Here is a 115,343-nt window from a genome sequence, read left to right as displayed (position 1 = left end):
CGAAGGAGACTCATGTTGGCGATATTGTCGCGTTTCTTGATGCCGGGGCATACACCATTGAAAGTCAAACCGTTTATAACAACCGTCCGCGCACGGGCGTGGTGATGATCGATAAAAATGGTGAAACGCGTCTGATTCGTCGGGAAGACAGTTACGAAGATATGGTCAAGTACGACATTTATTAATACTGTTTTGGGCTTCAGTTTTATGCTGAAGCCCGTCGTCAGATGATAAGAAGAGGGCAGTGATGCCTGAATGCATAACAGGAGATGGCCATGAGTAACACGAATTCTGGCTTACTTGGCATCAAAGACATTGTCTTTATGAATGTCATCGCTATTCTGAGTTTGCGGCAAATCCCTAACGTGGCGCCTTACGGGGCATCGGCCATGTTGTTATGGGTGATAGCCGCATTCTGCTTGTTTTTTCCTTTAGCGATGGTATGCGGCGAGCTGTCAACCGGCTGGCCGAAAGATGGCGGGATATTTGTCTGGATTAAAGAGGCATTTGGTAAACGTATTGCATGGATTGTCGTGGTTTGTTTTCTCTTTTCCTGCGTACTGTTTTTCCCATTAATGCTGCAATTCGGCTTTACCGCGTTGGGCTATATGATCGGCGGCGGCCTGGCGGAAAATAAAGCATTTATCGGTATTGGTTCCGCGGTAATTTTCTGGCTATTAACGCTGATGAATATCCGCGGGATGGAATGGACAAAAATTATTAATAGCATCAGCGCCTGGTGCGGCGTATTTATTCCCTCCGCCATCCTCATTTTGCTGGCGGTGGTATGGCTATGTACCGGACACCAGATGCAGACGGACTACACTACAGCGAAAAACTGGATTCCGGATCTCGGACACTGGGATACGATCGTTTTCTTATCCAGCATGATGTTTGCGTTTGCCGGACTGGAGGTCGCCCCGATGATTGCCGGGCGTACCCGTAATCCACAGCGTGATTTTCCGCGAGCGATGGCCGTCTCCGCCGCCGTTATCGTTGGGATCTATATGGTCGGCACCTGGGCGCTAAACACGCTTTTACCCGCCGGGAAAACCGACATCGTGGCAGGCGTCATGCAGGCTATGCATGCTGCTGCGGACACGCTGCATATGCCGTGGTTAATTCCTGTTATGGCCATCTGTATGTTTTTTGGCGCTCTCGGGCAGATTAACTCCTGGCTGGTGGGGCCGATTTATATGCTCCAGGAAGCCTCGCGTGAAGATAATCTGCTGGGGGACCGAATCGGCAAATTACATCCGGTGTGGAAAACGCCCGCCTTTGCCTTGACTGTACAGGCGATTATTGTCACGGTCCTGTGTTTTTCGACTTTTATTTCGCCAAGCGTTGCGGCGGCTTACTGGATGTTAACGGCGCTAACGACCATCACCTATTTTATTCCTTATCTGGTGATGTTCCCGGCGTTCTGGCGTTTACGTAAGACTCAGCCGGATACGCCAAGAAGTTTTAAAATTCCGGGCAAGGTTTTACCGGCTATTTTACCCGCGCTGGGTTTTCTTTCTATCGCCTTTGCCGTTGCGCTGTTATTTATTCCGCCTTCTCAAATTGATATGGGAGGATATTTCCAGTACGCCGGGAAAATTATTGGCGGAGCCGTGCTGGCGGTTGTCGTCGCGGAGTACATTTACCATCGGGCGCAGAAACGTAATGCCCGTTTAAGCATGGCGGGAGGAAAATAAAATGTATATGCCAGTTCTGGAAATAAATCTACGCAAGCTGGAAGAAAACGCCCGCACGGAAAAAGCTCTGCTGGCAAGCAGCGGTATTGACGTGATGGCTGTCAATAAAGTTTTTGACGGCTGCGTGGAAACCGCGCAGGCGGTGTTCAACGGCGGAATTACCGTTATTGCTGAATCACGAACCTATAATTTGAAAAAAATACGCGAGACAGGATGTACGACCTGCCTGTTACGCAGCCCGTGTCTGAGTGAAATCGAAGATGTGGTGCGCTACGCGGATATTAGTTTAAATAGCGAGCCGGTGGTATTACGGGCATTATCGCAGGAAGCCCAACGCCAGGGGAAAACGCATCAGGTATTACTGATGGTGGATATGGGCGATTTACGCGAGGGTATCTGGTTTGGTGAATATCAACGCATTCTTGAGACCGTGACTCTGATTACTGGTCTGCCCGGTCTGGAATTATATGGACTGGGCACCAACTTTAATTGTTACGGCACCGTGTTGCCAACGGTAAAAAATGGCGAGGATTTTCTGGCGCTGGCCGCCCGGCTGGAAGCCGACAGCGGTATTCCTGTCCGGCGGCTTTCTGCGGGAAACTGCACCAGCTATCACCTGCTGGATAAAGGTATCTGGCCGCAGGGGCTGAATCATCTGCGCATCGGCGGACTGCATGAATTCGGCATTGAATATGTGGACATGAAATACCTGAATGAATTTCACCACTCCGCAAAACCGGTCGATAAAGCCTGTTCCGATATGTATATCCTGGAAGCGGAAATCATCGAACTGAACAGTAAACCGACCGTCCCGGTCGGGGAGCTGGGCGTCGATGCCTTTTTGCAAAGTAAAACCTTTGTCGATCGTGGCATACGCCGACGCGCATTGCTGGCGTTTGGTCGTCAGGATGTGCCGTCGGATAACTGTGTGCCATGCGACGACGCTATCACTATCTTAGGGCAAACCAGCGATCATACGCTGGTGGATATTGAAGATTGTCGTCAGTCGCTAAAAGTAGGCGATGTGGTTCGCTTTGAGCTGGATTATACGGGCCTGTTAATGGCCTGCCAGACCAAAGGCGTCGCCTGGAGGTTTACGCGTTAACGCATAACCGCCGCGGCTATGTCGCGGCGGCATCTTTGACCTCACGAAAGACAGGGAGTAACGATGGATACCCTGCAACAATCTCCGCCAGCAGAGCCTGAAGGCGGTCTGCGGCGTAACCTGAAGAAACGGCATCTGCTGATGATGTCGCTGGGCGGCACGATTGGCACCGGCTTATTTATCGGCATTGCCGAGCCGTTAAGCAGCGTCGGGCCGGCGGGAACCTTACTGGCCTATCTGTTTGCCGGAACCATTATGCTGGCGACGATGATGTGTCTTGGCGAATTATCATGCGCCTTTCCTCACTCCGGTTCATTTCAACATTACGCGCTGATGTTTATGCCGTCACCTTGCTGGAGCTATACCATTGGCTGGCTTTACTGGTTTAGCTGGGTCTTTTCCCTTGCGGCCGACCTCACTGCCGCAGGGTTTATTGCTCACCAGTTTTTCCCCGCGGTTCCGGTATATATGTTCTGCCTGGCGATTCTGCTCATCCTGACAGCCATCAATCTCACCTCCGCAAAAAGTTTTGGCGAATGCGAATACTGGCTTTCGGCCATTAAGGTCTTCGCGATCGTGCTGTTTATCTGCGCGGGCGGAGTCATGATCTACTCGCTAATGGGCCATAGTGACTGGCACCCGACGTTAAAAACAGACGGAATGTGGTTTCCCCACGGTTGGGAGCAAATTGTGGTCTGTATGACGATCGTGATTTACTCCTTCCAGGGGGTGGAACTGGTAGGAAATGCGGCAGGGGAGACCGAATCGCCGCACATTATTTTACCGAAGGTGATCCTGGGGATCGGTCTCAGAATCATTTTATTTTACGGCCTGGCGATTGCGGTGCTGGCGCTGGTCTATCCGTATGAACTGACGCCAAATGGACAAAGTCCCTTTGTATGGGTATTCTCCCACGCGGGCATTCCGGGGGCGGATACGCTGATGACGCTGGTGATCTTTTCCGCCGCGGTTTCTGCCGCTAACTCGGCCATTTACGCCAGTTCGCGTATGCTGTGGTCTATGGCGGGCGATCGCTTTGCGCCAGCCTGCTTTGGTAAAACGAACGGCGGCGGCGTGCCGGTGTATGCTATTTTAATCACGGCCTTGCTGGCGTTGGTGTCGTTGCTGACCCGCTATATTCCCGCACAGCAATTTTATTTATATCTGATCGCCAGTACCGGGCAGGTGGGTTGCCTGGCATGGATAACCATCGGATGGTGCCAGTATCGCTTCCGACAATCGGTGCGTAATGGAACGTACGCCAGCGATTTGCTACGCTATCGATCGCCGCTTTTCCCCTGGACGGCCCGATTTGTCATTATCACCAATTTTGCCATTATGGTCGGCACCTGGTTTAGTGAGCAAGGGGTAGTGATAATGTTGGTTGAGCTGGCTTTTATGATAGGGATTCTTTTGTCATGGTATCTCTTCAGACCCACTTTGAGCCGATTACGTAACACAGTGGGATGAACGGCGCTCGTAAACGGTAAGAGAACATGAAACGACTCATTGTAGGAATTAGCGGCGCCAGCGGAGCGATTTATGGCGTGCGCTTATTACAAATTTTGCGCGATGTCGATAGCGTGGAAACGCATCTGGTGATGAGCCAGGCGGCCCGGCAAACGCTGGCGCTGGAGACCCATTTTTCGCTGCGCGAGGTGCAGGCGCTGGCCGATGTGACGCACGATGTGCGCGACATTGCCGCCAGCATTTCCTCGGGCTCTTACCCGACGGCGGGAATGGTTATCTTGCCCTGTTCGATTAAAACGCTGTCGGGGATTGTCCACAGTTATACTGACGGACTGCTTACCCGCGCGGCGGATGTGATATTAAAAGAGCGGCGACCTCTGGTGCTGTGTGTGCGCGAAACGCCGCTGCATATCGGGCATTTGCGTTTAATGACCCAGGCCGCTGAGATAGGCGCGGTGATTATGCCGCCGGTTCCGGCTTTTTATCATCTTCCTCAGACGTTAGATGATATTATAAATCAAACGGTTAACCGAGTTTTGGATCAGTTTGATATCCCCCTTCCGCACGATCTTTTTGTTCGCTGGCAGGGCGCATAGCGTTGTCTGTTTAGCGTGCATTATTGTCCCTGTTGCCCTGTTTCAGGGCAATTTTGTAACCGCGATCATATCCTCAACATTTAATTCGTTAAAAGCCGCCGAAACGCTGCGGTTCAACCGTCATACCTGCTATCTTCAACATCAGGACAATATTGCAACGTTTTATTAACAAATTTAACGTCGAATCGTTTTGCTGACGTGAAAATGGCATAAGACCTGCATGAAAAAGTCTGCAAACACACAACACCACGTAAAACATAAGAAAATGACGCCACTTGAGGGGTATGTATGAAGAAGACCGTTCTCGCTTTGTCTTTGCTGATAGGTTTGGGTGCGACGGCGGCCAGTTACGCCGCGCTCCCGCAAACGGTTCGTATTGGAACAGATACCACCTACGCGCCTTTCTCATCAAAAGATGCCAAAGGCGAGTTTATTGGCTTTGATATCGATCTCGGTAATGAAATGTGTAAGCGTATGCAGGTGAAATGTACCTGGGTCGCCAGCGACTTTGATGCGCTTATTCCCTCACTAAAAGCGAAAAAAATTGATGCCATTATTTCATCGCTCTCTATCACTGATAAACGCCAGCAAGAAATTGCGTTTTCCGACAAACTTTACGCTGCGGATTCACGCCTGATTGCGGCAAAAGGGTCTCCCATTCAGCCGACGCTGGAATCGCTGAAAGGCAAGCATGTCGGCGTGCTGCAAGGGTCCACGCAAGAGGCTTACGCCAATGATAACTGGCGCACAAAAGGTGTGGATGTGGTGGCTTATGCCAACCAGGATCTTATCTATTCCGATTTAACTGCCGGTCGTCTGGATGCCGCATTACAGGATGAAGTCGCCGCCAGCGAAGGTTTCCTGAAGCAGCCAGCGGGCAAAGAGTATGCGTTTGCCGGTCCTTCCGTGAAGGATAAAAAATATTTTGGCGACGGGACGGGGGTTGGGCTGCGTAAAGACGATACCGAGCTAAAAGCCGCGTTTGATAAAGCGCTGACCGAACTGCGCCAGGACGGAACTTACGACAAAATGGCCAAAAAGTACTTCGATTTTAATGTCTACGGCGATTGAGGGAAGGGGATAACGCGCCGCGCTGGGGAACTATCACGGTGCAAAATAGATGTTTTGCACCTTTTTGGTGCATAAGCCGTTGCGGAACAGGCGCATAAATGCATACTTAATCGATTTTTATGCAAAATAAACCGGCTGACAAGGTAGAATGCTTTGCCTTGTCGGCCTGATTAATGGCACGATAGTCGCATCGGATCTGTAAAGATCTCCTGGAAAGACAGTCTGTTGAGGATAGTTATGAAAAAACTGGCGTTATCCCTTTCTCTGGTGCTGGCATTTTCCAGCGCTACCGCAGCATTTGCCGCTATTCCACAAAAAATTCGTATCGGTACCGATCCTACATACGCACCGTTTGAATCCAAAAATGCACAAGGTGAATTGGTCGGCTTTGATATCGATCTGGCCAAAGAGCTGTGCAAACGTATCAACACACAGTGTACGTTCGTGGAAAACCCGCTGGATGCGCTGATTCCGTCTTTAAAAGCGAAGAAAATTGATGCCATCATGTCCTCGCTGTCCATCACTGAAAAGCGCCAGCAGGAAATCGCGTTTACCGACAAGCTTTACGCCGCTGATTCCCGTCTGGTGGTGGCGAAGAACTCTGATATTCAGCCGACCGTCGCGTCGCTGAAAGGCAAGCGCGTCGGCGTGCTACAGGGGACGACGCAGGAGACCTTCGGCAATGAGCACTGGGCGCCGAAAGGGATTGAGATCGTCTCTTACCAGGGGCAGGACAACATTTATTCCGATCTGACGGCGGGTCGTATTGATGCAGCGTTCCAGGACGAGGTCGCGGCCAGCGAAGGTTTCCTTAAACAGCCCGTCGGAAAAGACTATAAATTCGGCGGCCCGGCGGTGAAAGATGAGAAGTTATTCGGCGTAGGAACCGGTATGGGGCTGCGCAAAGAGGATAACGAGCTGCGCGAAGCGCTGAACAAAGCCTTTGCTGAAATGCGTGCTGACGGTACTTACGAAAAGCTGGCGAAAAAGTACTTTGATTTTGATGTTTATGGCGGTTAATCACCGTCGGTGCAGATAAAGCCCAAAGAATGTTGACTGTCTGCATTGCCTGATGGCGCTGTGCGTGTCAGGCCTACGGGGAGCATCGTAGGCCGGGCAAGGCGCAGCCGCCATCCGGCGTGATGTGAGGCAAAAATGCAAAAGAGGCTTCTTACTTCACCACACACAACAGGACAGGCTGCATGTTGTACGGGTTTTCAGGCGTAATTTTACAGGGCGCGATCGTCACGCTGGAACTGGCGCTCAGTTCCGTTGTGCTGGCCGTGCTTATTGGTCTCGTCGGCGCGGGGGCGAAGCTTTCGCAAAACCGGGTAACGGGGCTTATTTTTGAAGGGTACACCACCCTGATTCGCGGGGTGCCGGATCTGGTCTTAATGCTGCTGATATTTTACGGATTGCAAATCGCGCTTAACGTGGTGACCGATTCGCTGGGTATCGACCAGATAGATATTGATCCGATGGTGGCCGGTATTATCACCCTTGGTTTCATCTACGGCGCCTATTTTACCGAAACCTTTCGCGGCGCGTTTATGGCGGTGCCGAAAGGCCATATCGAGGCGGCGACGGCTTTTGGTTTTACCCACGGGCAAACCTTCCGGCGGATTATGTTCCCGGCGATGATGCGTTACGCCCTGCCGGGGATCGGCAATAACTGGCAGGTGATACTCAAAGCGACGGCGCTGGTGTCGCTGCTGGGCCTGGAGGATGTCGTCAAAGCCACGCAGCTTGCCGGTAAAAGCACCTGGGAGCCTTTCTATTTTGCCGTGGTCTGTGGACTTATCTACCTGGTATTTACCACCGTTTCCAATGGTGTGCTGCTCTTACTTGAGCGTCGCTATTCCGTGGGCGTGAAGAGGGCCGATTTGTGATTGAGATCATTGAGGAGTACTGGAAATCCCTGCTGTGGACGGATGGCTATCGTTTTACCGGCGTGGCGATTACGCTGTGGTTGTTAATTTCATCGGTGGTGATGGGCGGTCTTCTGGCGGTGATTCTGGCGGTAGGCCGCGTTTCCAGTAATAAATTCATCCGTTTTCCCATCTGGCTGTTTACGTATATTTTTCGCGGCACGCCGCTGTACGTACAGCTACTGGTGTTCTATTCGGGGATGTATACGCTGGAGATAGTCAAAGGCACCGATCTTCTTAACGCGTTTTTCCGCAGCGGACTGAACTGTACCGTACTGGCGCTGACGCTGAATACCTGCGCGTACACCACGGAAATTTTCGCCGGGGCGATTCGCTCGGTGCCGCACGGTGAAATTGAAGCGGCACGGGCCTATGGCTTCTCGTCATTTAAAATGTATCGCTGCATTATTTTGCCGTCGGCATTACGCATCGCCTTGCCTGCCTACAGCAACGAAGTGATTTTAATGCTGCACTCTACGGCGCTGGCGTTTACCGCGACGGTGCCGGATTTGTTGAAAATCGCCCGCGATATTAACTCAGCGACTTACCAGCCGTTTACCGCGTTTGGCATTGCCGCCGTGTTGTATTTACTCATTTCGTATGTCCTGATAAGCCTGTTCCGTCGGGCGGAAAGACGCTGGTTGCAGCACGTGTCCTCTAAATAATTCGAGTAACATGATGTCAGAAAATAAATTACACGTTATCGATTTGCACAAACGCTACGGCGGTCATGAAGTGCTGAAAGGGGTATCGCTGCAGGCCCGCGCCGGAGATGTGATTAGCATTATCGGCTCGTCCGGCTCCGGTAAAAGTACTTTTTTGCGCTGTATTAACTTCCTCGAAAAACCGAGCGAAGGCGCGATTATCGTGAACGGTCAGAACATTAATCTGGTCCGCGATAAAGACGGGCAGCTCAAAGTGGCGGATAAAAATCAGCTACGCTTGTTGCGTACCCGCCTGACGATGGTGTTTCAGCACTTCAACCTCTGGAGCCACATGACGGTGCTGGAAAATGTGATGGAAGCGCCGATTCAGGTACTGGGATTAAGCAAGCACGACGCGCGCGAGCGGGCGTTGAAATATCTGGCGAAGGTGGGGATTGATGAGCGCGCTCAGGGCAAATATCCCGTCCATCTCTCCGGCGGCCAACAGCAGCGCGTTTCTATTGCGCGCGCGCTGGCGATGGAACCTGACGTTTTACTGTTCGATGAACCCACTTCGGCGCTCGATCCTGAACTGGTCGGCGAAGTGTTGCGCATCATGCAACAACTGGCGGAAGAAGGCAAAACGATGGTGGTGGTCACGCATGAAATGGGCTTCGCTCGCCATGTCTCTTCGCACGTTATTTTTCTGCATCAGGGGAAAATTGAAGAAGAGGGCGATCCGGAGCAGGTGTTCGGCAATCCGCAAAGCCCGCGTTTACAGCAATTCCTGAAAGGCTCGCTGAAATAAAAGAAGCCCGGCGGCGCATCGCTTACCGGGCAGGATACGGCGCTTTGGGAACTAGCGAATCACATCCGCCAGCGCCTCTTCTAAATCATACCAGCGAAATGCGAATCCGGCGGCTTCAAGCCGTTTTGGCAGCGCCCGCTGTCCGCCCAGCACCAGCACTGACGACTCTCCCATCAATAAGCGAATTGCCGTCGCCGGAATGCGAATAATCGCTGGACGGCGCAGCGCGCGACCCAGCGCATGAGCAAAATGCTCATTATGGACGGGATACGGCGAGACCATATTGAAGGGACCGCGAAGATCGTTATCCAGCAGCCACAGAATGCCGTTGACCATATCGTCGATGTGAATCCAGGCCAGATATTGCCGACCATTACCCACCGGACCGCCGAGTCCGAGGCGAAACGGCGGAACCATTTTCCCCAGAATCCCGCCTTGCGGCGCCAGGACAACGCCGGTACGCAGCAGGCAGACGCGGGTCTGGTCGCTCTGCGCACGACAGGCAATCTGTTCCCAGCGGGCGCAAAGTTTATGCGTAAATTCGTTGTGCGGCGGCTCATCTTCAGTGACGACAACGTCGCCCAGATCGCCGTAATAGCCCGTGGCGGAGCCGGATATCAACACCGAGGGCGGCGTTGCGCTGGCATGAATTAAATCCACCAACTTTTGCGTGATAGCCCAGCGGCTTTGGCACAACCGTTCTTTTTGTTGCGACGTCCAGCGCTTGTCGGCAATCGGTTCGCCCGCCAGATTGATGATGGCATCAATCTCATTGAGGTGCTCACGTTCCGCCAGCCCTTTCCATAATGTCACTCTGGAATCGAGAATCTGACGCGCGTTATCGGGATTGCGCGTAACGACCGTCACCTGGTGCCCCAGTGTTAACAGCCGGGGAATGAGATGACGCCCTATCAGGCCCGTACCGCCGGTAATCAGAATCTGCATATGACCTCCAGAGTAGGGAGGATTTCCTCTTCCCTAATGTCAGGTTTTTAATACGAATAAGGGTGCCGGACGCAGGTTTTTTCCGTGTATACACCTCTACATCATACATGATGTATGCTACCGCGTTACGCTTTCGTACTGTTACAGTGCAGTTGCGCTTGTAACAGTGCGCGCGCTGTCGCAGGACGCGTGCGAATGCGTTCAAACCAGTTATACACCGCCGGGTAGGTATCAAGATCGATTCGCTGACGCTGATGTGCGTTAACCCACGGCCAACTGGCGATATCCGCAATACTGTAGTGGTCGCCGCCCAGCCACGGGGAGGTTTCCAGGCGTTTATTCAGGACGTTGTATAAGCGTTGCGTTTCAACCTGATAGCGTTCAATCGCATAGGGGATGGCCTGCGGCGCAAAGTGGTTAAAGTGGTGATTCTGGCCCAGCATCGGCCCTAACCCGCCGACCTGCCAGAACAGCCATTGCAGCGTGGTATGGCGTTCACGCAGCTCCCCGCTAAGCAGTTTGCCGCTTTTTTCCGCCAGGTAGAGAAGAATTTCGCCGGATTCAAAAAGACTAAGCGGTTGACCGCCGTCTGCCGGGGCGTGATCGACGATGGCAGGAATTTTATTATTGGGAGAGATAGCCAAAAAATCAGGGCGAAACTGATTGCCCTTGCTGATATCTACTTTTAGCAAACGATACGCCAGCTCCGCCTCTTCCAGAAACAGCGTTATTTTATGCCCGTTGGGCGTGGGGGCGTAGTAAAGGTCAATCATTTTGGCTCCTGCATATGCGTAAAGAGTCTGGGCTGAATTAAGTATAGAAAGCCTCCTGATGTGTGTGAGTTTTCATCAGGTGACAGCAGGCGAAAGACGCTATATTTTGGGAAGAAACCTAATACGCCCTCAAGAGGACATTATGAGTAAGCCTGTTATTGTGCTGTGGTCGGATGCGAACTTTTTCTCTCCCTACGTCTTGTCCGCCTGGGTGGCATTACAAGAAAAAGGGCTTTCCTTTACTCTGAAAACCCGCGATCTGGACCAGGGAGAACATCTGCAACCTGGCTGGCGGGGATATGCGCTGACGCAGCGCGTACCGGTGCTTGAGGCCGACAATTTTGAGCTGAGCGAGTCGTCCGCTATTGCGGAATACCTGGAGGAGCGTTTCGCGCCGCCGCAGTGGGAGCGTATCTACCCGCACGATTTACAAAAACGCGCCCGCGCGCGACAGATTCAGGCGTGGCTACGCAGCGATTTACTGCCGCTTCGCGAAGAACGGCCTACCGACGTGGTGTTTGCCGGGGCGAAAAAAGCGCCGCTAAGCGAGGCTGGAAAAGCCAGCGCGGCAAAACTGTTTGCGACGGCTGAAGCGCTATTGGGGCAGGGGACGCAAAATTTATTTGGTGAATGGTGCATTGCCGATACCGATCTGGCATTGATGATCAATCGTCTGGCGCTGCATGGCGATGACGTGCCGGCGTCGCTGGCGGCGTATGCGACATTCCAGTGGCAGCGTGCTTCCGTACAGCGTTTTATTGCGCTTTCCTCGAAGCGTTCAGGCTGAAAATCTATTCATATTCCAGTATCATAACGCCGTTTTTCACAACGAGGAGTGAGCGATGAAACTGATGTTCGCATCGGACATTCATGGTTCTTTACCCGCCACGGAACGGGTGCTTGAGCGGTTCGCGCAAAGCGGCGCGCGTTGGCTGGTGATATTAGGCGATGTCCTTAACCACGGGCCGCGCAATGCGCTGCCTGAAGGCTATGCGCCCGCCCAGGTCGCCGAACGCCTGAACGCGGTGGCGACGCAAATCATTGCCGTGCGCGGCAACTGCGATAGCGAAGTGGATCAGATGCTGCTGCATTTCCCGATAACAGCGCCGTGGCAGCAAATATTGACGCAAGAGAGGCGGCTATTTTTAACGCATGGGCACCTCTTCGGGCCGACGAATCTGCCCGCTCTGCATACTGGCGATGTGTTGGTCTATGGTCATACGCATCTGCCGGTGGCGCAACAGCAGGAAGGACTGTATCACTTTAATCCTGGGTCAGTGAGCATCCCGAAAGGCGGGTATGCGGCAAGCTACGGTATTCTGGATGATAATGTGTTGAGCGTAATCGCACTCAATGATCAAAGTATCATTGCGCAGGTTGCAATTAACTCGTAATTTACCTCACAAACGTAAATGCGCCGTAAGAGCGCCAGAAATAAGAAGGTTTCCTGATGGTGGAACAGCGTCGTTTGGCAAGTACGGAATGGGTGGATATTGTGAATGAAGACAATGAAGTCATTGCACAGTCCAGCCGGGAACAGATGCGTGCGCAACGCTTACGGCATCGTGCGACGTATATCGTCGTTCATGATGGTATGGGTAAAATTCTGGTGCAGCGTCGTACCGAAACAAAAGATTTTTTGCCCGGTATGTTAGATGCTACCGCAGGCGGCGTGGTCCAGGCTGATGAGCAGCTACTGGAATCTGCCCGCCGCGAAGCGGAAGAAGAGTTGGGTATTGCAGGCGTGCCGTTTGCCGAACACGGTCTGTTTTACTTTGAAGACCCACATTGCCGGGTTTGGGGCGCTCTGTTTAGCTGCGTTTCCCACGGGCCTTTCGCGCTTCAGGAAGATGAAGTCAGCGAAGTGTGTTGGCTGACTCCGGAGGAGATCACCGCGCGCTGTGATGAGTTTACGCCGGACTCGCTCAAAGCGCTGGCGCTGTGGATGACCCGCAACGCCAAAAACGAAGCCGCGCTCCAGGAGAAACCGGAAGAGACGGAATAAGCGTTTTAGCAGCTTTCCCGCATACATAAACTGGAGGCGATGGATTTTCGATCGCTCCAGTTTCCCTGATTTAACCTTTCCAACAGCGCCCGTCCGGCTTCACTGCCAATCTTACGGTGCGGTACGGCCATGGTGGTTAACGGCGGCTGGCAGACCCGGCTGACATCGCTATCGCCAAACCCGACCACCGCTAAATCGTCCGGAACTTTGATCCGCCGTCGTTGGCACTCGTATAACGCGCCGCAGGCCAGCTCATCCGATACGCATACCAGCGCGTCCAGCTCCGGCCACGCCAGTAAAAACTCCGGCAGTTGCGACGCGCCGGTAGAAAAATTGGGCGGCAAGGCGGCATTAATCACCCGGTTTGGCGACATATGGTGGCGAAGCATCGCTTTGTACCAGCCGTGCAGATGTTGCTGAAAAATCCACTGCTCCTGATTGGCGCATAGCAGCCCGATATTCTGATAACCGCGCTGAATCAGCATTTCCGTCAGCTCATACATTGCCGCAACGTTATCAATACCGATATTCATATCAATAGGATCGCTGCGAATCGCGCCCATCTCCATCACCGGGATAGAGGCATTTTTCAGCCACTGGCGCACGGTAGTGCTATGTTCGACGCTAAGCAGAATCGCCGCGGCAATGTTGGAAGCCAGCAGCGTTTCGAGCAGCTTCTCCTCTTGTTCCACGCGATGCTGCGATTCCGCCAGCATTATCTGGTAGCCTGCGGGCTGTAAAATTTGTTGCAGCCCGGCGAACATTTCAGAACACCCCGCTTCCGCAAGGTTCGGTACGACCATCGCGATGGTGTGCGAGGAGGCAGACGCCAGCGCGCTGGCGGCGAGATTAGGCATATAGCCCAGCTCATGCACTGCCGCTTCGATTTTTTCCCGGAGTTTATCAGAGACCTGTTCCGGCGTGCGTAAGGCTCGTGATACGGTCATCGTGCCTACACCGGCAAGTTGGGCTACATCGGCGATAGTCACTTTACCGGTACTGCGCCGTTTACGGGGTATCGACATACAAATTCCTGCGTCATTACAACATGTTGAGATGCTTTTTTATTGTCGTTCTTTGCTTCGCATAATTGGCAGTATACGCCTTAAATCCGCTTTTTTGCTGTGATTTCACACCATGATTTTAATTTGATAGCGCTATCACAATTCTGAGTAATAGTCGCTGGTAGCGCTATCTTTGTGATAACGATCGCAGCTAATATCGAATGGCTTGAATAAAGTTTGTTCATAATTTCATACACCGTGGGGGCGAATAACATGCTGGGAACCTGGTTATCTGACGCAACCATCACGCTACAGGAGAGCGTGGAAACGTGGCCGCAGGCGCTGGAAATTTGCGGCAAACCCCTGCTGGACGCAGGTGTTATCGCACCGGAATACATTACGGCGATTGTTCAGCAGCACCAAAAGCTTGGGCCGTATTATGTATTAGCGCCAGGGTTAGCGATGCCGCATGCGAGGCCGGAAGAGGGGGCGAAAGGGTTAGGTTTATCGTTACTGAAACTACAGCGCGGCGTTTCATTTGGCGCAGACGAATTCGATCCGGTTGACATCATTATTATGCTGGCGGCGCCTGATAAGCACAGTCATATCGAAATGATATCGGCGCTGGCGGAATTATTTTCCAGTGATGTAGATATGGAAAAATTACATCAGGCAAAAAACCTGGAGGACATTAAAACGATTATTGACCGTTTCTGATTTTATTCCATTTTCTTGCGGTAAATAACATTGCGCCCGTGCGTGATGCAGACCAACTCTACTTTTAAAAGGTGACAATAATGAAAATCATGGCAATTTGCGGTTCCGGCCTGGGTAGTAGTTTTATGGTAGAAATGAACATTAAAAAAGTATTAAAGAAACTCAATATTGACGCTGAAGTGGAACACTCCGATCTCTCATCGGCCACGCCCGGGGCCGCCGATCTTTTTGTAATGGCCAAAGATATTGCGGCCAGCGCTAGCGTACCGGAAAGCCAACTGGTGGTGATCAATAACATCATCGACATCAACGAACTGGAAACGCAGCTGCGCGCATGGTTCGCTAAACAATAATTATTGCTGGCGAGGTGGATATGTTTATCCTTGAAACGCTGAATTTTGTTGTTGATATTTTAAAAGTGCCCTCGGTGCTTGTAGGATTAATTGCGCTGATTGGTCTGGTGGCGCAGAAAAAAGCGTTTTCCGATGTGGTAAAAGGCACGATTAAAACCATTTTAGGTTTTATTGTGCTTGGCGGCGGCGCAACCGTACTGGTGGGTTCATTAAATCCGCTAGGGGGTATGTTTGAACACGCTTTTAATATTCAGGGCATTATTCCTAATAATGAAGCGATAGTTTCAATCGCGCTGGAGAAATATGGCGCGTCCACGGCGTTAATTATGGCATTTGGTATGGTGGCCAATATTGTCGTGGCGCGCTTTACGCGTCTTAAATATATCTTTTTGACCGGGCATCACACCTTTTACATGGCCTGTATGATTGGCGTAATCCTGACCGTGGCGGGGTTTGAGGGCGTAGGGCTGGTCTTCACCGGATCGCTGATCCTGGGGCTGGTGATGGCCTTCTTCCCGGCGTTGGCCCAACGTTATATGAGGCGGATTACCGGTACCGATGACATTGCGTTTGGTCACTTCGGTACCTTGGGATATGTGCTTTCCGGCTGGATTGGCAGCCTGTGTGGTAAAGGCTCCCGCTCCACGGAAGAGATGAACCTGCCGAAAAACCTCAGTTTTTTACGCGACAGTTCTATCTCGATTTCGCTGACCATGATGATTATCTATCTGATCATGGCAGTCAGCGCAGGGCGTGAGTATGTTGAAGCGACGTTTAGCGGCGGGCAAAACTATCTGGTGTACGCCATCATCATGGCAATCACCTTCGCCGCCGGCGTATTCATCATTCTGCAAGGCGTCCGTCTGATTCTGGCGGAAATTGTTCCGGCCTTTACCGGATTTTCAGAAAAACTGGTGCCAAACGCGCGTCCGGCGCTGGACTGCCCGGTGGTGTATCCCTATGCCCCTAACGCGGTACTGATTGGCTTCCTGTTCAGTTTTCTCGGCGGGCTGGTGGGGCTGTTCCTGCTTGGACAGATGAAGCTTGTGTTAATCCTGCCTGGCGTTGTGCCGCACTTCTTTACCGGCGCGACCGCAGGCGTCTTTGGCAATGCCACCGGCGGTCGCCGCGGGGCGATGATCGGCGCATTTGCTAATGGTCTATTAATCACTTTCCTGCCAGTGCTGTTACTGCCGGTTCTCGGCGCGATCGGCTTCGCCAATACCACGTTCTCGGATGCTGACTTTGGCGTAATCGGTATTTTGCTGGGCAACCTGGCGCGTTATCTGTCGCCGATGGCTATCACGGGGCTGGTGGTGGCGCTATTCGCGCTACTGGTGGCGTACAACGTGCTGGCCAAAAACAAAAAAGTGAATGCCGAAGTGCAGGAAAATAGCGGAGCGAAAGAATGAACGTAACCGAAATCACCCAACTGGCGCGCGACATTCGCGTCGCCACGCTCAAATCCTTAAACCATCTTGGCTTTGGTCACTATGGCGGCAGCATGTCGGTAGTGGAAACTCTGGCGGTTCTGTACGGCGCGGTGATGAAAATCGATCCTGCCGACCCGGACTGGCCGGAGCGCGATTACTTCGTGCTGTCGAAAGGCCATGCGGGCCCCGCGTTGTACAGTACCCTGGCGATTAAAGGCTATTTCCCGCGCGAAGAGCTGAATACGCTTAACCAGAACGGCACCCGTCTTCCCAGCCATCCGGATCGGCTAAAAACGCGCGGCGTGGACGCCACGACCGGCTCACTGGGACAGGGCATCTCTATTGCGGGCGGTATGGCGCTGTCGCATAAACTGGCGCGGCGATCCAACCGGGTATTTTGCATTGTCGGCGATGGCGAGCTCAATGAAGGGCAGTGCTGGGAGGCGTTTCAGTTTATTGCCCACCACCGCCTGAATAATCTGACCGTTTTCATTGACTGGAACAAACAGCAGCTTGACGGCGAGCTGGAGGAGATTATCAATCCATTCGATCTGGAAGGGAAATTCCGCGCGTTTGGTTTCGATGTCGTCACCGTCAAAGGCGATGATATCGCCGGACTACTGGCGGTGGTTCAGCCTGTGCCGCCCGCCGATGCCCAGCCACGGGTTGTGATCCTTGACAGCATTAAAGGGCAGGGGGTGCCATGCCTGGAGCAGTTAACGAATTCTCACCACTTACGCCTGACGGATGGCATGAAGCAGACGCTCAATGAGGCCATTCATCAACTGGAGGTCATGCATGATTAAGCTTGCGCCCGCAGGGCTTAAAGACGATATCGAAATGCGCAAAGTTTACGCCGGTTTTGTCGCCGGGCAGATTGAGGCCGGAAGCCCAATTATTGCGCTTGAGGCTGATTTAATGAGCTCAATGGCGATGGACAGCGTGGCGCGTGACTACCCGCAGCATGTCATTAACTGCGGTATTATGGAGGCGAATGTGATTGGCACTGCGGCGGGGCTGGCGCTGACCGGTCGCAAACCGTTTGTGCATACTTTTACCGCTTTTGCCAGCCGTCGCTGTTTTGATCAGCTCTTCATGGCGCTGGATTATCAGCGTAACAACGTCAAAGTGATCGCCTCCGATGCCGGAGTGACGGCGTGCCATAACGGCGGCACCCATATGTCTTTTGAAGATATGGGGATTGTTCGCGGGCTGGCGCACTCCGTAGTACTGGAGGTGACGGATGCGGTGATGTTCGCGGATATTTTACGCCAGCTAATGGATCTGGACGGTTTTTACTGGCTGCGTACCATCCGTAAGCAGGCGCGGAGTATCTATGCGCCAGGCTCTACCTTTACCATTGGCAAGGGCAATGTACTGCGTGAGGGCGATGATATTACGCTTATCGCCAACGGCATTATGGTGGCGGAGGCGCTGGAGGCGGCGCGCCAACTGGAGCAGGAAGGTGTGAGCGCCGCGGTCATTGATATGTTCACCTTAAAGCCTATCGATCGCATGTTGGTGAAAAACTACGCGGAAAAAACGCGGCGTATCGTCACGTGTGAAAACCACAGCATCCATAATGGACTGGGATCAGCGGTGGCGGAAGTGCTGGTGGAAAACTGCCCGGTGCCGATGCGCCGTGTTGGCGTCAAAGAGCGTTATGGGCAGGTAGGAACGCAGGATTTCTTACAACAAGAGTACGGACTCACCGCTGCAGCGATTGTAGAAGCCGCGAAATCACTGCTTTAATCATGGAGATATTGCCGGATGGCGCTGATGCTCATCCGGCATTTTGGATCAATGATATCCCATCATCTGCGCGCCAATGACGACCACGCTGGACATAATAAACAGTAGTCCCAGCAGCGACGCCCCCACTTTCAGCCAGTTGCGAAAATCGACCCGGCACACGCCCAGTGTGGCCATCAGCGAGGCCGATGTCGGATAGATAATATGGCTGAAGCCATCGCCAAACTGGAAGGCCAGAACAGTCACCTGACGGTTAACGCCGACCAGATCGCCGAGCGGCGCCAGTAATGGCATGGTTAACGCCGCCTGACCCGAACCGGACGTGACAAAGAAATTAAATACCGCCTGGAAGAGCAGCATAAACCAGGCGGCGATAGCATTATTAAGCCCGCTGATGCCATGCGCGATACTGTTAAGCAGCGTATTGAGCACGCTGGGTTCCCCGGCTTCGCCGTTGCCGACCAGCAGCAGAATGCCTTTGGCAAAACCCACCAGCAAGGCGGGCGCGATCATCATCCTCGCCCCTTCGGTGAATGAGGACGCCATCACGTTGACCGTCATACCGTTGAGGCGGAAGATAACGCCGATGAGGCCGATCACCACGCCCATGGTGAAAAACTGGCTGGCGATCTCCGGAATAAACCAGGCGTGGACAATCACACCCCAGACGACCCAAATCATTACGCCGGTCAGGACCAGCAGTACCAGCCAGTCACCGAAGGTGAAAGGGCGCTGGACGACTTCATCCTGCTGTTCGCGGAAATAGCGATCGGATTCGTGGACGCGGGAAAGCAGCGGATTCTTTTTCACGCGTGAGGCGTAGACCAGCGTAAAAACCAGCCCAATCAGCGTGGCGACAATCCAGACCACAATACGCAGCCCGGAGCCGGAAAGTACCGGCACGCCGGCAATCCCCTGGGCGACGACTACGCAGAAAGGGTTCATCCACGAACTGGCAAAGCCAATTTGGGTGGCGATATAGGTCACCAGGACGGTGGTAATGCTGTCATAGCCCAGCCTGACCATCAGCGGGGCTATGATAATTGCAAAGGCGACCGCCTCTTCGCCCATGCCAAATACGGCGCCCCCTAACGAAAAGAGGACAAATAGCACCGGAATAAACAGGACTTCGTTGCCCCGCGTGTGGCGAATAAGCGCCAGAATGCCGTTATCCACGGTGCCGGTACGCATCACGATGCCGAATGCGCCGCCAATCACCAACATAAACATAATAATGCCGACGGCAGTGCCGAATTTCGATCCGGATGTTAACCCTTCAAACGGAAAATTCATCAGTCCTGGTCTTTCATCGCCGGTAGTGAAAAATTGTACGCGATGATACTGCGCTTCCCCGGCCTCATTGGTCACAATGCGAAAAGAGTGCGGGTCGACGACTTTGCGGGTTTTTGTCTGGCCATCGACCTGATACTGCACTTCCTGGCTATCAAACATCCCAACGGGGACGACCCAGGTGGCGATACTGGTTAAAATGGCGACAAAAAAGATGATGACCAGCGTATCGGGCATTGCCCATTTTCTGGCTGTTTTTGATTCTGTAACGACAGACATGACAGACTATCCCTGTTGCAAAGCAAAGAGGCTAAGTATGAGAAGAAGGGAATAGTTATTCATTGATGCAGCGCAGTTAAGCAAAAAATTCCGCTTTGCAGGGTAAATAGCAGAATGCCGGATGGCGATGCTAACGCGTCTTATCCGGCCTACAACGGTATTTCACCTGTAGGCCGGACAAGGCGTTCACGCCGCCATCCGGCATTAGCTTTTACTGTTACTGCTGCTGTTGAGAAGCCTGGATCGCCGTCAGGGCGATGGTGTAGACGATATCGTCAACCAGCGCGCCACGGGACAGGTCGTTCACCGGCTTGCGCATACCCTGCAGCATCGGCCCGATGGAGATCAGGTCGGCAGAACGTTGCACCGCTTTGTAGGTGGTGTTACCGGTGTTCAGATCCGGGAAAATGAACACGGTAGCGCGACCCGCAACCGGCGAGTTCGGCGCTTTGGATTTCGCGACGTCAGCCATGACCGCGGCGTCGTACTGCAACGGACCGTCGATCATCAGGTCAGGACGTTTTTCCTGCGCCAGACGCGTCGCTTCACGTACTTTCTCTACGTCGCTGCCTGCGCCAGAGGTGCCGGTGGAGTAGGAGAGCATTGCCACACGCGGTTCGATGCCGAAGGCAATGGCGGAATCCGCAGACTGAATCGCGATTTCTGCCAGCTGCTCTGCAGTCGGGTCTGGGTTGATTGCGCAGTCGCCGTAAACGTAAACCTGCTCCGGCAGTAGCATAAAGAACACAGAAGAGACCAGGGAGCTACCCGGCGCCGTTTTAATAAGCTGCAGCGGCGGACGGATGGTGTTGGCGGTGGTATGAACCGCGCCGGAAACCAGACCGTCGACTTCGTCTTGCTCCAGCATCAGCGTGCCGAGCACCACGTTGTCTTCCAGCTGCTCGCGGGCAACCGGTTCGGTCATGCCTTTGCTCTTACGCAGCTCAACCAGGCGAGCGACATAGCTTTCACGCACCACTTCCGGATCGACGATTTCAATACCTGCGCCCAGCTCAACGCCCTGAGATGCCGCGACACGGTTGATTTCATCCGGGTTGCCCAGCAGTACGCAAGTGGCGATGCCGCGTTCAGCGCAGATTGCCGCCGCTTTGACGGTACGCGGTTCGTCGCCTTCCGGCAGCACTACGCGTTTACCGGCTTTACGCGCCAGCTCAGTCAGTTGGTAGCGGAACGCCGGCGGAGAGAGACGACGGCTACGCTCGGAAGTGGCGGTCAGCGACTCGATCCACTCAGCGTTAACGTAGTTCGCGACGTATTCCTGAACTTTCTCAATGCGCTCATGGTCATCAACCGGGACTTCCAGATTGAAGCTTTGCAGGCTCAGTGAAGTCTGCCAGGTGTTGGTGTTCACCATAAAGACCGGCAGACCGGTGGCGAATGCGCGTTCGCACAGTTTAGAAATGCGCGCGTCCATTTCATAGCCGCCGGTCAGCAGCAGGGCGCCGATTTCTACGCCGTTCATCGCGGCCAGGCAAGCTGCGACCAGTACGTCCGGACGGTCAGCGGAGGTCACTAACAACGATCCTGCGCGGAAATGTTCCAGCATATGCGGAATACTACGCGCGCAGAACGTGACGGATTTAACGCGGCGGGTTTTGATATCGCCTTCGTTAATGATGGTGGCGTTCAGGTGACGCGCCATATCGATAGCGCGGGTCGCAATCAGGTCGAAACTCCACGGCACCGCGCCCAGAACCGGCAGCGGGCTGGATTCCTGCAGTTTAGCAGGATCGATTTTGATCACCTGCGCTTTGGAAGAGTCGTCAAAGATCTCCGACAGATCCGGGCGAGTACGGCCTTGTTCATCAACCGGCGCATTCAGTTTGTTGATGATAACGCCGGTGATGTTGGTGTTTTTCGCGCCGCCGAAGCTGCTGCGCGTCAATTCGATACGCTCGTTCAGCTGTTCTGGCGTGTCAGTCCCCTGAGACATGACAAAAACGATTTCCGCATTCAGCGTTTTCGCGATTTCATAGTTCAGAGACTGAGCGAACTGATGTTTACGGGTCGGAACCAGACCTTCAACCAGCACCACTTCCGCGTCTTTGGTATTCGCATGGTAGTTCGCGATGATCTCTTCCATCAGCACGTCTTTCTGGTTGCTGGAGAGCAGAGATTCAACGTGGCTCATCTTCAGCGGTTCAGCCGCCGGCAGGGTAGAGTTCGCGCGAACGATAGTGGTGGTCTGGTCAGGCGCATCGCCGCCAGCGCGAGGCTGGGCGATAGGCTTAAAGACGCTCAGACGAACGCCTTTGCGTTCCATAGCACGGATGACGCCGAGGCTGACGCTGGTCAGGCCGACGCTGGTTCCGGTAGGGATCAGCATAATAATACGGGACACGGTTTATCCTCTTTCGTTACCGTCTTTTGGAGACGGGTTACAAAACAGCACCGCCAGCGAGGCTGGCGGTGTCAAATCAGGCAGTCAGACGGCTCGCGTCCTGCGCGATAACCAGTTCTTCGTTGGTTGGGATCACCACCGCCGGACGGGTACCTTCTTTGTTGATGAAACCAGATTTGCCGAAGCGGGCCGCCAGGTTACGTTCGTGGTCGACTTCAAAGCCCAGCACGCCCAGTTTACCCAGAGACAGTTCGCGAACCATCGCGGCGTTTTCACCGATACCACCGGTGAACACGACTGCATCCAGACGACCGTCCATCAGAGCGGTGTAAGAACCGATGTACTTCGCCAGGCGGTGGCAGTAAACGTCCATCGCACGTTTTGCGTCTTCTTTGGTGGCGTAGTTGTCTTCAACATAACGGCAGTCGCTGGTCACTTCAGTCAGACCCAGCAGACCAGACTCTTTGGTCAGCATTTTGTTGATCTGATCTACGCTCATGCCCAGAGTGTCGTGCAGGTGGAAGATAATCGCAGGGTCGATATCGCCGGAACGGGTACCCATGACCAGGCCTTCCAGCGGGGTCAGACCCATAGAGGTATCCACGCATTTACCGTTACGGATAGCAGAAACAGAACCGCCGTTGCCCAGGTGGCAGGTGATAATGTTCAGTTCTTCTACCGGCTTGTTCAGCATTTTTGCCGCTTCCTGAGTTACATAGAAGTGGCTGGTGCCGTGTGCGCCATAGCGACGAACGCCGTGTTCTTTATACAGGCTGTACGGCAGGGCATACAGGTAAGATTCTTCCGGCATGGTCTGATGGAAGGCGGTGTCGAATACTGCAACGTTTTTATCTTTCAGCTGCGGGAAAGATTTCAGCGCTTCGGCGATACCAATCAGGTGAGCCGGGTTATGCAGCGGTGCGAAAGAGGCGGAATCTTTGATGCCCTGAATGACGGACTCATCAATGACTACGGAACTGGTATACTTCTCGCCGCCGTGTACGATACGGTGACCAATTGCAGTTAACTGCGCAGACAGTTCTGGTTTTTGTGCCAGAATAGTGTTAACGATAAAGTTCAGCGCTTCACTGTGAGCGGCGCCTGCACCTAAAGCCGCTTCTTGTTTACTGCCGTCCATTTTCCATTTGATGCGTGCTTCTGGCAGATGGAAACATTCGGCTAAACCAGAAAGGTATTCATCACCATTAACTGCATCAATAATTGCAAATTTCAGTGAAGAACTACCGCAGTTCAGAACCAGTACTAACTTACTCGACATGGAAGTACCTATTTATGATACGTGGCTAAAAAAACGTCAGTGAGCCATAGAGCGTAGCGCATGATAGCCCTGACATTTATGATTAACATCATGCGCAGGAGTTTTTTTGGGCATGATGGAAGAAATACCTTTGAGTCTATGCCATTTTGCGTATTTTTCAGCCAATGGCATACTATGTGTAATATTGACGACTCAATGATTTTAAACTACCGGCCTTTGACAGGCCGACACAGGATACCTGATAGTGGGTATCGAAGACAAAATGTTTTGAACGTTGTCCCTCGCAGTTGTTGTTTTGCACAAATTTTTTAAATTTTATATGTGAAGTTGAGGTAGGCCATGTCGACACCGGATAATCGCTCCGTAAATTTTTTTAGCTTATTTCGCCGGGGGCAGCACTACGCGAAGACGTGGCCGATGGAAAAACGGCTGGCGCCCGTTTTCATCGAAAACCGCGTCATTCGTATGACGCGCTATGCCATACGATTTATGCCGCCTGTCGCCGTTTTTACATTATGCTGGCAGATAGCACTGGGCGGTCAGTTAGGTCCGGCCGTGGCGACCGCCCTGTTCGCCCTGAGCTTGCCTATGCAGGGATTATGGTGGTTAGGGAAACGTTCCGTGACGCCGTTGCCGCCTTCAATCCTTAACTGGTTTTACGAAGTTCGCGGTAAATTGCAGGAGGCTGGACAAGCGCTGGCGCCGGTAGAAGGAAAGCCGGATTACCAGGCATTAGCTGACACGCTTAAGCGCGCCTTCAAACAACTGGATAAAACTTTCCTGGATGATTTGTAATTGACCCCGGATTACGCATATAAAAGAAGGCATACCAATGCCTTCTTTTTTTCATCGCCATAGCGTGATACAGGAGTTCAAAATGGAAATGACCAACGCGCAACGTCTGATTTTGTCTAACCAGTACAAAATGATGACGATGCTCGATCCCACCAACGCCGAGCGTTACCGTCGCTTACAAACAATTATTGAACGCGGCTACGGCCTGCAGATGCGCGAGCTGGATCGCGAGTTTGGCGAGCTGACGGAAGAGACCTGTCGTACCATCATCGATATTATGGAGATGTACCATGCGCTGCACGTCTCCTGGACCAACCTCAAAGATACGCAAGCCATCGACGAACGTCGCGTCACCTTCCTGGGGTTTGACGCTGCGACGGAAGCGCGTTACCTCGGCTATGTCCGTTTTATGGTGAATATAGAAGGACGCTACACTCACTTTGACGCCGGGACGCACGGCTTTAATGCCCAGACGCCGATGTGGGAAAAATACCAGCGGATGTTGAATGTCTGGCATGCCTGCCCGCGTCAGTACCACCTGAGCGCGAATGAAATCAATCAAATCATTAATGCCTGAGGAGGCTCGCGTGCAGTGTAAAGGTTTTCTGTTTGATCTGGATGGAACGTTGGTTGACTCATTACCTGCCGTCGAACGCGCGTGGTGTAGCTGGGCCGATCGTTTTAACCTTGCTCATGATGAGGTGCTGGGCTTTATTCATGGCAAACAGGCGATCACCTCGTTGCGGCATTTTATGGCGGGTAAATCGGAGGCGGAAATTGCCGCTGAGTTTACGCGCCTGGAGCAAATAGAAGCCACTGAAACCGCAGGGATCACCGCGTTGCCGGGGGCAGTCGATTTACTCAATCACCTGAATAAAGCGGGCATTCCGTGGGCTATCGTCACCTCCGGTTCAATGCCGGTCGCGCGTGCGCGCCATCAGGTCGCGGGCCTTCCAGCGCCAGAGGTGTTTGTCACCGCCGAACGAGTCAAACGCGGCAAACCGGAGCCGGATGCGTATTTGCTGGGCGCACAACTGCTTGGCCTGGCCCCTCAGGAGTGCGTCGTAGTAGAAGATGCCCCGGCTGGCGTGCTGTCCGGACTGGCTGCGGGCTGCCACGTCATTGCGGTCAATGCGCCGGCCGACACGCCGCGTCTGGCGGATGTTGATTTTGCGTTGGATAGCCTGACGCAATTATCGGTCGCTAAACAACCAAACGGCGATGTGGTGGTGTTAAGAAAGACCTGATCATGATATCGCCCCGCTTTGGCGGGGCATATTTATGGCAGAATCTCGTTATCTTCTCATCTGACAAGGATATGTTGTGAACGGTGAATTGATTTGGGTTCTCTCTTTACTGGCGATTGCCGTCGTGTTGTTTGCGACGGGCAAAGTACGTATGGATGCGGTGGCTTTATTCGTCATTGTTGCTTTTGTCCTTAGCGGTACCTTGACCCTTCCGGAAGCCTTCTCCGGCTTTAGCGATCCGAATGTCATTCTTATCGCCGCCTTATTTATTATTGGCGACGGCCTCGTGCGCACCGGCGTTGCTACGGTGGTCGGTACCTGGCTGGTTAAAATGGCGGGCAGCAGTGAAATCAAAATGCTGGTTTTACTGATGATCACTGTCGCCGGACTTGGCGCTTTCATGAGTTCAACCGGAGTGGTGGCGATTTTTATCCCCGTTGTTCTTAGCGTTTCTATGCATATGCAGACCTCGCCTTCGCGCCTGATGATGCCGCTGAGTTTTGCCGGGCTTATCAGCGGAATGATGACGCTGGTGGCGACGCCGCCGAACCTGGTGGTTAACAGTGAACTGCTGCGTGAAGGCCTGCACGGGTTCAACTTTTTTAGCGTGACGCCGCTGGGGGTAGTGGTGTTGGCGCTCGGTATTGTTTATATGCTGGTGATGCGCTTCATGCTAAAAGGCGATGCGCCCGGACAACAGGCCGGTAAGCGGCGCACTTTCCGCGATCTTATCCGCGAGTACCGTCTGACGGGGCGCGCTCGCCGTCTGGCGATTCGCCCCGGTTCGCCGATGGTGGGACAGCGACTGGACGACCTTAAACTGCGCGAACGTTACGGCGCTAATGTCATCGGCGTTGAACGCTGGCGGCGCTTTCGGCGGGTTATCGTCAATGTGAACGGCGTATCGGAGTTTCGCGCTCGCGACGTTCTGCTGATTGATATGTCGGCGGCGGAGGTTGACCTCAGAGAGTTCTGCGCCGAGCAACTGCTGGAACCGATGGTATTGCGAGGAGAATATTTTTCCGATCAGGCGTTGGATGTCGGGATGGCGGAAATTTCGCTTATTCCGGAGTCTGAACTGATTGGCAAGTCGGTGCGTGAAATCGCCTTCCGTACACGTTACGGGCTGAATGTGGTCGGCCTGAAACGCGACGGCGTCGCGCTGGAAGGGTCGCTGGCCGATGAGCCGTTATTGATGGGCGATATCATTCTGGTCGTGGGGAACTGGAAGTTAATCAGCCTGCTGGGGCAAAAAGGCCGCGACTTTGTGGTGCTGAATATGCCGGTCGAGGTCAGCGAAGCCTCGCCGGCGCACAGCCAGGCGCCGCACGCCATTTTCTGCCTGGTACTTATGGTGGCGCTGATGTTGACCGATGAAATTCCCAACCCGATCGCGGCGATTATCGCCTGCCTGCTGATGGGAAAATTTCGCTGTATTGATGCTGAAAGCGCGTATAAAGCGATCCACTGGCCGAGTATTATCTTGATTGTGGGTATGATGCCGTTTGCGCTGGCGTTGCAAAAAACCGGCGGCGTCTCTCTGGTCGTGCAAGGGTTAATGGATATCGGCGGCGGCTATGGGCCGTATATGATGCTGGGATGCCTGTTCGTGCTGTGCGCCGTCATAGGACTGTTCATTTCTAACACGGCAACGGCGGTGCTGATGGCGCCGATTGCGCTGGCGGCGGCGAAATCAATGGGGGTGTCGCCCTATCCGTTTGCGATGGCGGTGGCGATGGCGGCATCCGCCGCCTTTATGACGCCGGTTTCATCGCCGGTCAATACTCTGGTTCTGGGGCCGGGAAACTATAGCTTTAGCGATTTTGTGAAGCTTGGCGTGCCGTTCACGCTTATTGTGATGGCGGTTTGTATTGTGATGATTCCGATGTTGTTTCCGTTTTAACCCCAGACAGGAAAAGGCCTGATGGCGTTGCGCTTATCAGGCCTACGGATATCACGCTACGTCCAGGCCGGATAAGACGTTGACGTCGTCATCCGGCACAACCGTTTAAAGCGGTGAATCCTGGCTTATCTCGTCAAGAGAGAGATGGAAACTTGGTACGAACACCGCCATAAAATAGTCCATCTCCTGGCTGCGACGTAATTCCAGCGTTTTTTCCAGCCGCGTTTTTGCCAGTCCAAACTCATTGTTTCCCGCCGATAGCTCCTCCAGGCATTTCAGGTAGGCGCAAAGCGCATCGGCCTGTTTTACGATTGCCTGTTCTTCTTCGCTCCAGGCATTCTCATCAATAAGCGGTGCGAAAATATCGCGCAATTCATCCGGCGCCATATCAACCAGCTTTTGCTGGGCGATTTTTTCGATCGCTTTATATTCCTGGGCTATCTGGGAATTAAAATATTTTACCGGCGTCGGCAGATCGCCGGTCAGTACTTCCGAGGCATCATGATACATCGCCAGAAGCGCGATGCGTTCAGCATTGAGCTGACCGCCAAATTTACGGTTTTTTATCGCCGCCAACGCATGGGCGACCATCGCCACCTGCAGACTATGTTCGGAGACGTTTTCCGTACGCACGTTACGCATCAGCGGCCAGCGGTTAATCAACTTCATGCGGGAGAGATGGGCGAAAAAATGGCTCTGCTTCATAGATTACCTTTTGTTTTCACTGCGGCAGACTTCATTGTGCGGGGAGGGGGATGAAGATGCAATTCAGGCTACCGAAGTAGCCTGAATTTAAGATTATTGATGGTAACCTGAGAGGAAACGCCCAAAGCGGTTGATGGCCATCTCCAGGTCATCTTCACGCGGTAGCGTCACAATGCGGAAGTGATCCGGCCACGGCCAGTTAAAGGCGGTACCTTGCACCAGCAGCACCTTTTCCTGTAGCAGGAAGTCCAGCACCATCTTCTGGTCGTCGTGAATATTAAAACGTTTAGCGTCGATCCTGGGGAACATGTACAACGCGCCGCGCGGTTTTACGCAGGAAACTCCGGGGATATCGTTAATCAACTCCCAGGCGCGGTTACGCTGTTCATACAGTCGGCCGCCCGGCAGAATAAATTCGCTAATGCTTTGATAGCCGCCGAGCGCGGTCTGAATAGCATGTTGCGCCGGGACGTTGGCGCACAGGCGCATTGAGGCTAACATCTCCAGTCCTTCAATATAGCCCTTCGCATGTTTTTTCGGCCCGTTCAGCACCATCCAGCCCTGGCGGAAGCCGGCGACGCGATAGGTTTTAGACAACCCATTAAAGGTGATGGTCAGCAGATCAGGCGCCAGTGCGGCGATAGAGTGATGCTCGGCATCGTCATAGAGAATCTTGTCATAAATTTCATCGGCGAAGATGATGAGATTATGCTCGCGCGCAATGTTGACAATTTCCATCAACAATTCTTTAGAATAGACGGCGCCAGTAGGGTTGTTTGGATTAATAATGACAATACCACGCGTACGTGGGGTGATTTTGGCGCGGATATCGTCAAGGTCCGGGAACCAGTCGGAAGATTCATCGCAAAGATAATGTACCGCCTTGCCGCTGGAGAGCGATACCGCCGCTGTCCATAACGGATAATCGGGCGCGGGAACCAGCATTTCATCGCCACTGTTAAGCAACGCCTGCATCGCCTGAACGATCAGCTCGGAAACGCCGTTACCGATATAGATATCTTCCACGGTTACATCGCGCATTCCACGGGCCTGATAATGCTGCATAATTGCTTTACGGGCGGAATAAAGCCCTTTCGAGTCGCAATATCCTTGCGCCGTCGGCAAATTACGAATGACATCGACCAGAATTTCGTCCGGCGCTTCGAATCCGAAGGGGGCGGGGTTGCCGATATTCAGTTTAAGAACTTTATTACCTTCTTCCTCAAGGCGTTTCGCTTCTTTCAGAACGGGGCCACGAATGTCATAACAGACATTTTCGAGTTTGCTGGATTTTTCAATGGGGGACATGAATCTTGACCTTTTAGCTGTTATTGCCACTCCCTGCCGTGGAAGTCAGCACGAAACAATGTACTCCCACGACGGTGAGTTTTGAAGAGTGAACAGAAGAAGATTTTGTTTATTTTTAACGCGCTTTCGTACTGTTTAAAACTTCATAAAATCATTTGGTTAGATGCATTTTCTATTTTTGTCTGTATGTATAGTGTTTTATTCTATGTGATTGCTCGTAATGTGGTTTTTTATGTTGTCAGAAATTATCTGTTTTATGAGAGATAAGCATTCATCATTAGTGTCGCGCTGGCTATTTCGGAAATACTGAGTATTAAAGGTAAAATGAGAAGGTTAGACCTTTCCGGCGGCGGAGGGTGTGAAACTATTGTTAAGTATAATTAATGAATGGTAGAAATCTTAATTAATTATTATTTAATATTTAAAAAGCATTTACTAAAGTCGTAATAATATCTTTCTGATCCGATTAGTATAACATATCCCAGGTTAAGATTATTCGTAATAATACTTATAAATATAGCGGTTTTAGGTTAAGATAATGATCCGAAACGGGGGCGTAGTCTGCGTAGTCTGCGTTGTCTGCTAATTATCATGACGCGATTTTATACATAACCTATTGTTCAATATATTGTTTTTGTATCTGTGCGTCTCGGTAAACTATTTGACGCTGTTACAAGATTTACACGTCCATCATTAGCAGAAATCTGTAGACGCCTAAAGGTATGACACATTCTCTTTGATATATCCCGATCAGTTGCATTTGGTATTATATCAGTAAGTAAGAGAAGTGTTTTGGTCGTATTTTCAATTACATTCTAACATTTACCTGGGTAACCAGGCGGTACTGCGAAGGATGCACATTACAAATGGAATTGCTTGTTTCTGAATGCACAGCATTAACCAGGTCAGCCCGATATGACCCGCCAGTAAGTGAAAAATTATGATAAATGCAAATCGTCCGATAATTAACCTCGATCTCGATCTGCTGAGAACGTTCGTGGCCGTTGCCGATCTGAACACCTTCGCCGCGGCGGCGGCGGCGGTATGTCGTACTCAGTCTGCGGTCAGTCAGCAAATGCAGCGTCTTGAGCAACTCGTGGGAAAGGAATTGTTCGCCCGCCATGGTCGTAACAAACTTTTGACCGAACACGGTATCCAGCTTCTGGGGTACGCCAGAAAAATCCTGCGTTTTAATGATGAGGCGTGTTCATCATTAATGTTCAGTAATCTTCAGGGAGTGTTAACAATCGGCGCTTCTGATGAATCAGCTGATACTATCCTGCCTTTTTTGCTTAGCCGAATCAGCTCGGTTTATCCGAAACTCGCGCTTGATGTACGGGTAAAACGCAACGCCTATATGGTGGACATGGTTAAATCGCAGGAAGTAGATTTGGTGGTGACGACTAACCAACCTAATTCGCTGGACTGTCTGAATTTGCGGACCTCGCCCACCCATTGGTATTGTGCGGCTGAGTATGTTTTGCAAAGGGGAGAGCCCGTACCATTAGTCCTGCTGGACGATCCCAGCCCATTCCGCGATATGGTGCTGGAGACGCTAAATGCAGCGGGTATTCCCTGGCGGCTGGCCTATGTGGCGTCTACATTACCGGCGGTACGCGCGGCCGTTAAAGCCGGTCTTGGCGTAACGGCTCGACCTGTCGAAATGATGAGTCCCGACCTTCGCGTGCTGGGCGCCGCAGACGGATTACCGCCTTTGCCGGATACGGAATATCTGTTGTGCCGCGATCCCAATAGCCAGAACGAGCTGGCGATGGTGATTTTCCATGCGATGGAAAGCTATCAAAACCCATGGCATTACAACCAGTTTTCTGCAGAGGGCGGAGATGATCCGCTGATGGTGGAAGGGGGTTTTGAGTAGCTCGCAGGCAAAAGGCGCTAAGTCGTAAATGTAAAAAAGAGCCGCTGGCGATGAAAAAACGCTCAGTGGCTCTTTTTTTGTTCCCATCTGTACGCGCTTAACCGCACAAATTGTAAAAGTTGCGGTAAATCAGCCAGTAGCGATTCGCAGTTCAATGTGGGTAAAAAATAACCAGAACATCCATTTTATGAATTTGCATGTTAAAAAACTAGAGAAATTGTTGCTGTTTTAGGGGGTGAATTAACAAAAGCGTGTCACAGATCAAGAAAATACTCCCATTTAGGGGGAGGCATCTTCACAAATTCCTGTCAAAATAGGTGTGTGTTATTTCTTTTGCTTCACAACGGACACGATTCAACAACATAAAATCCCCCCTGGCCGAAGAGTCATTTACTCCAGGATGGCACTTAATGTTAATGGTGATGAATTGATGTAAATTAATGTGAAGGAACTTTTGTTAAAGTTGACAAAAGGTTATAGAAAGGAGTAAAAAACCACATCAATTAGCTGTTTTTATCATTTTCTACAGTAATTGTAGGGTTTTTTTTATTCCTCCCCATGAATCGATGTGGCGCCCATCTGCCGTAAAGAGCAGAGAAACTGGCGCTACTTTTGATGAGTAAGCAATGAGTATGTCAACATCCACTGAAGTCATCGCTCATCACTGGGCATTCGCTATCTTTCTTATCGTTGCCATTGGCCTGTGCTGCCTGATGCTGGTAGGCGGTTGGTTTTTGGGCGGTCGCGCACGCGCGAGGCACAAGAACGTTCCGTTTGAATCAGGTATCGACTCGGTCGGCACCGCCCGCTTACGCTTGTCTGCCAAGTTTTACCTGGTAGCCATGTTCTTCGTTATCTTCGACGTTGAAGCGCTGTATCTGTTCGCATGGTCGACTTCTATCCGCGAAAGCGGCTGGGTTGGCTTTGTGGAAGCTGCAATTTTTATTTTTGTGTTACTGGCTGGTCTGGTTTATCTGGCGCGTATTGGCGCGTTGGACTGGACGCCCGCGCGTTCACGCCGCGAGCGTATGAACCCGGAAACGAACAGTATCGCTAATCGTCAACGCTAACCGCGAGGCATTAAGATGGATTATACGCTCACCCGCATAGATCCTAACGGTGAGAATGACCGTTACCCCCTGCAAAAACAGGAGATCGTAACTGACCCCCTGGAGCAGGAAGTTAACAAAAACGTGTTCATGGGCAAACTGCATGACATGGTTAACTGGGGCCGTAAAAACTCAATTTGGCCCTACAACTTCGGCCTTTCTTGCTGCTATGTAGAGATGGTGACCTCTTTTACCGCAGTGCATGACGTCGCCCGTTTCGGCGCGGAAGTGCTGCGTGCGTCGCCACGTCAGGCTGACCTGATGGTGGTGGCCGGTACCTGCTTTACCAAAATGGCCCCGGTTATTCAGCGTCTGTATGACCAAATGCTGGAGCCAAAATGGGTCATTTCTATGGGCGCCTGCGCCAACTCCGGCGGCATGTACGATATTTATTCGGTAGTGCAGGGCGTTGATAAGTTTATCCCGGTGGATGTGTATATCCCTGGCTGTCCGCCGCGTCCGGAAGCGTATATGCAGGCGTTGATGCTGCTGCAAGAATCGATTGGCAAAGAGCGCCGTCCGCTCTCATGGGTGGTGGGCGATCAGGGCGTGTATCGCGCCAATATGCAGCCAGAACGCGAACGTAAACGCGGCGAGCGTATTGCCGTCACGAACCTGCGTACCCCGGACGAGATTTAATTTGCGCCTGTCGGCAGCAGCACTTCACTTCGCTAACCACTATTTTAATAGCGCGAAGCACTGCCGACCACCACGGACCATTTGCAATGGTGAACAATATGACCGACTTAACCGCGCAAGACGCTGCATGGAGTACCCGCGATCATCTTGATGATCCGGTTATCGGCGAACTGCGCAACCGTTTTGGGCCGGATGCCTTTACCGTTCAGGCGACCCGCACCGGTATCCCCGTTGTTTGGGTCAAGCGTGAACAACTACTGGAGGTTGGCGATTTCTTAAAGAAACTGCCGAAACCTTACGTCATGCTGTTTGACTTACACGGCATGGATGAACGCCTGCGTACGCACCGTGACGGGTTACCCGCCGCGGATTTTTCCGTTTTCTACCACCTGATTTCCATTGAGCGTAATCGCGATATCATGCTCAAGGTGGCGTTGTCTGAAAACGACCTGCGCGTGCCGACCTTCACTAAACTTTTCCCTAACGCCAACTGGTACGAGCGTGAGACCTGGGAGATGTTTGGCATTGATATCGAAGGCCACCCGCACCTGACGCGCATCATGATGCCGCAAACCTGGGAAGGCCATCCGCTGCGTAAAGATTATCCGGCGCGCGCGACCGAATTCGACCCGTTTGAGCTGACCAAAGCTAAGCAGGATCTGGAAATGGAAGCGCTGACCTTTAAGCCGGAAGACTGGGGGATGAAGCGCGGGACTGACAACGAGGACTTTATGTTCCTCAACCTCGGCCCGAACCACCCGTCCGCGCACGGTGCGTTTCGTATTATCCTGCAACTTGACGGCGAAGAAATCGTCGACTGCGTGCCGGATATCGGCTATCACCATCGCGGCGCCGAAAAAATGGGCGAGCGCCAGTCCTGGCATAGCTACATTCCCTATACCGACCGTATCGAATACCTCGGTGGTTGCGTCAATGAAATGCCGTACGTGTTGGCGGTAGAAAAGTTGGCAGGGATCACCGTCCCGGATCGTGTGAACGTCATCCGCGTGATGCTCTCCGAACTGTTCCGGATTAACAGTCATCTGCTGTACATCTCGACCTTTATTCAGGACGTCGGCGCGATGACGCCGGTCTTCTTTGCCTTTACCGACCGGCAGAAAATTTATGACCTGGTGGAAGCCATTACCGGTTTCCGTATGCACCCGGCCTGGTTCCGTATCGGCGGCGTCGCGCACGACTTGCCGCGCGGTTGGGATCGCCTGCTGCGAGAGTTCCTTGAGTGGATGCCGAAGCGTCTGGATTCTTACGAGAAAGCCGCGCTGCGTAACACCATTCTGAAAGGGCGTTCGCAGGGCGTTGCCGCTTACGGCGCGAAAGAAGCGCTGGAGTGGGGCACCACCGGCGCAGGGCTGCGCGCGACCGGGATCGACTTCGACGTGCGTAAATGGCGTCCATACTCTGGCTACGAAAACTTTGACTTTGAAGTGCCGGTGGGCGGCGGTGTTTCCGACTGCTATACCCGCGTGATGTTGAAAGTGGAAGAGCTGCGCCAGAGTCTGCGCATTCTTCAGCAGTGCCTCGATAACATGCCGGAAGGCCCGTTCAAAGCGGATCACCCGCTGACCACGCCGCCGCCGAAAGAGCGCACGCTGCAACATATCGAAACCCTGATCACCCACTTCCTGCAGGTCTCCTGGGGCCCGGTGATGCCGGCGCAGGAGTCCTTCCAGATGGTGGAAGCGACGAAGGGGATTAACAGTTACTACCTGACCAGCGACGGCAGCACTATGAGCTACCGTACCCGCGTGCGCACGCCGAGCTTTGCGCACCTGCAGCAGATTCCCTCGGCGATCCGCGGTAGCCTGGTTTCCGACCTGATTGTCTATCTGGGTAGTATCGATTTTGTTATGTCAGATGTGGACCGCTAATTATGCACGAGAATCAACAACCACAAACCGAGGCTTTTGAGCTGAGTGCGGCAGAGCGTGAAGCGATAGAGCACGAGAAGCACCACTACGAAGACCCGCGTGCGGCGTCCATTGAAGCGCTGAAAATCGTTCAGAAGCAGCGTGGCTGGGTGCCGGACGGCGCGATCTACGCTATTGCCGATGTGCTGGGTATTCCGGCGAGCGACGTCGAAGGCGTCGCCACATTCTACAGCCAGATCTTCCGTCAGCCGGTCGGTCGCCACGTGATTCGCTACTGCGACAGCGTGGTGTGCCATATCACCGGCTATCAGGGGATTCAGGCCGCGCTGGAAAAAAATCTCAACATCAAACCGGGGCAGACGACCTTTGATGGTCGCTTTACGCTGCTGCCGACCTGCTGCCTGGGGAATTGCGATAAAGGGCCGAACATGATGATTGATGAGGATACTCACAGCCATCTGACCCCGGAAGCCATTCCTAAACTACTGGAGCGGTATAAATGAAAAACGTTATCCGTACTCCCGAAACCCACCCGCTGACCTGGCGTCTGCGCGATGACAAACAGCCGGTCTGGCTGGATGAATATCGTAGCAAAAACGGCTACGAAGGCGCGCGTAAGGCGCTGACCGGCCTGTCTCCGGATGAAATCGTCAGCCAGGTAAAAGACGCCGGTCTGAAAGGGCGCGGCGGCGCGGGCTTTTCCACCGGTCTGAAGTGGAGCCTGATGCCGAAAGATGAATCCATGAACATCCGTTACCTGCTGTGTAACGCCGATGAAATGGAGCCGGGCACCTATAAAGACCGTCTGCTGATGGAACAACTGCCGCACCTGCTGGTGGAAGGCATGCTGATCTCCGCGTTCGCGCTGAAAGCGTATCGTGGTTACATCTTCCTGCGCGGCGAATATATCGAAGCGGCTGTACATCTGCGCCGTGCGATTGCTGAAGCAACCGAGGCCGGGCTGCTTGGCAAAAATATCATGGGCACCGGGTTCGACTTTGAACTGTTTGTCCACACCGGGGCAGGGCGTTACATCTGTGGTGAAGAAACGGCGCTGATTAACTCCCTCGAAGGCCGCCGCGCGAACCCGCGCTCCAAGCCGCCCTTCCCGGCGACCTCCGGCGTATGGGGCAAGCCGACCTGTGTGAATAACGTCGAAACGTTGTGCAACGTCCCGGCAATCCTCGCCAACGGCGTGGAGTGGTACCAGAACATTTCGAAAAGCAAAGATGCGGGTACCAAGCTGATGGGCTTCTCAGGCCGCGTGAAGAATCCGGGCCTGTGGGAATTACCGTTCGGCACCACCGCGCGTGAGATTCTAGAAGATTACGCGGGCGGTATGCGCGATGGCCTGAAATTCAAAGCCTGGCAACCGGGCGGGGCGGGAACCGACTTCCTGACCGAGGCGCATCTTGACCTGCCGATGGAGTTCGAAAGCATCGGTAAAGCAGGCAGCCGTCTGGGCACCGCGCTGGCGATGGCGGTAGACCACGAAATCGGCATGGTATCGTTGGTGCGTAACCTGGAAGAGTTCTTTGCCCGCGAATCCTGCGGCTGGTGTACGCCATGCCGCGACGGGTTGCCGTGGAGCGTGAAAATTCTGCGCGCGCTGGAGCGTGGCGAAGGCCAGCCGGGGGATATCGAGACACTTGAGCAACTGTGTCGTTTCCTCGGACCGGGTAAAACCTTCTGCGCGCATGCGCCGGGCGCGGTTGAGCCACTGCAAAGCGCAATTAAGTATTTCCGCGAAGAATTCGAAGCTGGCATCAAGCAGCCGTTCAGTAATACCCATTTAATCAATGGTATTCAGCCGAACCTGCTCAAAGAGCGCTGGTGAGTTAACGATTTTTAATTTGGAAGCATGCTAATGGCTACGATTCATGTAGACGGCAAAGAATACGAGGTCAACGGCGCGGACAACCTGCTACAGGCATGTCTGTCCCTGGGCCTTGATATTCCGTATTTTTGCTGGCACCCGGCGCTGGGAAGCGTCGGTGCTTGCCGCCAGTGTGCGGTGAAGCAATACCAAAACGCGGAAGATACGCGTGGTCGCCTGGTGATGTCCTGTATGACGCCAGCCACCGACGGTACCTTTATCTCTATTGACGACGAAGAAGCGAAACAGTTCCGTGAAAGCGTGGTGGAGTGGCTGATGACTAACCACCCGCACGACTGTCCGGTTTGTGAAGAGGGCGGTAACTGCCATCTTCAGGATATGACCGTGATGACGGGGCACAGTTTCCGCCGCTACCGTTTCACCAAACGTACCCACCGCAACCAGGATCTGGGGCCGTTCATCTCTCACGAAATGAACCGCTGCATCGCCTGCTACCGTTGTGTGCGTTACTACAAAGATTATGCCGACGGCACCGATCTGGGCGTCTATGGCGCGCATGACAACGTCTACTTCGGGCGTCCGGAAGACGGTACGCTGGAAAGCGAATTCTCCGGTAACCTGGTCGAGATTTGCCCGACCGGCGTTTTCACCGATAAAACGCACTCCGAGCGTTACAACCGTAAATGGGACATGCAGTTTGCGCCGAGCATCTGCCAGCAGTGTTCCATCGGCTGTAACATCAGCCCGGGCGAGCGCTATGGCGAACTGCGCCGTATCGAAAACCGTTACAACGGTACCGTTAACCACTACTTCCTCTGCGACCGCGGTCGTTTCGGCTATGGCTATGTGAACCTGAAAGACCGTCCGCGTCAGCCGGTTCAGCGCCGTGGCGATGACTTTATTACTCTCAACGCCGAGCAGGCGATGCAGGGCGCGGCGGATATTCTGCGCCAGTCGAAGAAAGTGATCGGTATCGGTTCGCCACGCGCCAGCATTGAGAGCAACTTTGCGCTGCGTGAGCTGGTTGGTGCGGAAAACTTCTACACCGGTATCGCGCGCGGCGAGCAGGAACGTCTGCAACTGGCGCTGAAAGTGTTGCGTGAAGGCGGAATTTACACCCCGGCGCTGCGGGAAATCGAATCTTATGACGCGGTACTGGTATTGGGCGAAGACGTTACCCAGACCGGCGCGCGCGTTGCGCTGGCGGTACGCCAGGCGGTGAAAGGTAAAGCGCGTGAAATGGCGGCGGCGCAGAAAGTAGCCGACTGGCAGATTGCGGCCATCCTTAACATCGGCCAGCGTGCCAAACATCCGCTGTTCGTGACCAACGTGGACGGCACCCGTCTGGATGATATCGCCGCCTGGACCTATCGCGCGCCGGTGGAAGATCAGGCGCGCCTGGGCTTTGCGATTGCTCATGCGCTGGACAATACAGCGCCTGCGGTTGACGGTATCGACAGCGACTTACAAAACAAAATTGATGTCATTGTGCAGGCGTTGGCCGGCGCGAAAAAACCGCTGATTATCTCCGGCACTAACGCCGGTAGCAGTGAGGTGATTCAGGCGGCCGCCAACGTGGCGAAAGCGCTGAAAGGCCGTGGCGCCGACGTCGGTATTACTATGATTGCTCGTTCCGTGAACAGCATGGGGCTGGGTATGATGGGCGGCGGTTCGCTTGATGATGCGTTGGGCGAGCTGGAAACCGGCAGTGCGGACGCGGTGGTGGTGCTGGAAAACGATCTCCACCGTCATGCAAGCGCTACGCGCGTGAACGCTGCGCTCGCCAAAGCGCCGCTGGTGATGGTGGTTGACCATCAGCGCACGGCGATTATGGAAAACGCGCATCTGGTGCTTTCCGCGGCAAGCTTCGCCGAAAGCGATGGTACGGTCATCAACAACGAAGGCCGCGCGCAGCGCTTCTTCCAGGTTTATGACCCGGCCTACTACGATAACAAGACGATTATGCTGGAAAGCTGGCGCTGGCTGCATTCGCTGCACAGCACCGTCGAAAACCGCGAAGTGGACTGGACACAGCTTGACCATGTGATCGACGCGGTCATTGCCGCCATGCCGCAATTTGCCGGCATTAAAGACGCCGCGCCGGATGCGACCTTCCGCATTCGTGGGCAGAAGCTGGCGCGCGAACCGCATCGTTACAGTGGCCGTACGGCGATGCGCGCCAATATCAGCGTGCATGAACCACGTCAGCCGCAGGATAAAGACACCATGTTCGCCTTCTCAATGGAAGGGAATAACCAACCGACTGCCCCGCGATCTGAAATTCCGTTCGCCTGGGCACCGGGCTGGAACTCCCCGCAGGCGTGGAACAAATTCCAGGATGAAGTGGGCGGCAAACTGCGTCACGGCGATCCGGGCGTGCGTCTGATTGAAGCGACTGAGGGCGGTCTGGATTATTTCACTACCGTGCCGGCAAGCTTCCAGGCGCAGGACGGTCAGTGGCGTATTGCGCCGTATTACCACCTGTTTGGCAGCGACGAATTGTCTCAGCGTTCTCCGGTCTTCCAGAGCCGTATGCCGCAGCCGTATATCAAACTTAACCCGGCGGATGCCGCGAAGTTGGGCGTTAATGCCGGGACGCGCGTCTCCTTTAGCTACGATGGCAATACGGTGACGCTGCCGGTTGAAATCTCTGAAGGGTTAGCGGCAGGGCAGGTAGGGCTGCCGATGGGTATGCCTGGCATCGCGCCGGTTCTGGCTGGCGCGCGTCTTGAGGATCTGCGGGAGGCGCAACAATGAGTTGGATTACACCGGATCTGATTGAGATCCTGCTGAGCATTCTCAAAGCGGTGGTGATTCTGCTGGTGGTCGTCACCTGCGGGGCCTTCATGAGCTTTGGCGAACGTCGTCTGCTGGGTCTGTTCCAGAACCGTTATGGACCAAACCGCGTTGGCTGGGGCGGCTCGCTCCAGCTGGTCGCGGACATGATCAAGATGTTCTTTAAAGAAGACTGGATCCCGAAATTCTCGGATCGCGTCATCTTTACCCTGGCGCCGATGATCGCGTTTACTTCGCTGCTGCTCTCCTTCGCCATTGTGCCGGTTAGCCCTAATTGGGTGGTGGCCGATTTAAACATCGGGATTCTGTTCTTCCTGATGATGGCCGGTCTGGCGGTTTACGCGGTGCTGTTCGCCGGTTGGTCGAGCAACAACAAATACTCGCTGCTGGGCGCGATGCGTGCGTCTGCCCAGACGGTGAGCTACGAAGTGTTTCTTGGTCTTTCCCTGATGGGCGTGGTGGCGCAGGCCGGTTCATTTAATATGACCGATATCGTCAATAACCAGGCGCATCTGTGGAACGTGATTCCGCAATTCTTTGGGTTTGTTACTTTCGCCATCGCGGGCGTAGCGGTCTGTCACCGTCACCCGTTTGACCAGCCGGAAGCCGAGCAGGAACTGGCGGACGGTTACCACATCGAATATTCCGGGATGAAATTCGGTCTGTTCTTTGTGGGGGAGTACATCGGCATCGTCACCGTTTCCGCGCTGATGGTAACGTTGTTCTTCGGTGGCTGGCATGGCCCGTTCTTACCGCCATTCGTCTGGTTCGCGCTGAAAACCGCGTTCTTCATGATGATGTTCATTTTGATTCGTGCGTCGTTACCGCGTCCGCGTTATGACCAGGTAATGTCCTTCGGCTGGAAAGTTTGCCTGCCGCTGACGCTCATCAACTTGCTGGTAACGGCGGCTGTCATTCTGTGGCAGGCGCAATAAGGGACACAAAGACCATGACCTTAAAAGAATTATTAGTAGGTTTCGGCACTCAGGTACGTAGTATCTGGATGATCGGCCTGCATGCGTTCGCCAAACGCGAAACGCGGATGTATCCGGAAGAGCCGGTCTATTTACCGCCCCGTTACCGTGGCCGTATCGTGCTCACGCGCGACCCGGACGGTGAAGAGCGCTGCGTTGCCTGTAACCTGTGTGCGGTAGCCTGTCCGGTAGGCTGTATCTCTCTGCAAAAAGCGGAGACCAAAGATGGCCGCTGGTATCCGGAATTTTTCCGCATTAACTTCTCACGCTGCATCTTCTGCGGCCTGTGCGAAGAAGCGTGCCCGACCACGGCGATTCAGTTGACCCCGGACTTCGAACTGGGCGAATACAAACGTCAGGATCTGGTGTACGAAAAAGAGGATCTGCTGATTTCCGGTCCGGGCAAATACCCGGAATATAACTTCTACCGGATGGCGGGTATGGCAATCGACGGCAAAGATAAAGGCGAAGCAGAGAACGAAGCCAAGCCTATCGACGTCAAGAGCCTGTTACCGTAAGGAGAGGGCAATGGAATTCGCTTTTTATATCTGTGGCCTGATAGCCATCCTCGCGACCCTGCGAGTGATCACCCATACCAATCCGGTACACGCGCTGTTGTATCTGGTGATATCGCTACTGGCGATTTCCGGGGTGTTCTTTTCGCTGGGCGCTTATTTTGCCGGTGCGCTGGAAATTATCGTCTACGCAGGCGCCATCATGGTGCTGTTTGTGTTCGTGGTGATGATGCTCAACCTCGGCGGCAGCGAAATCGAACAGGAACGCCAGTGGCTGAAGCCGCAGGTGTGGATTGGTCCGGCGGTTTTGTCGGCCATTATGCTGGCGGTCATTGTGTACGCCATTCTGGGCGTTAACGACCAGGGCATCGACGGCACGCCGATTAGCGCGAAAGCGGTGGGCATTACGCTGTTCGGGCCTTATGTTCTGGCGGTCGAACTGGCGTCTATGCTGCTGCTGGCAGGCCTGGTGGTGGCGTTCCACGTCGGGCGTGAAGAGCGTGCGGGTGAAGTGCTAAGCAACCGCGCCGATGACCGCGCGAAAAGAAAAACGGAGGAGCGCGCATGATCCCCTTAACACACGGACTGATCCTCGCTGCGATTTTATTCGTCCTGGGTTTAACCGGTCTGGTTATCCGCCGCAATCTGCTGTTTATGCTGATCGGGCTGGAAATCATGATTAACGCCTCCGCGCTGGCCTTTGTGGTCGCCGGGAGCTACTGGGGCCAGACCGATGGTCAGGTGATGTACATTCTCGCCATCAGCCTTGCGGCTGCGGAAGCGAGTATTGGACTTGCGCTGTTGCTGCAACTCCATCGCCGTCGCCAGAACCTGAACATCGATTCAGTAAGTGAGATGCGTGGATGAACATGCTTGCCTTAACCATTATTCTGCCATTGATTGGCTTTGTACTGCTGGCGTTCTCTCGCGGACGCTGGTCGGAAAATCTCTCCGCGACCATTGGCGTGGGCTCCGTTGGTCTGGCGGCGTTGGTGACAGCGTTTGTCGGGATGGATTTCTTCGCCAACGGCAAACAGGCGTTCAGCCAGCCGCTGTGGACGTGGATGTCGGTCGGTAACTTCAACATCGGTTTTAACCTGGTGCTGGACGGCCTGTCGCTGACCATGCTCTCTGTGGTCACCGGCGTCGGCTTCCTGATCCACATGTTCGCGTCCTGGTACATGCGTGGAGAAGAGGGTTACTCCCGCTTCTTCGCTTATACCAACCTGTTTATCGCCAGCATGGTTGTTCTGGTGCTGTCCGATAACCTGCTGTTGATGTACCTCGGCTGGGAAGGCGTGGGCCTGTGCTCTTATCTGTTGATCGGCTTCTATTACAGCGATCCGAAGAATGGCGCAGCGGCAATGAAAGCCTTCGTGGTGACCCGTGTCGGTGACGTATTCCTCGCCTTCGCGCTGTTCATCCTCTACAACGAACTGGGCACGCTGAACTTCCGCGAAATGGTCGAGCTGGCGCCAGCGCACTTTGCTGACGGCAACAACATGCTGATGTGGGCGACGCTGATGCTGCTGGGCGGCGCGGTCGGTAAATCTGCGCAGCTTCCGTTGCAGACCTGGCTTGCCGACGCGATGGCCGGCCCGACGCCGGTCTCCGCGCTGATCCACGCCGCTACCATGGTGACCGCCGGTGTCTACCTGATCGCTCGTACCCATGGTTTGTTCCTGATGACCCCGGAGATTCTGCATCTGGTGGGCATTATCGGGGCGATTACGTTGGTCATGGCGGGTTTCGCCGCGCTGGTGCAGACCGACATCAAACGCGTGCTGGCCTATTCCACCATGAGCCAGATTGGCTACATGTTCCTGGCGCTGGGCGTACAGGCGTGGGATGCGGCAATTTTCCACCTGATGACGCACGCCTTCTTTAAAGCGCTGCTGTTCCTGGCGTCCGGCTCGGTAATTCTGGCCTGCCATCACGAACAGAACATCTTTAAGATGGGCGGTCTGCGTAAGTCCATTCCGCTGGTGTATGCCTGCTTCCTGGTGGGGGGCGCGGCGCTGTCGGCGCTGCCGCTGGTCACTGCGGGCTTCTTCAGTAAGGATGAGATCCTGGCCGGGGCGATGGCGAACGGTCATATCAATCTGATGGTGGCGGGTCTGGTCGGCGCGTTCATGACCTCCCTGTACACCTTCCGGATGATTTTCATCGTCTTCCACGGTAAAGAACAAATTCACGCTCATGCAGGGAAGGGGATTACCCACCATCTGCCGCTGATTGTCCTGATGATTCTGTCTACCTTTGTTGGCGCGCTGATTGTGCCGCCATTGCAGGGGGTGCTGCCGCAGACAACTGAACTGGCGCATGGTCGCGTCATGACGCTGGAAATTACCTCTGGCGTAGTGGCGATTGCCGGCATCCTGATTGCCGCATGGCTGTGGCTGGGTAAACGCACGCTGGTGACGTCGATCGCCAACAGCGCGCCGGGCCGTCTGCTGGGGACCTGGTGGTATAACGCCTGGGGCTTTGACTGGCTGTACGACAAAGTATTCGTCAAGCCATTCCTCGGTATCGCCTGGCTGCTGAAGCGCGACCCGCTTAATGCGTTGATGAACATTCCGGCTATCCTTTCCCGTTTTGCAGGCAAAGGCCTGGTACTGAGCGAGAACGGTTATTTGCGCTGGTATGTGGCATCCATGAGCATCGGCGCGGTTGTGGTGCTGGCGCTGCTGATGGCACTGCGTTGATCGTAAAGTGAATTTTATCCAAATTCGTTGAAAATCAGGCCTCTGTCAGAGGCCTTAAAAAGGAATAAAAATCGCCATGTTACTACCCTGGCTAATATTGATTCCCTTTATCGGCGGCTTTCTGTGCTGGCAGACCGAACGCTTTGGCGTGAAGGTGCCGCGCTGGATAGCGCTGATTACCATGGGGCTGACGCTGGCGCTCGGTCTGCAATTGTGGTTGCAGGGCGGCTACTCACTGACGCAATCCGCCGGTATTCCACAGTGGCAATCTGAATTTGTCCTGCCGTGGATCCCGCGTTTTGGCATCTCTATCCATCTGGCGCTCGACGGACTGTCGCTGCTAATGGTGGTGCTGACCGGCCTGCTCGGCGTTCTGGCGGTGCTTTGCTCCTGGCGAGAAATCGAAAAATATCAGGGCTTCTTCCACCTGAACCTGATGTGGATCTTAGGCGGCGTTATCGGCGTGTTCCTGGCCATCGACATGTTCCTGTTCTTCTTCTTCTGGGAAATGATGCTGGTGCCGATGTACTTCCTGATAGCGCTGTGGGGGCATAAAGCTTCTGACGGGAAAACGCGTATCACGGCGGCAACCAAGTTCTTCATTTATACCCAGGCGAGTGGTCTGGTGATGTTGATTGCCATCCTGGCGCTGGTCTTTGTGCACTACAACGCGACCGGCGTGTGGACTTTCAACTATGAAGAGCTGCTGAACACGCCGATGTCCCACGGTGTGGAATATCTGCTGATGCTGGGCTTCTTCATCGCCTTCGCGGTGAAAATGCCGGTGGTGCCGCTGCATGGCTGGCTGCCAGATGCGCACTCCCAGGCGCCGACCGCCGGTTCCGTCGACCTGGCCGGTATCTTGCTGAAAACCGCCGCTTACGGTCTGCTGCGTTTCTCCCTGCCATTGTTCCCGAACGCGTCGGCGGAGTTTGCGCCGATCGCCATGTGGCTGGGCGTTATCGGCATTTTCTACGGCGCGTGGATGGCCTTTACCCAATACGACATCAAGCGCCTGATTGCCTATACCTCCGTTTCGCATATGGGCTTCGTGCTGATCGCTATCTACACCGGCAGCCAACTGGCGTACCAGGGCGCGGTGATTCAGATGATTGCGCACGGTTTGTCCGCAGCCGGTCTGTTCATTCTGTGTGGCCAGTTGTACGAACGTCTGCATACGCGTGACATGCGTATGATGGGCGGCCTGTGGGGCAAGATGAAGTGGTTGCCTGCGCTCTCCATGTTCTTTGCGGTGGCGACGCTCGGGATGCCGGGCACCGGTAACTTTGTCGGCGAATTTATGATTCTGTTCGGCAGCTACCAGGTGGTGCCGGTGATTACCGTTATCTCCACCTTTGGGTTGGTATTCGCCTCTGTATACTCGCTGGCGATGCTGCATCGCGCTTACTTTGGTAAAGCGAAGAGCCAGATTGCCAGCCAGGAACTGCCAGGGATGTCGCTGCGCGAGCTGTTTATCATTCTGTTGCTGGTGGTGCTTCTGGTACTGCTTGGCTTCTATCCGCAGCCGATTCTGGATACCTCGCATTCTGCGATGAGCAACATCCAGCAGTGGTTTGTTAATTCTGTTACTACTACAAGGCCGTAAATCGCCATGACAATAACTCCACAACACCTGATTGCGCTGCTACCGCTGCTGATCGTCGGCTTGACGGTGGTGGTTGTGATGCTCTCCATTGCGTGGCGACGCAATCACTTCCTCAATGCCACGCTGTCGGTCATTGGGCTTAACGCTGCTCTGGTTTCGCTTTGGTTTGTCGGCCAGGCCGGGGCAATGGACGTCACGCCGCTGATGCGCGTTGACGGCTTTGCGATGCTCTACACCGGGCTGGTGCTGCTGGCGAGCCTCGCCACCTGCACCTTTGCCTACCCGTGGCTGGAAGGCTATAACGATAACCAGGAAGAGTTCTACCTGCTGGTGTTAATCGCCAGCCTGGGGGGAATTCTGCTGGCGAACGCCAACCACCTGGCGGCGCTGTTCCTTGGTATTGAACTGATCTCGCTGCCGCTGTTCGGCCTGATTGGTTATGCTTTCCGCCAGAAGCGCTCGCTGGAAGCCAGTATCAAATACACCATCCTCTCCGCCGCCGCCTCGTCTTTCCTGCTGTTCGGGATGGCGCTGGTCTATGCGCAGTCCGGCAACCTGTCTTTCGAAGCGCTCGGTAAGAGCCTCGGTGATGGTATGCTGCACGAGCCGTTGCTGCTGGCGGGCTTTGGCCTGATGATTGTCGGTCTGGGCTTTAAACTCTCTCTGGTGCCGTTTCACCTGTGGACGCCAGACGTTTACCAGGGCGCGCCTGCGCCGGTTTCCACCTTCCTGGCGACGGCGAGCAAAATCGCTATCTTCGGCGTGGTGATGCGTCTGTTCCTCTATGCGCCGGTAGGCGACAGCGAAGCGGTACGCGTGGTGCTGGGCATTATCGCCTTTGCCTCTATCATCTTCGGTAACCTGATGGCGCTGAGCCAGACCAACATCAAACGTCTGCTCGGTTACTCTTCTATCTCTCACCTCGGCTATCTGCTGGTGGCGCTGATTGCCCTGCAGAGCGGCGAGATGTCGATGGAAGCGGTAGGCGTTTATCTGGCCGGTTATCTGTTCAGCAGCCTCGGTGCGTTTGGCGTGGTTAGCCTGATGTCCAGCCCGTTCCGCGGCCCGGATGCCGATTCCCTGTACTCTTACCGTGGTCTGTTCTGGCACCGTCCGGTTCTTGCCGCGGTGATGACGGTGATGATGCTGTCGCTGGCAGGTATCCCGATGACGCTGGGCTTTATCGGCAAATTCTACGTGCTGGCGGTCGGCGTTCAGGCCAGCCTGTGGTGGCTGGTCGCCGCCGTGGTGGTGGGTTCCGCGATTGGTTTGTACTACTACCTGCGTGTTGCGGTGAGTCTCTACCTGCACGCGCCGCAGCAACCGGGACGCGACGCGCCGACAAACTGGCAGTACAGCGCGGGTGGGATCGTGGTGCTGATCTCCGCGTTGCTGGTGTTGGTACTGGGCGTCTGGCCGCAGCCGCTGATTAGCCTTGTGCAGTTAGCGACGCCGTTGATGTAAGCAATAAGTAAAAACGAAAAACCCGCTTCACGAAGCGGGTTTTTTATTATCTGATGTAATGCGTTGAAATAACTATGGATTGTAGGCCGGATAAGGCGCTTGCGCCGCCATCCGGCAGGTAAGGTCTCAGCGACCGGAATTTAACTTAGCAACTGCCGGCTTACCAACGGGCCGCTGACGTTTTGCGCCGCGCGCTCCATCACTTCCTGTATCACTGAAGAGAGTTCATTGATTTCAAATTTGGCGACGTAGCCGTCGGCCTTTACCTTACGCACATGATCTTCGTTGGCGCTGCCGGAAAGGGAAGAGTGAATAACGACCGGGATCTTTTTCAGCCGTTCATCGGTTTTAATTTTACGCGTTAACGTAAAGCCATCCATCTCCGGCATCTCAAGATCTGTCAGGACCAGCGCGATTTTCTCGCTAATTGGCTTACCTTCGGCCTCCGCTTCCTGCGCCAGTTGCTGGATTCTCTCCCATGCATCCTTGCCGGTCACATGCATCTGATGAGGAATTCCCATTGCGTTCAGCCCTTTTTCCAGCATCGCGCGGGCGACTTTGGAGTCTTCCGCCACAATGGCTACCGCGCCTGGGGTAATATAAAATTTATTGGTCTTCAGATTGGTGGCGCGCAGATCGTGGCTGGAGGGGACAATATCATAAAGGATCTGCTCAACGTCGAGCACCAGCGCCAGGTTGTTGGTTTCTTTGTTGTCATCCAGGCAGGCAATACTGGTGATGTAGCGACCGTTGACGGCTTTCTCGGCGGTATGCACCTGCTGCCAGTCAAGACGCATAATATTTTCTACCGACTCGACGGCAAATGCCTGTACGCTGCGCGCATATTCGGTGATCAGCAAAATACTCAGCCCGGTTTCCGGCTTGCAGCCCGCTACCGCTGGCAAATCAATCACCGGAATGACCTGATCCCGAATATTGACCATGCCCAATAGCGGCGCTTTCATGCCTGCCGGGCGCGTAAAGGCGGGCATCGGTACGATTTCGCGCAGCTTAAATACATTGATGCCGAACAGCTCTGACTTCTGTTCATGCAGCGATGTACCAAGACGGAATAACAGCAGCTCAAAACGGTTTGACAGGGTTAAATTGGCCCTGTCATCAATATCTTTCTGAAAATTGTCCATCCTCACCTCATTATGAAAGCCTGCCTTTTTTAGTGTTATCGGCAATGAGGACAAAAAATGGAGCGCTAAACCGGGAAAACAGAAAAATCGTAAGCCAGCTCCGTCGCCGGGAAAATAGCGCGGCATTCCGCCAGTAAGCGCTGACAGCCTTTATCGTCATAGCGTGAGCTAATATGGGTCATGATCAGCCGACCGACGTCAGCTTTCCGCGCCAGCGTCGCGGTTTGACGGGTGGAGCTGTGTCCGCGAGCGTTGGCTTTCTCCTCCATTGACGCATCCAGCGTGGTTTCATGTACCATCACATCCACGCCTTGCGCCAGCGCGAGGGCGGCCTCGCAGGGCGCGGTATCGCCGAAAATCGCCACTGATTTCCCGGCCACGGCGGGAGCAAGGTAGTCGGCGCCATTGATCTGCCTTCCATCGGCAAGCGTGACGGTTTTTCCTGCCTTCAACGCCTGAAACAGCGGGCCGGGCGTAACGCCTGCGGCTTTTAACGCCCTGGCATTCAGCGCGCCAGGCTTGTCATGTTCAACAACGCGATATCCGTAGCACTCCAGTGGATGCTCCAGCCTGAACGCGGTCACTTTACGCAGACCGTCGTCAAGAATATCGCCTGCGCTAATTTCTTCAATTTGCAACGGAAAATCGGTCCATGAACCGCTAAGGCGCAGTGTGGTTGCAATAAACTCACGCACGCCTTGAGGCCCGTATACGGTTAGCGGATGGGGATTCCCCGCCATCGACCGGCTGCATAGCAGACCCGGCAGGCCAAACAGATGATCTCCGTGAAGATGGCTGATAAAAATGCGCTCAAGCTTACCGGGATGAAACGCGGTATTAAGCATTTGATGCTGTGTCCCTTCGCCGCAATCAAAAAGCCATACTCCCGGCTGCGTTGGATGTTGCAGATGTAATAAAATTGCCGTTACATTGCGTGAGCGCGTGGGAACGCCTGCGGACGTACCTAAAAAAATTAATTCCATCTTGTCCATACACGTTTGGTTATCGTTTAACCCAAGATTACCACAACACAGGAGCGCATCATGATTGACTGGCAGGATCTCCACCATAGCGAACTTACCGTTCCTCAACTTTACGCGTTACTCAAATTGCGCTGCGCGGTCTTTGTGGTAGAACAGCGCTGTCCTTACCTGGATGTGGATGGCGATGATTTAGTCGGCGACAATCGGCATATTCTGGGCTGGCGTCAGGATGAGCTGGTGGCGTATGCGAGGATTCTGAAAAGCGATAACGAATCAGACCCGGTTGTCATTGGCCGGGTGATCGTCAGCGATGCCTGGCGAGGGGCGAAACTGGGCCAGCAATTAATGGCGAAAACGCTGGAATCTTGTGGGCGGCACTGGCCGGATAAGCCGCTATATCTGGGGGCGCAGGCGCATCTGCAACCTTTTTACGCGCGGTTTGGTTTTATTCCGGTCACCGATGTTTATGACGAAGATGGCATTCCGCACCGGGGAATGGCGCGGGAGGTTCATCAGGCATAAACCGAAACCGTTGACTATAGTTAGGAGCAGGTGTTAACACAACGGAGAATGAGAATGTCATATCAATTTGGTGAATCACGTGTTGATGATGATCTGACTTTGCTCAGCGAAACGCTGGAAGAGGTTTTACGTTCCTCAGGCGATCCCGCCGATCAAAAATACATTGAGCTGAAAGCCCGCGCGGAACAAGCGCTGGAAGAGGTGAAAAACCGCGTAAGCCATGCGTCGGATAGCTATTATTACCGGGCAAAGCAGGCCGTTTATAAAGCGGATGACTACGTTCATGAAAAACCCTGGCAGGGTATTGGCGTAGGCGCGGCGGTAGGACTGGTACTTGGACTGCTGCTGGCGCGGCGCTAAATCCCCCCACTGAACAGAATTGCAACCCTCCCTAAATGAGGTACTGCTTTTTTAGGGCAGTACCCCGTATAATGTGGGGTTTTTAACAGGGAGGGTCCGCGTGCATTCTATTACTACTGCGCTGGAAAATCTGACGCGTCAGCTATCGCAAGAGATACCGGCGACGCCAGGGCTTTGCGTTTTCGATGCGCCTTTCCCTTTAAACGATGCCTTCGATGCATTGAGCTGGCTGGCCAGCCAGTCATCCTTTCCGCAATTCTACTGGCAACAGCGCAATGGCGACGAAGAAGCTGCCGTTCTCGGGGCAGTCACCGTCTTTTCATCGCTCGATCTGGCGCAACGGTTTTTACGTCAGCACGCGCAGCCTGACCTGCGTATTTGGGGGCTGAATGCGTTCGAGCCGAAAGAGGGCTACTTATTGCTGCCGCGGCTGGAGTGGCGACGTAGCGGTGGTACGGCGACCTTACGCTTACATCTGCACAGTGACGTTTCGCTACGCGATGATGCGCGCCAGGCGAAAGCGTTTCTCGCTTCTCTGGTCGGTATTAAGCCTGTTCCGGCGCTGCGCCTTTCGCTCACGAGCGAACAGCACTGGCCGGACAAAGACGGTTGGGTGAAGCTGATTCAGCAGGCCACCCACACCATTGCGCAAGAGGCGTTTGATAAAGTTGTGCTGGCGCGGGCCACCGACTTACAATTCTCCCGTCCGGTCAATGCCGCCGCGATGATGGCGTCCAGTCGTCGTTTAAATCTCAACTGCTACCACTTTTTTATGGCCTTTTCCGCCGATACCGCCTTTCTGGGATCATCGCCGGAGCGGCTCTGGCGGCGGCGTGAAACGGCGCTACGTACCGAAGCGCTGGCCGGGACGGTGGCGAACCATCCGGATAACCATAAAGCCTGGCAGCTTGGCGAATGGTTAATGAAAGACGATAAAAACCAGCGAGAAAATATGCTGGTTGTCGAAGACATCTGCCAGCGACTGCAAAACTGCACCCACTCGCTGGATGTGCTGCCGCCGCAGGTGCTCAGACTGCGCAAGGTACAGCATTTGCGCCGCTGTATCTGGACGGCGCTTAATCAGGCGGACGACACGCTCTGCCTGCACCAGTTACAGCCTACCGCAGCGGTCGCGGGGATCCCTCGTGAACCCGCGCGTTGTTTTATAGAACAACATGAGCCGTTCGAACGTGAATGGTATGCCGGGTCGGCAGGCTATCTCTCCACGCGGCAAAGTGAGTTTTGCGTGACGTTACGTTCAGCCAAAGTGACGGCCAATGTGGTGCGATTGTATGCCGGCGCGGGAATCGTCCGCGGCTCCGATCCGGAACAGGAATGGCAGGAAATAGATAATAAAGCGGCCGGGTTACGTACCTTATTGCAGATGGATGTGTAATGAGTCACATATTCCCGACCCATATCAATAATCCATTTTTGCAGCTCTTTATACTTAGTCCCAATGATTGATACCGGACAAACTCATGTCAGTAAGTGCATTTAACCGGCGCTGGGCGGCGGTCATCCTGGAAGCCTTAACCCGTCATGGCGTCAGGCATGTTTGTATCGCCCCTGGTTCCCGTTCCACGCCGCTCACGTTGGCGGCGGCAGAGAATCCTGCTTTTATTCACCATACGCACTTTGATGAGCGTGGGCTTGGTCATCTGGCGTTAGGGCTGGCGAAAGTCAGCCAACAGCCTGTTGCCGTTATTGTCACTTCAGGTACCGCCGTGGCGAACCTCTATCCGGCCTTGATTGAGGCGGGGCTGACGGGCGAGAAGCTTATTTTACTTACCGCCGATCGCCCGCCGGAGCTGATTGACTGCGGCGCCAACCAGGCGATCCGTCAGGCGGGGATGTTTTCCTCGCACCCCTCCCAAACTCTGTCGTTGCCGCGTCCCACGCAGGATATTCCGGCGCGCTGGCTGGTGTCGACCATCGATAATGCGCTCGCCATGCTTCATGCGGGCGCTCTGCACATTAACTGTCCTTTTGCCGAACCGCTGTATGGCGATATGAATGACACCGGCCTGGTCTGGCAGCAGCGTCTCGGCGACTGGTGGCAGGATGAAAAACCCTGGCTGCGCGAAGCGCGTCGACTGGCAAGCGACAAACAGCGCGACTGGTTCTTCTGGCGACAAAAACGCGGCGTCGTCGTCGCCGGGCGTATGAGCGCGGAAGAAGGCAAAAAAGTGGCGCAGTGGGCGCAAACTCTGGGATGGCCATTAATTGGCGACGTATTGTCGCAAACCGGGCAGCCGCTGCCGTGCGCCGACCTGTGGCTCGGCAACGCCAAAGCGGTGACCGAACTGCAGCAGGCGCAAATTGTCGTCCAGCTTGGCAGTAGCCTTACCGGAAAACGCTTACTGCAATGGCAGGCAACCTGCGAGCCGGAAGAGTATTGGGTAATCGACAATATTGAAGGTCGTCTGGACCCGGCGCACCATCGTGGACGCAGACTGATAGCGAAAATCGCCGACTGGCTGGAGATGCATCCGGCGGAAAAACGTAAACCGTGGTGTGTAGAGATCCCGCGTCTGGCGGAACTGGCGTGGCAACGGGTGGTCGCGCAGCGAGACACCTTTGGCGAAGCACAGCTGGCGCACCGTATCCGCGACTATCTGCCGGAGCAGGGGCAATTGTTCGTGGGCAATAGTCTGGTGGTGCGTCTGATCGACGCGCTGTCGCAGTTGCCGGCTGGCTATCCGGTATACAGCAATCGCGGGGCGAGCGGCATTGACGGCCTGCTTTCCACAGCGGCGGGCGTGCAGCGCGCCAGCGCCAAATCGACGCTGGCTATCGTCGGCGATTTATCCGCGCTGTACGATCTTAACGCGCTGGCGTTACTACGTCAGGTATCCGCGCCGTTTGTGTTGATTGTGGTCAACAATAACGGCGGGCAGATCTTTTCCCTGCTGCCGACGCCGCAAAGCAAACGTGAGCGCTTTTATTTGATGCCGCAAAACGTCCATTTTGACCATGCGGCCGCCATGTTTAACCTGCGCTATCATCGCCCGGAAAACTGGGAAGAACTGGAGTCTGCGCTGGCTGGCGCGTGGCGAACCCCGGCGACGACGGTGATTGAGCTGGTGGTAAACGATACGGACGGCGCGCAGACGTTGCAGCAACTTTTGGCTCAGGTAAGCCATCTATGATGTTGCACGCGCAGCACATGCCCGGACAGCCTGGGGCGCCCTCGCTGGTTTTCCTGCACGGTTTTTCTGGCGATTGCCGTGAATGGCAGCCGGTTGGCGAACAGTTTCACGGCTGTTCGCGGCTCTATATTGACTTACCGGGACATGGCGGATCTGCGGCTATTCCGGTCGGCGGATTTGCCGATGTCATCAGATTACTGCGCGCTACGTTAATTAGTTACAACATACTAAAGTTCTGGTTGGTGGGATACTCTCTTGGAGGCCGGGTGGCGATGATGGCAGCCTGCCAGGGAATACCAGGCCTGTGCGGCCTGGTGGTCGAAGGCGGTCATCCGGGGCTGCAAAATGAACAGGCGCGCGCTGAAAGACGATTGTCCGACGGGCGCTGGGCAGAGCGTTTTCGTCGTGAACCCCTGACTGAGGTTTTTCACGACTGGTATCAGCAGCCGGTGTTCGCCTCGCTGACGGCGCAGCAAAGGCAGGCGCTGACGGCGCTGCGTAGCCAGAATAACGGCGAAACGCTGGCTGCGATGCTGGAGGCGACATCGCTTGCCGCCCAGCCGGATTTACGCGAGGCGCTCAACGCGCTGGCATTTCCGTTTTATTATTTATGTGGCGAACGCGACAGCAAATTCCGCGCCCTGGCGCAGGAAGTGGCGGCGACATGCCATGTTATTCGTAACGCCGGACACAACGCGCATCGGGAAAACCCCGCTGGCGTGGTAGACAGTCTGGCTCAGATTCTGCGTCTCTGACTAAAGGACACACTATGATCTATCCTGATGAAACAATGCTTTACGCACCGGTAGAATGGCACGACTGCTCGGAGGGTTACACCGACATTCGTTATGAAAAATCCACCGACGGTATTGCAAAAATCACTATTAATCGTCCGCAGGTGCGCAATGCATTTCGTCCGTTGACCGTCAAAGAGATGATTCAGGCGCTGGCGGATGCCCGTTACGACGACAACGTGGGCGTGATTATTCTGACCGGCGAAGGCGATAAAGCGTTTTGCGCGGGCGGCGACCAGAAGGTGCGCGGCGATTACGGCGGTTATCAGGATGACTCCGGCGTGCATCACCTGAACGTGCTGGATTTCCAGCGCCAGATTCGCACCTGTCCAAAACCGGTTGTCGCGATGGTCGCGGGGTATTCCATCGGCGGTGGTCATGTGCTGCACATGATGTGCGACCTGACCATCGCGGCGGAAAACGCCATCTTCGGCCAGACCGGTCCGAAAGTCGGCTCCTTTGACGGCGGCTGGGGCGCTTCATATATGGCGCGTATCGTTGGTCAGAAGAAAGCGCGTGAAATCTGGTTCCTGTGCCGCCAGTACGATGCGCAACAGGCGCTGGATATGGGCCTGGTCAACACCGTGGTTCCGCTGGCGGATCTGGAAAAAGAGACCGTGCGCTGGTGCCGCGAAATGTTGCAAAACAGTCCGATGGCGCTGCGTTGCCTGAAAGCGGCGCTGAATGCCGATTGTGACGGTCAGGCGGGTCTACAGGAGCTGGCGGGCAACGCTACCATGCTGTTCTACATGACCGAAGAAGGGCAGGAAGGCCGTAACGCCTTTAACCAGAAGCGTCAGCCTGACTTCAGCAAATTCAAACGGAACCCATAATGCGTAGCGCGCAGGTATACCGCTGGCAGATCCCCATGGACGCGGGGGTGGTTCTGCGCGACAGGCGGTTAAAAACTCGCGACGGGCTGTATGTTTGTCTGCGTGACGGCGAGCGTGAAGGGTGGGGAGAGATCTCTCCGCTGCCGGGGTTCAGTCAGGAAACGTGGGAAGAGGCGCAGACGGCGCTCCTGACATGGGTGAACGACTGGCTTCAGGGGAGCGAGGGATTACCGGAGATGCCTTCGGTCGCGTTTGGTGCAAGCTGCGCGCTGGCGGAACTGACTGGCGTCTTGCCGGAGGCGGCGGACTATCGCGCCGCGCCGTTATGCACTGGCGATCCTGACGATTTGGTGCTACGGCTTGCCGATATGCCCGGCGAGAAAATCGCTAAGGTCAAAGTGGGTCTCTATGAAGCGGTACGTGACGGCATGGTGGTTAATTTGCTGCTGGAGGCGATCCCGGATCTGCATCTGCGTCTGGATGCGAATCGCGCCTGGACGCCGCTAAAAGCCCAACAGTTCGCAAAGTATGTTAATCCGGACTACCGCGCTCGTATCGCCTTTCTCGAAGAACCATGTAAGACGCGGGATGATTCCCGCGCCTTTGCCCGTGAAACCGGCATCGCGATTGCCTGGGACGAAAGTCTGCGCGAAGCGGATTTCACCTTTGAAGCCGAAGAGGGCGTCAAGGCTGTGGTTATCAAACCTACGCTGACCGGATCGCTTGATAAAGTGCGTGAGCAAGTCGCTACCGCCCATGCGTTGGGACTGACGGCGGTCATCAGCTCTTCGATCGAGTCCAGCCTCGGCCTGACGCAACTGGCGCGGATTGCCGCCTGGTTGACGCCGGGAACGCTGCCCGGACTGGATACCTTGCATCTGATGCAGGCGCAACAGGTTCGTCCCTGGCCCGGTAGCGCGTTGCCTTGTCTGAAGCGTGATGAGCTGGAACGACTGTTATGACATTCACGGACTGGCCGTGGCGCCACTGGCGTCAGGTTCGCAGTCAGGCGCCCGCTCTGCGCCTGAACGATGAAGTGCTAAGCTGGCGCGCCCTCTGTGAGCGTATTGATGCGCTGGCGGATGGGTTTGCCGCGCAGGGCGTACGGGAGGGCGATGGTGTCCTGCTGCGCGCCGGGAATCAGCCGCGCACTCTGTTGGCATGGCTTGCGCTGATGCAGTGCGGCGCGCGGGTTCTGCCCGTCAACCCGCAGTTGCCCCAGACGTTGCTGGAGGCGCTGGTGCCGAAGTTAACGCTGCGTTTTGCGCTGACACTGGAAGGCGAAAACGTATTTTCCGGGTTAACCGCGTTGCAGATACAAAATAGCACAGCGGCGTATGCCGTGGCCTGGCAATCGCAGCGTCTGGTTTCCATGACGCTGACATCGGGTTCCACAGGATTGCCAAAAGCGGCTGTACATACGTGCCAGGCGCATCTTGCCAGCGCGCAGGGAGTGCTTTCGCTAATGCCGTTTGGCCCTCAGGATGACTGGCTGCTATCGCTGCCGCTGTTTCATGTATCCGGGCAGGGTATTATGTGGCGTTGGCTCTTCGCCGGGGCGCGCATGACGGTACGCGATAAGCAACCGCTGGAGCAGATGCTGGCAGGGTGTACTCATGCTTCGCTGGTGCCGACGCAGCTATGGCGGCTGCTGGCGAATCGGGCGGCGGTGACGCTGAAAGCCGTTTTGCTCGGCGGCGCGGTGATTCCGGTTGAACTCACCGACCAGGCCAGCAAACAAGGGATTCGTTGCTGGTGCGGGTATGGGCTCACGGAGTTCGCGTCTACGGTATGCGCCAAAGAGGCCGATGGTTCGGATGATGTTGGCGCGCCGCTCCCCGGAAGAGAGATCAGGATCGTCGATAATGAAGTCTGGCTGCGCGCCGCCAGTATGGCGGAAGGTTACTGGCGTGATGGCAAACTGATCCCGCTGGTTAATGACGAGGGCTGGTTTGCCACGCGCGATCGCGGCGAGCTGAACCACGGCAGGCTAACCATCGCCGGGCGGCTGGACAACCTGTTCTTTAGCGGCGGCGAAGGCATTCAGCCGGAGGAAGTCGAACGCGTTATTAACGCGCATCCGCTGGTGCAACAAGCCTTCGTCGTGCCGGTAGAAGATAAAGAGTTTGGTCATCGTCCCGTTGCGGTTGTGGAGTATGCATCGCAGGCCGGAGACGTGAACCTCGCTGAATGGGTCCGTGATAAGCTGGCGCGTTTTCAACAGCCGGTTCGCTGGTTGACGCTGCCGTCAGAACTGAAAAACGGAGGGATTAAAATATCTCGCCGTGCGCTCCAGCAGTGGGTGTGTGAGAGCTGTAAAAATTAATGTTAGGTTAATATACAACCATTCCATCGCTATTGCCGTTTTGTTTATCCGTTGATGTGTAACGTGTTATGAACAATCAGCGTGAAACGGGGGCGCTATGGAATGGTTGGTTAAGAAATCGCATTATGTCAAAAAGAGGGCGTGCCATGTTCTGGTGCTGTGCGATAGCGGCGGTTCGCTAAAAATGATCGCCGAGGCGAATTCCATGATATTACTGAGTCCCGGCGATATCCTGTCGCCTTTACAGGATGCGCAGTATTGTATTAATCGGGAAAAACACCAGACCTTAAAAATCGTTGATGCACGCTGTTATTCCTGCGACGAATGGCAGCGGTTGACGCGCAAGCCTTCATGATCTGGCGGGCAGAAAAATCAGCATTACCCCCGCCATAATACACAATACGCCGAGCATCGCTTTTAGGCTGAAAGCGCCTTGCAAACCGGGTAACAGCATTGAGGCTACCCAGACAAGCACATAGCTGAGACTCAGTAGCGCATAGGCTTTGCTGAGCGCGAGCGTGTGTAATGTTTTCTGCCAGCAGAAGACGGAAACCAGATACCCCGCCAAACCGGCGAATAGCGCCAGGGTCGCGGCATTAAATGCGCCCAGTCCGGAAATAAACGCCAGTGGATGCGCTATCGATGGCAGCCGCATCATGGCGAATCCTAAACTCAACTGGGCGAGGGAGGCAATCGCAACGCTTATCAGTCCCCACATTACGCCCATTATGCCGCACTCCCCAGAATGATAATGCCGCTGATAATCAATGCGACGCCCAACCAGTGGCGGGGCGGAACCTGTTCATGCCAGATTTTCCATGCCGCCAACGTGACCCAGACAAAATTCAGACTCAACATCGGGTAAGCAATCCCCACCGGCAGGGTTTGTAGCACCAGCAGCCACAGCACCATCGCTGCACCCATGCATATCAGCGCCAGGCCCAGCCACAGCATCAGGTGGCGGCGGCGTCCGCCTGTCGTCAATGGCCGTGTCGCTTGCTTCTGGCAGAGCTGACCGCCAACGCTGAGCAGACTGGCAAGCACCAGAACGACGCCGATCATTTAGGCCGATACTGAATTAACACCAGACGCCCCTGATAATCAATATTGTCCGCAGGGGGGAGGGAAAGAGCGCTGATGTCTTCATCTTTGGCTATTGAAAGTACTAGCGTAATAATGCCCTCCTGACGATGCTGGTTGAGCCAGGCGTTAAAATCGTCGGCTTTAACGAATTTATCCTGCACATCAGGATAGCTAAGACCATACCTGAGTTCGCCCGCGTGTCCGTAGAGCATAATATCGTCTCGTTTCAGACTCCAGGCCAGCCCGGCGGCGACGCCCACGTTGTCGACAAGAATATAGCGGCTTGATGCCAAAGGCGCCTGGGTCATTTCGACAAAAAACTGTGGCTGTTTGGACTCCATCACCCTGTCGGGGACGGAAAAGCCGAACAGCAGCGCCAGTCCCAGCGGACAAAACGCGGGTAATAGGTATTTTTGGCTATGACAGAGGCTATACCAGCCCACAAACGCCCAAACAGTAAAGACGCCCCAGACGCAAAAAACTTTATAGGTTTCGATATGCGTCCACACCGGCGATTTCAGCGGGCCCCATGAGGAGACGACAAACGCTGCGACGATCCCGACTAACCCGAACACCAGGTTGATCCCGCCGTTGACACGTAGCGCGGCGACGCCTTCTTTTACGTTATGCAGGACGAAGCGCGCCATGAGTATCGCTATCGGTGCGAAACAGGAAAGAACATAGGTAGGCAGTTTCCCTTTCGCAATGCTGAAAAAGAGAAGCGGCATGATCGTCCATCCGAGCAAATAGAATGCGCCGTTTCGCTCGCGCCAGCCTAGTTTAAGCGCGCCAGGCAGTAACCCCAGCCACGGTAAACTTCCCGCGATCAGTACCGGCAGATAGTACCAGAAAGGGGCCTTATGCTGGGCATCGCTCATGGCGAATCGCTGGATATGCTCCACCCAGAAAAAGTAATGCCAGAAATCGGCTTCGCGTCGCGCAATGGCGATCGCCCAGGGAAGGACAACCACAAAGCAGCTCAAGACCGCCAGCCAGCCGTAAAGCAAAAAGTCCTTCCAGCGTTTCTGAACAATGACCCACGGCAACACGCTCACCACCGGTACGGCCAGGGCGAGGAAGCCTTTAGTTAATACACCCAGACCGCAGGTTGCACCCAGTAGCAAAAACATCCCAATCTTGCCCGTTCGGGTCGTGGCCTGCATCCCCTGCCAGAAACAACACATCCCGGCCGTAAGCCAAAGCGCGATCATCGGGTCGAGTACCGCATACGTCCCGATACTGTAAACGGCAAAGAGGGAGAGAAAGATCACGGAGGCGAGCAACGCGGTACGTTTATCCCGCCATAAGCGGAACGTCAGCCACGCCACCAGCGCTGCGGCCAGCAATGTCGTTAAAATAGCGCCAGCCCGCACGCCAAAATTGGTAGCGCCAAAAAGCCACTGACCCAGACTGTTTATCCAGTAACCGGCTATCGGTTTTTCAAAATAACGTAATCCCAGAAAATGCGGCACGATCCAGTCGCCAGACGCCAGCATCTCCCGACTTATTTCGGCATAGCGCGTTTCATCCGGCTGCCAGAGCAGGCGGCTATTGACAGGAATAACATAGTAGAGCGCGATAAACGCGGCGAAAGCCAGATAATAGCGTATCGATTTCATCATGAGGCGCTCGCTGCCTGTTGGCACCCCAGCCAACCTTCACGGCCAGGGATGTGTCCACGTACAATTTGCCCCAACGGCAGAGACTCAGGCGATGTCGGCAGCAGTTCGCCCAGAGGACAAAAGGTGATCCCCGCGTCACGTGCACGAACGAGCAAATCTTCAAACAGCGGCTGATGGACAATACCTTCGACTTCCGCATGGATGGTATATACCGGCGTGCCTTTGTCCTGCAACATACGGGAGATAATCCAGGTATTGAACGACTGTGCCTGAACGGCGGGGCCGATAACCTCATCCCATGTGGGTAAGGTGACGGGGATTTGCGGCGTCCCTGTCTGGCCCGGCATCAGTAGCGGACGGAATAAGGTGGTTCCACGGCAATCGCTGTTATACCTCAGGTTGAACGACTCCTTCGCACGAACAACGCGCCCATCCGCTCGCCAGCCGGCCGCGGCTGAGCAGGTGACGGGTTTTCCGATAATGGCCTCAAGCGCCGTTATGCCGCGCGCGATATCTTCTTCAAGCTGGCGGATACTCCAGTGGCCGCTGTGAGTCTGCCACGCATGGTGATCCCAGGCATGTAGTCCCGTCTCATGGTATGTTGCCGTTTCACGAATAATCCCGGCATTGGCGTTGCCGATATTTTTTCCCGGCCAGGCAGTACCGGCCAGCAGAATATCCCAACCGTAGAGCGAAGCGGCGTTTGAACGTAGCATTTTCCATAAAAATCGCGGTTTTATCAGACGCCAAAGATGACGTCCCATATTGTCCGGCCCGACGCTGAAGAAAAAGCTGGCCTGAACGCCGTGGCGATGCAATGTCGCCAGCAGCCGGGGAACACCTTCACGCGTTCCTCGCAAGGTATCAACGTCAATGCGTAAACCGACTTTCGTCATGATGCGCGTTCCGCGATATCGACGCTACGCAGGAAGAAGTCCAGCGTTTCTTCAACCGTATCACGCATCGCAATAGACGGTTCCCAGCCCAGACAGCGCCTGGCATTGTCGATACTGGGTTTCCGGTGTGCGACATCCTGATAACCCTTGCCGTAATAACTACGGCTTTCGACGACCTGGAAACCGGCAAACGGTGGGAAATGGCAGCGCAGCGGATGCTTATCAAAACTGTCGAGCAACAGCGTCGCCAGTTCCTGAATACTGGCTTCGTTGTCAGGATTGCCGATATTAATGATTTTGCCATCGCACCGATCGCCATCATTCACAATAATGCGGAATAATGCTTCGATCCCATCGCGAATATCGGTGAAACAGCGCTTCTGCTGACCACCGTCGATAAGCTTGATCGGCGTCCCTTCTACCAGGTTCAGAATCAACTGCGTTATCGCGCGTGAACTGCCGATACGCGCCGCGTTCAGGCTATCCAGCCGCGGCCCCATCCAGTTAAAGGGACGGAAAAGCGTGAAGCGCAATCCCTCTTTTTCGCCATAAGCCCAAATCACCCGATCGAGAAGCTGTTTGGAAACGGAGTAAATCCAGCGTGGCTTATTCACCGGCCCGACGATCAGATTCGATTTGTCCTCGTCAAAAGAGGCGTCCGTACACATGCCGTACACTTCAGAGGTAGACGGGAAAACCACGCGTTTACGGTATTTCACGCAATAACGGATAATCCGCAGGTTTTCTTCAAAATCAAGTTCAAAGACGCGCAGCGGGTTGCGGGTGTATTCAATCGGGGTAGCAATCGCTACCAGCGGCAGTACGACATCGCATTTTTTGACATGATATTCGATCCATTCTGAGTGGATGCTGATATCTCCCTCCACGAAATGAAAGCGAGGGTGGAGCAGGAACCGGCTAATGGCGTTGCTGCCGATATCCATACCGTAGACCTCGTAATTCTCTTCATTCAGTAACCGTTCGGTCAAATGATTGCCGATAAAACCGTTGACGCCGAGGATGAGAACGCGAATGCGACGTTTACCGCTGGTCGCTGGTGGACGGTTCAAACGCGCGCCCGCCACCAGACCAAGCGTCTGTGCAAGCTGCGAGCCCTGTACAGTAATACCGTCTCCGGCCTGGCCGGTAATAATCTCCAGCGCGCCATCGGCGCAGGCGACCCGCAGCGGAGAGACCGAAATTACCGAGCCGGGAAGCGCGCCCTGCGCATCCGGACAAATTCGGGAAGACCAGATAGTGAATTTTTGCGAGCCGTTATAGCTGAACGCGCCGGGCCAGGGGGCGGCTACCGCCCGCACCAGGTTATGCACCGTGGAAACCGGTTTGTGCCAGTCGATAAGGCCATCTTCCGGCCTGCGGCGACCATAATATGTAGCGTCAGACTCTCGCTGGGGAACAGAAGGTATATCGCCGCATTTCATGGTGGGCAGGATGCTATTAAGCAACTGGCGCGCGGCCTGACATAGCTTATGATGCAGGGTAAGCGCAACATCGTCCTGCGCAATAGCAACGCGTTGACTGGCGACAATCTCTCCGGCGTCGGCACGTTTGACCATACGATGCAGCGTTACGCCCGTTTCGCTTTCGCCGTTAACCAGAACCCAGTTTAGCGGCGCACGGCCACGATAGGCAGGCAATAGAGAACCGTGCAGATTGAACGCGCCAGCCGGGGCGAGGTGCAGAATTTCTTCGCTTAACAGGTTGCGGTAATAGAACGAAAAAATAATATCCGGCGCAAGTTCAGCGATGCGGTCGACCCAGATAGGATGGTTTACGTTATCCGGCGCATAAACCGGAATCCCTAATTCTGCCGCCAGCCGGGAGACGGAGCCAAAAAAGGTGTTTTCCGCAGGATTGTCGGCATGAGTGAAAATCGCGGCAATCTCATACCCGGCATCCAGTACGGCCTGCACACCCTGACATCCCATATCGTGATAGGCAAAAATAACGGCTTTCATTGGTGACTTTCCTCAGTAAACGGCGTGCTTTCCGGGTAGATAACTTGTTGAACAAAATAGCGGGGGCGGGCGCGGACATCGTTATAAATGCGACCGATGTATTCGCCCAGCAGTCCCATGCCGATGAATTGCGCGCCGATGAAGGTAAACAGGACGGCAAAGAGCATAAATACGCCTTCCGCCGCCCACTGCGGTCCCAGCGCCAGGCGAAGTACAATAAGCAATACCGACAGGCTAAATCCGCCGATGGCGATAACACTGCCCAGCAGGCTCAACAGGCGCAGAGGCGTCGTCGTCAGGCAGGTCACCAGGTCATACATCAGGTTAATGAGACGCATAAAACTGTATTTAGAGTCGCCAAATTCACGTTCAGCGTGATGCACCGGGATCTCGGTAGCACGACGAGCGAAAATGTTGGCCAGAATAGGGATAAAGGTGCTGCGTTCATGGCAGCGCAACATAGTATCGATAATAGGGCGGCGATAGGCGCGTAACATGCAGCCGTAATCGCCCATCGCTTTGCCCGTTGTGCGCTGGATCAGCAGATTAATGATTTTTGACGCCGATTTGCGAAACAGGCTGTCTTGTCGGTTCTGTCGCACGGTGCCTACCACATCGAACCCTTCATCGGCTTTCGCCACCAGGCGTGGGATCTCTTCCGGCGGGTTTTGCAGATCGGCATCCAGCGTAATGATAAGATCGCCGCTTACATGGCTAAACCCCGCCATAATCGCTGCATGTTGACCGTAATTACGGTTGAGTAAAATAGAGATGATATGGCTATCGGCCTCCTGGGACGCCTTAACCATCAGCTCCGCCGAGCTATCGCTGCTACCATCATCTATCAATAAAATCTCCCACGCTTTGCCCAGGCTCTCGCAGGCGGTGGTGGTGCGTCTTATTAATTCCGGCAGGCTTTCCTGTTCGTTATAGACAGGAATAACCACCGAGACTTTTTTTATGGGGGCGGCGTCAAACATGCTTATTGTCCTGCTATCTGATGAAGGGCGGTAATGACCCGATCAAAGTCACTCTCGGTCATGTCCGGGAAGAGCGGCAGTGAGCAGATCCGCTCGCTGTTCCACTCGGTGTCAGGCAGCGTGAGCGTTGGGAAACGTTCGCGATAATATTTTTGCGTATGCGCGGCGCGGAAATGCAGTCCTGTGCCGATGCCTTTCGTTTTCAGCGATGCCATCAGAGCATCCCGGGTAATACCGCAGCGGGTTTCATCGACCCGGATAATGAATAAATGCCAGGCGTGAATATGTTCCCACGCCGGAAGGCTCAGAGGCTGAAAAGGCAGGTCTGCCATTGCCTGGTGGTACTGCGCTGCGATGGCGGCGCGGCGAGCGTTAAGCGCATCCAGTTTCTGTAACTGGGCAAGCGCGATAGCGGCGTTGAGGTCGGGCAAATTATATTTGTAGCCCGGCGCCAGGACTTCCGCTTGTGGCGCGCGTCCTCCGCTCTGTCGATCCCAGGCATCAACGCCAAGCCCGTGAAACTTGAGACTGCGCAGTTTATCGGCGAATTGCGGGTTATCCGTGACGACGATACCGCCTTCAGCGCAGGTAATGTTCTTAATGGCGTGGAAGGAGAAAATCGCGGTGCCCCGGGCACCAATGTGGCGACCTTTGTAGCTGGTTCCTGTCGCGTGCGCCGCGTCTTCAATCACCGGAATGCCATAACGCTCGCCAAGAGCGTAAATAGCGTCCAGATCGGCGGGCGCGCCAGCGTAGTGGACGGGGATAATTGCTTTTGTTTGTGGCGTAATCGCGGCTTCAATATGTTCAGGCGTGACCATCAGCGTATCGCGATCGACATCGACCATGACGGGGTTCGCGCCGAGTAAAACGATCATATTTAGCGTAGAAACCCACGTCATTGACGGTGTAATGACCTCGTCGCCTTCACCAATGCCCAGCGCCATCAACGCGATGTGCATACCGGCAGTGGCTGAACTGACGGCAACGGCATATTGATTGCCTGTTAGCCGACAAAACTCCGCTTCCAGTTCCTGATTTTTCGGGCCGGTTGTTATCCAACCTGAGTCCAGTACGGTCTTAACGGCAGCGAGCTCTTCCGCGCCCATCGCCGGACGAGAGAAAGGCAAAAAGTCCGACATCATTTTTCCTTCAGCCATTGAAAGCCGCTTTTCAAATATTTCGGGAATAGAAAAGGGCTTATTTTTTAACGCATTTAACTGAACCCTACTGGATGAATATTAAATTAACATTAAGAAATTAAGGTGAAGTAAAAAGATAATTTTTAACGGAATTATGCTTTGCTTTCGCCGAAAGTTTAAGGCATTTTATGCATGCCCAAAAGCTGTTTTTATGTTTCTGGCCTGGTCTTCCGTTGCGGAATTTCATTTTAATCGTATTGCTATTAAGTTAGCTGCACTGTCTGCCTGAGAGGTTAATGTGCTGGCATTTACCCTACGCTTTATTAAAAACAAACGCTATCTCGCGACTCTGGCGGGGGCGTTGGTTATTATCGCCGGGTTGACCTCACAACATGCCTGGAGTGGTAACGGTCTACCGCAGATTAACGGTAAAGCGCTGGCGGCGCTGGCGAAACAGCATCCGGTAGTCGTGTTATTCCGCCATGCCGAGCGGTGCGATCGTTCCGATAATACCTGCCTGTCAGACAGCACGGGGATTACGGTCAACGGTGCGCAAGACGCCAGAGCGCTGGGTAAAGCCTTTAGTGCCGATATACAAAATTACAATCTCTATTCCAGTAATACGGTGCGCACCATCCAGTCGGCAACCTGGTTTTCTGCGGGCAGGTCGCTTACGGTGGATAAAAAAATGATGGATTGCGGCAGCGGTATTTATGCTTCAATCAATACGTTGCTGAAAAAGTCGCAGAATAAAAATATAGTCATTTTTACCCATAATCATTGTTTGACGTATATTGCAAAAAATAAGCGCGGCGTAAAGTTTGATCCGGACTATCTTGATGCGCTCGTTATGCATGCGGAAAACGGAAAACTCTTTTTAGATGGTGAATTTGTTCCCGGCTAGCCGGCATGTTAAAAGCGTAAAGACAGCCTGAAGCGGCTGTCGTCATTATAATAACCCTTTCAATGCTAATGTGTGGCGTGTCGCTACATTCAAATCATACAGCGCCAGTTCTTCTGGCTTGACCCAGGCGTAGTCCTGAAATTCGTCGTTAATACATATATCGCGATTAGCGGAAACACAGTCGAAGATGAGATAAATCATATAAATCTCTTCTTGTCTGCCATCAGCGTACGTTTTAACACGGATATCGTCGCGGAAGGTCCACGGCGTAATATCGCTCAGAATCAGTTGTTCGCCGAGTTCTTCCCGAACCTCCCGACGCAGCGCCTCTTCAATGCGTTCGCCTGGCTCGACCCCGCCGCCCGACAGCGCCCACTGACCGGGAAATACGCCGCGGTTGTCGGCCATTTTGCACAGCAGATAACAGCCATCATTTTGAATTAATGGGCAAACTATAGTTCGTTGACGCATAAGTCGCTTCCTTAAACCACCAGGTCATCAGCTTAACAAATCATTGTGCGAAATTCTTTGTGAAAAATGGAAGCGATAACGCAGACTGCGTTTTTTGTTAATTTTGTTGATGCAGGCGTCGCCATGTGATGGCGCAATGATGCGTCATGGCGAAAGTAGTATTTCGTTACAATATGTTTTTGGAATGGTTTCTTAGTGCATTGATTCCTCAGCGTCTGGCAGTACAATTCTGCCGTTTTGGGGAGTTTTTCTTTATGTGCTTGCTGGAAAGGGTAAAAATGAAAAAAAGCATATTATTAGGTTTTGCCGGAATGCTGTTCGTTTCTGCATCGGCGCAGGCTATCAGTATTAGCGGCCAGGCGGGCGAAGATTACACCAACATTGGCGTGGGTTTTGGTACGGAATCGACGGGACTGGCGCTAAGCGGTAACTGGATGCACAACGATGATGATGGCGATGCTGCGGGCGTGGGTCTAGGGCTGAACATTCCGGTGGGACCGCTGCTGGCGACGGTCGGCGGTAAAGGTATTTATACCAATCCGAAAGACAGTGATGAAGGCTATGCGGCGGCTGTCGGCGGTGGGTTACAATGGAAAATCGGCGACAGCTTCCGTCTGTTCGGCGAGTATTATTATTCACCAGATTCGCTGTCCAGCGGTATCGAAAGTTATGAAGAAGCGAATGCAGGCGCGCGTTTCACCATTATGCGCCCGCTGAGCATTGAAGCCGGTTATCGTTACCTGAACCTGGCGGGTAAAGACGGCAACCGCGATAATGCGATTGCTGACGGCCCTTATGTTGGCGTAAACGCCAGCTTTTGATGCTAACGGCGCGGCAATCGTCGCGCCATATTCCTCCTTTTCCCGTCATTCTTCTTTCCACGTCATATTCGTCTTTGCGTTATAGTGTTTTCATCATAAGAGCAGGAGAACACAATGCTAAATGTGGAAATGCTATCCACCGGGGATGAGGTGTTGCACGGACAAATCGTTGACACCAATGCCGCCTGGCTGGCTGATTTTTTCTTTCATCAGGGCGTTCCGTTATCACGGCGAAATACGGTAGGCGATAACCTGGACAGTCTGGTCGCTATCTTGCGTGAACGCAGTCAACATGCTGATGTTTTGATTGTTAATGGCGGGTTAGGGCCGACCAGCGATGATTTAAGCGCGCTCGCCGCGGCAACGGCAAAAGGCGAAGGATTAGTACTGCACCAGGCGTGGCTGACCGAAATGGAACGTTACTTTCAGCAGCGCGGTCGTGTGATGGCGCCGAGCAACCGTAAACAGGCGGAACTGCCTGCCAGCGCGGAGTTTATTAATAATCCGGTCGGCACTGCCTGTGGATTTGCGCTACAGCTCAACCGCTGCCTGATGTTTTTCACCCCCGGCGTACCGTCTGAATTTAAGGTTATGGTGGAGAAGGAAATCTTACCGCGGTTACGCGCGCGTTTTTCGCTGCCGGAGCCGCCGCTTTGCCTGCGGTTAACGACTTTTGGACGTTCAGAAAGCGACCTGGCGCAGCGTCTCGATTCACTGCCGTTGCCGCCCGGCGTGACGATGGGGTATCGCTCATCAATGCCGATCATTGAACTGAAGTTGACCGGCCCGGCGACGCAACGGGAGGCGATGCTGGCGTTATGGCCAGAGGTCAAACGGGTTGCCGGGCAGAACCTGATTTTTGAAGGTACGGAAAACCTGCCGGCGCAAATAGCCCGCCGCCTGCAGGAAAGGCAGTTGAGTCTGACGTTGAGCGAGCAATACACCAGCGGCTTACTGGCGCTACAGCTTTCTCGCGCCGGGGCGCCTGTTCTTGCCAGCGAAGTCGTTCCTTCTCAGGAAGAGACGCTGGCGCAAACGGCACACTGGACGACAGAACGGCGCAGCAATCATTATGCCGGTCTGGCGCTGGCCGTGTCGGGGCTGGAAAACGAACATCTTAATTTCGCGCTGGCGACGCCGGATGGCACGTATGCCTTACGCGTGCGTTTTAGCGCCAATCGGTATAGTCTGGCAATACGTCAGGAGGTCTGTGCGATGATGGCGCTAAATATGCTGCGCCGCTGGCTTAATGGCGAGGACATTATCAGCGAGCATGGCTGGATAGACGTGGTTGAATCATTGACATCATAATCCCTTTCTCTTATCTGCGATGGGAACGACATCGTGAGCCGGATAAGGCCGCTATGCCATTATCCGGCAATATTATCTGCTTTTTTGTCCAGCCAATTGTACTGAATACAAAGTAATACGTGCGTTAATTCACATTTATATGGTTAACCCTTCCACTCCGTTGGAAGGCGGATAAGCTTTGACGCGCTTCACAATTTTTTCCCTACTGACCTTTCACACTGATTCCAGTGTCTCAGACTGGAGTCCAATATGTTGGAATCAAGTAAAGTCCCGGCTCTTACTCGCGCAATCGACATCCTCAATTTGATCGCGCGTATTGGCCCATGCAGCGCGGCAATCATTATTGAAACGCTGCGTATTCCAAAAAGCACCGCGTACCTGCTGTTGAATGAATTAAAACGTCAGCGATTTATTAGCCTCGATCATCAGGAGAACTACTGCCTGTGGACTAAGCTCGTTGAATTGTCGGGCCATGCGCTCAGCAAGATGGATCTGCGGGAGCTGGCGCGTCCTCGTCTAACACAACTGATGGATGAAACCGGGCTGCTGTGTCACTTGGGGATCATCGACCACGAAAATGCGTATTACATACTGAAAGTGGAATCCTCATCCACTATCAGCGTGCGCTCGCATGAGGGGAAAAGCCTCTCTCTTTATCGTTCCGGCATCGGCAAATGCCTGCTGGCATGGCAGCCGGCCGCCGTACGCAAAGCCATTATTGAAAAAATGGTATGGGAGCGAGCCACGCTGACCACCATCACCGAGCCGCAACAATTGAATGATGAGCTGGAACGCATTCGCCAGCGTGGATGGAGCTTTGATAACGGGGAGGATTATCCGGATGTCCGCTGCGTTGCCGCACCGGTATTTAATGCCAGAAACGAACTGACCGCGGCAATTTCAGTGGTCGGCACGCGCCTGCAAATCAACGAAGAGAATCTTGATTATTTGGCCGGTAAAGCTATTGCCTGTGCCAAAGATATTTCACGCCTGTTGGGATGGAAAAGTCCCTTCGACTCACTCGCATCTTAAAATGGAGAATATTATGACTCTTCCTAAAATTAAACACGTTCGAGCCTGGTTTATTGGGGGCGCTACCGCAGAGAAAGGGGCTGGCGGCGGGGATTATCACGACCAGGGAGGAAATCACTGGATTGATGACCATATCGCCACTCCCATGAGCAAATATCGCGACTATGAGCAGTCTCGTCAGTCTTTTGGGATCAACGTGTTAGGGACGCTGATCGTCGAAGTAGAGGCGGAAAATGGGCAGACGGGGTTCGCCGTTTCGACAGCAGGGGAGATGGGCTGTTTTATCGTAGAAAAACATCTTAACCGGTTTATTGAAGGCAAATGCGTAAGCGATATCAAACTTATTCACGATCAGATGCTCGGCGCGACCATGTACTACTCCGGTTCCGGCGGTCTGGTGATGAACACGATTTCCTGTGTGGATCTGGCGCTGTGGGATCTGTTTGGCAAGGTGGTTGGGCTGCCGGTTTATAAATTGCTGGGCGGAGCGGTGCGCGATGAAATTCAGTTTTACGCCACCGGCGCACGCCCGGATCTGGCTAAAGAAATGGGCTTTATCGGCGGTAAAATGCCGACTCACTGGGGACCGCACGATGGTGATGCGGGGATCCGTAAAGATGCCGCGATGGTGGCGGATATGCGTGAAAAGTGCGGGCCGGATTTCTGGCTGATGCTCGACTGCTGGATGAGTCAGGATGTGAACTATGCGACTAAACTGGCTCACGCCTGTGCGCCATTTAATCTCAAATGGATTGAAGAGTGTCTGCCGCCGCAGCAGTATGAAGGCTATCGCGAATTAAAACGCAACGCGCCTGCAGGGATGATGGTTACCAGCGGCGAACACCATGGTACGCTGCAATCCTTCCGCACTCTGGCAGAAACCGGCATTGATATTATGCAGCCGGATGTTGGCTGGTGCGGCGGATTAACCACGCTGGTTGAGATCGCCGCGCTTGCCAAATCGCGCGGGCAACTGGTGGTGCCGCACGGTTCGTCTGTCTATTCGCACCATGCAGTTATTACTTTCACTAATACCCCTTTCAGCGAGTTCCTGATGACCAGCCCGGACTGCTCCACCCTGCGTCCGCAATTTGACCCGATTCTCCTGGATGAGCCGGTGCCGGTGAATGGACGCATCCATAAATCAGTGCTGGATAAGCCGGGCTTCGGCGTCGAGCTTAACCGTGACTGTCACTTGAAACGCCCTTATAGCCACTAATAACTCGTGCGTTGCCTTTGTACGGCAACGCCCTCATCCTGTTGAGGATATTGCTATGAGCATCACTTTACTTGACGGCGTAGTGAAGAAAAACCGCGCACGTTTAATTCCTTTTATGTTGGCACTGTATGTACTGGCGTTTCTGGATCGTTCAAATATTGGTTTTGCCAAAGAGACCTATCAGATAGATACCGGGCTAAGTAATGAAGCCTACGCGCTAGGGGCCGGTATTTTCTTTGTGGTTTACGCTTTCCTTGGCGTACCGGCTAACCTGCTGATGCGCAAATTTGGCGCAAGAACCTGGATCGGCACGACTACCCTGCTGTGGGGCTTTCTCTCTGCTGCGATGGCCTGGGCGGATAGTGAAGCAAAATTCCTGATAATCCGCACGCTATTGGGCGCGGCGGAGGCTGGATTTTTCCCCGGCATGATCTATCTAACTTCACAATGGTTCCCGCAGCGTAACCGTGCCAGCATTATGGGGCTATTTTATATGGGCGCGCCGCTGGCGTTAACGTTGGGTTCGCCGCTCTCCGGCGCTCTGCTGGAGATGCATGGTTTTATGGGGCACCCGGGATGGTTCTGGATGTTCGTTATCGAAGGCCTACTGGCGATTGGCGCAGGGATATTCACCTTTTTCTGGCTTGATGACACTCCGCAGCAGGCGCGTTTTCTTAGCCTGGAAGAAAAGAACGCGCTTATCAGGCAACTGGCGAGCGAAGAAGAGAAAAAGGTCACGTCAAGGCTTGCGGATGCGCTGCGTAATGGACGCGTTTGGCAACTGGCTATTATTTATCTGACGATTCAGGTGGCGGTATACGGACTCATCTTTTTCCTGCCGACCCAGGTTGCCGCGCTATTGGGCACTAAAGTGGGCTTTACCGCTTCGGTGGTAACAGCGGTTCCCTGGATGGCGGCTTTGCTTGGCACATGGCTTATTCCTCGCTACTCCGACCGTACCGGCGATCGTCGTAACGTTGCGGCAGTGACGCTACTGGCTGCGGGCATTGGCATTGGCCTGTCAGGTCTGGTTTCTCCGGTGCTTGCTATTCTGGCGCTCTGTGTTGCAGCAGTAGGATTTATTGCCGTTCAGCCCGTATTCTGGACCATGCCAACGCAGCTACTTTCCGGTACGGCTCTGGCGGCAGGAATTGGTTTCGTTAATCTGTTTGGCGCTGTGGGCGGTTTTATTGCCCCAATTCTGCGCGTAAAAGCGGAAACGTTGTTTGCCAGCGATGCGGCGGGCCTGCTGACGCTGGCCGGAGTCGCCATCATTGGCTCATTAATTATCTTCACGCTGAGCGTTAATCGTCCGGTGGCGCAATCCGGCGCTGCGCATCATTAATCTTATCTACGTTGTAAGGATCGCTATGAACGCATTGTTATCAAATCCTTTTAAAGAAGGATTACGTAAAGGGGATACGCAAATTGGTTTGTGGCTCAGTTCAACCACCTCTTATATGGCGGAGATTGCGGCGACGTCGGGTTATGACTGGTTGTTAATAGATGGCGAGCACGCGCCTAATACGGTGCAGGACTTGTATCATCAGTTACAGGCCATCGCCCCATACGCCAGCCAGCCGGTGATTCGCCCGATCGAGGGAAGTAAAGCGCTCATTAAACAGGTACTGGACATCGGGGCGCAAACGCTACTGATCCCGATGGTTGACACCGCAGAACAGGCGCGCCAGGTCGTTTCCGCTACCCGATACCCGCCGTTGGGGCAACGAGGCGTTGGCGCGAGCGTGGCGCGTGCGGCGCGCTGGGGGAGAATCGACAACTATATGGCACAGGCCAATGAGTCGCTCTGCCTGTTGGTGCAGGTTGAAAGCAAAGTGGCGCTGGAAAACCTTGACGCGATTCTGGAGGTTGAAGGCATTGATGGCGTCTTTATCGGTCCGGCAGATCTCTCTGCTTCATTGGGTTACCCCGATAATGCCGGACACCCGGAAGTGCAGCGGATCATTGAAGCGTGTATTTATCGTATTCGCGCCGCCGGAAAAGCGGCGGGTTTTTTGGCGGTCGATCCGGCAATGGCGCAGAAATGTCTGGCGTGGGGCGCGAATTTTGTCGCGGTCGGGGTAGATACGATGCTCTACACCGAGGCGCTGGACAGCAGGTTGGCGATGTTTAAATCTGTTCAGTCAGTAAGCACGGCAAAACGTAGTTATTGAGAAAAATGCCGGATGGCACGTATGCCTTACGCGTGCGTTTTAGCGCCAATCGGTATAGTCTGGCAATACGTCAGGAGGTCTGCGCGATGATGGCGCTAAATATGCTGCGCCGCTGGCTTAATGGCGAGGACATTACCAGCGAGCATGGCTGGATAGACGTGGTTGAATCATTGACGGCATAGAACTTTTAGTGGGAAGGCCTGGCCTTCCCACCCTTATATACTTATAAATTCTTCGCAGAGCATCATTTCAGGATAAGAGCCTATCCCACCAGGCGTAATTGTTGAAGCCAGTTTGGGGCCGGCCAGCGCGCAGAAACCGTAGCGTACACGTAGTACGTGAGGATTTTGAGCACTGCCCGGTCCCAAAATGGCGAATAAAATAGCCTAATGGGATAGGCTCTAAGTACTCACCATTACTGGAGACTGTATTCATATATTTGTCGCCGGGTTTGGGTGTTAAATAGTGTTTGTTCCTCTACTGAAAGCGTTAAGAACTTTTCCGCAAACTCTCGTAGTGTGGTAGCAGGATCGTTTTGTCCGGCATTCGATAAGAGTTGAATTGTATGGTAACAAAATAGACCGCAGCCGTTGGGTACATTATTTTGTAAATTAGTCTCAACAAAATCAATATCTTCTTTTTCTGATATGCCTGCAATTGTTGCTGCTTCTATAATCTCTTGCTTAGTATTTTCATTTAAATCATGATAAGTATTAAATATAAGGCATTTTATTTTTTCTGCAAGTTTATAAAATAAACAGAGAAGCCAGTGATCTCCTGTATTTATCAGAAAGATTTCATTTTCACATAATCCTGATTGAGCCATCTTTTCAAGTAGCTGAGTGCGTAATATATTTTCTTTGGTGGTAGGATGAATAAGCCCAATAGGATAGTTTACCGAGAGAAAAGGTGATTCTTGAACCAGACCTTGCGTTGCAGCTGCTAGCTCATCTGACGACATCATTCGCGCACCACACCAAAGGTTTTCAACTCCTACCTGTTCTTGATCTGTCTGAGCGAACTGGTCGCCCATAATTTTATGTGCTATTTCTATTTTTTTAGAAAGGTCGGTTGTCGCGGAACCGGCCATATAAAGTAATCTGGAAGGGGCATGTAGCTTTTTCCACTCAGTATTATTTTTTGTTATATCGTTATTGGCAATTTGATGTAATACAAGGCAAGCCTGATTGATTTTTTTATCTATATCTGGTGAGCCCAATCTTTTTCCGCTAAAAAGATCAAAAAGAAATTTCTCAACTCTATGTCCCAGATCATCGTTGCGTAACGCAAGATTGCATACCAGATCAATACAATTCTGATCACCGTTCTCTACGGCGCTAAACAACAACGCAAGCGTCTCATCGCTCACCTCTTCTGCATATAAGCTGTGAAATTGCGGTATGCTCAATCGGTAAAGTGAATTTACACATATATTCATTTTGCTCTGTTTCCTGGTAGGTGAAAGTAGCGAATATGATGTAATTTATAATTATTTGTAAAAATATTATTGTTAGTGGGGGATATATTAAATCAGGCATAGACCTGATTTTATTATTATTCACATAGCACTCAATTATTATCGGAGATATTCAGTTATCTCCCTCTTTAAAGGAGGCTGGTAACGCGTCGATACAAGAGATATTGCTCTATAAACAGTAACGTCGTTATCTGTCATGCCACCGTGGGTTAGCGGTCATGGTTAACCAAATAGGGCAGGTTATTGCAAAGAGACATCCGCGTTTATACCCAAAATAATCCGTAGCCAACACATAAGCAACTTGAAGTATGAAGGGTATATGTCTGATGGAAAATCGGTCCCGGTTATCAGGGTAATGGCGCCGGAGGGGCTCCGGCGCTTTTTACTTAGCCGAGCGCCTGGGCCAGTAGCGTAATGGGGTGTTCGCAGCGTTTGCTTGTAGACATCTCAATTTGCCACTTACAGGTTTCACAATCGGTGACGACAATGTCCGCGCCGCTCTCTTCAATCTGGCGGAACAGCGGCGCGCCGATGGACTGTGATGTTGGATAGTTTTCCTTTTTAAATCCATACGTACCGGCAATGCCGCAGCACTGTGAATCAAGTACCGTCAATTCAAGCCCCGGAATTTGCCGCAACAGTTCAAGCGTGTAAAGCGTCCAGCCCATTTTTTCCATATGACACGGCGTATGGTAGACCACTTTCAGCGGCAAAGGATTAAGCGGCAGCGTTTTCCCGGCATCCAGTTTGCGCCATAGCCAGCGGGTGGCCAACTCGATATGTTCGCGCAGCCCGGCGTTGTCCACGTCCAGCACTTCAGGATATTCATCGCGCAACGCAAACGTACAGGTGGATGACGTGGCGATGACCGGAATACCTTTGACGGCAATCGCCTCGCGTAGCGACTCCACATTGCTGATAGCCTGCTTGCGAGCTTTATCCGTAAAACCGTTAGCGATCAGCGGTACGCCGCAACACTTCTCTTTACTCAGTAACTGTACGCCGGTACCCATTGCGTTCAGCACCTTAATCAGATCTTTTCCGAGCTGCGGATGGTTGTAATTCACAAAACAGCCATGGAAAAAGGCGACCTGATCTTTGTATTTAGCCTGCTGCGCCGCCACGCTACGATACCAGCGGCGGAAGGTGCCGAAAGAGTATTTTGGTAAGGTGCGGCGATGATCGATTTTGAGCGCGTAATCAAGCAACTGGCGCACTGGCTTTAATGCGGTGGCGGTATTGACCACCGGCGCGAACGGCGTTGAAACGCTGCCCATCAGATCGGTATGGCTGAGAATAAAGTTACGCAATGACGGGCGCGTCGTATCGTATTTCGCGCGGGCGCGCTGGATGATATCGCCAATCTTCACGTCCGACGGACAGGCGACCTCACACCGTTTGCAGTTAATGCAATATTTCAGCGCCTCATCATACAGCGCGCCGTCTTTCAGACGCAGGCGTTCGCCATCCGGTCCGGCCTGTTTAGGGCCAGGGTAGCCTGGATTAACGCGGCTGACCGGGCACGCGGTGGTGCACACCGTACATTTAATACAACTTTCAAAACGTGTGTCGCTCATTGCTGTTCTCCTGCACGCTCAGCGATATGGTGCGCGGCCTGGAGGGCGCTGACTGCGCAGACGCCGCCGCCGCATCCCTCAGCTATAGGATCGAATCCCGCCAGCACAGAACCTATTGCATACAGATTTTCTACCGTGTTGCCCGCAAGGGAGGGGCGGAAAGCGTCATCCGTCACGACGCCAAACTGCTGCCAGGGCTGTGGGTCGAAGAAATGTTGTTGATACCATTCGGCGCGGGTGGCCGTTTGTTGTACGTCGAGCCCTAAAATAGGTTCGCGGATCCCTTCGCGCTCGGCAACCAGACCGCTACTAAAGAAGCTACCGCTGGCAAGTACGGCAAAACGCGGGCGCAGTGGGATATCGGCATGGTTGCGGGTCCATATTTCGCTCACGGTACCGCGACGGCAGGTGACTTTCTTCACTTCATCGCCCGGCATCCAGATGCCGCCCTGACGGACAAACTGGCGCTGGAGCTGATTGTGCAGACGAATACCGAGCACCGATGGCGGCAGCGTCGGCAGCAGCGTGAGCGCGCAGGGCAGACGTTCGTTAAGCCAGCGCCACAGCGTATCGTTCGCCAGCCCGAAGCAGGCGGGCATGATGATCATGTCGCAGTTTGTCGCTATTGGCGACAGCGCGTCGTACAGCAGCGGCCATTTTTCTTCGTTATCAAGCAGACGCGCAATATTGACCGCGCGAAATTCCGTCGGGTTATCACGCAGTACGTCCAGTTCCGGAAGGTCGATTTCTGCGGTTTCCACGTTGAGATCGCGTTGACGCAGCGACGCTGCCGCAAGGTGCGCCTGGAAATCCAGTAATCCGCTAACGCCGACGACGCAAATTCGCTGTGCGGATAACGGCCAGACCGGTACTTCCGGCGAGCTAAGCCAGGTTGAACGCAATGTGCCAAGCGGCGTGACACGCTGGTGCGCCTGCTGTACGTCGCCGTATAACTGCGCGCCGCTGGCGTTAAGTAGCGTTTGCGCCTGTTGCGCCAGCGTAAGGACTTTTTGCGCGCCCAAACGTGAATAAGGATGTTCAGGTGCCTGGCGGCGCAGCGCATCAAGCCCGGCGGTAATGTCGGTCACCGGTTGGCCGTCGGGCAGGGCGCTGAGTAGATCCAGCGAGCCGGAGGAAAAATGCAGTGCGCTTTGTCCGCGGGTGACGATGGCGCAGCGTAATCCATGCTGCTGGAGTTGCAGTCCGCACAGCAAACCGGCGAGACCGCCGCCCATAATAACCGTATCAAATTTCATCCTGGTGCTCCTTCTCCAGACCGCATAATCCCTGATAAACCCAGCGCGTGAATTCGCTTTCGCGCAGCGCGTCTCCCCAGGCGACAGGTTGTACGCCTTTCCAGCGCTCATTCAGAAATTCAGAGAGTTGCGTAATAGATTGCGCCGCGGTCGTCACATTAAAACGCTGCAATAGCCCGGCCGCGCGGCAGGCGCACAGCTCGCCCTGGCAAGTGCCCATCCCTACGCGGGTGCGACGACGCAGATCCAGCAGGCTATTCACGGTTAAGTTTTCGACGGCATACTGCACTTCTCCCGCCGTGACGGCCTCGCATTCACAGACCAGGCTACGGTGTTGGCGGCCTTCGCTCAGCCACCCCGGCGTGCGATCGCCATGCCGATAAACCGCCGATCCGCGTAGCGGCGCGGGAAGCGAGATAATGCGTTTCAGCGTATGTTCCGTAGACTCTTTTGAGCCAGGCAACGGCGTATCCGCCGTGATGCAGGGGCGAGTATTGCCCAACTTGCGGCACACGGCGTCGGTCGCCCATTCCGCCATCAGGCGGTAAGTCATTAGCTTCCCGCCGGTAATGGTAATGAAGCCTTCAAGCCCGTCGCGTTCGGCGTGGTCGAACAACACAATACCGCGGCTGACGTTACGACCGCTGGGATCGTCATCACTGGCCACCAGCGGGCGGACGCCGGAATACGCGCGCAGAATACGCGTCTTCGCCATGACAGGGGCCAGTTTTTCCCCTTCACGCAGCAGGATATCGACTTCATCTGCGGTGACGCGGTTGCTGTCTATCTCATTGTAATCAATATGGGTAGAGGTAGTGCCGATCAGTGAAATCGTATCGCCAGGTACCAGAATGTCGGCATCCGATGGTTTCCGGCAGCGGTTAATGACATGCTGGTTGATCCGATGGTCCATGATCAACAGTGAGCCTTTCGCCGGGAACATGCGAATACTCAGGTCGGCGTATTCGGCGATCCGTTGCCCCCAGATACCAGCCGCATTGACCACCACCGGCGCGTGAAGCGTCTGGGTTTCGCCAGTGAGATGGTTGCGCACATGGACGCCACAGACCGTTGCGCCTTCACGAATGAGCCCGGTCACTTCATGCGCCGTTAACACGATTGCGCCATGTTCTCTGGCATCCAGCATATTGGCGGCGGTAAGGCGGAAAGGGTCCACGGTGCCATCCGGCACTTTTACCGCACCGATGAGCGCAGGGTTAACGGAAGGTTCGATGATGCGAGCCTGCTGCGGATCGATGGCTTCAGCGCGAATGCCCGCCGCTTCACAGGCGCGAATAAAGGTGGCCTGAAACGCAAGATCATCTTCCGGCAACGTAATAAACAGACCATCCGTCGGTTCGACGCAATGGCGGGCGATCCGTTTTAAAATCTGGTTTTCACTAATGCACTCGCGCGCGGATTCCGCGTCGGTAACCGCATAACGAGCGCCGCTGTGCAGCAGCCCGTGGTTACGCCCGGTCGCGCCAGTCGCTATATCATGCCGCTCCACCAGAATGACACGTAAACCGCGCAGCGCGCAGTCGCGGGCGATCCCTGCGCCTGTTGCTCCACCGCCAATGATAATCACGTCACTTGCTTGCGAGTCGCGAATTTTCATTGTTTTTCCTCACAGTTCGTTTTTTATCATTTAGCCATACAAATCATATGGAATGTTTGATTTCGCGCATAATCGCTCACTATTCGAAAATGAAACGTGATTTCGTGCGCCTTTCTGAACATTAGTCATAAAACTGTAACAATATGTGCTGTAATTCACATTAACGTGACGTATCTTTACTTAACATCGCGGCCACACTGGGAGCAGCGGGGTTGTTTGAACAAACTGCGGTGTTTACCTCTAAATAAAATACGGGCCACGGAGGCTACAATATGTTGAGTATTTTTAAACCAGCGCCGCATAAAGCGCGCTTGCCAGCGGCGGAGATTGATCCGACCTATCGCCGATTACGCTGGCAGATTTTCCTGGGGATATTCTTTGGCTATGCCGCGTATTATCTGGTGCGCAAGAACTTTGCCCTCGCGATGCCCTACCTGGTAGAACAGGGTTTTTCACGCGGCGATCTGGGCTTTGCGCTGTCCGGGATTTCCATCGCTTATGGTTTTTCGAAATTTATAATGGGTTCGGTGTCCGATCGCTCGAATCCGCGCGTTTTCCTGCCGGCAGGGTTGATTCTGGCCGCAGCAGTCATGTTGTTTATGGGCTTTGTACCGTGGGCGACATCCAGCATCGCCGTGATGTTTGTGCTGTTGTTCCTTTGCGGCTGGTTCCAGGGGATGGGGTGGCCGCCGTGCGGACGTACGATGGTTCACTGGTGGTCGCAGAAAGAGCGCGGCGGCATTGTGTCGGTCTGGAACTGTGCGCATAACGTCGGCGGCGGGATCCCGCCACTGCTGTTCCTGCTGGGGATGGCGTGGTTTAACGACTGGAAAGCGGCGCTCTATATGCCAGCCTTTGGCGCGATTGTGGTGGCGCTGTTCGCTTTCGCAATGATGCGCGATACGCCGCAATCCTGCGGTCTGCCGCCTATCGAAGAGTATAAAAACGACTATCCGGATGACTACAACGAAAAAGCGGAAGAAGAGCTGACTGCGAAGCAGATCTTCATGCAGTACGTACTGCCGAACAAACTGTTGTGGTACATCGCTATCGCCAACGTGTTTGTCTATCTGCTGCGCTACGGTATCCTCGACTGGTCGCCGACCTACCTGAAAGAAGTGAAGCATTTCGCACTCGATAAATCCTCCTGGGCCTACTTCCTGTATGAATACGCGGGTATTCCGGGCACGCTGCTGTGTGGCTGGATGTCGGATAAAGTCTTCCGTGGCAACCGCGGTGCGACCGGCGTGTTCTTTATGACCCTGGTGACTATCGCGACCATCGTTTACTGGATGAACCCGGCAGGAAACCCGAACGTTGATATGGCTTGTATGATTATCATCGGCTTCCTGATCTACGGCCCGGTAATGTTGATCGGTCTGCACGCGCTGGAACTGGCGCCGAAAAAAGCGGCGGGTACGGCGGCGGGCTTTACCGGTCTGTTTGGTTACCTGGGCGGTTCTGTCGCTGCAAGCGCCATTGTGGGTTATACCGTTGACTTCTTCGGTTGGGATGGCGGCTTTATGGTGATGATTGGCGGCAGTATTCTGGCGGTAATCCTGCTGGTGGTCGTGATGATTGGCGAAAAACGCCATCATGATGAGCTGCAGTTAAAACGCAACGGAGGCTAATAACATGAAAACCACACTGAAAAACCTTAGCGTGGCGTTGATGTTGGCAGGAATGGCCATCGGAAGCGGCGCCGTGGCGGCTGAAAAAGTCGTTATCGCCCACCGTGGCGCCAGCGGTTATCTGCCGGAGCATACGCTACCAGCGAAAGCGATGGCGTATGCGCAAGGGGCAGATTATCTGGAACAAGATTTAGTGATGACAAAGGACGACCATCTGGTCGTCCTCCATGACCACTACCTTGACCGGGTGACTGACGTCGCTGACCGTTTTCCGGACCGGGCGCGTAAAGATGGGCGCTATTACGCTATCGATTTTACGCTGGATGAAATTAAATCCCTGAAGTTTACCGAAGGGTTTGATATTGAAAACGGCAAAAAAGTACAAACTTATCCGGGCCGTTTCCCGATGGGAAAATCTGATTTCCGCATTCATACCTTTGAAGAGGAAATTGAATTCGTTCAGGGATTAAATCACTCTACCGGTAAAAATATCGGTATTTATCCGGAAATTAAAGCGCCGTGGTTCCATCATCAGGAAGGGAAAGATATTGCCGCGAAAACGCTGGAAGTGCTGAAGAAGTATGGTTACACCGGCAAGCAGGACAATGTCTATTTGCAGTGTTTTGATGTCGCTGAGCTGAAACGTATTAAGAATGAACTGGAACCCAAAATGGGGATGGATCTCAATCTGGTTCAACTTATTGCGTATACCGACTGGAATGAAACACAGCAGAAACAGCCGGACGGTCGTTGGGTAAATTACAACTACGACTGGATGTTTAAGCCGGGCGCTATGAAGCAGGTGGCGGAATATGCGGACGGTATTGGTCCGGATTACCATATGCTGGTCGCGGAAGGCTCAACGAAAGGGAATATCAAGCTGACTGGAATGGTGCAAGACGCACATCAGAATAAGATGGTAGTGCATCCTTACACTGTGCGTGCCGATCAATTGCCGGACTATGCCACAGACGTTAATCAGTTGTACGACATCCTGTATAACAAGGCGGGCGTCGACGGGCTGTTCACTGACTTCCCGGATAAGGCGGTCATGTTCCTGCAAAAAAATGACTAAAGGTTTGCCATAGTCGAAGTGACGCGCCGGATGAGGGCATAAACGCCTCATCCGGCCTGGCGCAACGTTTGCCAGCGTAAGTCTGGTAAACGCAATGCCATCAGGCGGGGTTGTTTTATAGCAACCCCTCATCGGTCAGTGTTTCCATACATTTTTGTAATAAAAATAGCGGACTTCCTTCTACCGGCGGTTCTTTTGCTAACAGGGAAATTTGTCGATAAAAGGTGGGTTCCAGCGCCACGGAGCATAATTTTCCTGTCGTGGCTTTTAAGGTTAATTCTGGCAATAAGGCGATACCTAATCCCTGGCGAATAAAATTCAGCGCAGTATCGGGATGGTTAAATTCATATTTAAATATCGGCTCAATACCCTTTTCTTTAAACAACGCCATAATGCTTAATTCATAACGACCTTTACTGACAATAAGGGGTTCGTCCATCAGTTCTTCAACCGTTACTGTACTGTTGGTCGCCAGGGGATGATTTTCAGGCACCACTACGGTGAATTTATCCCGGTAAATGGGGACGCAATACATACCGTTGACCGGAAAAGGAACGAAACCGGCATCAATACTTCCGTCCTGCAGCGAATCAATAATAGCCGTACTGTTCTCTTCATAGGGGATAATTTTTACATTTGGATGATGGCTTTCAAAATAGCGAATGACGCCGGGTAAAATGCAGGCGCAGGCGCTGGGAAAACAGCCAATCCGTAGCGTACGGGCCGGGTTCTTTTTTTCTTGTTCGGCAATCTCTTTTACCGCGTTGACGTCGCGCTGGATCGCGCGTAAATGCCTGACGATGCGGCTACCGGCGGCGGTAAGCTCAATCTCTTTACGACGCTCACGAATCAATATGTCAACGCCGAGCTCCTCCTCAAGCGCGGAGATGGCCTGGCTGACGGCGGATTGTGTCATGTATAGCCGTTTGCTGGCTTCGGTAAATCCGCCGTACTCCAGTACGGCAAGCAGGGCGTGGATTTGGGTTAGCGTCATTAGTAAAACCTAATCAATATAATTAAAACGATTAATTTTTCTAATAGAGTGCACTTGTTTATACTGTGATTCTATCGAATACATCACATTTGACGCACCTGATAGGTGTTCAGTTGAGCTGAGCGTTGCCTGCGTGCGCCATCTGAACGGGTCGTTAAGAATGAAAGAAAAATTATGGACGAAGGATTTTTGGGCAATCACCATAGTCAGTTTTATTATCTTTTTTGTTTTTTATGTACTGCTAACTTTATTACCCATTTATATCGCTGACCGCCTGCATGCTTCTGCAGATAAGGCCGGGCTGTTAGTGACATGTTTCTTGGCCGCGGCAATTGTTATTCGGCCATTTGCCGGACAGTGGGTGGGAAAATATTCGAATAAAAAGATTCTGGTGCTCTCTTCTCTGGCTTTTTTGGTGATTACCGCGCTGTATCCGGTTTGCCATTCTATCGAGTCGCTGCTCTTTATCCGCGTACTTCATGGGATTACGTTTGGTATTATTACCACGGTAAAAGGAACTATTTCAGCGCGGTTAATTCCGGCCTCCCGACGTGGAGAGGGCATCAGCTTTTTCTCTTTAGCGATGGGCCTGGCGATGGTCGTAGGACCGTGGATCGGTTTGAATATGGCCCGCTGGAACGCGTTCACTGCCGCATTCTGGCTTTGTTCCGCTGTAGCGGCGTTAGGGATTGTGCTTTCCCTGATTGTGACGGTCCCTCCGGTAATTCGTCATGCCGATGGTTCGAAACCGAATCTGGGTTTTGCCGCGATGTTTGACCGCGCCGCCTTGCCTTTTGCGCTGGTCACCTTTTTTATGACTTTCTCCTATGCCGGCGTGTCGGCTTTCCTGGCGCTGTATGCGCGTGAGCTGGATTTAATGGCGGCGGCCAGTAATTTCCTGCTGTGCTACGCGATTTTCCTGATGATATGCCGTACCTTCACCGGGAATATTTGTGATAAAAAAGGGCCGAAATATGTTGTTTTCCCATGCCTGTTGGCTTTTACCATCGGTCTGGTGGCGCTGGGCTACACCAATGGCAGCATCATGATGATTATTTCCGGCGGTCTAATCGGTATCGGCTACGGTTCGGTCACGCCGGTTTTCCAGACGCAAATTATCAGCTCGGTTGAACCGCATAAAATCGGCGTGGCGAATTCACTGTTCTTTAACGCGATGGACGCCGGAATGGCGATTGGCGCCTTTATCATGGGAATGATGGTTGAGTCGGTTGGCTATCGTATGATTTATGTCGCTGGCGCGGTGCTGGTGGTACTCGCTGGCGCACTGTATGCCGTGCAGATGAAAAAACGTGGCGTGATGCCTTTGGTTTCCACCAGCGAGTTGCACTGAGTTACATCTCGATTTCGATATCGCCTTTTGCCCTGCAGCAGCAGGGCAAAATCTCTCCCGGCTGGATAAACGCTAAAGGTTCCGTAATCCAGTCAACCTGACCGGCAACCAGCCGGGTACGACAGGAGCCGCAATATCCTTCGCGGCACTGATACTCCACCTCAACGTTATGTGATTCCAGCGCGGCCAGCAGAGAAGGGTGTTCATCCTGGCACAGCAGCTGTGTGCCAGTGATACGCAGCGTGACGCGTCCCATCAGAGCTGGAAATTACTCAGATCGTCGGTATCGACTTCCGAATCGATTTGTCCGACCAGATAAGAGCTAACTTCCACTTCCTGTGGCGCGACCTGAACGTTATCGGACACCAGCCAGGTATTGATCCACGGGATTGGGTTGGAGCGGGTCTGGAACGGCAGATCCAGCCCTACCGCCTGCATACGAATATTAGTAATATATTCAACGTATTGACACAGGATATCTTTATTCAGGCCGATCATCGAACCGTCGCGGAACAGATAGTCCGCCCACTCTTTTTCCTGCTGCGCCGCCTGCACGAACAGGTCATAACATTCCTGTTTACACTCTTCGGCGATTTCCGCCATCTCCGGGTCGTCCACGCCGCTACGCAACAGGTTCAGCATATGTTGCGTGCCGGTCAGATGCAGAGCTTCGTCACGGGCGATCAGACGGATAATTTTGGCGTTGCCTTCCATCAGTTCACGCTCGGCAAATGCGAAAGAGCAGGCGAAGCTGACGTAGAAGCGGATGGCTTCCAGCGCGTTCACACTCATCAGGCACAGATACAGTTTTTTCTTCAGCTCACGCAGATTTACGACAACCGTTTTGCCATTAACGGTATGGGTGCCTTCACCGAGCAGATGCCAGTAACTGGTCATCTCAATAAGTTCGTCGTAGTAGGCGGAGATCCCTTCGGCGCGCTTCTGAATTTGCTCATTGGTCACGATATCGTCAAACACGACCGCCGGATCGTTGACGATGTTACGAATAATGTGGGTGTAGGATCGTGAGTGAATCGTCTCAGAAAACGCCCAGGTCTCTACCCACGTCTCCAGCTCCGGGATGGAAATGAGCGGCAGCAGGGCGACGTTCGGGCTACGTCCCTGAATGGAATCCAGCAGCGTCTGGTATTTGAGGTTGCTGATGAAGATATGTTTTTCGTGCTCCGGCAACGCCTGATAATCGATACGATCGCGGGAGACGTCGACCTCTTCCGGACGCCAGAAGAAAGAGAGCTGTTTTTCGATCAGTTTTTCGAAGATGTCATATTTCTGCTGGTCATAGCGTGCAACGTTGACCGGCTGGCCAAAGAACATGGGTTCCTTGAGCTGATCGTTTTTCGTCTGTGAAAAAGTGGTGTATGCCATTGAAGTGAATCCTTTATGGGATGAGCGCCGGATGGCGGCGCAAGCGCCTTATCCGGCCTACAAACCGTACAATCGTAGGCCGGGTAAGCATAGCGCTACCCGGCACTATTCATCAGATCTTACAAGCGCCGCTTTCGCAGCCATCGTCCTGAATAGAAGGCGCCAAATCGTCCTGCGCATCTTCCGCGCCGTCGCGGGTATTTTGATAGTACAGAGTTTTCACGCCAAACTTATACGCGGTGAGCAAATCTTTCAGCAGTTGCTGCATCGGCACTTTTCCTGACGGGAAACGTGACGGATCGTAGTTAGTATTGGCGGAAATCGACTGATCGATAAACTTCTGCATGATACCCACCAGTTGCAGATAACCGTCGTTGTTCGGCATCTCCCACAACAGTTCGTAAGCGTCTTTCAGATGCTCATAATCCGGCACGACCTGACGCAAAATACCGTCTTTCGAGGCCTTGATGCTGACGTAGCCGCGCGGTGGTTCGATACCGTTAGTGGCGTTGGAGATCTGGGACGACGTTTCCGACGGCATTAGCGCCGATAGCGTGGAGTTACGCAGACCGTGGGTTTTGATCGACTCACGCAGCTGTTCCCAGTCGTAGTGCAGCGGTTCGTTGACGATCGCATCCAGATCTTTTTTGTAGGTGTCGATCGGCAAAATGCCTTTTGCATAGGTGGTTTCGTTGAACCATGGGCAGGCGCCTTGCTCTTTCGCCAGTTCGTTGGACGCTTTAAGCAGATAGTATTGAATGGCTTCGAAGGTTTTATGCGTCAGATTATTGGCGCTGCCGTCGGAATAACGTTTACCGTTTTTCGCCAGCCAGTAGGCGAAGTTAATCACGCCAATGCCCAGCGTACGACGGCCCATTGCGCCGCGTTTGGCAGCCGGAATCGGGTAATCCTGATAATCGAGCAGAGCATCCAAAGCGCGTACTGCCAGAATAGCCAGTTCTTCCAGCTCGTCCAGAGTTTTAATGGCGCCCAGGTTGAATGCAGACAGCGTACACAACGCAATTTCGCCGTTTTCATCGTTGACATCGTGCAGCGGTTTGGTCGGCAGGGCAATCTCCAGACACAGGTTAGACTGGCGTACCGGGGCGACAACCGGATCGAACGGACTGTGAGTATTGCAGTGGTCAACGTTCTGGATATAGATACGACCGGTAGAGGCGCGTTCCTGCATCATCAGCGAGAACAGTTCGACCGCTTTCACACGCTGTTTGCGGATGCTGTCGTCGTTTTCATATTTCACGTACAGGCGTTCGAATTCGTCCTGGTCGGCGAAGAACGCATCGTATAGCCCGGGTACATCGGACGGACTGAACAACGTAATGTCGCCGCCCTTCAGCAGGCGGGTGTACATCAGCTTGTTGATCTGTACGCCGTAGTCCATGTGACGTACGCGGTTACCTTCCACGCCGCGGTTGTTTTTCAGCACCAGCAAGCTTTCCACTTCCAGATGCCACATCGGATAGAACAGTGTCGCCGCGCCGCCGCGCACGCCGCCCTGCGAGCAGGATTTCACCGCCGTCTGGAAGTGCTTGTAGAACGGGATGCAGCCGGTGTGGAACGCTTCGCCGCCGCGAATCGGGCTGCCCAGCGCGCGAATGCGTCCCGCGTTGATACCGATACCGGCGCGCTGAGAAACGTATTTCACGATAGCGCTGGAGGTGGCGTTGATGGAATCCAGACTGTCGCCACACTCGATCAGTACGCAAGAGCTGAACTGACGGGTTGGGGTACGCACGCCGGACATAATTGGCGTCGGCAGCGAGATTTTGAACGTAGAGACCGCATCGTAAAAACGTTTTACATAGTCAAGACGCGTTTCACGCGGATAGTTCGAGAACAGGCAGGCCGCTACCAGAATGTAGAGGAACTGCGCGCTTTCATAGATTTCGCCGGTCACGCGGTTTTGCACCAGATATTTCCCTTCCAGCTGCTTAACGGCAGCGTAGGAGAAGGTCATATCGCGATCGTGAACGATAAACGAATCCATCTGCTTGAACTCTTCTTCCGTGTAGTCTTCCAGCAGATGATTGTCGTATTTGCCAAGCTCAACCATTTTTACCACATGGTGGTAAAGTGCGGGCGGCTCAAACTGGCCGAAGGCTTTCTTACGCAGGTGGAAAATCGCCAGACGCGCAGCCAGGTATTGATAATCCGGCGCATCGCGAGAGATCAGGTCTGCGGCGGCCTTAATGATAGTTTCATGGATATCGGAGGTCTTAATCCCATCATAAAACTGAATATGCGAGCGTAGCTCGACCTGAGAAACCGATACGTTATTCAGTCCTTCTGCCGCCCAATCAAGCACGCGATGAATTTTGTCGAGATTGATGCGCTCAGTACGGCCGTCACGCTTTGTCACCAGCAGACTCTGATTCATGTGGTTTTCTACCTGTTTACCTGTCCGTGAAAGAAAAATATCCCCCCGCTTATCCACAACGTCACGTTGTGACTAACTCTGTGGATAAATACTATATATAGGGGGTGATCGATAAGTGAAACGCTATATGGTGAGTATTCTAGTAGGGATTCTTTTGAGTACAAGAGTTGATTTTGGCGTTAAATTGCGGTTGTAAAAGCGTAAGAATCGCTAAATGCGCGTCTGATAAGGCCTGGAGAGGATGTCAACAATTCATAAAAAAAAATCAAAATTTGATCGAATGCTGATTTCTTCATCGAAGAGAAAGGTTGCGCCCGATGATCTAACGCAACCCTTATAGGAAAATTCTTTGATGTCAGGCTTTTTTAGCGCGGGTATGCAACATGTAGTTAACGTCTACTCCGGGACCGAGTTTGAAAGTATTGGTTATCGGGTTGTAGTGCAGCCCGGTGATATGTTGCTCTTTCAGGACGGTTTCATCTACCCAGCTTAACAGTTCAGCAGGCTTAATGAATTTCTTCACGTCGTGCGTGCCTTTTGGCACCATGCGCAGAATATACTCAGCGCCGACGACCGCCATCAGCCAGGATTTCCCATTGCGGTTCAACGTTGAGAAGAACACCTCACCGCCGGGTTTAACCAGTTGGGCGCAGGCGTGGACGACCGATTGCGGATCGGGAACGTGCTCCAGCATTTCCATACAGGTGACGACGTCGTATTGCTGGGCGTGTTTTGCCGCATGTTCCTCAACCGTCTCCTGCACGTACTCTACCTCGATGCCGCTTTCCAGCGCATGCAGTTTGGCGACCTGCAAAGGCTCAAAGCCCATATCCAGCCCGGTGACGGTTGCGCCTTCGCGTGCCATACTTTCCGCCAGAATGCCGCCGCCACAGCCGACGTCGAGTACCTTTTTGCCAAACAGGCCGCCTGAGCGCTCAGTAATGTAGCCAAGGCGTAGGGGGTTGATGCGATGCAATGGCTTGAATTCGCCCTCCAGATCCCACCAGCGCGACGCGACGGCTTCGAATTTGGCGATTTCATTATGGTCAACGTTGTGAGCTACCGACGGTTTTTCAGTGTTCATGAGTACATGAGATTCCGCTATTGATCTATCGGGGCAGTATAGCAGGTGCAAAGTCGCTGCGTTATATCTACTGCCGTCTTTATTACGCTTTCAGCGCAAGAAGTTTTCTTGCGCGTTCTGTAAAACCGCTACCGATGTGGTGCGTGATAAAATTACAGACGCCCTCGACGTTGTTGTTTTTTAACATATCCAAAATAGTGGCATGTCCCCGGTTAGAGCTGGTGATATATTCAGCGGTAAAATCCAGTCTGTAGCGAATTGCCAATAAACGTGCTGAGATCAACAGGTGTGCTTGCGAAATGTATTTATTATCGGCATATTTCACAAAAACATAATGAAAATCATGATCCAGTTTGAGGTAAGCTTGCGTATCTCGCTCTGCATTAATTTTTGCTGACTTCGATAAAATATTGCTTAATTCGACTATGACATTGTTAGCATTTTTCTCCATCGCTTCACGAATTGCGCCCTGTTCAAGGATAACCCTCATTTTGATGAGATCATTGATATCCTCGTCGGTGACAGAAAAAACAAATGTCCCACTGCGGGGAATGATGTTGACCAGGTTTTCATTATAGCTCAGCCAAATAAAAGCTTCACGAATTGGTGTTTTACTTACCATCAGAATATTTGATAGTTCATTTTCACTGATCGCTTGCCCAAGATCGAAATCGCCATGGATAATCATCTCCCTTATTTTCTCTTTAATCACCTGGGTGATGGATTTGGGTATTTCAATTGATATGTGACTAAAGTCACGCTTTAATCTATTTTTCATTTTCTTCTCCTCCATGGTTAAACCCGGCTCCATTGTAATTAATTTATTCAAAATTAACGGATCTAATATATCAGATATAAGAAAATTTACATACTTTATTGTTGTTATTGTATATTTCATTAAGTTTGCTTGCTGATATATCAGATATGACACATTAGCTTTTGAATTGTATTGTTTTTTACGTAACATCGATTCCGGTCAATACCCTTATTCATTGAATCATAAAAGGTGATGCAAAATGAGTAGTCCACAAGAAAATTTATACGATGCAATTCGTATTGTAAAAAGGAAAATCATTCCTTTGGCCTTTATTCTTTACTTTTTTAACTATATGGATCGTGTCAATATTGGGTTTGCTGCATTACGCATGAATGAATCTCTCGGTATTACGCCTGAGGATTTCGCTAATATTTCTTCTATATTCTTCATATCATATTTAATCTTTCAAATTCCGAGTAGCATTGGCTTGCAAAAGCTTGGTGCAAGAAAATGGATTAGTTCCATTATTATCGGCTGGGGAGCGGTAACTGGGCTGATTTTTTTTGCTAAAGATACTCAACATATTTTGCTGGCTCGCATTTTTTTGGGGGTATTTGAAGCTGGCTTTTTCCCGGGCATGGTTTATTATCTTGCATGCTGGTTCCCGGCTCGTGAACGCGGAAAAGTCAATAGTTTCTTCATGTTATCTATTGCTGTTGCATCGGTATTGGCTGCGCCGATGTCTGGTTGGATCATCGAGCATTTGAATACCCCGGATTATGAAGGCTGGCGCTGGCTTTTTGCTATTGAAGGTATCCCTACCGTATTCCTTGGCATCCTGACATTTTATTTACTGCCTGACAGTCCAGAAAAGGCTAAATGGCTTACGCCACAGCAGATATCGGCCTTAGTTAATAAATTACGCACTGACAATGAAACCGCAGCTGCATTAAATAAAAATACCAACTCATCCTTTCTTTCCGTAATCAAAAATCCAGTTTTGCTTCAGCTTTCTTTCGCCTACATGTTGATTCAGGCGGCTGCTCTGGCGGCAAACTATTGGTTGCCGGGGTTGGTGAAGGGATTTTCAGCTGATTTTACGGATACTGACGTTGGTTTAATCATGAGTATTCCGTTTATTTTCGCTATGTTCAGCATGCCCTGGTGGGGCTGGCATTCCGATAAAAAGAATGAACGAAAATGGCATGCTGCATTACCCATGTTTCTGGCAGGCTGTGGTTTTCTGATGATTGCTCTTGTCCCCTCAATGTCGCTGAGAATGCTGGGGCTAACGTTCTATGGTGTTGGGATCCTCAGCTATTACGGACCTTACTGGGCGCTGCCTTCTGCATTATTGTCGCCGTCAGGGTTGGCTGTCAGCATTGCGTTTATTAACTCATGTTCAAGTCTTGGCGGATTCCTGATTAATAAATCACTGGGATTCGTTTCTACTCATTATGGTGCGACAGGAATATTTATTGTAGAGGCAATACTTTGCTTCGCTGCGGTAGCCGTTCTGGCGTTAATGAAAATTGATGTGAAAAAAGAAAAAAGCCAACAAACAAATGTTGTATCACGAACCTGATAAATGGAGAAATTATGAAAATTACGTCTATTGAAGTTTTTGACTGTGAATTAAAAAAAAGAGATCAAACGATGTCCTCCTATAATCCAGTACTTATTCGGGTGAATACCGACTCAGGATTAAGTGGTATTGGCGAAGTAGGGCTGGCCTATGGCGCAGGCGCTAAAGCTGGCGTAGGGATCATCAGAGATCTGGCGCCATTGATTGTGGGTGAAGATCCATTAAATATCGAAAAAATTTGGGAGTTCTTTTTCAGAAAGACTTTTTGGGGGATGGGAGGCGGGAACGTTTTTTATGCCGGAATGAGCGCTATTGATATTGCTCTTTGGGATATCAAAGGTAAATATTTAGGTGTACCTGTTTATCAGCTCCTTGGCGGGAAAACTAATGAAAAGTTAAGAACCTATGCTAGTCAGTTACAATTTGGTTGGGGGGATAAACGCCAGATATTAGTGACACCTGATGAATATGCTGAGGCGGCGCGTGCGGCTCTTGACGATGGATATGATGCGATTAAAGTGGATCCACTCGAAATCGATCGTAATGGCGATGACTGTGTTTTTCAGAATAAAAATCGTAACTATTCAGGATTGTTACTGGCCGATCAATTAAAAATGGGGGAAGCGCGAATTGCCGCTATGCGTGAAGCAATGGGGGATGATGCTGATATTATCGTGGAAATCCATTCTCTTCTCGGTACAAACTCAGCTATTCAATTTGCGAAGGCGATAGAAAAGTATCGTATCTTTCTTTATGAAGAACCGATTCATCCATTAAATTCTGATAATATGCAGAAAGTTTCCCGTTCAACAACGATTCCAATCGCCACTGGTGAGCGTTCCTACACAAGATGGGGATACAGGGAATTACTGGAGAAGCAGTCTATTGCCGTAGCTCAACCTGATTTGTGTCTCTGCGGCGGAATTACCGAAGGAAAGAAAATCTGTGACTATGCTAATATTTATGACACCACTGTACAGGTGCATGTTTGCGGCGGTCCTGTTTCCACGGTAGCCGCGCTGCATATGGAAACAGCAATTCCCAACTTTATTATTCATGAGCATCATACCAATGCGATGAAAGCATCTATTCGGGAACTTTGTACCCACGATTATCAGCCGGAAAATGGCTATTATGTCGCGCCGGAACAGCCCGGATTGGGTCAGGAATTAAACGATGAGGTAGTGAAAGAATATCTGGCCTATGTGATTAAATAGCATCTGGTGATACTGATTATTGTTTATGCCTCCCGGCATATTCCCTAAATAATTCGAGTTGCAGGATAAAATGGTTAACCGTCTTGAACAGCGCTTGCGCTAACCCCGACGGGGCGAGGCCCAGGGATGGGCCGAGTAACTCGCTGCCAACGCACATGAAACTTGAAGTATGACGGGTATACACGGGAGGTATTGATTTTCTAACCTCTTCCTGGCCAGGCCCCGATCTCCCCTGTGTCGCCTCTGAAGCCGATCGCCAATAAACGCCGAGACCACGCTTATAAATGAAGAGAGCATGCGGCACCCGAATAAAGCATTGTCTGGCTGCATTCCGTTTACCAGTACGTGGGCGAATGTGTTATAATTTGCGACCTTTGAATCCGGGATACAGTAGAGGGATAGCGGTTAGATGAGCGACCTTGCGAGAGAAATTACACCGGTCAACATTGAGGAAGAGCTGAAGAGCTCCTATCTGGATTATGCGATGTCGGTCATTGTTGGCCGTGCGCTGCCGGATGTCCGAGATGGCCTGAAGCCGGTACACCGTCGCGTACTTTACGCCATGAACGTATTGGGCAATGACTGGAACAAAGCCTATAAAAAATCTGCCCGTGTCGTTGGTGACGTAATCGGTAAATACCATCCCCACGGCGATTCCGCAGTGTATGACACCATCGTTCGTATGGCGCAGCCATTCTCGCTGCGTTACATGCTGGTGGATGGTCAGGGTAACTTCGGTTCTATTGACGGCGACTCCGCGGCGGCAATGCGTTATACGGAGATCCGTCTGGCGAAAATCGCCCACGAACTGATGGCCGATCTCGAAAAAGAGACGGTGGATTTCGTGGATAACTATGACGGTACGGAAAAAATTCCGGACGTCATGCCGACCAAAATTCCGAATCTGCTGGTGAACGGTTCTTCCGGTATCGCAGTAGGTATGGCGACGAATATCCCGCCGCACAACCTGACGGAAGTGATTAACGGCTGCCTGGCGTATATCGACAACGAAGACATCAGCATTGAAGGGCTGATGGAACATATTCCGGGTCCGGACTTCCCGACCGCCGCGATCATCAACGGTCGTCGTGGTATCGAAGAAGCCTACCGTACCGGTCGTGGCAAAGTGTACATCCGCGCCCGCGCGGAAGTTGAAGCTGACGCCAAAACGGGCCGTGAAACCATCATCGTCCATGAAATTCCCTATCAGGTGAACAAAGCGCGCCTGATCGAGAAAATCGCCGAGCTGGTGAAAGATAAACGCGTGGAAGGCATCAGCGCGCTGCGTGACGAATCCGACAAAGACGGTATGCGCATCGTGATTGAAGTAAAACGCGATGCGGTGGGCGAGGTGGTGCTTAATAATCTCTACTCCCAGACCCAGCTACAGGTTTCCTTCGGTATTAACATGGTGGCGCTGCATCACGGCCAGCCGAAGATCATGAACCTGAAAGACATCATTTCAGCGTTCGTGCGCCACCGCCGTGAAGTGGTGACGCGTCGGACTATTTTTGAACTGCGTAAAGCCCGTGACCGCGCGCATATCCTTGAAGCTCTGGCGATTGCGCTAGCTAACATCGACCCGATTATCGAACTGATTCGCCGCGCGCCAACGCCGGCAGAAGCGAAAGCGGCGCTGATTTCGCGTCCGTGGGATCTGGGTAACGTTGCTGCGATGCTGGAGCGCGCCGGTGATGACGCCGCGCGTCCGGAATGGCTGGAGCCAGAATTTGGCGTGCGTGACGGTCAGTACTACCTGACTGAACAGCAGGCGCAGGCGATTCTGGATCTGCGTTTGCAGAAACTGACCGGCCTGGAGCATGAAAAACTGCTCGACGAATACAAAGAGTTGCTGGAGCAGATTGCTGAACTGCTGCACATTCTGGGCAGCGCCGATCGCCTGATGGAAGTGATTCGCGAAGAGATGGAGTTAATTCGCGATCAGTTCGGCGATGAGCGTCGTACCGAAATCACCGCCAACAGCGCCGATATTAATATCGAAGATCTGATTAGCCAGGAAGATGTTGTCGTGACGCTGTCTCACCAGGGTTACGTCAAGTATCAACCGCTGACGGATTACGAAGCGCAACGTCGTGGTGGGAAAGGTAAATCTGCCGCGCGTATTAAAGAAGAAGACTTTATCGACCGCCTGCTGGTGGCCAACACCCATGACACCATCCTCTGCTTCTCCAGCCGGGGCCGTCTGTACTGGATGAAGGTCTATCAGTTGCCGGAAGCCAGCCGTGGCGCGCGCGGTCGTCCGATCGTCAACCTGCTGCCGCTGGAAGCGAACGAACGTATCACCGCGATTCTGCCGGTTCGTGAGTACGAAGAGGGCGTCAACGTCTTTATGGCGACCGCCAGCGGTACCGTGAAGAAAACGGCGCTGACCGAATTCAGCCGTCCGCGTTCCGCCGGTATTATCGCGGTGAACCTCAACGACGGCGACGAGCTGATTGGCGTTGACCTGACTTCTGGTTCTGACGAAGTCATGCTGTTCTCGGCCGCGGGTAAAGTGGTGCGCTTCAAAGAAGACGCCGTCCGTGCGATGGGGCGTACCGCGACCGGTGTGCGCGGTATTAAGCTGGCGGGAGACGATAAAGTCGTCTCTCTGATCATCCCACGCGGCGAAGGCGCTATTCTGACCGTAACGCAAAACGGCTACGGGAAGCGTACCGCAGCGGACGAGTACCCGACCAAGTCTCGCGCGACGCAGGGCGTTATCTCTATCAAAGTGACCGAGCGCAACGGTTCCGTTGTTGGCGCGGTACAGGTGGACGATTGCGACCAGATCATGATGATCACGGATGCCGGTACTCTGGTGCGTACCCGTGTGTCCGAGATCAGCGTAGTGGGACGTAATACCCAGGGCGTTATCCTTATCCGCACGGCGGAAGATGAAAACGTGGTGGGTCTGCAACGCGTTGCTGAACCGGTAGATGACGAAGAACTCGACGCTATCGACGGCAGCGTGGCGGAAGGGGATGAGGATATCGCCCCGGAAGCGGAAAGCGATGACGACGTTGCGGATGACGCTGACGAGTAATGTTATTGCTGTGCGAGGGCCGGATATCCGGCCCTTTTTCTTTGCCGTTGCGGGCTACGTCATTTACCGCTACCTTAGTCACACTCTATTTACATCCTGAGGCGGAGCTTCGCCCCTTTGAAATACCTTGCTTCCTTTCGAACTACGCTGAAAGTCTCGCGCTACTTATTCAGAGCGTTAGCGTTACTCATTTGGCTCTTAATCGCCTTTGTTTCGGTGTTTTACATCGTCAATGCCCTGCACCAGCGGGAATCTGAAATTCGTCAGGAGTTCAACCTTAGCTCCGATCAGGCGCAGCGTTTTATCCAGCGCACATCGGATGTGATGAAAGAGCTCAAATATATTGCCGAGAACCGTTTAACGGCGGAAAACGGCGTTATGTCGTCGCGTGCGCGTGATGACAAAATGGTGGTGCCGGACTTTGAACCGCTATTCGCCGACTCAGACTGTGCGGCGATGGGCTCCGCCTGGCGCGGATCGCTGGAGTCGCTGGCCTGGTTTATGCGTTACTGGCGCGACAACTTTTCAGCAGCGTATGATCTTAACCGCGTTTTCCTGATTGGCAGCGATAACCTCTGTATGGCGAATTTCGGCCTGCGTGAAATGCCCGTGGAGCGCGATGATGCGTTAAAAGCGTTACATGAGCGGATTATGAAATACCGCAACGCGCCGCAGGAAGAAAGTGGGAATAACCTTTTCTGGATAAGTCAGGGCGCGCGTCAGGGCGTGGGCTACTTTTATGCGCTGACGCCGGTGTATCTGGCCAACCGTCTGCAGGCGCTGCTGGGCGTCGAGCAGTCCATCCGCATGGAAAATTTTTTCACGCCGGGCAGTTTGCCGATGGGCGTCACCATTATTGATGAGAACGGCCATTCGCTGATTTCGTTGGCCGGTCCTGACGGCATTATTAAAGCGGAGCCGCGCTGGATGCAGGAGCGCTCCTGGTTTGGTTATACGCCAGGTTTTCGCGAACTGGTACTCAAAAAAAGCCTGCCGCCATCCTCGCTCAGTATTGTCTATTCTGTGCCTGTAGATTTAGTCCTGGAGCGTATTCGTATTCTTATCCTGAACGCTATCCTGCTGAACGTGCTGGTGGGCGCAGGGCTGTTTACGCTTGCGCGGATGTATGAGCGGCGAATTTTTATTCCGGCGGAGAGCGATGCCCAGCGTCTGGAAGAGCATGAACAGTTCAACCGTAAAATCGTCGCCTCCGCGCCGGTGGGGATCTGTATTCTGCGCACTATTGATGGCGTCAATATTCTGAGTAACGAACTGGCGCACACCTACCTGAACATGCTCACGCATGAAGACAGACAGCGCCTGACGCAAATCATTTGCGGCCAGCAGGTCAACTTTGTTGATGTATTGACCAGCAATAATACCAATTTGCAAATTAGCTTCGTCCATTCCCGCTATCGTAATGAAAACGTCGCGATTTGCGTGTTGGTAGATGTGAGTACGCGCGTCAAAATGGAAGAGTCGCTGCAGGAGATGGCGCAGGCGGCGGAACAGGCAAGCCAGTCTAAATCCATGTTCCTTGCAACGGTCAGCCATGAATTGCGCACACCGCTGTACGGTATCATCGGCAATCTCGATCTGCTGCAAACCAAAGAGTTGCCAAAAGGCGTGGATCGTCTGGTCACGGCGATGAATAACTCCTCCAGTCTGTTGCTGAAAATTATCAGCGACATTCTCGACTTCTCGAAAATTGAGTCGGAACAGCTAAAGATTGAGCCGCGCGAATTTTCACCGCGAGAGGTGATGAACCATATCACCGCCAATTATCTGCCGCTGGTGGTGCGTAAGCAGCTCGGCCTGTATTGTTTTATTGAGCCTGACGTGCCGGTATCGCTGAACGGCGACCCGATGCGTTTACAGCAGGTCATTTCAAACCTGTTGAGCAACGCCATTAAGTTTACCGATATTGGCTGCATCGTGCTGCATGTGCGCTGTGATGGGGATTATCTCAGCATTCGCGTGCGGGATACCGGGGTTGGTATTCCGGCAAAAGAGGTGGTTCGCCTGTTCGATCCCTTCTTCCAGGTGGGAACCGGCGTACAGCGTAACTTTCAGGGGACCGGTCTGGGGCTGGCGATTTGCGAAAAATTGATCAGCATGATGGACGGCGATATTTCCGTCGATTCGGAGCCTGGCATGGGAAGCCAGTTTACGCTGCGCATCCCGCTTTATGGCGCGCAATACCCTGTGAAAAAGAGCGTGGAAGGACTCGCCGGAACCTGCTGTTGGCTGGCGGTGCGCAATACTTCTTTGTGCCAGTTTATTGAGACCAGTCTGGCGCGTAGCGGCGTTCATACGCAGCGTTATGAAGGGCAAGAACCCGCTGCTGACGATATTTTGATTGTCGATGACGCGCTGGAGCATACCTGGCAGGGGAGGGCGGCGGTCGTCTTTTGCCGCCGTCATATCGGGATTCCGTTGGAAAGAGCGCCGGGCGAGTGGGTGCATAGTGTGGCGTCGGTGCATGAGTTGCCCGCGCTGTTGGCGCGTATCTATAGTATTGAGCTGGATAGTGAAGCGCTTTCCAGCGCATTGCCGACGACGGATAAAACCGCAGATTCAAATGACGATATGATGATTCTGGTCGTTGACGATCATCCTATCAATCGCCGCTTGCTGGCCGATCAATTGGGATCGCTGGGGTATCAGTGTAAGACAGCCAATGATGGCGTGGACGCTCTGAATGTGCTGAGTAAAAATGCTATCGATATTGTTCTGAGCGATGTGAACATGCCGAACATGGACGGCTACCGCCTGACGCAGCGTATTCGTCAGCTTGGGCTGACGCTGCCGGTCGTCGGCGTGACGGCGAACGCGCTGGCGGAAGAGAAACAACGTTGCCTGGAGTCCGGTATGGACAGCTGTTTGTCGAAGCCTGTGACGCTGGACGTGTTGAAACAGACGCTGGCGGTGTATGCCGAGCGGGTACGTAAAACGCGGGCATAAAAAATGCCGGATGGCGGCGTCGCCTGATCCGGCCTGCAAAAGATGAGTCGACTGGTAGGCCTGATAAGCGTAGCGCCATCAGGCTGGGTAACATAAAAGCGATTTATTCTTTGTCTGTCGGACTCAGGGTGACGGAAGAGAGATAGTTGAGCAGCGCGATATCATTCTCTACGCCCAGTTTCATCATCGCCGATTTCTTCTGGCTGCTGATGGTCTTAATGCTGCGGTTGAGCTTCTTGGCGATTTCGGTGACCAGGAAGCCCTCGGCGAACAGGCGTAATACTTCGCTCTCTTTTGGCGACAGGCGCTTGTCGCCGTAACCGCCTGCGCTGATTTTCTCCAGCAGACGAGAAACGCTTTCTGGGGTGAATTTTTTGCCTTTTTGCAGCGCGGCCAGCGCCTTAGGCAGATCGGTTGGCGCACCCTGCTTGAGTACGATCCCTTCAATATCAAGATCCAACACGGCGCTCAGGATCGCCGGATTGTTGTTCATGGTCAGAACGATAATAGACAGGCTCGGAAAATGACGCTTGATGTACTTGATCAAGGTGATCCCATCGCCGTATTTATCTCCCGGCATGGAGAGGTCAGTGATCAACACATGCGCATCTAATTTCGGCAGGTTGTTGATCAATGCTGTGGAATCTTCAAATTCGCCGACAACATTCACCCACTCGATTTGTTCAAGTGATTTGCGAATACCGAACAGTACAATCGGGTGGTCATCGGCAATAATTACGTTCATATTGTTCATGTATTGGGCTACCTTGCTACAGCAAGCTTTTGACGTAGGCGTCAATGTCGCTGATATATTTTTCTATACCTGGAGCATCTTTCTCACGAATCAGATGTTCCAGCGTTTCACATAACTGCTTGCCGGGTACCAGATTAAGCATGGCAAACACCCCTTTCAGGCGGTGGGCCGTTTGGGCCAGCGCAGCGAAATCGCTGGTTGCCGCCTCAGTATACAACCTCTTAACATCATCCGGTACTGTGTCTACAAATAGCGCATAGTAGCCGCTGGCATGAAGCTCGGCATTTTCATCTCCGCCGAGCGGGGAGGCGGGAATCTCTTCCTGCGCCAGCTGCTCTTCGATAAGTTGTAGTACAGCTTCCTGCATAGCATTGCTCATATTAAAGTTGACGCGCAACTGACCCGGGCCAATTTTCCGCACGCCTGACTCATCATCGCTTAAAAGCAAGCCCGAGGCAGTAAGATTAGACGGATTATCCGTTAAAAAGAGATCATATTCTTGACTTATCTGCCTTTCATCCGGCGTGATGCAGGTGGCGCCCCAGTTTTCTAACTGACGCAGCACAATCGCGCGAACCTCGTTGGACGTCACATCGACCATCACGCTCACGTCGTCCAGCAGGCGCTCTTCGACCTGGGTATGCTGATCGTGAGGAAGCATTTTGACATGAACGGTATAGCGCGTGCCCAGCGTTTCCCGCGCTTTAATGTTGAGATGACCGCCCAGTTTGCGCGCCAGTTGATTGCACAGCCAGAAGGTGAGCGGATTCGCTTTGCCGTAACGGTCGCCCTGCGTTTCATTCATATACGGGAAATGCAGATTATCAATCTCGTTTAACGTTACGCCTTCGCCTGTATCCAGAATACGGAAAGTCAGACGCTCCGCGATAGATTCATCCTGCTCGACTTCAAGCGTAATTTTACCCATAGCGGTCGTCGTGACGGCATACTGAATCAACAGCAGCAAAATCCGGCGCAGGGCGTCGCGATCGCCCCAGCGTTCATCGTTGCCGCTAAGATGGTTATTAATCAGCAGTTGCAGCCCTTTACGCTTAATGGCGGGCAGCACTTCCGGCACGACTTCGTCAATAAGATCCTGCAGGGAGAACAGCGTTGCTTCGCTCTTCCATGCGTCATTTTCCAGCATATTCGCCAGTTGGATTTCATCGATCATACGTACCAATACATCCGCCTGATCCGCCAGTTTCAGGCTTTCCGGCGTGGTGACTGCCGCGGCGTTAACCGCCAGTTGGCGTACGGGCTCTTTAAGCGTGTTGCTGATATTTTGCATAAAGGCGGCACGGCCCTGCTGATTCTTCTCATACAAACGCTGCGCCTGTTTAAGCTTCTTATTCACCAGCACTTCCCGGTCCTGATCGCGGATAATAAAGATCTGCGTGCGGGGGGCGATCTGGCTGCGAAACAGACGGATCTCATACAGTTCGTTATTAATTGTCGCCTGAATCACGCCCTGATGCTGTTCCGCCATGCTGGTAATATTTTGCAGGTTAAGATGCGGCAACAGATGATCGGCGATTTTATTGCTGATCACGGTGCGGTTTCCTTCCTGATCGTAGACCAGCAGACCCAGCGGCAGCAGAGAAACGATCTCTTCATTAATGGCGCGTAAGACGCGAAGCTCGTTATTCGCCGCGTTGCCGGATGTCGATTCTGTCGTCCGTCCCGGCTGATGACGGAACGTAGCGTAGCCAAATAACGCCAACGCCAGCAGCCCGATGTTCAGCAGTAAAGGCAGCAGAATATTTTGCAACGTATCAAGCAAAAGCGTACCGAACGGTACCTGCCAGATCAGGCGCATTCCGGTAGAGTTAAGCGCTGAGGAGATCTCAATTTTTGAACCGTTAAAGCTAATCGTGACGCTATCAGGCGCTTCCTTTTCACTGCTTCGCCCCGTCGTCTGGGTTGCGTCAGGCTCTATCCGAAAACTGTCCAGCGGCATTCCCGGCGGGATTAAATCATTAATGGGCAGATCAAACGCCACCACGGTCGCCAGATGTCCTGGCTGATTGAAGGTCGTGCGTAGCGTAAAATAGTGACCGTTTTGCCAGGCCAGTTTTCGCAATGAGGAGAAACTTTCGCGCTCATCCAGCGCATTCGCCTGTTGCAACATCTCTGCCCGGCGGGAATCGACGATATTGCCAATAGTGGACTCTTTAAAGCCGGAAGAGAGATCTTTCAACGGTAGGGTAGAGATAAGAATCAGGCTGTTATCCTGTCCGTTGAGGTAATACATTGACCACGGCACGTTTTCCGCGCCCCACAGCGTATCCAGATAGGTTGACATACGCTGCGTCATTTCCAGCGTGGCGCTGTCATGGGAACCGAAAATCAGCGCTTCAGTTTTACGTCGCGGCTTTTCAAGATAATACACATCCTGCTTCAGACGCGTTTCCTGAAGTCCTTCACCTGTCGATGGCGTAGTGGTCGCGGCGATGTTGTCATAAATTTGCCAGGTAACATACCGCCAGGTATCCACGCGTTTATGAATAGCGTGGGTGATATCGACAATTTGATAGCTTTTGTCTTTCAACCAGGCGTTGACGGCGCTCTGTACCATAACGCCCATCGTTACCAGCAGCACAATGATCAGCAATAAGAAGAAACGGGTAATGCTTCCCGGTAGAAGGGAGAATCGGGTAGAGACCGTTGTGTCAGACTGACTCATTTATGTTTACGACCTGTAAAAGCAACGCTGAAGGTGAAGGGCAGTATAAAGGGTAATGAATGAATTTCCAGACTCTTACGTCATGCCGGGCAACTTAACACGCGCTCCGTCGGCGGGACGGAAAAAGCGTACAACCTTCGCAGAACGGCACAAATATAAAGACTACTTATAAATGTTTAGCACTAAATATCAAGAAATTATTTGCTAATGTCTTACGAACGGTAGAGCTGCGAGAGTAGTGAATAACCGTGATAGTTTTAGGCAGGTAGCATAAATCTGCCGGGTGTGTCTGAAAAAGGGTAAAAAAAACCGAATGCGAAGCATCCGGTTGAAATAGGGGTAAACAGACATTCAGAAGTGAATGACGGTAATAAATAAAGTTAATGATGATAGCGGTCACTATTTTAGTTGCGAATGAAGATTCTGTTTTATCATTCAGTGCTATGAATTTCATCAATTTAACCCATTGATTTTAAAAGTCTCGTGGATATATTTTGTCTATTTGTGCTTATTTTTACTTGATTTTTGCTTTAAAAAAGTTCCGTAAAATTCATATTTTGAAACATCTATGTAGATAACTGTAACATCTTAAAAGTTTTAGTATCATATTCGTGTTGGATTATTCTGTATTTTTGCGGAGAATGGACTTGCCGACTGGTTAATGAGGGTTAACCAGTAAGCAGTGGCATAAAAAAGCAATAAAGGCATATAACAGAGGGTTAATAACATGAAAGTTAAAGTACTGTCCCTCCTGGTACCAGCTCTGCTGGTGGCAGGCGCAGCGAATGCGGCTGAAATTTATAATAAAGACGGCAACAAATTAGACCTGTTTGGTAAAGTTGATGGCCTGCACTACTTCTCTGACGACAAAGGCAGCGACGGCGACCAGACCTACATGCGTATCGGCTTCAAAGGCGAAACGCAGGTTAACGATCAGCTGACCGGTTATGGCCAGTGGGAATATCAGATTCAGGGCAACCAGACTGAAGGCAGCAACGACTCCTGGACGCGTGTGGCGTTTGCGGGTCTGAAATTCGCTGACGCAGGTTCCTTCGATTATGGTCGTAACTACGGCGTAACCTATGACGTGACCTCCTGGACCGACGTTCTGCCGGAGTTCGGCGGCGACACCTACGGCGCTGACAACTTTATGCAGCAACGTGGTAACGGCTATGCCACTTACCGTAACACCGACTTCTTCGGCCTGGTGGATGGTCTGGACTTCGCGTTACAGTATCAGGGCAAAAACGGCAGCGTGAGCGGTGAAAACACCAACGGTCGCAGCCTGCTGAACCAGAACGGCGACGGTTACGGCGGATCGCTGACTTATGCAATCGGCGAAGGCTTCTCTGTCGGTGGCGCTATCACCACGTCTAAACGTACTGCCGATCAGAACAACACCGCTGACGCTCGCCTGTATGGTAACGGCGATCGCGCTACGGTCTACACCGGCGGCCTGAAATACGATGCGAACAACATCTATCTGGCAGCGCAGTATTCTCAGACCTATAACGCAACCCGTTTTGGTACCTCTAACGGCAACAATAAGTCCGACTCTTACGGTTTTGCCAACAAAGCGCAGAACTTTGAAGTGGTTGCTCAGTACCAGTTCGACTTTGGTCTGCGTCCGTCTGTGGCTTACCTGCAGTCTAAAGGTAAGGACATCAGCAACGGCTACGGCGCCAGCTATGGCGACCAGGACATCGTAAAATACGTTGATGTCGGCGCGACTTACTACTTCAACAAAAACATGTCCACCTATGTTGATTACAAAATCAACCTGCTGGATAAAAACGACTTTACCCGCGATGCGGGCATCAACACCGACGACATCGTAGCGCTGGGTCTGGTTTACCAGTTCTAATCAGCAAAAGATGTTGCTAAAGGGCCTGCGGGCCCTTTTTTCATGCCTTATTCCGGCGTACAAATACGACGTTTTGATATACGCTTGCGTCCATTCGAATGAGGATAAACAGCGATGAAAATGACTTTTTGCCGGGCCGTGTGTCTGGCGGCGGCTTTTTTACTTATGGGCTGCGATGAGGCTCCCGAAACGACAACAGCGTCACCTGCCGCTCAGGTGCTGGAAGGTAAGACGATGGGGACTATCTGGCGGGTGAGCGTGGTTGGCATCGATGCGAAACGCGCCGCAGAGCTACAGACTAAAATCCAGACTCAGCTTGATGCTGATGATTGGTTGCTTTCTACCTATAAAAATGACTCCGCGCTGATGCGTTTTAACCATTCACGCAGTCTTGCGCCCTGGCCGGTCAGCGAAGCCATGGCGGATATCGTGACCTCGGCGCTGCGTATTGGCGCGAAGACGGATGGCGCGATGGATATCACCGTGGGCCCGCTGGTCAATCTGTGGGGGTTTGGACCGGATCGGCAGCCGCTGCATATCCCAACACCAGCACAAATCGATGCGGCAAAAGCGAAAACAGGCCTGCAACATTTGCAGGTTATCGACAGGGCTGGACATCAGTTTTTGCAAAAAGATCTTCCGGATCTTTATGTCGATCTCTCCACGGTCGGGGAGGGCTATGCGGCGGATCATCTGGCGCGTCTGATGGAGCAGGAGGGCATTGCGCGTTATCTGGTCTCGGTGGGCGGCGCATTAAGCAGTCGCGGGATGAATGCGCAAGGGCTGCCGTGGCGCGTCGCGATTCAGAAGCCGACCGACCGGGAAAACGCGGTGCAGGCGATTGTGGATATCAACGGGCATGGCATCAGCACCTCCGGCAGCTACCGTAACTATTATGAGCTGGATGGCAAGCGTGTCTCGCACGTTATCGATCCGCAAACGGGGCGCCCCATTGAACACAACCTGGTATCGGTTACGGTCATTGCGCCAACGGCGCTGGAAGCGGACGGCTGGGACACCGGCCTGATGGTGCTTGGTACGCAAAAGGCGCAAGAGGTCGTGCGGCGGGAAGGGCTGGCGGTATTTATGATCATGAAAGAAGGTGAGGGCTTTAAAACCTGGATGTCGCCGCAGTTCAAAACGTTCCTGGTGAGCGATAAGAATTAAAACGCAAGATTACGGGTTTTTGTGGGCGGATTTACGGACACACTGCATGTAAGCAAGCACTATGCTTAATGAAGGAGTCTATGATGAAAAAAGCGTTACTTACCGATGATGAATGCTGGCTGCGGGTGCAGGCGCGCGATGCCAGCGCGGATGGGCGTTTCGTTTTTGCGGTGCGAACCACCGGCGTTTTTTGCCGCCCTTCTTGTCGCTCGAAGCGGGCGTTACGTAAAAATGTTCGCTTTTTTGCCAACGCGCAGCAGGCGCTGGACGCCGGTTTTCGCCCCTGCAAGCGCTGTCAGCCGGATAATGCGCGCGCGCAGCAACGGCAGTTGGATAAGATTGCCTGCGCCTGCCGTTTACTTGAGCAGGAGACGCCGGTGACGCTGGCGTCCCTGGCGCAGGCGGTGGCGATGAGTCCGTTTCATCTGCACCGTTTGTTTAAAGCGAGCACCGGCATGACGCCGAAAGGGTGGCAGCAGGCGTGGCGCGCCCGGCGGCTGCGTGAGGCGTTGGCGAAAGGAGAGCCGATCACGGCGGCTATTTACCGCGCCGGCTTCCCGGATAGCAGTAGCTACTACCGTCATGCCGACCAGACGCTGGGCATGACGGCAAAACAGTTTCGCAAAGGCGGCGATAATGTCTCCGTTCGCTATGCGCTGACGGACTGGGTTTACGGACGGTGCCTGGTGGCGGAGAGCGAGCGGGGGATTTGCGCGATTCTCCCCGGTGATAGCGACGACGCGCTACTGGCTGAATTACACACCCTGTTCCCGGCGGCCCGCCACGCACCTGCTGACGCGCTTTTTCAGCAACGGGTGCGGCAGGTTGTCGCGGCTATCAACACACGCGATGTGCTGCTCTCGTTGCCGCTGGATATTCAGGGAACCGCGTTTCAACAGCAGGTCTGGCAGGCGTTATGCGCAATTCCCTGCGGCGAAACCGTAAGCTATCAACAGCTTGCCGCGACTATCGGCAAACCCACGGCGGTACGCGCGGTCGCCAGCGCGTGCGGCGCGAATAAACTGGCGATGGTGATCCCGTGTCATCGGGTCGTGCGTCGCGATGGCGCGCTCTCCGGTTATCGTTGGGGCGTGCGTCGAAAAGCGCAGCTATTAAAGCGAGAAGCACAAAAAGAGGAGTAGCAATGCTGGATCTATTTGCTGATGAAGCGCCCTGGCAAGAGCCCCTGGCGCCTGGCGCGGTGGTGTTGCGCCGCTTTGCGTTTCGCGCGGCGCAGTCGCTATTAGACGATATCGGGTTTGTCGCCAGTCAGTCTCCGTTTCGTCAGATGGTGACGCCGGGCGGCTACACCATGTCGGTGGCGATGACCAACTGCGGCGCGTTAGGGTGGACTACCGATCGTCACGGTTATTGTTATGCCGTGCGCGATCCGTTGACCGATAAACCCTGGCCTGCGCTGCCGTTATCGTTTGCCAGCGTATGTCGTCAGGCGGCAATCGCGGCAGGGTATGCGAGCTTCCAACCGGACGCCTGCCTGATCAATCGCTACGCGCCCGGCGCAAAACTGTCGCTGCATCAGGATAAAGACGAGCCGGATCTGCGCGCGCCTATTATCTCAGTTTCGTTGGGGGTGCCGGCGGTTTTTCAGTTTGGCGGCCTGCGTCGCAGCGACCCGATCCAGCGGATCTTACTGGAGCATGGCGATATCGTGGTCTGGGGCGGCGAGTCCCGGCTGTTTTATCATGGTATCCAGCCGCTTAAAGCGGGCTTTCATCCCATGACCGGTGAATTTCGTTACAATCTCACCTTCCGTCAGGCAGCTGAAAAAGAATAAAAATAAGAATTATTATTGCTGTGCAGGTGGAGTTAGTTAAACTGCGGGCTGTTATTATCGGTCCGGGTTGTAAGCATGGAACTTCTTATTCTTGTCTGGCGGCAGTACCGCTGGCCATTTATTAGCGTGATGGCGCTGAGCCTCGCCAGCGCGGCGCTGGGGATTGGCCTGATCGCGTTTATCAATCAGCGCCTGATTGAAACGGTGGACACCAACGTCATGGTGCTGCCGGAATTTCTCGGCCTGCTCCTGTTGCTAATGGTCGTCACATTAGGTTCCCAACTGGCGCTCACCACTCTGGGACACCATTTCGTTTACCGCCTGCGCAGCGAATTTATCAAGCGCATTCTGGATACGCACGTTGAACGCATTGAGCAACTGGGCAGCGCCTCTTTACTGGCCGGTCTGACCAGCGATATTCGCAATATTACTATCGCCTTTGTGCGTCTGCCTGAGCTGGTGCAGGGCATTATCCTCACCGTCGGCTCGGCGGCGTATCTGGCGATGCTATCGACAAAAATGCTGCTGGTTACGGCTATCTGGATGGCGGTCACTATCTGGGGCGGATTTGTGCTGGTGGCGCGGGTTTACCAGCATATGGCGACCCTGCGCGAGACCGAAGATAAGCTGTACAACGACTATCAGACGGTGTTGGAAGGACGCAAAGAGCTGACGCTAAACCGCGAGCGTGCGGAGCAGATTTTTCAGCAATGCTATATCCCGGACGCCAAAGAGTACCGTCATCACATTATCCGTGCCGATACTTTTCATCTGAGCGCCGTCAACTGGTCGAATATCATGATGCTGGGGGCGATAGGCCTGGTCTTCTGGATGGCGAATAGTCTCGGCTGGGCGGATACTAACGTCGCGGCGACCTATTCACTGACGTTGCTGTTCCTGCGCACGCCGCTGCTGTCTGCAGTGGGGGCGTTGCCAACGCTACTGACCGCCCAGGTGGCGTTTAATAAACTGAATAAATTCGCGCTCGCCCCGTATAAGCCTGATTTTCCACAGCCGAAAGCCTTTCCCGACTGGAAGACGCTGGAGCTGCGCAACGTGGTTTTCCACTATCAGGATAACGCGTTTTCCGTGGGGCCCATCAACCTGACGATTCACCGCGGCGAACTGCTGTTTTTAATTGGCGGCAACGGTAGCGGGAAATCGACGCTGGCCATGTTATTGACCGGTTTATACCAGCCGCAATCGGGAACGATTTTACTTGATGGTCAACCTATTGCCGCCGGACAGCCGGAAGATTATCGCAAACTGTTTTCTGCGGTGTTCACCGATGTGTGGTTATTCGACCGCCTGCTGGGGCCGCAGGGGAAACCCGCCAATCCCGCTCTGGTCGAAAAGTGGCTTGAGCACCTGAAAATGACGCACAAGCTGGAGCTAAACGATGGGCGCATTTTGAATCTTAAACTGTCGAAAGGGCAAAAAAAGCGCATTGCGCTGCTGCTGGCGCTGGCGGAAGAGCGCGATATTATTTTGCTGGATGAGTGGGCCGCCGATCAGGACCCGCATTTCCGCCGGGAGTTTTATCAGGTGCTGTTGCCGTTAATGCAGGAAATGGGCAAAACCATTTTCGCCATCAGCCATGATGATCACTATTTTATTCACGCCGATCGTCTGCTTGAAATGCGCAACGGACAGCTAACCGAACTCACCGGCGACGAACGTGATGCCGCCTCGCGTGATGCGGTTGCGCGTACTGCGTAATGGATTATGGCGCCGGATAAACCGCCTGATGGCAGCCCGTAGGCCTGATAAGATGCCACGCGTCGCCACCAGGCTGCGGGCGGGCGGGTTTCCAGACGTGTTTTAAAAAGAACCCCGGAGCGCTGCGTGAGTCGGCGTGTTCAGATGCCCGGTAAGTGTGACCGGGCAGCGTAACATTATCGCGTGACGGCGTTCTGTACGTTAGCGTCCGCTTTCCAGATGCGGTATTTCACGTCTACATTCGCCGGGGTATACACCACGATCGGCAGCTTGCTGTTGTAGCGCAGCATCCCGTCTTCACCCAGCCAGGCGGTGACGAATTTTTGCTCTTTCTTACCTTCAGGGCAGGCCATCATGGTTGATACCGGAGAGGTGACGTTATCAAAGACATAATAGTCATAGCCCCAGCCTTCCAGCGTTTTTGTTTCCAGCGTGCCGCCGAGGCGATGCTGGTTACAATCCACATTCAGCGTTTGGCCAATCAACAGTTCCACTTTGAGGGTAGATTCATCCTGCTGAGGGGTAAGGGTTATCACTTGCCGCTTCATTCCTTTTTCCGCCTGCGGATAGGGGGCGATTTTCTCCAGCGGCTGGGCGGTATCGCTATTGTTAGCCCAGGCAGAGGCGCTGGCGAGGGCGGCGAAGACGACGGTAGGGACAAACATCTTCATTTGATTGTTCACAGTATTTCCTTTCTGCTGTTTTCGGTATGCACGGACAACAGATTAACACATTCATATTATCTATTAATCTGTATTTACTCATATTTTCAAGATTATTAATAAAATGGCGTCTTTTTATATAGTGGAATATTCCGATATTGATAATGTAAATGGAATTATCAGCTATTAGTGGTTTTCGTTATATAGATAGCTATATAACTCATTGAAATGTGAGAAAAAGCACGTTTACGGGTCTTTACCCGGCACTCTTTTGATCCGGCAACAGCATTTACCTCTATCGGGGTATGCATCTCTTACACATCCTGAAATATCTTATTTACAAAAACAACTACTCATAAATTGTACGGTTTTTATTGGTATTCACTCCCTATGGAAGCGTGTCGTTATGGAAGGGCGATATCATGGTTGATTTATCCCGTCGAAGCATGTTGACCGGCAGTTGGCGCAACGCCAGCAATGGGATTCTTCCGCCGTGGGCCAGAGAAACAACCTATTTTCTCGCACATTGTCTGCGTTGCGACGCCTGCATCCAGGCGTGTGAGGCCGACATCCTGCAGCGAGGGGCGGGGGGATATCCGAGCGTAGATTTCAAACGGGGCGAGTGCAGCTTTTGTTATGCCTGTGCGCAGGCCTGTACTGAATCGCTTTTTCTTCCGCGCCACACCAGGGCCTGGGATCTGATTTTTACGCTCACGGAAAACTGCCTCGCCAGGCAATCGGTTGAATGCCATCGCTGCCAGGACAGTTGTGAACCTATGGCCATTACCTTTCGTCCCACGCTATCCGGCATTTACCAGCCGCAGCTTGACTCGCAGGCCTGTAACGGATGCGGGGCGTGTGTGGCTATCTGTCCCGTGTCAGCCATCAAAGCGGAGAACCACCATGCGCACTAACTGGCAGGTCTGTAGCCTGGTCGTGCAGGCCAAAAGCCAGAACATCGCCGCCATTGGCACACAGTTGAACACGTTGCCGGGTTGCGAAGTCGCGTTAAGCGACGTTGAAAGCGGGCAACTGATCGTGGTGGCGGAAGCAGATCAGAGTGAAACGCTGATGCAAACAATTGAGTCAGTACGCAATGTCGAGGGCGTACTGGCGGTGTCGCTGGTTTATCACCAGCAGGATGAGCAAGGTGAGGAAACACCATGAAACTCAGTCGTCGTAGCTTTATGAAAGCTAACGCCGTTGCGGCCGCTGCGGCGGCTGCCGGTCTGAGCGTGCCGGGCGTCGCCCGCGCCGTTGTCGGGCAGCAGGAAGCCATCAAATGGGATAAAGCGCCGTGCCGTTTTTGCGGAACGGGTTGCGGTGTGTTAGTGGGCACGCAGCAGGGCCGTGTGGTCGCCTGCCAGGGCGACCCCGACGCGCCGGTCAACCGTGGTCTGAACTGCATTAAAGGCTACTTCCTGCCCAAAATCATGTACGGTAAAGATCGTCTGACGCAGCCGATGCTGCGCATGAAAGACGGCAGCTATCACAAAGACGGCGAGTTTACGCCGGTGAGCTGGGAACAGGCCTTCGATGTGATGGAAGAGAAGTTTAAAACCTCTCTGAAAGAGAAAGGACCAGAAGCGATCGGCATGTTTGGATCGGGTCAATGGACTATCTGGGAAGGCTATGCCGCCGCGAAACTGTTCAAGGCTGGTTTCCGCTCTAACAACATTGACCCGAACGCGCGTCACTGCATGGCCTCGGCGGTGGTGGGCTTTATGCGCACCTTTGGCATGGATGAACCGATGGGCTGCTACGACGATATTGAGCAGGCCGATGCGTTTGTGCTATGGGGTTCCAACATGGCGGAGATGCACCCGATTTTATGGTCGCGCATCACTAACCGCCGTTTGTCCGACCCGAACGTGAAGGTTGCTGTCCTCTCCACCTTCCAGCACCGCAGCTTTGAACTGGCGGACAACGGTATTGTCTTTACCCCGCAAAGCGATCTGGTGATTCTTAACTATATCGCGAATTACATTATTCAGAACAACGCGGTAAATCAGGATTTCTTCACAAAGCATGTGAATCTGCGTAAAGGGGCGACGGATATCGGCTACGGCTTACGCCCGACGCACCCGCTGGAAAAAGCGGCGAAGAATCCGGGCTCCGACGCTTCCGAGCCGATGAGCTTCGACGAGTATAAAGCCTTCGTGGCGGAATATACGCTGGACAAGACCGCTGAAATGACCGGCGTGCCGAAAGATCAACTGGAACAGTTGGCGCAGCTCTACGCCGATCCGAATAAGCGCGTGATCTCTTACTGGACGATGGGTTTTAACCAGCATACTCGCGGCGTGTGGGCGAATAACCTGGTTTACAACCTCCATCTGCTGACCGGAAAAATCTCCCAGCCTGGCTGCGGTCCTTTCTCGCTGACCGGCCAGCCTTCCGCCTGCGGTACGGCGCGTGAAGTGGGAACCTTCTCACACCGTCTGCCCGCAGACATGGTCGTGACGAACGAAAAACACCGTGATATCTGCGAAAAACACTGGCAGATCCCTGCTGGCACTATTCCGGCAAAAGTGGGTTTACACGCGGTGGCGCAGGATCGCGCGTTGAAAGACGGCAAGCTGAACGTCTACTGGGTAATGTGTAATAACAATATGCAGGCCGGGCCGAACATCAATGAAGATCGGATGCCGGGCTGGCGCGATCCGCGTAACTTCATCATTGTCTCCGATCCTTACCCGACGGTGAGCGCGCTGTCTGCGGATCTGATCCTGCCGACCGCCATGTGGGTTGAGAAAGAAGGCGCTTACGGCAACGCCGAACGCCGCACGCAGTTCTGGCGTCAGCAAATTAAAGCGCCGGGCGAAGCTAAATCCGACCTCTGGCAACTGGTGCAGTTCTCCCGTCGTTTTAAAACCGAGGAGGTCTGGCCGGAGGCGTTGCTGGCCCAGAAGCCGGAGCTGCGCGGTAAAACGCTGTATGACGTTCTGTTCGCCACGCCGGCGGTCAGCAAATTCCCGCTGAGCGAGCTGAAAGAGGATCAGTTAAACGATGAGTCTCGTGAACTGGGCTTCTATCTGCAAAAAGGGTTGTTTGAAGAATACGCCTGGTTTGGACGTGGCCACGGGCACGATCTGGCGCCGTTCGACGATTACCACAACGCGCGCGGTCTGCGCTGGCCGGTCGTCGAAGGCAAAGAGACGCAATGGCGTTACAGCGAAGGCAACGACCCGTATGTAAAAGCGGGGGAAGGGTACAAATTCTACGGTAAACCGGATGGCAAAGCGGTGATCTTCGCGCTGCCATTTGAACCCGCGGCGGAGTCGCCGGACAACGAGTACGATCTGTGGCTTTCCACCGGTCGCGTGCTGGAACACTGGCATACCGGCAGTATGACGCGCCGCGTGCCTGAATTGCATCGCGCCTTCCCGGAAGCGGTGGTCTTTATTCACCCGCTGGATGCGAAAGCGCGCGATCTGCGTCGTGGGGATAAGGTTAAAGTGTCGTCCCGCCGCGGCGAAGTGATTTCGATTGTCGAAACGCGTGGACGTAACCGTCCGCCGCAGGGACTGGTGTATATGCCGTTCTTCGATGCCGCTCAGCTAGTGAACAACCTGACGCTGGATGCGACGGACCCGCTCTCTAAAGAGACGGACTTCAAGAAGTGCGCCGTTAAACTGGCGAAGGTGTAACGCGTTATGTCCCGTACAGCGAAACCCCAAAATGGCCGCCGCCGCTTCCTGCGTGATGTTGTGCGCACTGCGGGCGGGCTGGCGGCGGTTGGCGTGGCGCTGGGCTTGCAACAGCAAACCGCGCGCGCAACGGGCGTGCGGCTGCGTCCGCCTGGCGCGCTGAATGAAAATGTCTTCGCCAGCGCCTGTGTGCGCTGCGGGCAGTGCGTTCAGGCGTGTCCATACGACACGCTAAAACTGGCGACGCTGGCCTCCGGGCTATCGGCAGGCACGCCCTATTTCGTCGCTCGCGACATCCCCTGCGAAATGTGTGAAGACATTCCGTGCGCCAAAGTCTGCCCCAGCGGGGCGCTGAATAAAGATATCGCCTCCATTGATGACTCGCGCATGGGGCTGGCGGTGCTGCTGGATCAGGAAAACTGCCTCAACTTTCAGGGGCTGCGCTGCGACGTTTGCTACCGCGAATGCCCGAAAATCGATGAGGCCATCACGCTGGAGCTGGATCGCAACATGCGCACCGGCAAACATGCGCGCTTTCTGCCCACCGTACACAGCGACGCCTGTACCGGCTGCGGCAAATGCGAAAAAGTCTGCGTACTGGAGCAACCAGCGATAAAAGTGTTGCCGTTGTCATTGGCGAAAGGGGAGTTAGGACACCATTACCGCTTCGGCTGGCTGGAGGGGAAAGATGGCAAATCGTAAACGCGACGCCGGGCGAGAAGCGCGGGCGAAAAAAGGCTGGTGGCGTAGCCACCGCTGGCTGGTGTTACGCCGTATCAGCCAGTTTATGGTGCTGGGGATGTTTCTCAGCGGCCCGTGGCTGGGCTTTTGGGTTTTGCATGGCAACTACAGCAGTAGTTTGCTGTTCGATACCCTCCCGTTGACCGATCCACTGATTACCCTGGAAAGTCTCGCCAGTGGACATCTTCCCGCTACCGTGGCGCTGACGGGAGCAGTGATTATCACTGTGCTGTATGCGCTGGCGGGAAAGCGATTATTTTGCAGTTGGGTTTGCCCGCTAAACCCCGTTACCGATTTGGCTAACTGGATGCGCAGGAAATTTGACCTGAACCAGTCTGCGACGATTCCACGCCATATACGGTACGTCCTTCTGGTGGTGGTGTTAATCGGTTCGGCGTTGACCGGCACGCTGCTGTGGGAATGGATTAATCCCGTGTCGCTGTTAGGCCGTAGTCTGGTTATGGGATTTAGTAGCGGCGCGTTGCTGATTATTGCTTTGTTTTTATTTGATTTATTAGTCGTTGAGCACGGTTGGTGCGGTCATATTTGCCCGATGGGCGCGCTGTATGGCGTGCTGGGCAGTAAAGGCGTAGTGACCGTGACGGCCAAAAAACGTGAGAAATGTAATCGCTGTATGGATTGTTTTCATGTTTGCCCGGAACCGCATGTGCTACGTGCGCCGGTGCTGGATGAGCAAAGCCCGGCGCAGGTCACTCACCGCGACTGCCTGACCTGCGGTCGCTGTGTGGATGTCTGTTCTGAGGATGTTTTTACAATAACGATACACAACATCATTCGGGATGCATCGCGGCGGTAAGCGAGGAAATCCCCAGGAGCATAGATAACGATGTGACTGGGATTTTCGAGCGCAGCCAACAAAGAGGCAGCTCGAAGGATGAAGTGTAAATGCGATGGAGTTCGGGAGCGAAACAATGAAAAGCCATGACCTGATGAAAGCGCTGTGTCAATGGATGGCCACGCTTGCCCTGGTGGTAAGTGGTGCGGTTTGGGCGGCAAACGGAGTGGATCTGAGCCAGTCGCCGGAAGTATCCGGGACGCAGGAAGGGGCGATTCGTATGCCGAAAGAGCAGGAACGTATGCCGCTAAATTACGTCAACCAGCCGCCGATGATCCCGCACAGCGTCGAGGGCTACCAGGTGACGACCAATACCAACCGCTGTCTGCAATGCCACGGCGTGGAAAGTTATCGTACGACGGGCGCGCCGCGTATCAGTCCGACGCACTTTATGGACAGCGACGGTAAAGTGTCGGGCAACGTCGCGCCGCGTCGTTATTTCTGCCTGCAGTGCCACGTACCGCAGTCTGATACCGCGCCGATTATCGACAATACCTTTACCCCCTCGCAAGGTTACGGGAAATAAGAGGTCATTATGGAAAATTCTAACCGTAAACCTGGCTGGATAAAGCGCGTCTGGCGATGGTGGCGCAGCCCCAGCCGCCTGGCGCTGGGGACGCTGCTGTTAATCGGTTTTATCGGCGGCGTCATCTTCTGGGGCGGCTTCAATACCGGAATGGAAAAGGCTAACACCGAAGAGTTTTGTATTAGCTGCCATGAAATGCGCAACACGGTGTATGAGGAGTATATGGAAACCGTCCACTACAACAACCGTAGTGGCGTTCGCGCCACCTGTCCTGACTGCCATGTGCCGCATGAGTGGGGGCCGAAGATGATCCGTAAGATCAAAGCCAGTAAGGAGCTGTATGCGAAGGTATTTGGGCTGATAGATACACCGCAGAAATTTGAAGCTCATCGCCTGACAATGGCACAAAATGAGTGGCGGCGCATGAAAGACAACAACTCGCAGGAATGCCGTAACTGCCACAATTTCGACTTTATGGATCTGACCGCGCAAAAAGGCGTCGCGGCGAAAATGCACGATCAGGCGGTAAAAGATGGACAGACCTGTATCGATTGCCACAAAGGGATCGCGCATAAACTGCCGGATATGCGTGATGTTAAACCAGGTTTCTGACAGGACGTTGATGAGTGGGAATGCTTGAAGCCAGAGATCTGTACTGCGAGCGGGACGAGAGGACGCTGTTTCGCGGGCTGTCGTTCACCGTGGACGCCGGGGAGTGGGTGCAGGTCACCGGCGGCAACGGCGCCGGAAAAACCACCCTGCTGCGCCTGCTGACCGGGCTGGCGCGCCCGGACGGCGGGGAGGTGTACTGGCAGGGCGAGCCCCTGCGCCGCGTGCGCGACAGCTTCCATTCCGGCCTGCTGTGGATAGGGCACC

105 protein-coding genes (1 of these 105 running past the window's edge) are annotated in these 115,343 nt (G+C 53.3%); 74 read left to right on the top strand and 31 right to left on the bottom strand.

Annotated features, from left to right (window positions below; translation table 11 throughout):
* The 10 genes from J4645_RS17020 to hisP all read left to right on the top strand — a co-directional run.
* Positions 1-185 carry the 3' end of an alanine racemase gene (locus tag J4645_RS17020; protein ID WP_000132306.1) on the top strand. The gene continues 1,213 nt to the left of window position 1, outside the view, so only the last 185 of its 1,398 coding nucleotides appear in the window; its start codon lies beyond the left edge, outside the window; the stop codon is at positions 183-185.
* Between the two features lie 90 nt (positions 186-275).
* Complete coding sequence (locus J4645_RS17015; protein ID WP_000072512.1) at positions 276-1,697, top strand: APC family permease; 1,422 nt, start codon at positions 276-278, stop codon at positions 1,695-1,697.
* Position 1,698: 1 nt separating this feature from the next.
* Positions 1,699-2,802, top strand: a complete 1,104-nt coding sequence (locus J4645_RS17010) for an alanine/ornithine racemase family PLP-dependent enzyme (RefSeq protein ID WP_000281907.1) — start codon at positions 1,699-1,701, stop codon at positions 2,800-2,802.
* 63 nt (positions 2,803-2,865) lie between these two features.
* A complete protein-coding gene (locus J4645_RS17005; RefSeq protein WP_023214272.1) occupies positions 2,866-4,272 on the top strand; it encodes an amino acid permease in 1,407 nt (468 codons plus the stop codon).
* Positions 4,273-4,298: 26 nt separating this feature from the next.
* A complete protein-coding gene (locus J4645_RS17000) occupies positions 4,299-4,868 on the top strand; it encodes a UbiX family flavin prenyltransferase (protein ID WP_023207564.1) in 570 nt (189 codons plus the stop codon).
* 288 nt (positions 4,869-5,156) lie between these two features.
* Complete coding sequence (gene argT, locus J4645_RS16995; protein WP_000754423.1) at positions 5,157-5,939, top strand: lysine/arginine/ornithine ABC transporter substrate-binding protein ArgT; 783 nt, start codon at positions 5,157-5,159, stop codon at positions 5,937-5,939.
* Positions 5,940-6,176: 237 nt separating this feature from the next.
* The gene (gene hisJ / locus J4645_RS16990) at positions 6,177-6,959 is read left to right on the top strand and encodes a histidine ABC transporter substrate-binding protein HisJ (protein ID WP_000731868.1); all 783 of its coding nucleotides are present in this window, start codon (positions 6,177-6,179) and stop codon (positions 6,957-6,959) included.
* 182 nt (positions 6,960-7,141) lie between these two features.
* Positions 7,142-7,828: a histidine ABC transporter permease HisQ gene (locus tag J4645_RS16985; RefSeq protein ID WP_000965498.1), complete on the top strand. Its 687-nt coding sequence runs from the start codon at positions 7,142-7,144 to the stop codon at positions 7,826-7,828.
* Positions 7,825-8,532 (top strand): histidine ABC transporter permease HisM, encoded by a 708-nt coding sequence (gene hisM / locus J4645_RS16980; RefSeq protein ID WP_000569756.1) that lies wholly within the window; start codon positions 7,825-7,827, stop codon positions 8,530-8,532. Before J4645_RS16985 ends, hisM begins: the two co-directional genes overlap by 4 nt.
* A 13-nt stretch (positions 8,533-8,545) precedes the next feature.
* Complete coding sequence (gene hisP / locus J4645_RS16975; RefSeq protein WP_001293591.1) at positions 8,546-9,319, top strand: histidine ABC transporter ATP-binding protein HisP; 774 nt, start codon at positions 8,546-8,548, stop codon at positions 9,317-9,319.
* Positions 9,320-9,370: 51 nt separating this feature from the next.
* Here the strand turns inward: hisP and J4645_RS16970 are convergent, their stop codons facing one another.
* Together J4645_RS16970 and yfcG are read right to left on the bottom strand one after the other, a co-directional pair.
* Positions 9,371-10,264, bottom strand: coding sequence for a TIGR01777 family oxidoreductase (locus tag J4645_RS16970; protein WP_001166274.1), 894 nt, complete (start codon positions 10,262-10,264; stop codon positions 9,371-9,373).
* Between the two features lie 125 nt (positions 10,265-10,389).
* The gene (gene yfcG / locus J4645_RS16965) at positions 10,390-11,037 is read right to left on the bottom strand and encodes a GSH-dependent disulfide bond oxidoreductase (protein ID WP_000566563.1); all 648 of its coding nucleotides are present in this window, start codon (positions 11,035-11,037) and stop codon (positions 10,390-10,392) included.
* A gap of 142 nt (positions 11,038-11,179) precedes the next feature.
* On the opposite strand from yfcG, the gene yfcF reads away from it, so the two are divergent.
* From yfcF to yfcD, 3 genes are read left to right on the top strand one after another with little or no spacing between them, the layout of a single operon-like run.
* Positions 11,180-11,824, top strand: a complete 645-nt coding sequence (gene yfcF / locus J4645_RS16960; RefSeq protein WP_000043010.1) for a glutathione transferase — start codon at positions 11,180-11,182, stop codon at positions 11,822-11,824.
* Between the two features lie 55 nt (positions 11,825-11,879).
* Entirely contained in the window at positions 11,880-12,431 is a 552-nt protein-coding gene (gene yfcE, locus J4645_RS16955) for a phosphodiesterase (RefSeq protein WP_000772458.1), read from the top strand.
* A gap of 56 nt (positions 12,432-12,487) precedes the next feature.
* Positions 12,488-13,042: an NUDIX hydrolase YfcD gene (yfcD, locus tag J4645_RS16950; protein WP_000230214.1), complete on the top strand. Its 555-nt coding sequence runs from the start codon at positions 12,488-12,490 to the stop codon at positions 13,040-13,042.
* Positions 13,043-13,047: 5 nt separating this feature from the next.
* On the opposite strand, the gene J4645_RS16945 is transcribed toward yfcD, so the two are convergent.
* Positions 13,048-14,067, bottom strand: a complete 1,020-nt coding sequence (locus J4645_RS16945) for a LacI family DNA-binding transcriptional regulator (protein WP_000026949.1) — start codon at positions 14,065-14,067, stop codon at positions 13,048-13,050.
* Between the two features lie 252 nt (positions 14,068-14,319).
* Between J4645_RS16945 and J4645_RS16940 the strand changes: the two genes are divergently transcribed.
* The 5 genes from J4645_RS16940 to J4645_RS16920 all read left to right on the top strand — a co-directional run bounded on the left by J4645_RS16940 (position 14,320) and on the right by J4645_RS16920 (position 18,301).
* On the top strand, positions 14,320-14,763 hold the full coding sequence (locus J4645_RS16940) for a PTS sugar transporter subunit IIA (RefSeq protein ID WP_000901810.1): 444 nt from the start codon (positions 14,320-14,322) through the stop codon (positions 14,761-14,763).
* Between the two features lie 80 nt (positions 14,764-14,843).
* On the top strand, positions 14,844-15,116 hold the full coding sequence (locus tag J4645_RS16935) for a PTS sugar transporter subunit IIB (protein ID WP_000699818.1): 273 nt from the start codon (positions 14,844-14,846) through the stop codon (positions 15,114-15,116).
* A gap of 20 nt (positions 15,117-15,136) precedes the next feature.
* Positions 15,137-16,528, top strand: coding sequence for a PTS ascorbate transporter subunit IIC (locus J4645_RS16930; RefSeq protein ID WP_001542443.1), 1,392 nt, complete (start codon positions 15,137-15,139; stop codon positions 16,526-16,528).
* Positions 16,525-17,355, top strand: a complete 831-nt coding sequence (locus tag J4645_RS16925; RefSeq protein WP_001103271.1) for a transketolase — start codon at positions 16,525-16,527, stop codon at positions 17,353-17,355. The genes J4645_RS16930 and J4645_RS16925 overlap by 4 nt, the downstream gene beginning before the upstream one ends.
* Positions 17,348-18,301, top strand: coding sequence for a transketolase family protein (locus tag J4645_RS16920; RefSeq protein WP_000593025.1), 954 nt, complete (start codon positions 17,348-17,350; stop codon positions 18,299-18,301). Before J4645_RS16925 ends, J4645_RS16920 begins: the two co-directional genes overlap by 8 nt.
* Before the next feature lie 48 nt (positions 18,302-18,349).
* On the opposite strand, the gene yfcC is transcribed toward J4645_RS16920, so the two are convergent.
* From yfcC to ackA, 3 genes are all read right to left on the bottom strand, one after another.
* The gene (gene yfcC, locus J4645_RS16915; protein WP_000117932.1) at positions 18,350-19,870 is read right to left on the bottom strand and encodes a putative basic amino acid antiporter YfcC; all 1,521 of its coding nucleotides are present in this window, start codon (positions 19,868-19,870) and stop codon (positions 18,350-18,352) included.
* 217 nt (positions 19,871-20,087) lie between these two features.
* Entirely contained in the window at positions 20,088-22,232 is a 2,145-nt protein-coding gene (pta, locus tag J4645_RS16910; protein ID WP_000086692.1) for a phosphate acetyltransferase, read from the bottom strand.
* 76 nt (positions 22,233-22,308) lie between these two features.
* Positions 22,309-23,511 carry an acetate kinase gene (ackA, locus tag J4645_RS16905; RefSeq protein WP_000095689.1) on the bottom strand — a complete coding sequence of 401 codons (1,203 nt, stop codon included), beginning with the start codon at positions 23,509-23,511 and terminating at the stop codon, positions 22,309-22,311.
* A 339-nt stretch (positions 23,512-23,850) separates the two neighbouring features.
* Between ackA and yfbV the strand changes: the two genes are divergently transcribed.
* From yfbV to J4645_RS16885, 4 genes are all read left to right on the top strand, one after another.
* Positions 23,851-24,306 carry a terminus macrodomain insulation protein YfbV gene (yfbV, locus tag J4645_RS16900; protein ID WP_023214995.1) on the top strand — a complete coding sequence of 152 codons (456 nt, stop codon included), beginning with the start codon at positions 23,851-23,853 and terminating at the stop codon, positions 24,304-24,306.
* Between the two features lie 82 nt (positions 24,307-24,388).
* Positions 24,389-24,883: a YfbU family protein gene (locus J4645_RS16895; protein WP_000426135.1), complete on the top strand. Its 495-nt coding sequence runs from the start codon at positions 24,389-24,391 to the stop codon at positions 24,881-24,883.
* Positions 24,876-25,553 (top strand): sugar phosphatase, encoded by a 678-nt coding sequence (locus J4645_RS16890; protein WP_001555201.1) that lies wholly within the window; start codon positions 24,876-24,878, stop codon positions 25,551-25,553. The genes J4645_RS16895 and J4645_RS16890 overlap by 8 nt, the downstream gene beginning before the upstream one ends.
* Positions 25,554-25,629: 76 nt before the next feature.
* The gene (locus J4645_RS16885) at positions 25,630-27,456 is read left to right on the top strand and encodes an SLC13 family permease (protein WP_001012861.1); all 1,827 of its coding nucleotides are present in this window, start codon (positions 25,630-25,632) and stop codon (positions 27,454-27,456) included.
* Positions 27,457-27,561: 105 nt separating this feature from the next.
* Here J4645_RS16885 and yfbR read toward each other — a convergent pair whose 3' ends face one another.
* Complete coding sequence (gene yfbR / locus J4645_RS16880; protein ID WP_000813882.1) at positions 27,562-28,161, bottom strand: 5'-deoxynucleotidase; 600 nt, start codon at positions 28,159-28,161, stop codon at positions 27,562-27,564.
* A gap of 93 nt (positions 28,162-28,254) precedes the next feature.
* Positions 28,255-29,469, bottom strand: a complete 1,215-nt coding sequence (gene alaA / locus J4645_RS16875) for an alanine transaminase AlaA (protein WP_000074540.1) — start codon at positions 29,467-29,469, stop codon at positions 28,255-28,257.
* A 940-nt stretch (positions 29,470-30,409) separates the two neighbouring features.
* On the opposite strand from alaA, the gene lrhA reads away from it, so the two are divergent.
* From lrhA to nuoN, 15 genes are all read left to right on the top strand, one after another.
* Entirely contained in the window at positions 30,410-31,348 is a 939-nt protein-coding gene (gene lrhA / locus J4645_RS16870; RefSeq protein ID WP_023136804.1) for a transcriptional regulator LrhA, read from the top strand.
* An 85-nt stretch (positions 31,349-31,433) separates the two neighbouring features.
* On the top strand, positions 31,434-31,580 hold the full coding sequence (locus J4645_RS16865; protein ID WP_031607651.1) for a hypothetical protein: 147 nt from the start codon (positions 31,434-31,436) through the stop codon (positions 31,578-31,580).
* A 394-nt stretch (positions 31,581-31,974) separates the two neighbouring features.
* Positions 31,975-32,418 carry an NADH-quinone oxidoreductase subunit NuoA gene (gene nuoA, locus J4645_RS16860; protein ID WP_000062993.1) on the top strand — a complete coding sequence of 148 codons (444 nt, stop codon included), beginning with the start codon at positions 31,975-31,977 and terminating at the stop codon, positions 32,416-32,418.
* A 15-nt stretch (positions 32,419-32,433) separates the two neighbouring features.
* The gene (nuoB, locus tag J4645_RS16855; RefSeq protein ID WP_000386728.1) at positions 32,434-33,096 is read left to right on the top strand and encodes an NADH-quinone oxidoreductase subunit NuoB; all 663 of its coding nucleotides are present in this window, start codon (positions 32,434-32,436) and stop codon (positions 33,094-33,096) included.
* Positions 33,097-33,182: 86 nt separating this feature from the next.
* Positions 33,183-34,985 carry an NADH-quinone oxidoreductase subunit C/D gene (gene nuoC / locus J4645_RS16850; protein WP_000247855.1) on the top strand — a complete coding sequence of 601 codons (1,803 nt, stop codon included), beginning with the start codon at positions 33,183-33,185 and terminating at the stop codon, positions 34,983-34,985.
* 2 nt (positions 34,986-34,987) lie between these two features.
* Positions 34,988-35,488, top strand: coding sequence for an NADH-quinone oxidoreductase subunit NuoE (gene nuoE / locus J4645_RS16845; protein ID WP_023214994.1), 501 nt, complete (start codon positions 34,988-34,990; stop codon positions 35,486-35,488).
* Positions 35,485-36,822 carry an NADH-quinone oxidoreductase subunit NuoF gene (gene nuoF, locus J4645_RS16840; RefSeq protein WP_000800048.1) on the top strand — a complete coding sequence of 446 codons (1,338 nt, stop codon included), beginning with the start codon at positions 35,485-35,487 and terminating at the stop codon, positions 36,820-36,822. Before nuoE ends, nuoF begins: the two co-directional genes overlap by 4 nt.
* A 30-nt stretch (positions 36,823-36,852) precedes the next feature.
* Positions 36,853-39,579: an NADH-quinone oxidoreductase subunit NuoG gene (nuoG, locus tag J4645_RS16835; RefSeq protein WP_001528469.1), complete on the top strand. Its 2,727-nt coding sequence runs from the start codon at positions 36,853-36,855 to the stop codon at positions 39,577-39,579.
* Positions 39,576-40,553 carry an NADH-quinone oxidoreductase subunit NuoH gene (gene nuoH, locus J4645_RS16830; protein ID WP_000118515.1) on the top strand — a complete coding sequence of 326 codons (978 nt, stop codon included), beginning with the start codon at positions 39,576-39,578 and terminating at the stop codon, positions 40,551-40,553. The genes nuoG and nuoH overlap by 4 nt, the downstream gene beginning before the upstream one ends.
* 14 nt (positions 40,554-40,567) lie before the next feature.
* On the top strand, positions 40,568-41,110 hold the full coding sequence (gene nuoI / locus J4645_RS16825) for an NADH-quinone oxidoreductase subunit NuoI (protein ID WP_000172747.1): 543 nt from the start codon (positions 40,568-40,570) through the stop codon (positions 41,108-41,110).
* 10 nt (positions 41,111-41,120) lie between these two features.
* Positions 41,121-41,675 (top strand): NADH-quinone oxidoreductase subunit J, encoded by a 555-nt coding sequence (gene nuoJ / locus J4645_RS16820; RefSeq protein ID WP_000393522.1) that lies wholly within the window; start codon positions 41,121-41,123, stop codon positions 41,673-41,675.
* Positions 41,672-41,974: an NADH-quinone oxidoreductase subunit NuoK gene (gene nuoK / locus J4645_RS16815; RefSeq protein ID WP_000612687.1), complete on the top strand. Its 303-nt coding sequence runs from the start codon at positions 41,672-41,674 to the stop codon at positions 41,972-41,974. The genes nuoJ and nuoK overlap by 4 nt, the downstream gene beginning before the upstream one ends.
* Complete coding sequence (nuoL, locus tag J4645_RS16810; RefSeq protein WP_001056581.1) at positions 41,971-43,812, top strand: NADH-quinone oxidoreductase subunit L; 1,842 nt, start codon at positions 41,971-41,973, stop codon at positions 43,810-43,812. Before nuoK ends, nuoL begins: the two co-directional genes overlap by 4 nt.
* Before the next feature lie 76 nt (positions 43,813-43,888).
* Positions 43,889-45,418, top strand: coding sequence for an NADH-quinone oxidoreductase subunit M (gene nuoM, locus J4645_RS16805; RefSeq protein ID WP_000926430.1), 1,530 nt, complete (start codon positions 43,889-43,891; stop codon positions 45,416-45,418).
* Between the two features lie 6 nt (positions 45,419-45,424).
* The gene (gene nuoN / locus J4645_RS16800) at positions 45,425-46,882 is read left to right on the top strand and encodes an NADH-quinone oxidoreductase subunit NuoN (protein ID WP_000156669.1); all 1,458 of its coding nucleotides are present in this window, start codon (positions 45,425-45,427) and stop codon (positions 46,880-46,882) included.
* A 140-nt stretch (positions 46,883-47,022) separates the two neighbouring features.
* On the opposite strand, the gene J4645_RS16795 is transcribed toward nuoN, so the two are convergent.
* Together J4645_RS16795 and rbn are read right to left on the bottom strand one after the other, a co-directional pair.
* Positions 47,023-48,027: a chemotaxis protein gene (locus J4645_RS16795; protein ID WP_023214993.1), complete on the bottom strand. Its 1,005-nt coding sequence runs from the start codon at positions 48,025-48,027 to the stop codon at positions 47,023-47,025.
* Positions 48,028-48,092: 65 nt separating this feature from the next.
* Positions 48,093-49,010, bottom strand: coding sequence for a ribonuclease BN (rbn, locus tag J4645_RS16790; RefSeq protein ID WP_023214992.1), 918 nt, complete (start codon positions 49,008-49,010; stop codon positions 48,093-48,095).
* Positions 49,011-49,070: 60 nt separating this feature from the next.
* On the opposite strand from rbn, the gene J4645_RS16785 reads away from it, so the two are divergent.
* From J4645_RS16785 to pmrD, 9 genes are all read left to right on the top strand, one after another.
* Complete coding sequence (locus tag J4645_RS16785; RefSeq protein WP_000568159.1) at positions 49,071-49,532, top strand: GNAT family N-acetyltransferase; 462 nt, start codon at positions 49,071-49,073, stop codon at positions 49,530-49,532.
* 54 nt (positions 49,533-49,586) lie between these two features.
* Complete coding sequence (gene elaB / locus J4645_RS16780) at positions 49,587-49,892, top strand: stress response protein ElaB (RefSeq protein ID WP_001522308.1); 306 nt, start codon at positions 49,587-49,589, stop codon at positions 49,890-49,892.
* Positions 49,893-49,992: 100 nt separating this feature from the next.
* Positions 49,993-51,288, top strand: a complete 1,296-nt coding sequence (gene menF / locus J4645_RS16775; protein WP_023214991.1) for an isochorismate synthase MenF — start codon at positions 49,993-49,995, stop codon at positions 51,286-51,288.
* 85 nt (positions 51,289-51,373) lie between these two features.
* Positions 51,374-53,044, top strand: coding sequence for a 2-succinyl-5-enolpyruvyl-6-hydroxy-3-cyclohexene-1-carboxylic-acid synthase (gene menD / locus J4645_RS16770; RefSeq protein ID WP_000116398.1), 1,671 nt, complete (start codon positions 51,374-51,376; stop codon positions 53,042-53,044).
* Positions 53,041-53,799, top strand: a complete 759-nt coding sequence (menH, locus tag J4645_RS16765; RefSeq protein ID WP_000979134.1) for a 2-succinyl-6-hydroxy-2,4-cyclohexadiene-1-carboxylate synthase — start codon at positions 53,041-53,043, stop codon at positions 53,797-53,799. The genes menD and menH overlap by 4 nt, the downstream gene beginning before the upstream one ends.
* A gap of 14 nt (positions 53,800-53,813) precedes the next feature.
* Entirely contained in the window at positions 53,814-54,671 is an 858-nt protein-coding gene (gene menB, locus J4645_RS16760) for a 1,4-dihydroxy-2-naphthoyl-CoA synthase (RefSeq protein ID WP_000640013.1), read from the top strand.
* Positions 54,671-55,633, top strand: a complete 963-nt coding sequence (gene menC / locus J4645_RS16755; RefSeq protein ID WP_023214990.1) for an o-succinylbenzoate synthase — start codon at positions 54,671-54,673, stop codon at positions 55,631-55,633. Before menB ends, menC begins: the two co-directional genes overlap by 1 nt.
* On the top strand, positions 55,630-56,997 hold the full coding sequence (menE, locus tag J4645_RS16750) for an o-succinylbenzoate--CoA ligase (RefSeq protein ID WP_023214989.1): 1,368 nt from the start codon (positions 55,630-55,632) through the stop codon (positions 56,995-56,997). The genes menC and menE overlap by 4 nt, the downstream gene beginning before the upstream one ends.
* A 97-nt stretch (positions 56,998-57,094) precedes the next feature.
* Positions 57,095-57,352 (top strand): signal transduction protein PmrD, encoded by a 258-nt coding sequence (gene pmrD / locus J4645_RS16745; protein ID WP_000455132.1) that lies wholly within the window; start codon positions 57,095-57,097, stop codon positions 57,350-57,352.
* Here the strand turns inward: pmrD and arnF are convergent.
* From arnF to arnB, 7 genes are read right to left on the bottom strand one after another with little or no spacing between them, the layout of a single operon-like run.
* Entirely contained in the window at positions 57,347-57,724 is a 378-nt protein-coding gene (gene arnF / locus J4645_RS16740) for a 4-amino-4-deoxy-L-arabinose-phosphoundecaprenol flippase subunit ArnF (protein WP_000538694.1), read from the bottom strand. The two genes, pmrD and arnF, sit on opposite strands and share 6 nt — an antisense overlap.
* The gene (arnE, locus tag J4645_RS16735; protein ID WP_000580688.1) at positions 57,724-58,059 is read right to left on the bottom strand and encodes a 4-amino-4-deoxy-L-arabinose-phosphoundecaprenol flippase subunit ArnE; all 336 of its coding nucleotides are present in this window, start codon (positions 58,057-58,059) and stop codon (positions 57,724-57,726) included. The genes arnF and arnE overlap by 1 nt, the downstream gene beginning before the upstream one ends.
* Complete coding sequence (gene arnT, locus J4645_RS16730; RefSeq protein ID WP_000978043.1) at positions 58,056-59,702, bottom strand: lipid IV(A) 4-amino-4-deoxy-L-arabinosyltransferase; 1,647 nt, start codon at positions 59,700-59,702, stop codon at positions 58,056-58,058. The genes arnE and arnT overlap by 4 nt, the downstream gene beginning before the upstream one ends.
* Positions 59,699-60,598: a 4-deoxy-4-formamido-L-arabinose-phosphoundecaprenol deformylase gene (gene arnD, locus J4645_RS16725; protein WP_023214988.1), complete on the bottom strand. Its 900-nt coding sequence runs from the start codon at positions 60,596-60,598 to the stop codon at positions 59,699-59,701. Before arnD ends, arnT begins: the two co-directional genes overlap by 4 nt.
* The gene (gene arnA, locus J4645_RS16720) at positions 60,595-62,577 is read right to left on the bottom strand and encodes a bifunctional UDP-4-amino-4-deoxy-L-arabinose formyltransferase/UDP-glucuronic acid oxidase ArnA (protein WP_000648763.1); all 1,983 of its coding nucleotides are present in this window, start codon (positions 62,575-62,577) and stop codon (positions 60,595-60,597) included. Before arnA ends, arnD begins: the two co-directional genes overlap by 4 nt.
* Positions 62,574-63,557, bottom strand: a complete 984-nt coding sequence (arnC, locus tag J4645_RS16715) for an undecaprenyl-phosphate 4-deoxy-4-formamido-L-arabinose transferase (protein WP_000458893.1) — start codon at positions 63,555-63,557, stop codon at positions 62,574-62,576. The genes arnA and arnC overlap by 4 nt, the downstream gene beginning before the upstream one ends.
* 2 nt (positions 63,558-63,559) lie before the next feature.
* The gene (arnB, locus tag J4645_RS16710) at positions 63,560-64,699 is read right to left on the bottom strand and encodes a UDP-4-amino-4-deoxy-L-arabinose aminotransferase (RefSeq protein ID WP_001279301.1); all 1,140 of its coding nucleotides are present in this window, start codon (positions 64,697-64,699) and stop codon (positions 63,560-63,562) included.
* A 298-nt stretch (positions 64,700-64,997) separates the two neighbouring features.
* Here arnB and pmrG point away from each other — a divergent pair, with 298 nt between their 5' ends.
* Positions 64,998-65,603 carry a lipopolysaccharide core heptose(II)-phosphate phosphatase PmrG gene (pmrG, locus tag J4645_RS16705; RefSeq protein ID WP_000879257.1) on the top strand — a complete coding sequence of 202 codons (606 nt, stop codon included), beginning with the start codon at positions 64,998-65,000 and terminating at the stop codon, positions 65,601-65,603.
* A 45-nt stretch (positions 65,604-65,648) separates the two neighbouring features.
* On the opposite strand, the gene nudI is transcribed toward pmrG, so the two are convergent.
* A complete protein-coding gene (nudI, locus tag J4645_RS16700; protein ID WP_001249905.1) occupies positions 65,649-66,074 on the bottom strand; it encodes a nucleoside triphosphatase NudI in 426 nt (141 codons plus the stop codon).
* 278 nt (positions 66,075-66,352) lie between these two features.
* On the opposite strand from nudI, the gene J4645_RS16695 reads away from it, so the two are divergent.
* From J4645_RS16695 to J4645_RS16665, 7 genes are all read left to right on the top strand, one after another.
* Positions 66,353-66,895, top strand: a complete 543-nt coding sequence (locus J4645_RS16695) for a YfaZ family outer membrane protein (protein WP_001562414.1) — start codon at positions 66,353-66,355, stop codon at positions 66,893-66,895.
* A gap of 114 nt (positions 66,896-67,009) precedes the next feature.
* Positions 67,010-68,206: a nicotinamide mononucleotide deamidase-related protein YfaY gene (locus tag J4645_RS16690; protein ID WP_000935683.1), complete on the top strand. Its 1,197-nt coding sequence runs from the start codon at positions 67,010-67,012 to the stop codon at positions 68,204-68,206.
* A gap of 249 nt (positions 68,207-68,455) precedes the next feature.
* Entirely contained in the window at positions 68,456-69,238 is a 783-nt protein-coding gene (locus tag J4645_RS16685) for an IclR family transcriptional regulator (protein WP_000894173.1), read from the top strand.
* Between the two features lie 13 nt (positions 69,239-69,251).
* Positions 69,252-70,457 (top strand): L-rhamnonate dehydratase, encoded by a 1,206-nt coding sequence (gene rhmD / locus J4645_RS16680; protein ID WP_001530644.1) that lies wholly within the window; start codon positions 69,252-69,254, stop codon positions 70,455-70,457.
* Positions 70,458-70,512: 55 nt separating this feature from the next.
* Complete coding sequence (locus J4645_RS16675) at positions 70,513-71,802, top strand: MFS transporter (protein ID WP_000028928.1); 1,290 nt, start codon at positions 70,513-70,515, stop codon at positions 71,800-71,802.
* Between the two features lie 25 nt (positions 71,803-71,827).
* Entirely contained in the window at positions 71,828-72,631 is an 804-nt protein-coding gene (yfaU, locus tag J4645_RS16670) for a 2-keto-3-deoxy-L-rhamnonate aldolase (protein WP_000992941.1), read from the top strand.
* A 5-nt stretch (positions 72,632-72,636) separates the two neighbouring features.
* Entirely contained in the window at positions 72,637-72,813 is a 177-nt protein-coding gene (locus J4645_RS16665; RefSeq protein ID WP_001112766.1) for a hypothetical protein, read from the top strand.
* Between the two features lie 233 nt (positions 72,814-73,046).
* Here J4645_RS16665 and sseL read toward each other — a convergent pair whose 3' ends face one another.
* From sseL to glpA, 4 genes are all read right to left on the bottom strand, one after another.
* A complete protein-coding gene (gene sseL, locus J4645_RS16660; RefSeq protein WP_001017718.1) occupies positions 73,047-74,069 on the bottom strand; it encodes an SPI-2 type III secretion system effector deubiquitinase SseL in 1,023 nt (340 codons plus the stop codon).
* 425 nt (positions 74,070-74,494) lie between these two features.
* Entirely contained in the window at positions 74,495-75,685 is a 1,191-nt protein-coding gene (gene glpC / locus J4645_RS16655; protein ID WP_001285726.1) for an anaerobic glycerol-3-phosphate dehydrogenase subunit GlpC, read from the bottom strand.
* The gene (gene glpB, locus J4645_RS16650) at positions 75,682-76,941 is read right to left on the bottom strand and encodes a glycerol-3-phosphate dehydrogenase subunit GlpB (protein WP_000667152.1); all 1,260 of its coding nucleotides are present in this window, start codon (positions 76,939-76,941) and stop codon (positions 75,682-75,684) included. Before glpB ends, glpC begins: the two co-directional genes overlap by 4 nt.
* Positions 76,931-78,559: an anaerobic glycerol-3-phosphate dehydrogenase subunit A gene (gene glpA, locus J4645_RS16645; protein WP_000701885.1), complete on the bottom strand. Its 1,629-nt coding sequence runs from the start codon at positions 78,557-78,559 to the stop codon at positions 76,931-76,933. The genes glpB and glpA overlap by 11 nt, the downstream gene beginning before the upstream one ends.
* Positions 78,560-78,831: 272 nt before the next feature.
* Here glpA and glpT point away from each other — a divergent pair, with 272 nt between their 5' ends.
* Both glpT and glpQ read left to right on the top strand, forming a co-directional pair.
* Positions 78,832-80,190: a glycerol-3-phosphate transporter gene (glpT, locus tag J4645_RS16640; RefSeq protein ID WP_000948739.1), complete on the top strand. Its 1,359-nt coding sequence runs from the start codon at positions 78,832-78,834 to the stop codon at positions 80,188-80,190.
* 4 nt (positions 80,191-80,194) lie between these two features.
* On the top strand, positions 80,195-81,265 hold the full coding sequence (glpQ, locus tag J4645_RS16635) for a glycerophosphodiester phosphodiesterase (protein ID WP_000858946.1): 1,071 nt from the start codon (positions 80,195-80,197) through the stop codon (positions 81,263-81,265).
* 115 nt (positions 81,266-81,380) lie between these two features.
* Here the strand turns inward: glpQ and J4645_RS16630 are convergent, their stop codons facing one another.
* The gene (locus J4645_RS16630) at positions 81,381-82,259 is read right to left on the bottom strand and encodes a LysR substrate-binding domain-containing protein (RefSeq protein ID WP_000176721.1); all 879 of its coding nucleotides are present in this window, start codon (positions 82,257-82,259) and stop codon (positions 81,381-81,383) included.
* Between the two features lie 160 nt (positions 82,260-82,419).
* Between J4645_RS16630 and J4645_RS16625 the strand changes: the two genes are divergently transcribed.
* Positions 82,420-83,610, top strand: a complete 1,191-nt coding sequence (locus J4645_RS16625; protein WP_023214986.1) for an MFS transporter — start codon at positions 82,420-82,422, stop codon at positions 83,608-83,610.
* Position 83,611: 1 nt separating this feature from the next.
* Here J4645_RS16625 and yfaE read toward each other — a convergent pair whose 3' ends face one another.
* The 5 genes from yfaE to J4645_RS16600 all read right to left on the bottom strand — a co-directional run bounded on the left by yfaE (position 83,612) and on the right by J4645_RS16600 (position 89,445).
* The gene (gene yfaE / locus J4645_RS16620; RefSeq protein WP_000533921.1) at positions 83,612-83,866 is read right to left on the bottom strand and encodes a ferredoxin-like diferric-tyrosyl radical cofactor maintenance protein YfaE; all 255 of its coding nucleotides are present in this window, start codon (positions 83,864-83,866) and stop codon (positions 83,612-83,614) included.
* Positions 83,866-84,996 carry a class Ia ribonucleoside-diphosphate reductase subunit beta gene (gene nrdB / locus J4645_RS16615; protein WP_000332026.1) on the bottom strand — a complete coding sequence of 377 codons (1,131 nt, stop codon included), beginning with the start codon at positions 84,994-84,996 and terminating at the stop codon, positions 83,866-83,868. The genes yfaE and nrdB overlap by 1 nt, the downstream gene beginning before the upstream one ends.
* Before the next feature lie 112 nt (positions 84,997-85,108).
* On the bottom strand, positions 85,109-87,394 hold the full coding sequence (gene nrdA / locus J4645_RS16610) for a class 1a ribonucleoside-diphosphate reductase subunit alpha (protein ID WP_001076491.1): 2,286 nt from the start codon (positions 87,392-87,394) through the stop codon (positions 85,109-85,111).
* A 355-nt stretch (positions 87,395-87,749) separates the two neighbouring features.
* Positions 87,750-88,478 (bottom strand): bifunctional 2-polyprenyl-6-hydroxyphenol methylase/3-demethylubiquinol 3-O-methyltransferase UbiG, encoded by a 729-nt coding sequence (gene ubiG, locus J4645_RS16605; protein WP_001091009.1) that lies wholly within the window; start codon positions 88,476-88,478, stop codon positions 87,750-87,752.
* An 82-nt stretch (positions 88,479-88,560) separates the two neighbouring features.
* On the bottom strand, positions 88,561-89,445 hold the full coding sequence (locus tag J4645_RS16600; protein WP_000944714.1) for a GntR family transcriptional regulator: 885 nt from the start codon (positions 89,443-89,445) through the stop codon (positions 88,561-88,563).
* Between the two features lie 49 nt (positions 89,446-89,494).
* Here J4645_RS16600 and J4645_RS16595 point away from each other — a divergent pair, with 49 nt between their 5' ends.
* The 4 genes from J4645_RS16595 to rcsC all read left to right on the top strand — a co-directional run bounded on the left by J4645_RS16595 (position 89,495) and on the right by rcsC (position 98,047).
* Entirely contained in the window at positions 89,495-90,820 is a 1,326-nt protein-coding gene (locus J4645_RS16595) for an MFS transporter (protein WP_000098081.1), read from the top strand.
* Positions 90,821-90,834: 14 nt separating this feature from the next.
* Positions 90,835-92,037 (top strand): mandelate racemase/muconate lactonizing enzyme family protein, encoded by a 1,203-nt coding sequence (locus tag J4645_RS16590; protein ID WP_000705581.1) that lies wholly within the window; start codon positions 90,835-90,837, stop codon positions 92,035-92,037.
* Between the two features lie 409 nt (positions 92,038-92,446).
* The gene (gyrA, locus tag J4645_RS16585) at positions 92,447-95,083 is read left to right on the top strand and encodes a DNA topoisomerase (ATP-hydrolyzing) subunit A (RefSeq protein WP_001281271.1); all 2,637 of its coding nucleotides are present in this window, start codon (positions 92,447-92,449) and stop codon (positions 95,081-95,083) included.
* Between the two features lie 117 nt (positions 95,084-95,200).
* Positions 95,201-98,047 carry a two-component system sensor histidine kinase RcsC gene (gene rcsC, locus J4645_RS16580; protein WP_000876070.1) on the top strand — a complete coding sequence of 949 codons (2,847 nt, stop codon included), beginning with the start codon at positions 95,201-95,203 and terminating at the stop codon, positions 98,045-98,047.
* A 103-nt stretch (positions 98,048-98,150) separates the two neighbouring features.
* Here the strand turns inward: rcsC and rcsB are convergent, their stop codons facing one another.
* Both rcsB and rcsD read right to left on the bottom strand, forming a co-directional pair.
* Positions 98,151-98,801: a response regulator transcription factor RcsB gene (gene rcsB / locus J4645_RS16575; protein ID WP_001061919.1), complete on the bottom strand. Its 651-nt coding sequence runs from the start codon at positions 98,799-98,801 to the stop codon at positions 98,151-98,153.
* Between the two features lie 16 nt (positions 98,802-98,817).
* Positions 98,818-101,487, bottom strand: a complete 2,670-nt coding sequence (gene rcsD, locus J4645_RS16570; RefSeq protein ID WP_023376936.1) for a phosphotransferase RcsD — start codon at positions 101,485-101,487, stop codon at positions 98,818-98,820.
* Between the two features lie 727 nt (positions 101,488-102,214).
* On the opposite strand from rcsD, the gene J4645_RS16565 reads away from it, so the two are divergent.
* The 5 genes from J4645_RS16565 (at position 102,215) to J4645_RS16545 (ending at position 108,032) form a co-directional block, all read left to right on the top strand.
* Positions 102,215-103,351: a porin OmpC gene (locus J4645_RS16565; protein WP_000865520.1), complete on the top strand. Its 1,137-nt coding sequence runs from the start codon at positions 102,215-102,217 to the stop codon at positions 103,349-103,351.
* Positions 103,352-103,465: 114 nt separating this feature from the next.
* The gene (gene apbE / locus J4645_RS16560; protein WP_000784296.1) at positions 103,466-104,518 is read left to right on the top strand and encodes an FAD:protein FMN transferase ApbE; all 1,053 of its coding nucleotides are present in this window, start codon (positions 103,466-103,468) and stop codon (positions 104,516-104,518) included.
* Positions 104,519-104,598: 80 nt separating this feature from the next.
* A complete protein-coding gene (gene ada, locus J4645_RS16555; protein ID WP_031607648.1) occupies positions 104,599-105,660 on the top strand; it encodes a bifunctional DNA-binding transcriptional regulator/O6-methylguanine-DNA methyltransferase Ada in 1,062 nt (353 codons plus the stop codon).
* A gap of 2 nt (positions 105,661-105,662) precedes the next feature.
* Positions 105,663-106,313 carry a DNA oxidative demethylase AlkB gene (gene alkB, locus J4645_RS16550; protein ID WP_000884988.1) on the top strand — a complete coding sequence of 217 codons (651 nt, stop codon included), beginning with the start codon at positions 105,663-105,665 and terminating at the stop codon, positions 106,311-106,313.
* A gap of 75 nt (positions 106,314-106,388) precedes the next feature.
* Positions 106,389-108,032 carry a multidrug ABC transporter permease/ATP-binding protein gene (locus tag J4645_RS16545; RefSeq protein ID WP_000421574.1) on the top strand — a complete coding sequence of 548 codons (1,644 nt, stop codon included), beginning with the start codon at positions 106,389-106,391 and terminating at the stop codon, positions 108,030-108,032.
* A 176-nt stretch (positions 108,033-108,208) separates the two neighbouring features.
* Here the strand turns inward: J4645_RS16545 and eco are convergent, their stop codons facing one another.
* On the bottom strand, positions 108,209-108,703 hold the full coding sequence (eco, locus tag J4645_RS16540; RefSeq protein ID WP_023214982.1) for a serine protease inhibitor ecotin: 495 nt from the start codon (positions 108,701-108,703) through the stop codon (positions 108,209-108,211).
* 413 nt (positions 108,704-109,116) lie between these two features.
* On the opposite strand from eco, the gene napF reads away from it, so the two are divergent.
* From napF to J4645_RS16500, 8 genes are all read left to right on the top strand, one after another.
* The gene (napF, locus tag J4645_RS16535) at positions 109,117-109,608 is read left to right on the top strand and encodes a ferredoxin-type protein NapF (protein ID WP_000228069.1); all 492 of its coding nucleotides are present in this window, start codon (positions 109,117-109,119) and stop codon (positions 109,606-109,608) included.
* Complete coding sequence (napD, locus tag J4645_RS16530) at positions 109,598-109,861, top strand: chaperone NapD (RefSeq protein WP_001260058.1); 264 nt, start codon at positions 109,598-109,600, stop codon at positions 109,859-109,861. Before napF ends, napD begins: the two co-directional genes overlap by 11 nt.
* Positions 109,858-112,344, top strand: coding sequence for a nitrate reductase catalytic subunit NapA (gene napA / locus J4645_RS16525; RefSeq protein ID WP_000778097.1), 2,487 nt, complete (start codon positions 109,858-109,860; stop codon positions 112,342-112,344). Before napD ends, napA begins: the two co-directional genes overlap by 4 nt.
* A gap of 6 nt (positions 112,345-112,350) precedes the next feature.
* Positions 112,351-113,046, top strand: coding sequence for a ferredoxin-type protein NapG (napG, locus tag J4645_RS16520; RefSeq protein WP_000091679.1), 696 nt, complete (start codon positions 112,351-112,353; stop codon positions 113,044-113,046).
* The gene (gene napH, locus J4645_RS16515; protein WP_023214981.1) at positions 113,033-113,902 is read left to right on the top strand and encodes a quinol dehydrogenase ferredoxin subunit NapH; all 870 of its coding nucleotides are present in this window, start codon (positions 113,033-113,035) and stop codon (positions 113,900-113,902) included. The genes napG and napH overlap by 14 nt, the downstream gene beginning before the upstream one ends.
* A gap of 115 nt (positions 113,903-114,017) precedes the next feature.
* A complete protein-coding gene (gene napB / locus J4645_RS16510; RefSeq protein ID WP_000835182.1) occupies positions 114,018-114,467 on the top strand; it encodes a nitrate reductase cytochrome c-type subunit in 450 nt (149 codons plus the stop codon).
* A gap of 9 nt (positions 114,468-114,476) precedes the next feature.
* Positions 114,477-115,079, top strand: a complete 603-nt coding sequence (gene napC, locus J4645_RS16505; protein ID WP_023214980.1) for a cytochrome c-type protein NapC — start codon at positions 114,477-114,479, stop codon at positions 115,077-115,079.
* A 20-nt stretch (positions 115,080-115,099) separates the two neighbouring features.
* Positions 115,100-115,343 (top strand): ATP-binding cassette domain-containing protein (locus J4645_RS16500; protein WP_039520766.1); only part of this gene is annotated, 244 nt, incomplete at its 3' end.

This window comes from Salmonella sp. 32082101201600294FB01SM01 (genome assembly GCF_017572865.1).
In the GTDB taxonomy this organism is placed as follows: Bacteria; Pseudomonadota; Gammaproteobacteria; order Enterobacterales; family Enterobacteriaceae; genus Salmonella; species Salmonella enterica.
This window is presented reverse-complemented; position numbering and strand designations above follow the sequence as displayed.

What these genes read in the sequence shown, in the direction of transcription:
- J4645_RS17015 (WP_000072512.1), top strand. Translation starts at nt 276, where the DNA reads ATGAGTAACACGAATTCTGGCTTACTTGGCATCAAAGACATTGTCTTT.
- J4645_RS17010 (WP_000281907.1), top strand. Translation starts at nt 1,699, where the DNA reads ATGTATATGCCAGTTCTGGAAATAAATCTACGCAAGCTGGAAGAAAAC.
- J4645_RS17005 (WP_023214272.1), top strand. Translation starts at nt 2,866, where the DNA reads ATGGATACCCTGCAACAATCTCCGCCAGCAGAGCCTGAAGGCGGTCTG.
- J4645_RS17000 (WP_023207564.1), top strand. Translation starts at nt 4,299, where the DNA reads ATGAAACGACTCATTGTAGGAATTAGCGGCGCCAGCGGAGCGATTTAT.
- argT (WP_000754423.1), top strand. Translation starts at nt 5,157, where the DNA reads ATGAAGAAGACCGTTCTCGCTTTGTCTTTGCTGATAGGTTTGGGTGCG.
- hisJ (WP_000731868.1), top strand. Translation starts at nt 6,177, where the DNA reads ATGAAAAAACTGGCGTTATCCCTTTCTCTGGTGCTGGCATTTTCCAGC.
- J4645_RS16985 (WP_000965498.1), top strand. Translation starts at nt 7,142, where the DNA reads ATGTTGTACGGGTTTTCAGGCGTAATTTTACAGGGCGCGATCGTCACG.
- hisP (WP_001293591.1), top strand. Translation starts at nt 8,546, where the DNA reads ATGTCAGAAAATAAATTACACGTTATCGATTTGCACAAACGCTACGGC.
- J4645_RS16970 (WP_001166274.1), bottom strand. Translation starts at nt 10,264, where the DNA reads ATGCAGATTCTGATTACCGGCGGTACGGGCCTGATAGGGCGTCATCTC.
- yfcG (WP_000566563.1), bottom strand. Translation starts at nt 11,037, where the DNA reads ATGATTGACCTTTACTACGCCCCCACGCCCAACGGGCATAAAATAACG.
- yfcF (WP_000043010.1), top strand. Translation starts at nt 11,180, where the DNA reads ATGAGTAAGCCTGTTATTGTGCTGTGGTCGGATGCGAACTTTTTCTCT.
- yfcE (WP_000772458.1), top strand. Translation starts at nt 11,880, where the DNA reads ATGAAACTGATGTTCGCATCGGACATTCATGGTTCTTTACCCGCCACG.
- yfcD (WP_000230214.1), top strand. Translation starts at nt 12,488, where the DNA reads ATGGTGGAACAGCGTCGTTTGGCAAGTACGGAATGGGTGGATATTGTG.
- J4645_RS16945 (WP_000026949.1), bottom strand. Translation starts at nt 14,067, where the DNA reads ATGTCGATACCCCGTAAACGGCGCAGTACCGGTAAAGTGACTATCGCC.
- J4645_RS16940 (WP_000901810.1), top strand. Translation starts at nt 14,320, where the DNA reads ATGCTGGGAACCTGGTTATCTGACGCAACCATCACGCTACAGGAGAGC.
- J4645_RS16935 (WP_000699818.1), top strand. Translation starts at nt 14,844, where the DNA reads ATGAAAATCATGGCAATTTGCGGTTCCGGCCTGGGTAGTAGTTTTATG.
- J4645_RS16930 (WP_001542443.1), top strand. Translation starts at nt 15,137, where the DNA reads ATGTTTATCCTTGAAACGCTGAATTTTGTTGTTGATATTTTAAAAGTG.
- J4645_RS16925 (WP_001103271.1), top strand. Translation starts at nt 16,525, where the DNA reads ATGAACGTAACCGAAATCACCCAACTGGCGCGCGACATTCGCGTCGCC.
- J4645_RS16920 (WP_000593025.1), top strand. Translation starts at nt 17,348, where the DNA reads ATGATTAAGCTTGCGCCCGCAGGGCTTAAAGACGATATCGAAATGCGC.
- yfcC (WP_000117932.1), bottom strand. Translation starts at nt 19,870, where the DNA reads ATGTCTGTCGTTACAGAATCAAAAACAGCCAGAAAATGGGCAATGCCC.
- ackA (WP_000095689.1), bottom strand. Translation starts at nt 23,511, where the DNA reads ATGTCGAGTAAGTTAGTACTGGTTCTGAACTGCGGTAGTTCTTCACTG.
- yfbV (WP_023214995.1), top strand. Translation starts at nt 23,851, where the DNA reads ATGTCGACACCGGATAATCGCTCCGTAAATTTTTTTAGCTTATTTCGC.
- J4645_RS16895 (WP_000426135.1), top strand. Translation starts at nt 24,389, where the DNA reads ATGGAAATGACCAACGCGCAACGTCTGATTTTGTCTAACCAGTACAAA.
- J4645_RS16890 (WP_001555201.1), top strand. Translation starts at nt 24,876, where the DNA reads ATGCCTGAGGAGGCTCGCGTGCAGTGTAAAGGTTTTCTGTTTGATCTG.
- yfbR (WP_000813882.1), bottom strand. Translation starts at nt 28,161, where the DNA reads ATGAAGCAGAGCCATTTTTTCGCCCATCTCTCCCGCATGAAGTTGATT.
- alaA (WP_000074540.1), bottom strand. Translation starts at nt 29,469, where the DNA reads ATGTCCCCCATTGAAAAATCCAGCAAACTCGAAAATGTCTGTTATGAC.
- lrhA (WP_023136804.1), top strand. Translation starts at nt 30,410, where the DNA reads ATGATAAATGCAAATCGTCCGATAATTAACCTCGATCTCGATCTGCTG.
- nuoA (WP_000062993.1), top strand. Translation starts at nt 31,975, where the DNA reads ATGAGTATGTCAACATCCACTGAAGTCATCGCTCATCACTGGGCATTC.
- nuoB (WP_000386728.1), top strand. Translation starts at nt 32,434, where the DNA reads ATGGATTATACGCTCACCCGCATAGATCCTAACGGTGAGAATGACCGT.
- nuoC (WP_000247855.1), top strand. Translation starts at nt 33,183, where the DNA reads ATGGTGAACAATATGACCGACTTAACCGCGCAAGACGCTGCATGGAGT.
- nuoE (WP_023214994.1), top strand. Translation starts at nt 34,988, where the DNA reads ATGCACGAGAATCAACAACCACAAACCGAGGCTTTTGAGCTGAGTGCG.
- nuoF (WP_000800048.1), top strand. Translation starts at nt 35,485, where the DNA reads ATGAAAAACGTTATCCGTACTCCCGAAACCCACCCGCTGACCTGGCGT.
- nuoG (WP_001528469.1), top strand. Translation starts at nt 36,853, where the DNA reads ATGGCTACGATTCATGTAGACGGCAAAGAATACGAGGTCAACGGCGCG.
- nuoH (WP_000118515.1), top strand. Translation starts at nt 39,576, where the DNA reads ATGAGTTGGATTACACCGGATCTGATTGAGATCCTGCTGAGCATTCTC.
- nuoI (WP_000172747.1), top strand. Translation starts at nt 40,568, where the DNA reads ATGACCTTAAAAGAATTATTAGTAGGTTTCGGCACTCAGGTACGTAGT.
- nuoJ (WP_000393522.1), top strand. Translation starts at nt 41,121, where the DNA reads ATGGAATTCGCTTTTTATATCTGTGGCCTGATAGCCATCCTCGCGACC.
- nuoK (WP_000612687.1), top strand. Translation starts at nt 41,672, where the DNA reads ATGATCCCCTTAACACACGGACTGATCCTCGCTGCGATTTTATTCGTC.
- nuoL (WP_001056581.1), top strand. Translation starts at nt 41,971, where the DNA reads ATGAACATGCTTGCCTTAACCATTATTCTGCCATTGATTGGCTTTGTA.
- nuoM (WP_000926430.1), top strand. Translation starts at nt 43,889, where the DNA reads ATGTTACTACCCTGGCTAATATTGATTCCCTTTATCGGCGGCTTTCTG.
- nuoN (WP_000156669.1), top strand. Translation starts at nt 45,425, where the DNA reads ATGACAATAACTCCACAACACCTGATTGCGCTGCTACCGCTGCTGATC.
- J4645_RS16795 (WP_023214993.1), bottom strand. Translation starts at nt 48,027, where the DNA reads ATGGACAATTTTCAGAAAGATATTGATGACAGGGCCAATTTAACCCTG.
- rbn (WP_023214992.1), bottom strand. Translation starts at nt 49,010, where the DNA reads ATGGAATTAATTTTTTTAGGTACGTCCGCAGGCGTTCCCACGCGCTCA.
- J4645_RS16785 (WP_000568159.1), top strand. Translation starts at nt 49,071, where the DNA reads ATGATTGACTGGCAGGATCTCCACCATAGCGAACTTACCGTTCCTCAA.
- elaB (WP_001522308.1), top strand. Translation starts at nt 49,587, where the DNA reads ATGTCATATCAATTTGGTGAATCACGTGTTGATGATGATCTGACTTTG.
- menD (WP_000116398.1), top strand. Translation starts at nt 51,374, where the DNA reads ATGTCAGTAAGTGCATTTAACCGGCGCTGGGCGGCGGTCATCCTGGAA.
- menH (WP_000979134.1), top strand. Translation starts at nt 53,041, where the DNA reads ATGATGTTGCACGCGCAGCACATGCCCGGACAGCCTGGGGCGCCCTCG.
- menB (WP_000640013.1), top strand. Translation starts at nt 53,814, where the DNA reads ATGATCTATCCTGATGAAACAATGCTTTACGCACCGGTAGAATGGCAC.
- menC (WP_023214990.1), top strand. Translation starts at nt 54,671, where the DNA reads ATGCGTAGCGCGCAGGTATACCGCTGGCAGATCCCCATGGACGCGGGG.
- menE (WP_023214989.1), top strand. Translation starts at nt 55,630, where the DNA reads ATGACATTCACGGACTGGCCGTGGCGCCACTGGCGTCAGGTTCGCAGT.
- pmrD (WP_000455132.1), top strand. Translation starts at nt 57,095, where the DNA reads ATGGAATGGTTGGTTAAGAAATCGCATTATGTCAAAAAGAGGGCGTGC.
- arnF (WP_000538694.1), bottom strand. Translation starts at nt 57,724, where the DNA reads ATGGGCGTAATGTGGGGACTGATAAGCGTTGCGATTGCCTCCCTCGCC.
- arnE (WP_000580688.1), bottom strand. Translation starts at nt 58,059, where the DNA reads ATGATCGGCGTCGTTCTGGTGCTTGCCAGTCTGCTCAGCGTTGGCGGT.
- arnT (WP_000978043.1), bottom strand. Translation starts at nt 59,702, where the DNA reads ATGATGAAATCGATACGCTATTATCTGGCTTTCGCCGCGTTTATCGCG.
- arnD (WP_023214988.1), bottom strand. Translation starts at nt 60,598, where the DNA reads ATGACGAAAGTCGGTTTACGCATTGACGTTGATACCTTGCGAGGAACG.
- arnA (WP_000648763.1), bottom strand. Translation starts at nt 62,577, where the DNA reads ATGAAAGCCGTTATTTTTGCCTATCACGATATGGGATGTCAGGGTGTG.
- arnC (WP_000458893.1), bottom strand. Translation starts at nt 63,557, where the DNA reads ATGTTTGACGCCGCCCCCATAAAAAAAGTCTCGGTGGTTATTCCTGTC.
- arnB (WP_001279301.1), bottom strand. Translation starts at nt 64,699, where the DNA reads ATGTCGGACTTTTTGCCTTTCTCTCGTCCGGCGATGGGCGCGGAAGAG.
- nudI (WP_001249905.1), bottom strand. Translation starts at nt 66,074, where the DNA reads ATGCGTCAACGAACTATAGTTTGCCCATTAATTCAAAATGATGGCTGT.
- J4645_RS16695 (WP_001562414.1), top strand. Translation starts at nt 66,353, where the DNA reads ATGAAAAAAAGCATATTATTAGGTTTTGCCGGAATGCTGTTCGTTTCT.
- J4645_RS16690 (WP_000935683.1), top strand. Translation starts at nt 67,010, where the DNA reads ATGCTAAATGTGGAAATGCTATCCACCGGGGATGAGGTGTTGCACGGA.
- J4645_RS16685 (WP_000894173.1), top strand. Translation starts at nt 68,456, where the DNA reads ATGTTGGAATCAAGTAAAGTCCCGGCTCTTACTCGCGCAATCGACATC.
- rhmD (WP_001530644.1), top strand. Translation starts at nt 69,252, where the DNA reads ATGACTCTTCCTAAAATTAAACACGTTCGAGCCTGGTTTATTGGGGGC.
- J4645_RS16675 (WP_000028928.1), top strand. Translation starts at nt 70,513, where the DNA reads ATGAGCATCACTTTACTTGACGGCGTAGTGAAGAAAAACCGCGCACGT.
- yfaU (WP_000992941.1), top strand. Translation starts at nt 71,828, where the DNA reads ATGAACGCATTGTTATCAAATCCTTTTAAAGAAGGATTACGTAAAGGG.
- J4645_RS16665 (WP_001112766.1), top strand. Translation starts at nt 72,637, where the DNA reads ATGCCGGATGGCACGTATGCCTTACGCGTGCGTTTTAGCGCCAATCGG.
- sseL (WP_001017718.1), bottom strand. Translation starts at nt 74,069, where the DNA reads ATGAATATATGTGTAAATTCACTTTACCGATTGAGCATACCGCAATTT.
- glpC (WP_001285726.1), bottom strand. Translation starts at nt 75,685, where the DNA reads ATGAGCGACACACGTTTTGAAAGTTGTATTAAATGTACGGTGTGCACC.
- glpB (WP_000667152.1), bottom strand. Translation starts at nt 76,941, where the DNA reads ATGAAATTTGATACGGTTATTATGGGCGGCGGTCTCGCCGGTTTGCTG.
- glpA (WP_000701885.1), bottom strand. Translation starts at nt 78,559, where the DNA reads ATGAAAATTCGCGACTCGCAAGCAAGTGACGTGATTATCATTGGCGGT.
- glpT (WP_000948739.1), top strand. Translation starts at nt 78,832, where the DNA reads ATGTTGAGTATTTTTAAACCAGCGCCGCATAAAGCGCGCTTGCCAGCG.
- glpQ (WP_000858946.1), top strand. Translation starts at nt 80,195, where the DNA reads ATGAAAACCACACTGAAAAACCTTAGCGTGGCGTTGATGTTGGCAGGA.
- J4645_RS16630 (WP_000176721.1), bottom strand. Translation starts at nt 82,259, where the DNA reads ATGACGCTAACCCAAATCCACGCCCTGCTTGCCGTACTGGAGTACGGC.
- J4645_RS16625 (WP_023214986.1), top strand. Translation starts at nt 82,420, where the DNA reads ATGAAAGAAAAATTATGGACGAAGGATTTTTGGGCAATCACCATAGTC.
- yfaE (WP_000533921.1), bottom strand. Translation starts at nt 83,866, where the DNA reads ATGGGACGCGTCACGCTGCGTATCACTGGCACACAGCTGCTGTGCCAG.
- nrdB (WP_000332026.1), bottom strand. Translation starts at nt 84,996, where the DNA reads ATGGCATACACCACTTTTTCACAGACGAAAAACGATCAGCTCAAGGAA.
- nrdA (WP_001076491.1), bottom strand. Translation starts at nt 87,394, where the DNA reads ATGAATCAGAGTCTGCTGGTGACAAAGCGTGACGGCCGTACTGAGCGC.
- ubiG (WP_001091009.1), bottom strand. Translation starts at nt 88,478, where the DNA reads ATGAACACTGAAAAACCGTCGGTAGCTCACAACGTTGACCATAATGAA.
- J4645_RS16600 (WP_000944714.1), bottom strand. Translation starts at nt 89,445, where the DNA reads ATGTTACGTAAAAAACAATACAATTCAAAAGCTAATGTGTCATATCTG.
- J4645_RS16595 (WP_000098081.1), top strand. Translation starts at nt 89,495, where the DNA reads ATGAGTAGTCCACAAGAAAATTTATACGATGCAATTCGTATTGTAAAA.
- J4645_RS16590 (WP_000705581.1), top strand. Translation starts at nt 90,835, where the DNA reads ATGAAAATTACGTCTATTGAAGTTTTTGACTGTGAATTAAAAAAAAGA.
- gyrA (WP_001281271.1), top strand. Translation starts at nt 92,447, where the DNA reads ATGAGCGACCTTGCGAGAGAAATTACACCGGTCAACATTGAGGAAGAG.
- rcsB (WP_001061919.1), bottom strand. Translation starts at nt 98,801, where the DNA reads ATGAACAATATGAACGTAATTATTGCCGATGACCACCCGATTGTACTG.
- rcsD (WP_023376936.1), bottom strand. Translation starts at nt 101,487, where the DNA reads ATGAGTCAGTCTGACACAACGGTCTCTACCCGATTCTCCCTTCTACCG.
- J4645_RS16565 (WP_000865520.1), top strand. Translation starts at nt 102,215, where the DNA reads ATGAAAGTTAAAGTACTGTCCCTCCTGGTACCAGCTCTGCTGGTGGCA.
- apbE (WP_000784296.1), top strand. Translation starts at nt 103,466, where the DNA reads ATGAAAATGACTTTTTGCCGGGCCGTGTGTCTGGCGGCGGCTTTTTTA.
- ada (WP_031607648.1), top strand. Translation starts at nt 104,599, where the DNA reads ATGATGAAAAAAGCGTTACTTACCGATGATGAATGCTGGCTGCGGGTG.
- alkB (WP_000884988.1), top strand. Translation starts at nt 105,663, where the DNA reads ATGCTGGATCTATTTGCTGATGAAGCGCCCTGGCAAGAGCCCCTGGCG.
- J4645_RS16545 (WP_000421574.1), top strand. Translation starts at nt 106,389, where the DNA reads ATGGAACTTCTTATTCTTGTCTGGCGGCAGTACCGCTGGCCATTTATT.
- eco (WP_023214982.1), bottom strand. Translation starts at nt 108,703, where the DNA reads ATGAAGATGTTTGTCCCTACCGTCGTCTTCGCCGCCCTCGCCAGCGCC.
- napF (WP_000228069.1), top strand. Translation starts at nt 109,117, where the DNA reads ATGGTTGATTTATCCCGTCGAAGCATGTTGACCGGCAGTTGGCGCAAC.
- napD (WP_001260058.1), top strand. Translation starts at nt 109,598, where the DNA reads ATGCGCACTAACTGGCAGGTCTGTAGCCTGGTCGTGCAGGCCAAAAGC.
- napA (WP_000778097.1), top strand. Translation starts at nt 109,858, where the DNA reads ATGAAACTCAGTCGTCGTAGCTTTATGAAAGCTAACGCCGTTGCGGCC.
- napG (WP_000091679.1), top strand. Translation starts at nt 112,351, where the DNA reads ATGTCCCGTACAGCGAAACCCCAAAATGGCCGCCGCCGCTTCCTGCGT.
- napH (WP_023214981.1), top strand. Translation starts at nt 113,033, where the DNA reads ATGGCAAATCGTAAACGCGACGCCGGGCGAGAAGCGCGGGCGAAAAAA.
- napB (WP_000835182.1), top strand. Translation starts at nt 114,018, where the DNA reads ATGAAAAGCCATGACCTGATGAAAGCGCTGTGTCAATGGATGGCCACG.
- napC (WP_023214980.1), top strand. Translation starts at nt 114,477, where the DNA reads ATGGAAAATTCTAACCGTAAACCTGGCTGGATAAAGCGCGTCTGGCGA.